99 protein-coding genes, 2 tRNA genes, 1 pseudogene and 2 riboswitches (2 of these 104 running past the window's edge) are annotated in these 114,206 nt (G+C 63.2%); of the genes and pseudogenes, 41 read left to right on the top strand and 61 right to left on the bottom strand.

All coding sequences use genetic code 11. The features are described 5' to 3' along the window. The 6 genes from BM413_RS20885 to BM413_RS20860 all read left to right on the top strand — a co-directional run. A protein-coding gene (locus BM413_RS20885) for a bifunctional Delta(1)-pyrroline-2-carboxylate/Delta(1)-piperideine-2-carboxylate reductase (RefSeq protein WP_091916532.1) crosses the window boundary here: on the top strand, positions 1 to 467 show its final stretch. The gene continues 499 nt to the left of window position 1, outside the view; only the last 467 of its 966 coding nucleotides appear in the window; its start codon lies off the left edge, out of view; its stop codon occupies positions 465 to 467. Between the two features lie 68 nt (positions 468 to 535). Then, positions 536 to 1,609 (top strand): RsmD family RNA methyltransferase, encoded by a 1,074-nt coding sequence (locus tag BM413_RS20880; protein WP_091916531.1) that lies wholly within the window; start codon positions 536 to 538, stop codon positions 1,607 to 1,609. After that, positions 1,606 to 2,460 (top strand): TrmH family RNA methyltransferase, encoded by an 855-nt coding sequence (locus BM413_RS20875; RefSeq protein ID WP_091916530.1) that lies wholly within the window; start codon positions 1,606 to 1,608, stop codon positions 2,458 to 2,460. Before BM413_RS20880 ends, BM413_RS20875 begins: the two co-directional genes overlap by 4 nt. Next, positions 2,457 to 2,951, top strand: coding sequence for a signal peptidase II (lspA, locus tag BM413_RS20870; protein WP_091916529.1), 495 nt, complete (start codon positions 2,457 to 2,459; stop codon positions 2,949 to 2,951). Before BM413_RS20875 ends, lspA begins: the two co-directional genes overlap by 4 nt. A gap of 91 nt (positions 2,952 to 3,042) precedes the next feature. Then, positions 3,043 to 5,331, top strand: a complete 2,289-nt coding sequence (locus tag BM413_RS20865) for a response regulator (protein ID WP_091916528.1) — start codon at positions 3,043 to 3,045, stop codon at positions 5,329 to 5,331. Between the two features lie 217 nt (positions 5,332 to 5,548). After that, positions 5,549 to 6,382, top strand: coding sequence for a l-ornithine N(alpha)-acyltransferase (locus tag BM413_RS20860; protein WP_244537948.1), 834 nt, complete (start codon positions 5,549 to 5,551; stop codon positions 6,380 to 6,382). Between the two features lie 18 nt (positions 6,383 to 6,400). On the opposite strand, the gene BM413_RS20855 is transcribed toward BM413_RS20860, so the two are convergent. Beyond that, positions 6,401 to 7,033, bottom strand: coding sequence for a trimeric intracellular cation channel family protein (locus BM413_RS20855; protein WP_091916526.1), 633 nt, complete (start codon positions 7,031 to 7,033; stop codon positions 6,401 to 6,403). 107 nt (positions 7,034 to 7,140) lie between these two features. Beyond that, positions 7,141 to 7,806: a nucleotide exchange factor GrpE gene (grpE, locus tag BM413_RS20850; RefSeq protein WP_091916620.1), complete on the bottom strand. Its 666-nt coding sequence runs from the start codon at positions 7,804 to 7,806 to the stop codon at positions 7,141 to 7,143. Positions 7,807 to 8,320: 514 nt separating this feature from the next. Between grpE and BM413_RS20840 the strand changes: the two genes are divergently transcribed. Continuing rightward, the gene (locus tag BM413_RS20840; protein WP_091916524.1) at positions 8,321 to 9,343 is read left to right on the top strand and encodes a fatty acid desaturase; all 1,023 of its coding nucleotides are present in this window, start codon (positions 8,321 to 8,323) and stop codon (positions 9,341 to 9,343) included. A 59-nt stretch (positions 9,344 to 9,402) separates the two neighbouring features. Here BM413_RS20840 and BM413_RS20835 read toward each other — a convergent pair whose 3' ends face one another. From BM413_RS20835 to BM413_RS33190, 8 genes are all read right to left on the bottom strand, one after another. Then, positions 9,403 to 10,023 carry a DJ-1/PfpI family protein gene (locus BM413_RS20835; RefSeq protein ID WP_091916522.1) on the bottom strand — a complete coding sequence of 207 codons (621 nt, stop codon included), beginning with the start codon at positions 10,021 to 10,023 and terminating at the stop codon, positions 9,403 to 9,405. Between the two features lie 183 nt (positions 10,024 to 10,206). Then, positions 10,207 to 11,814: a GMC family oxidoreductase gene (locus BM413_RS20830; protein ID WP_091916520.1), complete on the bottom strand. Its 1,608-nt coding sequence runs from the start codon at positions 11,812 to 11,814 to the stop codon at positions 10,207 to 10,209. A 97-nt stretch (positions 11,815 to 11,911) separates the two neighbouring features. Next, complete coding sequence (locus tag BM413_RS20825; protein WP_091916518.1) at positions 11,912 to 12,442, bottom strand: DUF934 domain-containing protein; 531 nt, start codon at positions 12,440 to 12,442, stop codon at positions 11,912 to 11,914. An 11-nt stretch (positions 12,443 to 12,453) separates the two neighbouring features. Next, complete coding sequence (locus BM413_RS20820; protein ID WP_091916516.1) at positions 12,454 to 13,194, bottom strand: phosphoadenylyl-sulfate reductase; 741 nt, start codon at positions 13,192 to 13,194, stop codon at positions 12,454 to 12,456. Then, on the bottom strand, positions 13,169 to 14,839 hold the full coding sequence (locus tag BM413_RS20815) for a nitrite/sulfite reductase (protein WP_091916514.1): 1,671 nt from the start codon (positions 14,837 to 14,839) through the stop codon (positions 13,169 to 13,171). Before BM413_RS20815 ends, BM413_RS20820 begins: the two co-directional genes overlap by 26 nt. 35 nt (positions 14,840 to 14,874) lie before the next feature. Next, positions 14,875 to 15,183, bottom strand: coding sequence for a DUF2849 domain-containing protein (locus BM413_RS20810; RefSeq protein ID WP_091916512.1), 309 nt, complete (start codon positions 15,181 to 15,183; stop codon positions 14,875 to 14,877). Beyond that, positions 15,180 to 16,628: a siroheme synthase CysG gene (cysG, locus tag BM413_RS20805; protein WP_091916510.1), complete on the bottom strand. Its 1,449-nt coding sequence runs from the start codon at positions 16,626 to 16,628 to the stop codon at positions 15,180 to 15,182. The genes BM413_RS20810 and cysG overlap by 4 nt, the downstream gene beginning before the upstream one ends. 41 nt (positions 16,629 to 16,669) lie before the next feature. After that, on the bottom strand, positions 16,670 to 16,825 hold the full coding sequence (locus BM413_RS33190; protein WP_175544381.1) for a hypothetical protein: 156 nt from the start codon (positions 16,823 to 16,825) through the stop codon (positions 16,670 to 16,672). 394 nt (positions 16,826 to 17,219) lie between these two features. Here BM413_RS33190 and BM413_RS20800 point away from each other — a divergent pair, with 394 nt between their 5' ends. After that, a complete protein-coding gene (locus tag BM413_RS20800; RefSeq protein ID WP_091916509.1) occupies positions 17,220 to 19,130 on the top strand; it encodes a cation:proton antiporter domain-containing protein in 1,911 nt (636 codons plus the stop codon). A gap of 19 nt (positions 19,131 to 19,149) precedes the next feature. On the opposite strand, the gene BM413_RS20795 is transcribed toward BM413_RS20800, so the two are convergent. The 5 genes from BM413_RS20795 to BM413_RS20775 form a co-directional block, all read right to left on the bottom strand. Continuing rightward, the gene (locus BM413_RS20795; protein WP_091916508.1) at positions 19,150 to 19,899 is read right to left on the bottom strand and encodes an SDR family NAD(P)-dependent oxidoreductase; all 750 of its coding nucleotides are present in this window, start codon (positions 19,897 to 19,899) and stop codon (positions 19,150 to 19,152) included. Positions 19,900 to 19,989: 90 nt separating this feature from the next. Further along, a complete protein-coding gene (locus tag BM413_RS20790; RefSeq protein ID WP_091916506.1) occupies positions 19,990 to 22,242 on the bottom strand; it encodes a transglycosylase domain-containing protein in 2,253 nt (750 codons plus the stop codon). A gap of 166 nt (positions 22,243 to 22,408) precedes the next feature. After that, complete coding sequence (locus BM413_RS20785) at positions 22,409 to 22,858, bottom strand: universal stress protein (RefSeq protein WP_091916504.1); 450 nt, start codon at positions 22,856 to 22,858, stop codon at positions 22,409 to 22,411. A gap of 131 nt (positions 22,859 to 22,989) precedes the next feature. Continuing rightward, on the bottom strand, positions 22,990 to 23,607 hold the full coding sequence (locus BM413_RS20780; protein WP_091916502.1) for a ribonuclease D: 618 nt from the start codon (positions 23,605 to 23,607) through the stop codon (positions 22,990 to 22,992). Between the two features lie 16 nt (positions 23,608 to 23,623). Next, complete coding sequence (locus BM413_RS20775; protein ID WP_091916500.1) at positions 23,624 to 25,003, bottom strand: M20/M25/M40 family metallo-hydrolase; 1,380 nt, start codon at positions 25,001 to 25,003, stop codon at positions 23,624 to 23,626. Between the two features lie 398 nt (positions 25,004 to 25,401). Between BM413_RS20775 and polA the strand changes: the two genes are divergently transcribed. Further along, on the top strand, positions 25,402 to 28,368 hold the full coding sequence (gene polA, locus BM413_RS20770; protein WP_091916498.1) for a DNA polymerase I: 2,967 nt from the start codon (positions 25,402 to 25,404) through the stop codon (positions 28,366 to 28,368). Between the two features lie 116 nt (positions 28,369 to 28,484). Here the strand turns inward: polA and BM413_RS20765 are convergent, their stop codons facing one another. Continuing rightward, a complete protein-coding gene (locus BM413_RS20765) occupies positions 28,485 to 29,210 on the bottom strand; it encodes an alpha/beta hydrolase (RefSeq protein WP_210188947.1) in 726 nt (241 codons plus the stop codon). 189 nt (positions 29,211 to 29,399) lie between these two features. Here BM413_RS20765 and BM413_RS20760 point away from each other — a divergent pair, with 189 nt between their 5' ends. After that, complete coding sequence (locus tag BM413_RS20760) at positions 29,400 to 29,843, top strand: MarR family winged helix-turn-helix transcriptional regulator (protein ID WP_091916494.1); 444 nt, start codon at positions 29,400 to 29,402, stop codon at positions 29,841 to 29,843. A 22-nt stretch (positions 29,844 to 29,865) separates the two neighbouring features. Here the strand turns inward: BM413_RS20760 and BM413_RS20755 are convergent, their stop codons facing one another. The 3 genes from BM413_RS20755 to BM413_RS20745 form a co-directional block, all read right to left on the bottom strand. Next, positions 29,866 to 30,270 carry a Fur family transcriptional regulator gene (locus tag BM413_RS20755; protein WP_091916618.1) on the bottom strand — a complete coding sequence of 135 codons (405 nt, stop codon included), beginning with the start codon at positions 30,268 to 30,270 and terminating at the stop codon, positions 29,866 to 29,868. A gap of 195 nt (positions 30,271 to 30,465) precedes the next feature. Beyond that, on the bottom strand, positions 30,466 to 31,638 hold the full coding sequence (locus BM413_RS20750) for a Gfo/Idh/MocA family protein (protein WP_091916493.1): 1,173 nt from the start codon (positions 31,636 to 31,638) through the stop codon (positions 30,466 to 30,468). A 46-nt stretch (positions 31,639 to 31,684) separates the two neighbouring features. Then, complete coding sequence (locus BM413_RS20745) at positions 31,685 to 32,740, bottom strand: sugar phosphate isomerase/epimerase family protein (protein ID WP_091916492.1); 1,056 nt, start codon at positions 32,738 to 32,740, stop codon at positions 31,685 to 31,687. A gap of 384 nt (positions 32,741 to 33,124) precedes the next feature. Here BM413_RS20745 and BM413_RS20735 point away from each other — a divergent pair, with 384 nt between their 5' ends. The 4 genes from BM413_RS20735 to BM413_RS20720 all read left to right on the top strand — a co-directional run bounded on the left by BM413_RS20735 (position 33,125) and on the right by BM413_RS20720 (position 36,942). Next, a complete protein-coding gene (locus BM413_RS20735; protein ID WP_091916489.1) occupies positions 33,125 to 34,012 on the top strand; it encodes a sugar phosphate isomerase/epimerase family protein in 888 nt (295 codons plus the stop codon). Positions 34,013 to 34,075: 63 nt separating this feature from the next. Beyond that, positions 34,076 to 35,245 carry a mandelate racemase/muconate lactonizing enzyme family protein gene (locus tag BM413_RS20730; RefSeq protein ID WP_091916488.1) on the top strand — a complete coding sequence of 390 codons (1,170 nt, stop codon included), beginning with the start codon at positions 34,076 to 34,078 and terminating at the stop codon, positions 35,243 to 35,245. 2 nt (positions 35,246 to 35,247) lie between these two features. Further along, positions 35,248 to 35,964, top strand: coding sequence for a FadR/GntR family transcriptional regulator (locus BM413_RS20725; RefSeq protein ID WP_091916487.1), 717 nt, complete (start codon positions 35,248 to 35,250; stop codon positions 35,962 to 35,964). 3 nt (positions 35,965 to 35,967) lie between these two features. Further along, the gene (locus tag BM413_RS20720; RefSeq protein WP_091916486.1) at positions 35,968 to 36,942 is read left to right on the top strand and encodes a hydroxyacid dehydrogenase; all 975 of its coding nucleotides are present in this window, start codon (positions 35,968 to 35,970) and stop codon (positions 36,940 to 36,942) included. Positions 36,943 to 38,444: 1,502 nt separating this feature from the next. Here BM413_RS20720 and BM413_RS20715 read toward each other — a convergent pair. Continuing rightward, positions 38,445 to 39,740 carry an amidase gene (locus BM413_RS20715; protein ID WP_091916485.1) on the bottom strand — a complete coding sequence of 432 codons (1,296 nt, stop codon included), beginning with the start codon at positions 39,738 to 39,740 and terminating at the stop codon, positions 38,445 to 38,447. Positions 39,741 to 39,902: 162 nt separating this feature from the next. Here BM413_RS20715 and BM413_RS20710 point away from each other — a divergent pair, with 162 nt between their 5' ends. After that, positions 39,903 to 40,961 carry a M14 family metallopeptidase gene (locus tag BM413_RS20710; protein WP_091916484.1) on the top strand — a complete coding sequence of 353 codons (1,059 nt, stop codon included), beginning with the start codon at positions 39,903 to 39,905 and terminating at the stop codon, positions 40,959 to 40,961. Between the two features lie 3 nt (positions 40,962 to 40,964). On the opposite strand, the gene BM413_RS20705 is transcribed toward BM413_RS20710, so the two are convergent. The 7 genes from BM413_RS20705 to BM413_RS20675 form a co-directional block, all read right to left on the bottom strand. Beyond that, positions 40,965 to 42,050 (bottom strand): ABC transporter ATP-binding protein, encoded by a 1,086-nt coding sequence (locus tag BM413_RS20705; protein WP_091916483.1) that lies wholly within the window; start codon positions 42,048 to 42,050, stop codon positions 40,965 to 40,967. Beyond that, on the bottom strand, positions 42,050 to 43,159 hold the full coding sequence (locus BM413_RS20700) for an ABC transporter ATP-binding protein (RefSeq protein WP_091916481.1): 1,110 nt from the start codon (positions 43,157 to 43,159) through the stop codon (positions 42,050 to 42,052). The genes BM413_RS20705 and BM413_RS20700 overlap by 1 nt, the downstream gene beginning before the upstream one ends. Next, positions 43,156 to 43,365 carry a hypothetical protein gene (locus tag BM413_RS20695; RefSeq protein ID WP_139238623.1) on the bottom strand — a complete coding sequence of 70 codons (210 nt, stop codon included), beginning with the start codon at positions 43,363 to 43,365 and terminating at the stop codon, positions 43,156 to 43,158. Before BM413_RS20695 ends, BM413_RS20700 begins: the two co-directional genes overlap by 4 nt. Beyond that, positions 43,362 to 44,321: a carbohydrate ABC transporter permease gene (locus BM413_RS20690; protein WP_091916479.1), complete on the bottom strand. Its 960-nt coding sequence runs from the start codon at positions 44,319 to 44,321 to the stop codon at positions 43,362 to 43,364. Before BM413_RS20690 ends, BM413_RS20695 begins: the two co-directional genes overlap by 4 nt. Position 44,322: 1 nt before the next feature. Continuing rightward, positions 44,323 to 45,228 carry a carbohydrate ABC transporter permease gene (locus tag BM413_RS20685; protein ID WP_091916472.1) on the bottom strand — a complete coding sequence of 302 codons (906 nt, stop codon included), beginning with the start codon at positions 45,226 to 45,228 and terminating at the stop codon, positions 44,323 to 44,325. Positions 45,229 to 45,356: 128 nt separating this feature from the next. Then, positions 45,357 to 46,667 (bottom strand): ABC transporter substrate-binding protein, encoded by a 1,311-nt coding sequence (locus BM413_RS20680; RefSeq protein WP_091916471.1) that lies wholly within the window; start codon positions 46,665 to 46,667, stop codon positions 45,357 to 45,359. Between the two features lie 380 nt (positions 46,668 to 47,047). Then, a complete protein-coding gene (locus BM413_RS20675; RefSeq protein WP_175544380.1) occupies positions 47,048 to 47,686 on the bottom strand; it encodes a TetR/AcrR family transcriptional regulator in 639 nt (212 codons plus the stop codon). A 111-nt stretch (positions 47,687 to 47,797) separates the two neighbouring features. On the opposite strand from BM413_RS20675, the gene BM413_RS20670 reads away from it, so the two are divergent. From BM413_RS20670 to phnE (BM413_RS20640), 7 genes are all read left to right on the top strand, one after another. Continuing rightward, positions 47,798 to 48,994 (top strand): Tm-1-like ATP-binding domain-containing protein, encoded by a 1,197-nt coding sequence (locus BM413_RS20670; RefSeq protein ID WP_091916468.1) that lies wholly within the window; start codon positions 47,798 to 47,800, stop codon positions 48,992 to 48,994. Between the two features lie 7 nt (positions 48,995 to 49,001). Next, a complete protein-coding gene (locus tag BM413_RS20665) occupies positions 49,002 to 49,853 on the top strand; it encodes a phosphoenolpyruvate hydrolase family protein (RefSeq protein ID WP_091916466.1) in 852 nt (283 codons plus the stop codon). Positions 49,854 to 49,868: 15 nt separating this feature from the next. Then, the gene (locus BM413_RS20660) at positions 49,869 to 50,285 is read left to right on the top strand and encodes a cupin domain-containing protein (RefSeq protein WP_091916465.1); all 417 of its coding nucleotides are present in this window, start codon (positions 49,869 to 49,871) and stop codon (positions 50,283 to 50,285) included. Between the two features lie 168 nt (positions 50,286 to 50,453). Further along, complete coding sequence (phnC, locus tag BM413_RS20655; RefSeq protein ID WP_175544379.1) at positions 50,454 to 51,296, top strand: phosphonate ABC transporter ATP-binding protein; 843 nt, start codon at positions 50,454 to 50,456, stop codon at positions 51,294 to 51,296. 85 nt (positions 51,297 to 51,381) lie between these two features. Then, the gene (phnD, locus tag BM413_RS20650; RefSeq protein ID WP_091916463.1) at positions 51,382 to 52,299 is read left to right on the top strand and encodes a phosphonate ABC transporter substrate-binding protein; all 918 of its coding nucleotides are present in this window, start codon (positions 51,382 to 51,384) and stop codon (positions 52,297 to 52,299) included. A gap of 75 nt (positions 52,300 to 52,374) precedes the next feature. Continuing rightward, positions 52,375 to 53,337 (top strand): phosphonate ABC transporter, permease protein PhnE, encoded by a 963-nt coding sequence (gene phnE, locus BM413_RS20645; protein WP_091916462.1) that lies wholly within the window; start codon positions 52,375 to 52,377, stop codon positions 53,335 to 53,337. 2 nt (positions 53,338 to 53,339) lie between these two features. Then, the gene (gene phnE, locus BM413_RS20640) at positions 53,340 to 54,680 is read left to right on the top strand and encodes a phosphonate ABC transporter, permease protein PhnE (protein WP_091916461.1); all 1,341 of its coding nucleotides are present in this window, start codon (positions 53,340 to 53,342) and stop codon (positions 54,678 to 54,680) included. Between the two features lie 7 nt (positions 54,681 to 54,687). Here phnE (BM413_RS20640) and BM413_RS20635 read toward each other — a convergent pair whose 3' ends face one another. The 8 genes from BM413_RS20635 to BM413_RS20595 all read right to left on the bottom strand — a co-directional run bounded on the left by BM413_RS20635 (position 54,688) and on the right by BM413_RS20595 (position 62,312). Continuing rightward, positions 54,688 to 55,575, bottom strand: a complete 888-nt coding sequence (locus tag BM413_RS20635; RefSeq protein WP_091916616.1) for an amidohydrolase family protein — start codon at positions 55,573 to 55,575, stop codon at positions 54,688 to 54,690. A gap of 200 nt (positions 55,576 to 55,775) precedes the next feature. Next, positions 55,776 to 56,987 carry a vWA domain-containing protein gene (locus tag BM413_RS20630; RefSeq protein ID WP_175544378.1) on the bottom strand — a complete coding sequence of 404 codons (1,212 nt, stop codon included), beginning with the start codon at positions 56,985 to 56,987 and terminating at the stop codon, positions 55,776 to 55,778. After that, positions 56,984 to 57,838 carry an AAA family ATPase gene (locus BM413_RS20625; RefSeq protein WP_091916459.1) on the bottom strand — a complete coding sequence of 285 codons (855 nt, stop codon included), beginning with the start codon at positions 57,836 to 57,838 and terminating at the stop codon, positions 56,984 to 56,986. The genes BM413_RS20630 and BM413_RS20625 overlap by 4 nt, the downstream gene beginning before the upstream one ends. 205 nt (positions 57,839 to 58,043) lie before the next feature. Then, positions 58,044 to 58,352, bottom strand: coding sequence for an EthD family reductase (locus BM413_RS20615; protein WP_091916458.1), 309 nt, complete (start codon positions 58,350 to 58,352; stop codon positions 58,044 to 58,046). An 18-nt stretch (positions 58,353 to 58,370) separates the two neighbouring features. After that, the gene (locus BM413_RS20610) at positions 58,371 to 59,381 is read right to left on the bottom strand and encodes a xanthine dehydrogenase family protein molybdopterin-binding subunit (RefSeq protein ID WP_091916457.1); all 1,011 of its coding nucleotides are present in this window, start codon (positions 59,379 to 59,381) and stop codon (positions 58,371 to 58,373) included. A gap of 214 nt (positions 59,382 to 59,595) precedes the next feature. After that, complete coding sequence (locus tag BM413_RS20605; protein ID WP_091916456.1) at positions 59,596 to 60,957, bottom strand: xanthine dehydrogenase family protein molybdopterin-binding subunit; 1,362 nt, start codon at positions 60,955 to 60,957, stop codon at positions 59,596 to 59,598. A gap of 11 nt (positions 60,958 to 60,968) precedes the next feature. After that, positions 60,969 to 61,463, bottom strand: a complete 495-nt coding sequence (locus BM413_RS20600; RefSeq protein WP_091916447.1) for a (2Fe-2S)-binding protein — start codon at positions 61,461 to 61,463, stop codon at positions 60,969 to 60,971. Between the two features lie 39 nt (positions 61,464 to 61,502). After that, positions 61,503 to 62,312 (bottom strand): FAD binding domain-containing protein, encoded by an 810-nt coding sequence (locus BM413_RS20595; RefSeq protein ID WP_091916446.1) that lies wholly within the window; start codon positions 62,310 to 62,312, stop codon positions 61,503 to 61,505. Between the two features lie 163 nt (positions 62,313 to 62,475). Here BM413_RS20595 and BM413_RS20590 point away from each other — a divergent pair, with 163 nt between their 5' ends. Both BM413_RS20590 and BM413_RS20585 read left to right on the top strand, forming a co-directional pair. Continuing rightward, complete coding sequence (locus tag BM413_RS20590; protein ID WP_162931706.1) at positions 62,476 to 63,162, top strand: GntR family transcriptional regulator; 687 nt, start codon at positions 62,476 to 62,478, stop codon at positions 63,160 to 63,162. A gap of 73 nt (positions 63,163 to 63,235) precedes the next feature. Further along, entirely contained in the window at positions 63,236 to 64,423 is a 1,188-nt protein-coding gene (locus BM413_RS20585; protein WP_091916444.1) for a M24 family metallopeptidase, read from the top strand. Positions 64,424 to 64,663: 240 nt separating this feature from the next. Here BM413_RS20585 and BM413_RS20580 read toward each other — a convergent pair whose 3' ends face one another. From BM413_RS20580 to phnG, 8 genes and pseudogenes are all read right to left on the bottom strand, one after another. Continuing rightward, positions 64,664 to 65,281, bottom strand: coding sequence for a DapH/DapD/GlmU-related protein (locus tag BM413_RS20580; RefSeq protein ID WP_091916443.1), 618 nt, complete (start codon positions 65,279 to 65,281; stop codon positions 64,664 to 64,666). Further along, positions 65,278 to 65,985, bottom strand: a complete 708-nt coding sequence (gene phnL, locus BM413_RS20575; protein WP_091916442.1) for a phosphonate C-P lyase system protein PhnL — start codon at positions 65,983 to 65,985, stop codon at positions 65,278 to 65,280. Before phnL ends, BM413_RS20580 begins: the two co-directional genes overlap by 4 nt. 68 nt (positions 65,986 to 66,053) lie before the next feature. Beyond that, entirely contained in the window at positions 66,054 to 66,830 is a 777-nt protein-coding gene (gene phnK / locus BM413_RS20570; RefSeq protein ID WP_091916441.1) for a phosphonate C-P lyase system protein PhnK, read from the bottom strand. A gap of 173 nt (positions 66,831 to 67,003) precedes the next feature. Then, positions 67,004 to 67,831: pseudogene (locus BM413_RS20565) on the bottom strand (alpha-D-ribose 1-methylphosphonate 5-phosphate C-P-lyase PhnJ); the annotation flags it as partial. After that, on the bottom strand, positions 67,828 to 68,247 hold the full coding sequence (gene fosX / locus BM413_RS20560; RefSeq protein WP_091916440.1) for a FosX/FosE/FosI family fosfomycin resistance hydrolase: 420 nt from the start codon (positions 68,245 to 68,247) through the stop codon (positions 67,828 to 67,830). The gene fosX and the pseudogene BM413_RS20565, both read right to left, overlap by 4 nt. Next, complete coding sequence (locus tag BM413_RS20555) at positions 68,244 to 69,353, bottom strand: carbon-phosphorus lyase complex subunit (protein WP_091916439.1); 1,110 nt, start codon at positions 69,351 to 69,353, stop codon at positions 68,244 to 68,246. Before BM413_RS20555 ends, fosX begins: the two co-directional genes overlap by 4 nt. Before the next feature lie 3 nt (positions 69,354 to 69,356). Further along, entirely contained in the window at positions 69,357 to 69,962 is a 606-nt protein-coding gene (phnH, locus tag BM413_RS20550) for a phosphonate C-P lyase system protein PhnH (protein ID WP_091916433.1), read from the bottom strand. Next, positions 69,962 to 70,432 (bottom strand): phosphonate C-P lyase system protein PhnG, encoded by a 471-nt coding sequence (phnG, locus tag BM413_RS20545; RefSeq protein WP_091916432.1) that lies wholly within the window; start codon positions 70,430 to 70,432, stop codon positions 69,962 to 69,964. Before phnG ends, phnH begins: the two co-directional genes overlap by 1 nt. A 105-nt stretch (positions 70,433 to 70,537) precedes the next feature. Between phnG and phnF the strand changes: the two genes are divergently transcribed. After that, the gene (phnF, locus tag BM413_RS20540) at positions 70,538 to 71,284 is read left to right on the top strand and encodes a phosphonate metabolism transcriptional regulator PhnF (RefSeq protein ID WP_091916431.1); all 747 of its coding nucleotides are present in this window, start codon (positions 70,538 to 70,540) and stop codon (positions 71,282 to 71,284) included. Positions 71,285 to 71,496: 212 nt separating this feature from the next. On the opposite strand, the gene BM413_RS20535 is transcribed toward phnF, so the two are convergent. The 6 genes from BM413_RS20535 to BM413_RS20510 form a co-directional block, all read right to left on the bottom strand. Next, positions 71,497 to 71,946 (bottom strand): PaaI family thioesterase, encoded by a 450-nt coding sequence (locus BM413_RS20535; protein ID WP_091916430.1) that lies wholly within the window; start codon positions 71,944 to 71,946, stop codon positions 71,497 to 71,499. A gap of 91 nt (positions 71,947 to 72,037) precedes the next feature. After that, positions 72,038 to 76,636: a translocation/assembly module TamB domain-containing protein gene (locus BM413_RS20530; RefSeq protein WP_091916429.1), complete on the bottom strand. Its 4,599-nt coding sequence runs from the start codon at positions 76,634 to 76,636 to the stop codon at positions 72,038 to 72,040. Continuing rightward, complete coding sequence (locus tag BM413_RS20525) at positions 76,633 to 78,492, bottom strand: autotransporter assembly complex protein TamA (protein ID WP_091916614.1); 1,860 nt, start codon at positions 78,490 to 78,492, stop codon at positions 76,633 to 76,635. Before BM413_RS20525 ends, BM413_RS20530 begins: the two co-directional genes overlap by 4 nt. Before the next feature lie 307 nt (positions 78,493 to 78,799). Then, positions 78,800 to 79,120 (bottom strand): quaternary ammonium compound efflux SMR transporter SugE, encoded by a 321-nt coding sequence (sugE, locus tag BM413_RS20520; protein ID WP_091916428.1) that lies wholly within the window; start codon positions 79,118 to 79,120, stop codon positions 78,800 to 78,802. A gap of 373 nt (positions 79,121 to 79,493) precedes the next feature. Then, positions 79,494 to 82,106: an AAA family ATPase gene (locus BM413_RS20515; RefSeq protein WP_091916427.1), complete on the bottom strand. Its 2,613-nt coding sequence runs from the start codon at positions 82,104 to 82,106 to the stop codon at positions 79,494 to 79,496. After that, positions 82,103 to 83,224: a metallophosphoesterase family protein gene (locus BM413_RS20510; RefSeq protein ID WP_091916612.1), complete on the bottom strand. Its 1,122-nt coding sequence runs from the start codon at positions 83,222 to 83,224 to the stop codon at positions 82,103 to 82,105. The genes BM413_RS20515 and BM413_RS20510 overlap by 4 nt, the downstream gene beginning before the upstream one ends. Before the next feature lie 123 nt (positions 83,225 to 83,347). On the opposite strand from BM413_RS20510, the gene BM413_RS20505 reads away from it, so the two are divergent. The 8 genes from BM413_RS20505 (at position 83,348) to ugpC (ending at position 91,388) form a co-directional block, all read left to right on the top strand. Beyond that, entirely contained in the window at positions 83,348 to 84,103 is a 756-nt protein-coding gene (locus tag BM413_RS20505; protein ID WP_091916426.1) for a GntR family transcriptional regulator, read from the top strand. A gap of 81 nt (positions 84,104 to 84,184) precedes the next feature. Then, complete coding sequence (locus tag BM413_RS20500; protein WP_091916425.1) at positions 84,185 to 85,678, top strand: FGGY-family carbohydrate kinase; 1,494 nt, start codon at positions 84,185 to 84,187, stop codon at positions 85,676 to 85,678. 71 nt (positions 85,679 to 85,749) lie between these two features. Beyond that, complete coding sequence (locus BM413_RS20495) at positions 85,750 to 86,493, top strand: GntR family transcriptional regulator (RefSeq protein ID WP_175544377.1); 744 nt, start codon at positions 85,750 to 85,752, stop codon at positions 86,491 to 86,493. Beyond that, positions 86,490 to 87,227: an SIS domain-containing protein gene (locus BM413_RS20490; RefSeq protein WP_091916423.1), complete on the top strand. Its 738-nt coding sequence runs from the start codon at positions 86,490 to 86,492 to the stop codon at positions 87,225 to 87,227. Before BM413_RS20495 ends, BM413_RS20490 begins: the two co-directional genes overlap by 4 nt. 47 nt (positions 87,228 to 87,274) lie before the next feature. Continuing rightward, positions 87,275 to 88,564 carry an ABC transporter substrate-binding protein gene (locus BM413_RS20485; RefSeq protein ID WP_244537944.1) on the top strand — a complete coding sequence of 430 codons (1,290 nt, stop codon included), beginning with the start codon at positions 87,275 to 87,277 and terminating at the stop codon, positions 88,562 to 88,564. Positions 88,565 to 88,590: 26 nt separating this feature from the next. Continuing rightward, positions 88,591 to 89,463 (top strand): carbohydrate ABC transporter permease, encoded by an 873-nt coding sequence (locus BM413_RS20480; protein ID WP_091916422.1) that lies wholly within the window; start codon positions 88,591 to 88,593, stop codon positions 89,461 to 89,463. After that, a complete protein-coding gene (locus BM413_RS20475) occupies positions 89,460 to 90,287 on the top strand; it encodes a carbohydrate ABC transporter permease (protein ID WP_091916421.1) in 828 nt (275 codons plus the stop codon). Before BM413_RS20480 ends, BM413_RS20475 begins: the two co-directional genes overlap by 4 nt. A 15-nt stretch (positions 90,288 to 90,302) precedes the next feature. Next, positions 90,303 to 91,388, top strand: coding sequence for an ABC transporter ATP-binding protein (ugpC, locus tag BM413_RS20470; protein WP_091916420.1), 1,086 nt, complete (start codon positions 90,303 to 90,305; stop codon positions 91,386 to 91,388). A 208-nt stretch (positions 91,389 to 91,596) separates the two neighbouring features. Here ugpC and BM413_RS20465 read toward each other — a convergent pair whose 3' ends face one another. The 9 genes from BM413_RS20465 to metH all read right to left on the bottom strand — a co-directional run bounded on the left by BM413_RS20465 (position 91,597) and on the right by metH (position 104,534). Further along, positions 91,597 to 92,631 carry a DUF6925 family protein gene (locus tag BM413_RS20465; RefSeq protein ID WP_091916419.1) on the bottom strand — a complete coding sequence of 345 codons (1,035 nt, stop codon included), beginning with the start codon at positions 92,629 to 92,631 and terminating at the stop codon, positions 91,597 to 91,599. 20 nt (positions 92,632 to 92,651) lie between these two features. Beyond that, a complete protein-coding gene (locus tag BM413_RS20460) occupies positions 92,652 to 93,425 on the bottom strand; it encodes an ABC transporter ATP-binding protein (RefSeq protein WP_091916418.1) in 774 nt (257 codons plus the stop codon). After that, positions 93,422 to 94,423, bottom strand: coding sequence for a FecCD family ABC transporter permease (locus tag BM413_RS20455; protein ID WP_091916417.1), 1,002 nt, complete (start codon positions 94,421 to 94,423; stop codon positions 93,422 to 93,424). Before BM413_RS20455 ends, BM413_RS20460 begins: the two co-directional genes overlap by 4 nt. Continuing rightward, positions 94,420 to 95,247: an ABC transporter substrate-binding protein gene (locus tag BM413_RS20450; protein ID WP_091916416.1), complete on the bottom strand. Its 828-nt coding sequence runs from the start codon at positions 95,245 to 95,247 to the stop codon at positions 94,420 to 94,422. The genes BM413_RS20455 and BM413_RS20450 overlap by 4 nt, the downstream gene beginning before the upstream one ends. A 53-nt stretch (positions 95,248 to 95,300) precedes the next feature. Beyond that, positions 95,301 to 97,169 carry a TonB-dependent receptor domain-containing protein gene (locus BM413_RS20445; protein ID WP_091916415.1) on the bottom strand — a complete coding sequence of 623 codons (1,869 nt, stop codon included), beginning with the start codon at positions 97,167 to 97,169 and terminating at the stop codon, positions 95,301 to 95,303. Positions 97,170 to 97,363: 194 nt separating this feature from the next. Beyond that, a riboswitch (cobalamin riboswitch) is annotated at positions 97,364 to 97,572 on the bottom strand. 54 nt (positions 97,573 to 97,626) lie between these two features. Further along, the gene (locus BM413_RS20440) at positions 97,627 to 97,875 is read right to left on the bottom strand and encodes a hypothetical protein (RefSeq protein WP_091916414.1); all 249 of its coding nucleotides are present in this window, start codon (positions 97,873 to 97,875) and stop codon (positions 97,627 to 97,629) included. A 3-nt stretch (positions 97,876 to 97,878) separates the two neighbouring features. After that, the gene (locus tag BM413_RS20435; RefSeq protein ID WP_091916608.1) at positions 97,879 to 98,982 is read right to left on the bottom strand and encodes an FAD-binding oxidoreductase; all 1,104 of its coding nucleotides are present in this window, start codon (positions 98,980 to 98,982) and stop codon (positions 97,879 to 97,881) included. A gap of 99 nt (positions 98,983 to 99,081) precedes the next feature. Beyond that, positions 99,082 to 100,329, bottom strand: coding sequence for an aromatic ring-hydroxylating oxygenase subunit alpha (locus tag BM413_RS20430; RefSeq protein WP_091916412.1), 1,248 nt, complete (start codon positions 100,327 to 100,329; stop codon positions 99,082 to 99,084). A 123-nt stretch (positions 100,330 to 100,452) separates the two neighbouring features. Next, a riboswitch (cobalamin riboswitch) is annotated at positions 100,453 to 100,661 on the bottom strand. Between the two features lie 75 nt (positions 100,662 to 100,736). Then, positions 100,737 to 104,534 (bottom strand): methionine synthase, encoded by a 3,798-nt coding sequence (gene metH, locus BM413_RS20425; protein WP_091916405.1) that lies wholly within the window; start codon positions 104,532 to 104,534, stop codon positions 100,737 to 100,739. A 334-nt stretch (positions 104,535 to 104,868) separates the two neighbouring features. Between metH and BM413_RS20420 the strand changes: the two genes are divergently transcribed. Then, positions 104,869 to 105,168, top strand: a complete 300-nt coding sequence (locus BM413_RS20420) for a DUF982 domain-containing protein (RefSeq protein WP_091916397.1) — start codon at positions 104,869 to 104,871, stop codon at positions 105,166 to 105,168. Positions 105,169 to 105,319: 151 nt separating this feature from the next. Next, entirely contained in the window at positions 105,320 to 105,604 is a 285-nt protein-coding gene (locus BM413_RS20415) for a DUF2218 domain-containing protein (protein ID WP_091916396.1), read from the top strand. 98 nt (positions 105,605 to 105,702) lie between these two features. Here BM413_RS20415 and BM413_RS20410 read toward each other — a convergent pair. Together BM413_RS20410 and BM413_RS20405 are read right to left on the bottom strand one after the other, a co-directional pair. Next, positions 105,703 to 105,778: transfer RNA gene (locus BM413_RS20410), tRNA-Ala, on the bottom strand. 167 nt (positions 105,779 to 105,945) lie between these two features. Further along, on the bottom strand, positions 105,946 to 106,326 hold the full coding sequence (locus BM413_RS20405) for a TIGR02300 family protein (RefSeq protein ID WP_091916606.1): 381 nt from the start codon (positions 106,324 to 106,326) through the stop codon (positions 105,946 to 105,948). A 205-nt stretch (positions 106,327 to 106,531) separates the two neighbouring features. On the opposite strand from BM413_RS20405, the gene aroA reads away from it, so the two are divergent. Both aroA and BM413_RS20395 read left to right on the top strand, forming a co-directional pair. Then, positions 106,532 to 107,893 (top strand): 3-phosphoshikimate 1-carboxyvinyltransferase, encoded by a 1,362-nt coding sequence (aroA, locus tag BM413_RS20400; protein WP_091916395.1) that lies wholly within the window; start codon positions 106,532 to 106,534, stop codon positions 107,891 to 107,893. Between the two features lie 3 nt (positions 107,894 to 107,896). Then, a complete protein-coding gene (locus tag BM413_RS20395) occupies positions 107,897 to 108,238 on the top strand; it encodes a hypothetical protein (RefSeq protein ID WP_091916394.1) in 342 nt (113 codons plus the stop codon). A 215-nt stretch (positions 108,239 to 108,453) separates the two neighbouring features. Here BM413_RS20395 and BM413_RS20390 read toward each other — a convergent pair. Next, positions 108,454 to 108,527 (bottom strand) — tRNA-Thr (locus BM413_RS20390). 269 nt (positions 108,528 to 108,796) lie between these two features. Here BM413_RS20390 and BM413_RS20385 point away from each other — a divergent pair. The 4 genes from BM413_RS20385 to BM413_RS20370 all read left to right on the top strand — a co-directional run. Further along, positions 108,797 to 109,753: a hypothetical protein gene (locus BM413_RS20385; RefSeq protein WP_091916604.1), complete on the top strand. Its 957-nt coding sequence runs from the start codon at positions 108,797 to 108,799 to the stop codon at positions 109,751 to 109,753. Between the two features lie 258 nt (positions 109,754 to 110,011). Then, the gene (cmk, locus tag BM413_RS20380; RefSeq protein WP_091916393.1) at positions 110,012 to 110,662 is read left to right on the top strand and encodes a (d)CMP kinase; all 651 of its coding nucleotides are present in this window, start codon (positions 110,012 to 110,014) and stop codon (positions 110,660 to 110,662) included. A gap of 199 nt (positions 110,663 to 110,861) precedes the next feature. Continuing rightward, entirely contained in the window at positions 110,862 to 112,568 is a 1,707-nt protein-coding gene (gene rpsA, locus BM413_RS20375; protein WP_091916387.1) for a 30S ribosomal protein S1, read from the top strand. Positions 112,569 to 112,722: 154 nt separating this feature from the next. Continuing rightward, positions 112,723 to 114,206, top strand: the 5' portion of a protein-coding gene (locus BM413_RS20370; protein WP_091916602.1) for an MFS transporter. Its footprint extends 163 nt past the window's final position; only the first 1,484 of its 1,647 coding nucleotides appear in the window; it begins with the start codon at positions 112,723 to 112,725; its stop codon lies beyond the right edge, outside the window.

Genomic DNA, 114,206 nt, shown 5'->3' with positions numbered 1-114,206 from the left:
CGCCCGCCAATGCCGAAAAGGTTGCAGCAGATTTGCGCGCTGAAGGCATTGATGCTGCGGCGAGTGCCGACCTGGATGCCGATCTGGGTTGGGCCGACATCGTTTCCTCGGCGACGATCTCGACGACTCCCTTGATCAAGGGCGCGTTGCTGAAGCCCGGCACGCATGTCGATCTGGTCGGCGGATTTACGCCAACCATGCGCGAGAGCGACGACGACGCCATTCGCCGTGCCCGCGTCTATGTCGATACCCGTGCCGGCGCGACCAAGGAGGCCGGCGATATCGTCCAACCACTGGCATCGGGCGTCCTGAAGGCAGAAGACATCGTGGCCGACCTGCACGAACTTGCCCGAGACCAGAAGCGCGGTCGCGAAACCGCCGATGAAATCACGCTGTTCAAGTCGGTGGGGGCCGCGCTGGAAGACCTGGCGGCGGGAATCGCGGTTTATGAGCGCAGCAAGGGCTGAGCGGACGCCATTTCTTGCGATGCGCCGGATGCTGTGGCAGAAGCGCGGCTGCCGCATCTGGAGTGTGCATGAAACCTTCGCGTGACAAACGCCGCGACAAACGCCCGCAGGCCGATCGCTCTTCGCCGCAGGCCGGCCGGAGCGAGCGCCCGGTCGCGCCACGGCGCGGCCCTGACGCTCCCGACGCCAAGCCTGCTCCCGAGCCGAAGGCAGCACCCCGCGTGCTGAAGCGCCGCGAAGGCGCACTGCCGGCCGAACGGCTGCCGGTTATTCTGGAAGTGTCTCCCAACGCCGACTACGCGCTGCTCGACAGCGGCGAAGGCGAAAAGCTGGAGCAATACGGCCCTTATCGCATCGTCCGCCCCGAAGGCCAGGCGATCTGGCAGAAGGCGCTTCCAGCGAAGGAATGGGCCAACGTTGACGCCGTCTTCACCGGCGATACAGACGAAGAAGGCATGGGCCGCTGGCGCTTTCCCAAGACGCCGCTCGGTGAAACCTGGCCGATGAGCCATGACGGCATTTCCTATCTCGGCCGCTTCACCTCGTTTCGCCATGTCGGCGTCTTTCCAGAACAGGCCTCACACTGGGACCATATGGCAAGCCTGATCCGCAACGCCGGACGCCCGGTCAAGGTGCTCAATCTGTTCGGCTATACCGGCCTCGCTTCGCTGGTTGCAGCGCGCGCCGGCGCGGAAGTCACCCATGTCGACGCCTCGAAAAAGGCGATCGGCTGGGCACGCGAAAACCAGCTCATGGCCGGTCTGGGCGAAAAGCCGATCCGCTGGATCTGCGAAGACGCGATGAAATTCGCCGAGCGCGAAGAACGCCGAGGCAATGGCTACGACATCATCCTGTTCGACCCGCCGGCTTATGGGCGTGGGCCCAAGGGCGAAGTCTGGCAGTTGTTCGAGGATTTGCCGGCCTTGACCGATATCTGTCGGTCCATCCTGACGCCGAAACCGCTGGCCGTGGTGCTGACGGCCTATTCCATCCGCGCCTCGTTCTTCGCAATCCACGCACTGATGCGCGACACCTTCGCCGGCATGGGCGGCACCATCGAATCCGGCGAATTGATCATTCGCGAAAAGGCAGCAGGCCGGGCATTGTCGACATCACTGTTTTCGCGCTGGGTGGCTTCATGAGCGAGCATCGCACCGGCGCGCCGGGTCAGGTCAAGGAAGTCACCAGCCTGGCCAACCCCTTGGTGAAGGACATCAAGGCGCTGGCGCTGAAGAAATTCCGCGACCAGCAGAATGCCTTCATGGCCGAGGGCCTGAAGCTCGTCATCGACGCGCTCGATCTCGGCTGGTCGATCAAGACGCTGGTGTTCGCCAAGGCCGGGCTCGGCAACCCGACGATCGAGAAGGTCGCGGCGCGCACGGTAGCTGCCGGCGGGACCGTTCTGGAAGTCTCCGAAAAAGTGCTTTCGGCAATCACCCGGCGCGACAATCCGCAGATGGTCGTTGGCGTATTTTCACAGCGCTACCTGCCACTCAAGGACGTTCGCCCCAGGGATGGCGACGTCTGGGTGGCGCTGGATCGCGTGCGCGATCCCGGCAATCTCGGCACGGTGATCCGCACGGTGGACGCCGTCGGCGCCAAGGGCATCATCCTGGTCGGAGAGACGACCGACCCCTTCTCCGTCGAAACAGTCCGCGCCACCATGGGCTCGGTCTTCGCCGTCCCTGTGGCGCGCGCCACGACCGAGGCATTTCTGGCCTGGCGCAAAGGGTTTCCCGGCCTTGTCGCCGGCACGCATCTCAAAGGCGCGGTGGACTATCGTTCGGTCGATTTTTCCGGCCGTCCCGTTCTCTTGCTGATGGGCAACGAACAGCAGGGCCTTCCCGACAATCTGGCGGAAAGCTGCGACCGACTGCTGCGCATACCGCAGGCCGGCCGCGCGGATTCGCTCAATCTGGCTGTGGCCACCGGGGTCATGCTTTTTGAAATCAGGCGCGGCGCGCTGACACTCGGCGCGGAGGGCAATGCGTGACCTGGAAATCCTTGGCACCCTACGGCTTGCTCACCGCCGTCGCCGTGGCGTTTGACCAGTGGATCAAGTTTCTGGTCGAAACCGAGCTTTTCATGCACGACCAGATCAACATTCTTCCTTTCCTGGCGCTCTACCGCACCTACAACACCGGCGTTGCCTTCTCGATGTTTTCGTCGATCGGGGACAAGGGGCTGATCCTGCTTTCGCTGGCGGTGGTCGCCTTCGTACTCTATCTGGCATTTCGGACCGGACCGGGCCAGGTTCTGGCAAGAATCGGCTTTGCGCTGATTATCGGCGGGGCAATCGGAAACCTCATCGACCGCACCGTTTATGGTCATGTCATCGACTACATATTGTTCCACACGCCGGTCTGGTCGTTCGCGATCTTCAACCTTGCCGATGCCTTCATCACCGTGGGTGCAGGGCTGGTTCTGATCGACGAGTTTTTCAGTTGGCGGCGTATGAAATCGGCGCCACCGTCGAGTGACTGATTTCGCGCAATACGCGTATTTTCGCGGCGACCGCTAAAATTAGAACGATCCGCCCAAAGCTTCCCTAAGGCTTCCCGTCTACGGTCGAAGCATGAGCGTGGATTCCGTCGAAACCGAATTGCGAAGCATCGAGCGCGGCGCGGAAACCGAACCGTCGCAGGCGTTGCGGCGGCGGCAGATCGTATCGCCGCCGATCGCCCCGGAACTACCGCGGCGCGCTTCCCGTTTGCTGATCTATACGACGCTCGCCGTCGTGCTCGTATTCGCGGCACTCGCCAAGCTGGAGGGCGCGTCGGATTTCATCAGCGCCGGACTTCTCGTCACCGGTGCCGTTGGCCTCGCCATCCTCACCAGGGCTTTTCGCAACGAACGCAGGGCGGTCTCGCTGATCCGGGAAAGCACGGCGCGCAGCCGCGCCGAAATCGAGACCCTCGCCGACCGGATGTGGGAGCTTCAGGAAAGCGAGGAGCGCTTTCATGGGCTTATCGACGCTCTCGGTGATCTCGTCGTCCACCGCGATCGCGAGGGCCACATCGTCTACGCCAACAAGGTTTTCGCCGAACTGATCGGATCGGATCTGCGTAAAATCTCCGGCTGCACGCTTTCGGAGCTCGGCATCGAGGTCGGCATCGTGCCGGATGCGGCCTTCTCCGACGGTGAATGCCTGAGTTCGACCGATGTCGCCATTCGCGCGCCGGGCGGACCGCGCTGGTTTTCGTGGATCGAGCTTTCGGTCCGCGACAAGGAAACCGGCACCGTATCCCACCGGGCTATCGCACGCGATATCACCGCCCGCAAACGCGCCGAGACGGCACTCATCAACGCACGCGAGCGCGCTGAATATGCCAGCCAGGCCAAGTCCCGGTTTCTGGCGACCGTCAGCCACGAAATCCGAACGCCGATGAACGGCATCATGGGCATGGCCAAGCTGCTTGCCGATACGGGGCTTACGCCGGAACAGCGAACCTATGTCGGCGCTGTCTCCACGTCGGCCAGCGCGCTGCTGGCGCTGATCGAGGACCTGCTCGATTACTCGAAGATCGAGGCCGGGCGGTTTGACCCGGAACCGCAGCCGACATCTCCGCGCGAGATTGCCGACAATGTCGTCGAACTGCTGGCTTCCCGCGCATTCGCAAAGAACATCGGGCTGGGGTGTCATGTCGCACCGGAAGTGCCGCAGATGATCACCGCCGATCCAGGCCGGGTTCGTCAGGTGCTGCTCAATCTCATCGGCAATGCGATCAAATTCACCGATGCGGGCGGCGTCCTCGTCGTCGTCACGCGGGTGACCGACGAGAATTCCGACATGATCCGCTTCTCGATTGCAGACAGCGGCCAGGGCCTTCGCAAAGGCGACCTCGAGCGCATTTTCGACGAGTTCGAGCAGGCCGACGGCACTTCCACGCGAACCCATGGCGGTGCAGGACTGGGGCTGGCGATCTCCAAGCGCATCGTGCAGTCGATGGGCGGGACGATTTCGGTCGAAAGCAGCTACGGCAAGGGATCGGAGTTTTCCTTCGCCATTCCGGCTGCCGACGCAATCGACGGCGGTAATATTCGCGGCATGGTTCTCACCGGACGCCGGGCCGTCATCCTGTCGTCAAATCGGGCGGAGGCCGAGGCCATCGCCCGCTCGATCAGGGCGCATGGCGGCATGGTCGAGATCGCGGAGACACAATCGCAGGCGATCGCGCTGGCCAAGGGCTGCGACACGCTGCTGATCGATGCCGCACTCGAGAGGAACGACGGGCGCTTGCTCAGGCGGTTGCGTCAGGCCGGTTTTGATACCTGCCAGGCCGTCACGCTGATTGCACCGACCGATCGCGGCATGCTCGGCGATTTCAGAAGCAGCGGCTATTCGACATTCCTCGCGCGCCCCGTTCGCGGTGAAACGTTGCTGCGCGTTCTGCTGACTGCCGGCTCGGGCGCACTTCAGACAGTGGAGGCCCCGAAACGCCGGGCGCCGTCCAAACCGGGAAACAAGCGTCAGATAGGACTGTCCATCCTGATCGCCGAGGACAATGATATCAACGCCATGCTGGCGCGCGCCGCCTTGCTGAAGGCCGGCCATCGCGTCGATGTGGTGGGAAATGGCAAGGCCGCCGTCGAAGCAGTGACCGGCAGCACACGAAAACGACGCTACGACGCGGTATTGATGGACCTTCATATGCCCGTCATGGACGGGCTCGACGCGATCGCCGCTATCCGCCGCCATGAAGAGGAAACCGGAACGACGCCGGTGCCGATCATGGTGCTTTCGGCGGATAGCCAGGAAAAAACCCGTCATGCGGTTCTGGCCCATGGCGCCAGCGGCTTCGTCACAAAGCCTCTCGATCCGGCGGCATTGGTACAGGCGGTGAGCGAACACGCCGCAGTCTGACCGCGTCGGGATTTGGCCACACCAACACAATCACTTAGCCGGCTTTGCTGTTTCTGAACGCACGGCAATGATTGCCCTGGAGAATGGTTCAAGCTACAGTCACAATCCTGTTGCACTCCCCCTTTATCCCGCACATGTGGGATGGCTCGAAGGAGAATCACCCGTGCAGACAGCGTTGCCGGAGCGGGATACATTTCTGAACGCCAATGGCGCCGCGATCATCGCGCGGCTGGCCGATGACGTTTTTCGAAGCGAAGCCTTGGGCCGAATAGGCAATCTCGAAGTTCGCCTTGCGCGCGATCCGGCGGAAATAGCCGCTGCGCAGGAAGTGCGTTATCGCGTTTTCTACGACGAACTCGGCGCCAAGCAGAGCCTTGCGCATTCGCTGGACAGGCGTGATGCCGACCGTTTCGACGCGATTTGCGATCACCTCCTGGTGCTCGACATGTCGCTTGCTGGCCCCGCCCATAGCCGTATCGTCGGAACCTACCGGCTGTTGAGACAGGAAAGTGCCGTTGCTGCCGGCGGCTTCTATTCGGAAGACGAATTCGAACTGAAAAAGCTCATTGCCCGCCATCCCGGCCAGCGTTTTCTTGAACTCGGGCGCTCCTGCGTGCTGCCCGAATATCGCTCCAAGCGCACCATAGAGGTGCTCTGGCAAGGCATCTGGGCCTACATCAATCACTATGACGTCGGCGTGATGGCCGGTTGCGCTTCGTTCCACGGCACGGTGCCTGCGGCCCACAGCGAAGCACTATCCTATCTGGCTCACAATTGCAGGACCAGCAGCGCCTGGGATGTGCGAGCCATTCCCAGCCGCTATTGCGACATGGACCTGATGCCTGCCGAGGCGATCAACATCAAATCGGCAATCGCTGCCATGCCGCCGCTGATCAAGGGCTATCTGCGGATCGGAGCCCGGATCGGCGATGGTTGCGTGATCGATGAGGATTTCGGCACCGTCGACGTTTTCATCGTCATGCCGGTGAAGGAAATCAGCGCCCGCTACGTCAATTATTACGGCGGCGAGGGCCAGCGCTTCGCTGCCTGATCACCCGTGACGGCTTGATCAGGGAATGTCTTCCGGGCGGCGTCCGGGACGGCTTTTGTAGGCAGGGAAGGCCCAGCCAAATTTGAGTGCCCCTGCCCGCACGATGAAGGCGGTCGCAAACGCTGCCAGCGCAGAGACGGGCAGTGGCGCACCCACCACATCGGCAAGCGTGAACACAGCCGCTCCCGCCATCGCCGCCGTCACGTAGATTTCCGGGCGCAAAAGTACTGATGGTTCACCGGCAAGAAGATCGCGCAGGATGCCACCGAGCGTTGCCGTGAGCATGCCGGTGACGACTGCGACAGTCGGAGAGCCGGTAATTGCCATCCCCTTGGCGGCTCCCATCGCCGAATAGGCGGACAGGCCGAGCGCATCCAACCAGAGCAGGAGCTTGTAGCGGGATTCGACCAAGTGCGCGGTGAAGAAGATGAGAACCGCTATGACGGCGCAGATCAGCACATAATCGGGATTGCGGACCCAGAAGACGGGCGCGCCGAGTATCAGGTCGCGGAACGTGCCACCGCCTATGCCGGTGACACTCGCCAGGAAGAGAAAACCGATGATATCGAGCTGCTTGCGGGATGCTGCGAGCGCGCCGGTGGCCGCGAAGACAGCCACGCCGGCATAGTCGAGAAGCAGAATCGGGTTCATCGCCACCGCCGCCAATATTTTGCCGGAGCATGGTCGATCCCGAAACGCCATGCAACGTCCGCGCCGACTTAATGTTCTAAGGCGGCGCGCCCCGTCGAAGGCTAGGATCAGGCGTCCTTTTCGGCCTGCTCGTTGATGGGACCGGGCTCAGCCTGCCCGTCCGCCGAACCGGTTGCGGTCGAAGCTTCGGCCGGCGCCGCCTGCTTGGGACCACCCTTGGCAACACCGACCATGGCGGGGCGCAGTACGCGCTCGCCGATCGAATAGCCCGGCTGCACGACCTGAACCACAGTGTTGGCCGGCACGTCGGGGTTCGGCACCTCGAACATCGCCTGATGGAAATGCGGGTCGAACTTGGCGCCCTGCGGCTCCAGTTTCTTCACGCCGTGGCGTTCGAGAGCCGACAGCATGGCGCGCTCGGTCATCTCGACGCCTTCGATCAAGGCCATGAAGCCCGCGTCTCCAGCAGCTTTTGCCTCTGCCGGAATGGCTTCCAGCGCGCGATTGAGGTTGTCCGAAACCGACAGCATGTCGCGCGCGAAGTTGGCCACGGAATAGGCTCGCGCATCCTGCACGTCGCGCGCGGTGCGCCGGCGCAGGTTCTCCATGTCAGCTGCAATCCGCAGAGCCCGCTCCTTGAGCTCTTCATTTTCCTTCATCAGCCGGACAAGCGCTTCATAGTCGCCCTCATTGGCAGCGTCGCGCGCTTCGGCAGCAGCCTCGAGGGCCTCGTTCTCTTCGGGCGCGCGTTCTTGTTTTTCCTGCTCGTTCATCGCCATGTCCCGTCATTCTCATAGGTTCGGAAGTTGGGCCCGATATCGAGGTTTGACGGGCAAAAATCAAGGGGTAAGGCGGTTGGACGACACCCTGGAAGCGGTTTCGCCGGATATTCCAAGTCAGTCGTCAATTGATTCCATTTTAATTAAACCTTTACCCTAAAGACCAACGGCGGTTGCATAAGACCATCGATGGAGGAACCATTCCAACGCACAGGGAGTTCTTCACCCAACAAAAGGTATTGGGACGATGCCCCGCAGTGACAATGAAAAATACAGCGCCTTAGCTTTGGAGATCAGACGCCAGCTTGGAACCGAACCGGTGAAAAGGTTCGTGCGGTCCCTGCCGGCGTTTGCACCTGAACAGGAGGCTCCGCGTAAGCTGCGTGATCTCTTGGGCAAGCTGGAGCGGGCAGAGGTGCTGGCCAGCACCGCGACACGCCGCCGCTAGGGTCATCGCGCGCCACTTAAACTTCTTGCAACCGGCGCGGTGGCCTGTCTATGGTCGCCGATGAACATTGCCCCCGATCTCCACACTCGCTCCGGCGAACGCGCCTGGCTGAAAATTCTCGCACGCTACCGAAAACCCAACCGGGGCCGAAGTGCGCTTGAACTTGCCATAACTGTTGTTCCTTTCGCCGGTTTGTGGGCGCTTTCCTGGGCCGCTGTGCATTATGGCCATTGGTGGGGCCTTATTTTCATCGTTCCGGCCGCCGGTTTCCTGCTTCGGCTCTTCATGATCCAGCATGATTGCGGGCACGGCTCCTTCTTCGCCCATCGCTCCTCGGACGACTGGACAGGCCGGGCGATCGGTGTCCTGACGCTCACGCCCTATGACTACTGGCGCCGCGCGCATGCCGCGCATCATGCCACTGCCGGCAACCTGGACGAGCGCGGCGTCGGCGACATAACGACGCTGACCGTTGCCGAATATCGTGCCCTTTCGCCAAGAGGCCGTCTCGCCTACCGCCTATACCGCCATCCGATCGTGATGTTCGGTATCGGCCCCATCTGGCTTTTCCTGTTCAAGCAGCGGCTGCCCTTCGGCATGATGCGCGCCGGCATGCTGCCCTGGGTTTCGACCATGGCGACCAATTTCGCGATCGCCGCCCTATCGGTGGGCCTGATCTGGCTTATCGGCATCGTGCCGTTCCTGATCGTGCATCTGCCTATCGTCGTATTGGCGGGCGCTGCAGGCATATGGCTGTTCTACGTCCAGCACCAGTTCGAGGACACCCACTGGTCTGAAGGCCAGGACTGGGAATTCCAATACGCCGCGCTGCATGGCTCGTCGCATTACGACCTGCCGCGCGTCTTGCGCTGGCTGACCGGCAATATCGGCATCCACCATGTCCATCATCTGTCCAGCAAAGTGCCGTGCTACCGGCTTCCCGAGGTGCTGCGGGATTTTCCGGAACTGCAAAACGTTGGACGCATCACGATCATGGAAAGCTTTCGCTGCGTGAAACTGGTGCTCTGGGACGAGAACCGGAAGAAGCTGATTTCCTTCCGGGAAGCGCGCGCGATCGCCTGAGACAGCAAGGCAAAAGGCCGCCGCGGATTACACGCAGCGGCCTTGGAATCAGAACCCGTTCAAGCCGCTTGCCGCGTCTCGCGCATCATGGTCTTGCCATGGGTGACTTCGCTCCCGAGAACTTTCAGACATTCGCGCATGAAGGCTGCGAGCCCCGGCCAGCCCTTGGCTGACACGAGATTGCCATCGACATGCGCGCCATTCGGCGCGACGTCGATATAGATGCCGCCGGCCAGGGTCACTTCCGGCTCACAATACTGCAGCGCCGCCACCTCCCTGCCGCGCACGACGCCGTCCACGGCAATCAGTATCTGCACACCGTGGCAGATCGTGAAAATCGGCTTTCCGGTTTCGTGGAAATGCCGGACCATCGCCTGCACGCGCTTGTCGATGCGGATATATTCCGGGCCGCGGCCACCGGCGGCATAGACCGCGTCGTATTCGTCGAGCTTCACTTCCGAAAACGTCTTGTTGAGAATGTAATCGTGGCCGAGTTTTTCGGTGTAGGTCTGGTTGCCTTCGAAATCGTGAAGCGAAGTCTTTATCGCCTCACCGGCTTTCTTGTCGGGGCACACGACATGCACCGTGTGGCCGACCGCATGCATCGCCTGCTCGAAAACAAAGATTTCGTATTCCTCGGAGAACTCTCCGACCAGCATCAATATCTTCTTGCCCGGCATTGGTTTCCTCCCTGTGCCATCGATTTATTTCGTTGCTCGAAATAATGCAGACATCTTAAGACGCGAGTGGCGAAAGGAAAAGCCCAAATCGCCGAACTGGTCGGACCAATACGCGAGAAAGTGGGCGATCCTTTTGCTCATTCGACCTAGGTGGCTGGAAGTAAACTCAGGTGGTAAGGCCAATCAGACGCCGGCCTTGATCATGTCTGCCGCTTTCTCCGCAATCATGATGGTCGGCGCATTGGTGTTACCGCCGATGAGCGTCGGCATCACTGAGGCATCGACGACACGCAGGCCCTGGAGGCCGCGCACCCGCAATTGCGAATCGACCACCGCCATGTCGCCCTTCCCCATGCGGCACGTTCCGACCGGATGATAGATAGTGTCGGCTCGGCTTCTGATCTGCCGCATCAGATCGGCATCGTCATCGTTATCGCCCGCATGGAGCGGCCTGTGCCGGTATCGCGCGAGCGCAGGCGATCCGAGGATTTTCTGCATCATCCTGGTGCCCTTGAGGAGAAGCGCTGCATCGCGCTCATCCGATAGGAAACGCGGATCGATGCGCGGCGCGGCCGTTGGATCGACGCTGGCCAGCCCGACCTCACCGCGCGAATGCGGCCTGAGGACACAGACATGGCAGGAGAAACCAAAGCCGTAATGCAGCGTGCGGGCATGGTTTTCGACCAGCGCGACGACGAACTGCAATTGCAGGTCAGGCCGATCCAGTGAGGGATCCGACTTAAGGAATGCGCCGCCTTCTGCGCCGGGAGAGGCGATCATGCCGGTTCCGTCACGACGCCATTGCAGCATGTGCCGGATAAAACTCACTGCGCCGCGAGGGCTCAAGCCGAGCATGTCGGTTTCCCGCGACCGCCAGCCGATGACGAAATCGAGATGGTCCTGCAGGTTCCTGCCGACGCCGGGCAATTCGTGGACCGTCTTTATGCCGTGAAGGGCGAGTTCGTTGGCCGGTCCGACACCGGACAGAAGCAGAAGCTGCGGCGAACCGAAGGCCCCGGCTGAAAGAATGACTTCCCGCCTTGCCGAGGCGACTTCCTCGCGGCCTTTGACGCGATAGCGAAGACCGGTGGCGCGCTTGCCGTCGAACACGATGCCGGTCGCATGGGCGTGCGTGATGACCGTGAGATTGGGCCGGTCCATGGCCGGATGCAAATAGGCCGCCGCCGCCGAGCAGCGTTCGCCATTGCGGGCGCCACCGGCGAACTGCGTTACCTGAAAAACGCCGGCGCCCTCCTGCTCGGCACCGTTGAAATCCTCATTGGTGCGAATCTGGTTCTCGGCGCAGGCTTCGATGAAGGCGCTGGTGATCGGGCGTGGCGAGCGCTGCTCCGACACTTTGAGCGGGCCGTCGCCGCCGTGCAAGGCATCGGTGCCCCGCTCATTGCCTTCGGAGCGCCGAAAATAGGGAAGCACTTCGTCCCAGGACCAGCCGTCGCAGCCAAGCTCGGCCCATTCGTCGTAGTCGCGGCGATGCCCGCGAATGTAGAGCATGGCATTGATGGCACTTGAGCCGCCAAGCGCCTTGCCGCGCGGCTGATAGCCCTTGCGTCCGCCAAGCCCTTCCTGCGGCACGGTCTCGAATGCCCAGTTGTTGATCTTCGGCCTTCCGGGCAGCAGGGCAACGATGCCGGCAGGGGCGCGAACGAGAATGTCGTTGCCGGCACCACCTGCCTCGATGAGGCATACCTTGATCGACGGGTTTTCGCTCAATCGCGCCGCAAGCGTCGCGCCAGCGGAGCCGCCGCCGGCGATAACATAGTCAAAGCCCATGGTGTTCTCCCTCGCATCCGGCGGATGTTTCCGTCCGGCGACGAAAGAGAATGCCTAATCATCAAGGTTGTAAAGACCGCGAAGGACTACCGCAGCGTCAGTTAGCAGGCACGCGCCGCCAGGAATATTTGGGGCCCTTTTCGGCCGGCTTTGCAGTCGGCTGATAGTAAAGCGGGATGCCGCCTGTCTGCCCGGCTTCGAGCCGCGCGATCAGAGTCGGGTGCGACACCTCGAATTCATTGAAGCCAAGCCGCAGCATATGCGGCAGCTGGTCGATCAGCACCTGACCGGTGGCGCGGACAGCGCCTTCGAACTGATGGCGGCTTCTGAGCAGCTCGGCCTTGGAAAAGCTGCGGCCATCGGTGAAGGCCGGAAAAGCCAGCGCCACCAATGAAAGCTGGTCGAGCAGATCGACGATCGCCTCGACGGCATCGCCGGGCTGTAGAAGCACGCCAAGGCGCTCCCTGGCTGATTTGCGCACTTCCGGATCGAGATCGAGAAAGGCCTGAAGCGGCAGGATGAAGCGGCCGTTGCCCGACAGCGCTTCCGCACCTTCGGCATGGGTCCATTCTTCCTCGCGAAAGCCTTCAGGCGTCCACAGGCGCGGTTGCGCGTTGGTTTCGGTCATTCAGGCGGTTCCTAAAGCGAAGAATTGTTCAGCGTCTGGTCGAGGCCAGGCAAATGAATGCCACATTCGGTTTTTGCCTGTCCAGCCCAGCGGCCACTGCGCGCATCCTCCCCAGGCTTGACGGGCTGCGTGCAGGGAAAGCAGCCGATCGACAGATAGCCATAGGCGACGAGCGGATTCTCGCGCAGTTTGTGGCTGCGCATGTAGTCGGCCAGATCGCTGGTGGTCCAGCGTGCCAGCGGGTTGATGCGGATGCGCGGGCCGACGGCCTCGAAGGCGGGCAGCGCCTGCCGGGTCGCCGCCTGGAACCGCTTGCGCCCGGTGAACCAGGCCCGGAAAGGCTCGACACCCCGCGCCATCGGCTCAACCTTGCGGATGGCGCAACAGGCCTCGGTGTCCGTCTGGTGAAGCAGCCCGGTAGGGTCATGACTGTCGAGCGCTGCCTGCTCCGGCGTGATGATGCGCACGTCGGTCAAGCCGAAGTCGGCAACCAGGGCGTCGCGATAGTCCAGCGTCTCGCCGAAATGCTTGCCTGTATCCAAGAAGATGATCGGAACGGTGCGGTCGACAGCGGCAATCATGTGCAGAAGCACTGCCGAATCCGCGCCGAACGACGACACCGCCGCAACGCCGCGCGCAAAATGGTCGATCACCGAATGCTCGATGATCTCCAGCGGGGTCAGTTCGCCATAGAGCCTTTCAAGCGAGGCAGCCGTGGCTTCCGCGTCAAGCGGCCTTGGCTTCGCTGCCATAGAGCGCCTCCTTGAACGGCGCGGCACCGACACGGCGATAGGCGTCGATGAACTTCTCAGTCCGGTCGTTCCGTATGCGCAGATAGGTGTCCACCACCGTTTCGATAGCGTCGGTGATCTCCTCCGGGCCGAAGCCACGGCCGACGATCTCGCCGATCGAGGTGTGCTCGTCACCCGAGCCGCCAAGCGTCACCTGATAGAGCTCCGCGCCCTTCTTCTCGACGCCGAGGATGCCGATATGGCCGACATGGTGATGGCCGCAGGCGTTGATGCAACCGGAAATCTTGAGCTTCAGCTCACCGATGTCGCGCTGGCGTTCCAGCGAGGCGAAGCGCCGCGAAATCTCCTGCGCGACCGGGATCGAACGGGCGTTGGCAAGCGCGCAATAGTCGAGGCCCGGGCAGGCGATGATATCGGTGATAAGATTCGAGTTGGCGGTCGCCAGATCGATCTCGACCAGCGCATCGTAGACGGCCTTCAAGTCGGCGCGGGCGACATGCGGCAGGATCAGGTTCTGCTCATGGCTAACACGCAACTCGTCGAAGGCATATTTTTCGGCGATGTCGGCAACGGCTTCCATCTGGCTGTCGGTCGCATCGCCCGGAGCCTCGCCGATGCCTTTAAGCGAGATCGTAACGGCAGCATAATCCGGGTTCTTATGGGTCAGAACGTTCTGGTCAAGCCATTCGCCGAAGCTGCGGCTGTCGAGGCGCGCGGTCTTCACCGCCTCGTCGCCTTCCGGGCGCGCAACGAGCGCCGGCGGAGCGAAATAGGCCTCGATGGCGCGGACATCAGCTTCCGGCAGCTTGAGTTCGCCGTCCTTCAGCGCTTCCCACTCGGCCTCGACCTGGCGCGTCAGTTCCTCGACGCCGGTCTCGCGGACGAGGATCTTGATGCGCGCCTTGTATTTGTTGTCGCGGCGGCCGTTGAGGTTGTAAACGCGCAGGATCGCCGTCGTGTAGGACAGCAGATGCTCTTCCGGCAGGAAGTCACGGATCTTCTTGGCGATCATCGGCGTGCGGCCCTGCCCGCCGCCGACATAGACGGCAAAGCCGAGTTCGCCCTTCTCGTTCTTCTTCAGATGCAGGCCGATATCATGCACCTGGATGGCAGCGCGATCACGCTCGGCACCCGTCACCGCGATCTTGAACTTGCGCGGCAGATAAGAGAATTCCGGATGCACCGAGGACCATTGGCGCAGGATTTCCGCATAGGGGCGCGGATCGGCGACCTCGTCGGCGGCAGCAGCGGCGAAGTGGTCGGCCGTCACGTTGCGAATGCAGTTGCCCGAGGTCTGGATCGCATGCATCTCGACGCTTGCCAGATCGGCAAGGATCGCCGGCATGTCGGACAGCGCCGGCCAGTTGTATTGGATGTTCTGGCGCGTGGTGAAGTGGCCGTAGCCCTTGTCGTATTTGCGCGCGATGTGGGCGAGCATGCGCAATTGGCGCGAATTCAGCGTGCCATAGGGGATCGCGACGCGCAGCATATAGGCGTGGAGCTGAAGATAGACGCCGTTCATCAGCCGCAACGGCCGGAACTGGTCCTCGGTGATCTCCCCGGCCAAACGCCGTTCCACCTGGTCGGTGAACTCGGCGACCCGGGCTTTTACGAAATCGTGGTCGAACTCGTCGTAGCGATACATCGTCTTCGTCTTTCAGGGCCCGTCGGCCCGTTCCATCATGCCGCGCGGGAAACCGCCGGGCGTGCCTGCTTGCCAAGATCGTTGCGGTTTGTCGGGCCGGCGGCCCTGATCTGCTCGCGCAGGCGTGTCGGGCGGATTTCGCCGTCGATCAACTGCACGTCGATGAGATTGACATCGACCACCTCATTGTTGGCGAGGCCGGCATGACCGATGGCTTCAAGCCTCTCCTCGCCCGCCTTGTCGCTGGCGATCTCGGAATGATCGATCGTCTCGGCCCAGCGATGGTCGGTCGAGAACCACACGGCCTCGCCGTCGGTCAGGCGATTTGCGGTGAGTATCTTCATGCTACGGTCTCCCCGGTTCTTGCGGCCGCGCCGATGTGGCGCTGGGCGGCGAGCGGTTCAGATTTGTCGAAATTGGCGCCAGCAACGGCATCGCCGATGATGGTCATGACCGGCCCGGTCAGATCGGTGCGATCTTCCAGTGACGGCAGATCGGCCAGCGTGCCGTGAAATTTGCGGCGGCTGGTGAGGCTGGCATTTTCCACCACGGCAACGGCGGTGTCGGGCGAAAGCCCGGCTGCAATCAGCCGCGAAGCAACATCGGCTGCGACCGAGCGGCCCATATAGACGGCAACGGTAGCGCCGGAGATAGCAAGCTTCGCCCAATCCGGCAGGGACTTGCCCTTGAGATCGTGACCGGTGGTGAAGACCATCGACGAGGTGACACCGCGCAGCGTCAGCGGCAGTTCGAAATCGGCGGCGGCGGCAAAGGCGGCGGTGACGCCCGGAACGACCTCATAGGAGATTCCGGCGTCGCGCAGGGCCTGCATCTCCTCGCCGGCGCGGCCGAACACAAGCGGATCGCCGGACTTCAGCCGCACGACGCGTTTGCCCTCACGGCCGAGACTGACCAGCAGATCGTTGATCTCGGCCTGCGACTTGGAATGGCAGCCCTTGCGCTTGCCGACCGGCAGGCGCTCGGCGTCGCGGCGACCCATAGCGATCACTGCTTCCGGAACCAGCGCGTCGTAGACGATAACGTCGGCTTCCATCAGGTGGCGATGCGCGCGCAGCGTCAGCAAATCTTCGGCACCGGGGCCGGCACCAACCAGCGCGATGTGGCCTTCGGTTGGCTCCTGACGGCGGAGCAATGCCGAGGCAACTTCTCGCGCTTCCTCAGGCTGTCCGTTTTCGAGAGCGCGCGCCGGTGCCCCTGAAAAGAATTCATTCCAGAAGCGGCGACGCGGGCTGCCTTTCGGCAGAAGCTTTTCAGCACCCTCGCGAAAAGAAGCAGCCAGCACCGCCAGCGAACCAAGCGACGGCGACAGCATGCGGTCGATCTTCGAGCGCACCATCTGGGCAAGCACAGGCCCGGCGCCTTCCGTGCCGATCGCCACCGCAAGCGGTGCGCGGTTGACAAGAGCGGGTGTAAAGAAATCGCAAAGCTCCGGGCGGTCGACGGCGTTGACCGGAATGCCAAGACGACGCGCATCGTCCGAAATCAGCCGGTCCTGCCCTGCATCGCCCGTGGCGGCAAAGACAAGAACCGCGCCGTCGAGATAAGCGGGATCGTAGAGCGCGTTTATGTGCTCGGCATTGTTGGCGACCATCCAGTCGGCCAGTTCCGGCTCGACATGATCCGAAACGATCACCAGCCTCGCGCTCGACTGGCCTAGCAAGCGCGCCTTGGCCAGTGCTTCGTCACCGCCGCCGACGATGACCACAGCTTCGCCCTCGACCCGCATGAAAACGGGGAACGCGTTGAGCTTGGCAGACGGCTGCGACATGGTGAGCGGGGTTCCTGAATTGTGCCTAAGATATTTAGCGCTCAGGCCCGAAATTCAGAAGGAATGCACTCGCGCGGCCATTCGACAGAAGCAATCTCTTTTCTGCCAACCTGCAGATCGAAAGAAAAATAATCCTCGGCTTTCGGGCGGCATCGCCGGCGGCGAAGATTTTGCTGCTCGGCAAGCTTCGTGCTCACACCGCGGTCATCTCCGGCGGATATTGGAAAATCAATCTTGAGTGCTCGATTTTCCGGAAGATTTTTTCCAACGGGACCACGCCAGAAGGCACAGGATCTGGCGTACCTCCGCCAACAAATGAAATGGCAACATTCTAAATTCTACCTTTTTTATAGAATTTAGAGAGCCGTCGCGACGGTGTGGTTGGTTCTTCGAACCGCTCCAAGATTCCAACATGCTTTTCACCCCAGCGCAGCCTGTCCTTCATTTTCATCGAAAAGTTCGATTTCAGAGAAGATTCATGGACTTGTGGGGTTGCGAGAAAGGCATCCGCTCACCCATATTGGTATCGGAGTGGCTTTCGCCGCCCCACCCCCATTTTGTTCAATTTTTTTGGAAGGCGCCCCCCGAACAATGCCGCATGACACGCCCCTCATCGCAACTATCGTCGCCGGTCTGGGGCTGGCATTTGTTTTCGGCGCATTGGCAAATCGATTTCGCATCCCGCCTTTGGTCGGCTACCTGATCGCGGGCGTCTTGGTCGGGCCAAATACACCCGGCTTCGTCGCCGATCAGAGCCTGGCGCTGGAACTCGCCGAAATTGGCGTCATCCTGCTGATGTTCGGTGTCGGCCTGCATTTTTCACTGAAAGACCTTCTCTCCGTCCGCGCCATAGCGGTGCCCGGCGCAATCGTGCAGATTGCTTTCGCAACGGCGCTCGGCGCGGCACTTTCGTGGCTGATGGGATGGACGCTCGGTGCCGGTTTGGTTTTCGGTCTGGCGCTGTCTGTCGCCAGTACCGTCGTTCTGCTGCGTGCGCTGCAGGAACGGCGCATGATCGAGACGGAGCGCGGGCGCATCGCCGTCGGCTGGCTCATCGTCGAGGATCTGGCGATGGTTCTGGCGCTGGTGTTGCTGCCAGCGCTTGCAGGCGTGCTGGGCGGGCAGGAACAGGCGCCTGAACACGCCAGCAGCCTTCTTTCACTGCGGTTCGATCTGGGCCTGTGGGGCGTGGTCGGCGTGACGCTGGCCAAGGTCGCGGCCTTCGTGCTGGTCATGGTCATCGTCGGACGCCGGGTCATTCCCTGGATCCTGCACTACGTCGCCCATACCGGCTCGCGCGAACTGTTCCGGCTTGCGGTTCTGGCCATCGCGCTGGGCGTTGCCTTCGGTGCGGCAAAGCTGTTCGGCGTCTCGCTGGCGCTCGGCGCGTTCTTCGCCGGCATGATCATGAGCGAATCCGAACTCAGCCATCAGGCAGCCGAAGAGTCGCTGCCGCTGCGCGACGCTTTCTCGGTCCTGTTCTTCGTTTCGGTCGGCATGCTGTTCGACCCGGCCAGCCTGATCGAAAACACCTGGCCCATTCTGGCGACGCTGTTCATCATCGTCATCGGCAAGTCGGTGGCCGCCTACCTCATCGTCATCGCTTTCGGCTATCCGATCGCAACGGCGCTCATAATCTCGGCAAGCCTGGCGCAGATAGGCGAGTTCTCCTTCATCCTTGCCGAACTTGGCGTCGGGCTGGACCTCCTGCCTGAGCAAGGACGAGACCTGATCCTGGCCGGCGCGATCCTGTCCATCGTGCTGAACCCGCTGGTCTTTGCCGGCGTGGAAAGACTGAAACCCTGGCTCGAAAAACGTTCCGGCAAGACTCCAGCTGCACCTGAAACCAAGCCGATTGGTCCGGCGACGGAACCCGGTGTCGTTGCCACTGCTGCGCCAGTTTCAGCCAAGGCGGATGCGGATCTGCCGCCCGCAACCAAGCTTACCGACCATACGATCCTGATCGGCTACGGCCGTGTCGGCAGCCTTGTCGGCAAATCCCTGAAGGAGGCGGGCCTGCCGTTCCTTGTCATCGAGGATGCGGACAAGACACTGGCCAAGCTCCACGCCGAGGGCATCGAAACCGTTGCAGGCAATGCTGCAAACAGCAACGTCTTCGCTTCGGCCAATGCCGCTGGTGCAACACGGCTTATTCTGGCCATTCCCAACGCTTTCGAAGCCGGCCAGATCATCCTGCGCGCTCGCGCCGCAAATCCGGAAATCCGGATCATCTCACGCGCGCACTCCGACGCCGAGGTCGATCATCTGACCGGATTGGGTGCCGATGTCGTCATCATGGGCGAGCGCGAGGTCGCGCGCGGCATCGTCGAGCAGGTCGTGAAGGACTCGACCAAGGACGATCCGCGCCCGCCGCTCGCCGGACCCCTGACGTCGGATAGTCCTTTGACCGAGTTGAAGGGTTTTAAGCCGAGCGACGACGCCAAAACGGATGAAATCCAGACCGGCGAAGAGCCGGTTGCCGAGGACAAGCCGAAGGATTAATTGCGGTTAGCGATGGCGGTCAGACGTGCTGGCCGCCATTGATGTGGATTTCCGAGCCGGTCACGTAAGACGCCTGCGTCGAGCACAGAAAGAAGATGATGTCGGCGATTTCCGATGTCGAGCCGAGCCGGCGCAACGGGATCGTCTCGACGATCTTCTCGGTGCCGGGCGACAGGATCGCCGTGTCGATTTCGCCCGGTGCGATGGCATTGACACGAATGCCGTGCGGGCCGAAATCATGCGCCATCTCACGCGTCAGCGAGCCAAGCGCGGCCTTCGACGTGGCGTAGGACGTTCCCGCGAAGGGGTGCACGCGTGTACCGGCAATCGAGGTGACATTGACGATCGAACCCTTGGCCGCCGCCAGTTCCCTAAACAGGCCGCGCGCCAACATGATCGGCGCGAAGAAATTGACCTGAAAGACATCGCGCCAGACATGCATCGGCGTATCGATGGAGTTCATGCGGCTGCCGTCTTTCAGCTTGGGCGAGATGCCGGCATTGTTGACCAGCGCATGAAGCTGCCCGCCATGGGCCTCGAGCCGGTGGCGGATTTCGGATACGGCAATGCCAACGTCTTCCTGGTCGGCGAGGTCAACCTTGATGTGGTCTTCAGGCCCAGCCGGCCACGGGCAATCCTCGGCAAAGGCCTGGCGCGAACAGGTGATGACCCGCCAGCCCTCGCGCGAAAAGCGCTTGACGGTGGCATGCCCGATCCCGCGGCTGGCGCCGGTGAGAACGATCGTCTTTCGTGTATCGGCTACAGCCATTGCGTGATCTCCAAGCCCGCTATGTAATGGATGAAGATCGCGCTGGCCAGCGGCGACGTGGCCGCAGGGCAGACGAATAATCGGCGAAGATCAGTTACCCATGATCACGTCGAGGATCGACGTCTGCCGCCTGACCACCGGCCCACCCACGTCAGCCTGCGGAACAGGTCGGCGGCCGATCGAAGCGGTCGGCGGTTCCTGCGGCATGGGTACGAAGCCTGTGTCGCCATCGGCAGCACCGACATCATCCATGGGAAGGTTCCGGCTGACGGGCGAAGGCGCCGGCGCAGCCGCCGGATGGTCTGGCTCCTCGACGCTCGCCATCGGCACGGAGCCAGGTTCTGCCTGTGGCACGGATTTCCATGTTCCCGGCAGCGGCGCGACAGGCACACCCTCATGCGCGGCCACCATGAATTCGTGCCATGCCTGAGCGGGCAGCGCACCGCCGGTCACCTTCTTCATCGGCTTGCCGTCGTCATTGCCGAACCACACGCCGGTGGTGAGATTGGCGGTGTAGCCGACGAACCACGCATCGCGCGAATTCTGGCTGGTTCCGGTCTTGCCGGCAGACGGCCAGTTGAAGGCAGCCTTTTTGGCGGTGCCGACCTCGACCGTTCCGGTCATCATCGAATTCATCATGCCAACGATTTCGGGGCGAACGACGCGCGGTGCGTTGCCGCCGGCGCCTTCGTAAAGCACTTCGCCGGCAGTCGTGGTGATGCGCTGGATGAAATGGACCTCGGGTTTGTAGCCGCCATTGGCAAAGGGCACATAGGCGGCCGTCAGTTCCAGCGGCGTGACCTCGGAAGTGCCAAGCGCGATCGAGGTGTTCGCCTGAAGCTGGGATTCGATGCCCATGCGATGGGCGACTTCGATCACCGCATCAGGTCCGACTTCCATGGTCAGCTGGGCGGCAACCGAGTTCAGCGATTTCGCCAGCGCGGTTGCCAGCGTAACGCGGCCAAAATATTTGCCGTTGTAGTTGTCGGGCTTCCATTTTCCGATGCTGATCGGCGCATCGTTGCGGATGCTGTCGGGCGTGCGGCCTGCCTCAAGGGCGGCCAGATAGACGAACGGCTTGAAGGCCGAGCCCGGCTGACGGCGCGCTTCTGCGGCACGGTCGAACTGGCTGTTGGCATAGTCGTAACCACCGACCATCGCACGCACCGCACCTGAATTGTCGATCGACACAAGTGCACCCTGGCTGACGCTCAGTTTCTCGCCGTTCTCGTCGATCAAGCGGCGGATGGATTTCTCCGCGAGATCCTGCAAGGTCAGGTCGATCGTGGAATCAACGATGATATCCGAGCGCACCTCGCCGATGAGGTTCGGCAGTTCTTCCATGATGCGGTCGGCGACGTAATGTTCGGAGCCGGTCCAGTAGGACGCGGCGCGGGTTGCCGGCGCGCTCATCGCGGTCGCCAGTTCCTTCTCGCCGATCATGTTTTCGTCACGCATGGCGGCCAGCACCAGCTGTGCCCGCGCCTCGGCGGCCTTGGGATCACGCGCCGGCGAAAGCCGGGACGGCGCCTTCAGCAGGCCGGCAAGCAGTGCCGCTTCCGACAAGGTCACGTCGCGGGCCGACTTGCCGAAGTAGCGCCGCGAGGCAGCCTCCACGCCATAGGCGCCCGAGCCGAAATAGACCCGGTTGAGATACATTTCGAGGATCTGGTCCTTGGTATGCTTCTGCTCCAGCCACAGCGCCAGGAGCACCTCCTGCACCTTGCGCTCGATGGTGCGGTCAGGCTTCAGGAACAGGTTCTTGGCAAGCTGCTGCGTCAGCGTCGAGCCGCCTTGCGAAAAGCGGCCGCTGGTGAGGTTGCCCAGCAGCGCACGGCCAAGGCCCATCGGGTCTATGCCGAAATGCGAGTAAAAGCGGCGATCCTCGATCGCCATCACCGCCTGCGGAATATAGGGCGACATTTCATGCAGGCCGACCGCTTCGCCGCCGGTCATGCCTCGGTTGGCGAGCAGTTTGCCGTCGACGGAGACGATCTTCACATTGGGTGGGCGATCCGGAATGGCCCATGTCGTGGCGCTCGGCATCTGCGCGCCGTAGTAGACGACGATGCCGGCAGCGGCGATACCACCCCACAGCGCCAGGACGAAACACCAGTAGACAGCACGCGTCAGCCCGCCAAAAAATCCGCGCCTCGGCTTTTTCCGGTTGCGACGCGACGGCTGGCCCCTCTCCGCCTTCTCAGCCTTGCGCTTTGCGGCTGGCTGCTTCTTGGCTGAGGGCATGACACGGTCATCTTCGCTGACGGAGAAACCGCCCGAAGCCTTGTGCTCGGCGGGTCCGTCAAAAGTCGGTTCGATGCGTGTCGTCGTTCTTTTCGCCATGCCGTCCGCTGCTGCCCATTCCCCAATTGCGCGTGGGCTTCGAGTGAACAGTAAATGCGGCGATTTAAGGAGGGATTAAGCGGCTTTCCCGGAAGTCCTTGAATAAGCAGCTTGTTGCGGCATTGCGTCTGCCGCAACCTGCTCGTCTGCCTGTGCTGCCAGTGGTTTATCGCACGACCAGAACCGGAACGGTGCTGTGGGTCAGAACCTCGGACGTCTGGCTGCCGAGCAGCAGCCGACCGATGCCGCGGCGGCCGTGCGAAGCCATGACGATGAGGTCATTGCCGCGCTCCTTGGCGATCGCGACGATGGCGTCGGCCGGGGTGCTGTCGTCGATATGCAGGACTTCAGCCTTCACGCCTGCCTTGTCGGCGGCAGCCTTGGCAGCTGAAAGAACTTTCTGGGCGAATTCCTTGCTGCCGTTCTTGTAGCTTTCCACATCGGCCGGGCTGCCGACCCAACCGAACTCACCGGCCATGCCGTAAACCGGAAAGGGTTCGGTCACGGTGATGATCGTGACCTTGCTGCCGAGACTTTTCGCCAGCGCGAGGCCATGCCCTAGACCCTTCTGCGCCAGTTCGGAACCATCGGTGGCGATTAGGATGTGCTTGTACATTTCGGCGTCCCTTTCTGCTTCGGCATTGCTGTGATGACCCAACAAAAACGAGCCATCTTTGATCCCTGTCAGTACCTACATGGGAACGAATTGAAGGCCGTTCATTATGCCAAGCCAAGCTGGAAGCCGGTTCAGCTGTGGGCGAAAATGTCGTCTTCGGGCCAACCGAGAAGATCAAGCTTGGCCCGCGTCGGCAGGAACTTGAAGCAGGCATCCGCCTCGCTGGTCCTGTTCTCGCGAGCAAGCCGGCCGACGAGAACATCACGCAGCCGGTGCAGGTAAAGAACGTCCGAAGCCGCATATTCCAGCTGTTCGGGCGACAGTGTCTCCGCGGCCCAATCCGACGACTGCTGCGCTTTCGACAGGCTGACGCCGAGCAGCTCGTTGCAAATGTCTTTAAGGCCATGCCGGTCGGTATAGGTGCGGGTCAGGCGCGACGCGATCTTGGTGCAGAATACCGGCTCGGGCATGACGCCGAACGCATGATAGAGGACGGCCAGGTCGAAGCGGCCGAAGTGGAACAGCTTCGTGATCTTGTCGTCATCCAGCAGCTTGACCAGATTGGGGGCCGTTTTCTGGCCCTGCGCGATCTGGATAACGTCGGCCGTACCGTCGCCCGGCGATATCTGCACGACGCAGAGCCGGTCGCGATGCGGGTTCAGGCCAAGCGTCTCGGTGTCGATGGCGACGGCGTCGACATTGTAGTTCGAAAGGTCCGGCAGATCGTTCTTGTGAAAGCGGATGGTCATTGCGTTTGCCCCGGAATTAGCGTGTCAGCGCGTCGAGAATGCGCGCCCAGGAGCGCTGCCCCTTGTGGAATGACGACAGGTCGTATTTTTCGTTCGGCGAGTGGATGCGGTCGTCAACCAGCGCGAAGCCGGCCAGCAGCGATTCCATGCCGAGGAATGTCTGGAAATCACCGACGATCGGGATCGAGCCACCCATCGCAAGCATGACCGCAGGCTTCGGCCATTCGTCGGACAGCGCCTGCTTGGCCTTGATGAGAAACGGCGAGTCATAGGAAAGCTGGATCGCAGGCGAGCCGCCATGCTCGTGGAACTCGACAGAACAATCGGCCGGAATACGAGCGCGCACGAAATCGCGGAAAGCGGCGCGTATCTTGGCCGGGTCCTGCTTGTGGACGAGGCGGAACGACACCTTCGCGGAGGCCTCGGCGGCGATGACCGTCTTGAAACCCTTGCCAGTATAGCCGCCATTGATGCCGTTGAATTCGGCGGTCGGACGCGCCCAGGTGAGTTCCAGCACCGAGCGTCCCTTTTCACCCGACGGAATGGACAGGCCGACCACGCCGAGGAAATTTTCATCCGTTTCGCCAAGCGCTTCCCATGACTTCAGTATCTGCGTCGGTGTCTCCTCCACGCCATCGTAGAAACCGGGGATGGTGACGCGGCCGGTGTCGTCATGCATGTCGGCCAGCACCCTGGCCAGGATGCGGACGGGATTTGCGGCAGCACCGCCGAATTCGCCGGAATGCAAATCGCGGTCGGCGGCATGGATGGTAATCTCTTCACCCACCAGGCCGCGCAGGCCGACGCAGATGGCGGGCGTATCCCGGTCCCACATGCCGGTGTCGCAGACCATAGCGAAATCCGCCTTCAGCTCGGCAGCGTTGGCTTCAAGGAAGGGCTTCAGCGACGGCGAGCCGGATTCTTCCTCGCCTTCGAACAGGATCGTCACCTTGCAAGGCAGCTTGCCATGCACCTGCTTGTAGGCGCGGCAGGCTTCGATAAAGAGCATCAGCTGGCCCTTGTCGTCCGAAGACCCACGCCCGGTGATGACCTTGCGGCCGGGTTCTATTTCTTTCAGCGCCGGATCGAACGGGTCATTTTCCCACAGGTTCAGCGGATCGACGGGCTGAACGTCGTAGTGACCGTAAAACAATACGTGAGGACCTTCCCCATCGTGATGCGCGACGACCATCGGGTGGCCGGGTGTGTCGCGAACGCTCGCCTCGAAGCCGATCGACTTCAAGTCTTCGACCAGCCATTCCGCAGCCTTGCGGCAATCGGCCTTGAAGGCCGGATCAGTCGAGATCGACTTGATGCGCAGAAGCTCGAACAGGCGTTCGATACTCTGGTCGAGATTGGCGTCGAGTTTGTCGAGGACGGGTGTGAGAGCGGACATTGGGGAAGCCTTTCGAATCTGCGGCGCCACCCTAAAGCCCCGGCGAAAAAAGGAAACCCCGGCAATGTTGGACCAGACGCCGGGCGCGGCACAAAAAAATGCCGCCGTGGCTGGAGGGGGACCACGGCGGCGGTACTTTCAAAAGGGGGCGGCAGCCCGGAGAGGGGGATTAGGCTGCCGCTTGGTCCGGTCTAGGCGGGGGACGGGCCTTAATCCGGACTCGGCTGTGATGCCGATGAGTGTCATTTGGAGATGCGAACGTGGCGATTCAAGGGCACGAAAATTACAGTTTTGTAACAAACGCGTGAGCGGCATTTCTGTCAGGTATCGGCAAGACAAGCCCGGCCCTTGCCTGTTTGCAATGGACAGTTTCAGACCTCCGCGTTAGGGCTTACGCCATGAAAAAAGGCGATCACCTCTTCCTTGTCGACGGCTCCGGCTACATCTTCCGCGCGTACCATGCGCTGCCCCCGCTGAACCGCAAGTCGGACGGGCTGCCGACGGGCGCGGTTCTCGGCTTCTGCAACATGGTCTGGAAGCTGATGCAGGATTCGCGAAATACCGATGTCGGCATCACGCCGACGCATTTCGCCGTCATCTTCGACTATTCCTCCAAGACCTTCCGCAACGACCTCTATCCCGAATACAAGGCCAATCGCTCCGCCCCGCCGGAAGATCTGATCCCGCAATTCGGGCTCATTCGCGAGGCGACGCGCGCTTTCGACCTGCCCTGCATCGAGATGGAAGGTTTTGAGGCCGACGACCTGATAGCGACCTATGCGCGGCTGGCCCGCGAGGCCGGCGGCGACGCCACCATCATCTCGTCGGACAAGGACCTGATGCAGCTCGTCGGCCCGAGCGTCGGCATGTACGACCCGATGAAGGACCGCCAGATCGGCGTTCCCGAGGTCATCGAGAAATGGGGCGTGCCGCCGGAAAAGATGATCGACCTGCAGGCGCTGACCGGCGATTCCGTCGACAATGTGCCGGGCGTGCCGGGCATCGGCCCGAAGACCGCCGCGCAGCTTCTGGAACAGTTCGGCGACCTCGACACCCTTCTGGCGCGTGCTTCCGAAATCAAGCAGGACAAGCGGCGCCAGTCGATTATCGACAACGCCGACAAGGCCCGCATCTCGCGCGATCTGGTGACGCTGAAGATCGACGTACCGGTCAAGGAAGGGCTAGATGATTTTGTTCTCCAGCCGCCAAACGGACCAAGGCTGATCGGCTTCCTCAAGGCGATGGAATTCTCGACGCTGACCCGCCGTGTCGCCGAGGCGACCAGCACCGAGGCTGCGGAAGTGGATGCTACAGCACTCGTGATCGAGCGCGCCGACACAGCCCATGGACCGGATGTCGGATTCCCGTCCGCGCCTGCCACCAGACCGTCGGCGGCAGGGGCTTCCGGGGACGGCGCCGCAGAGCCTGCCGGAGGGCCGGACGAGGCCAAGAAGGATGGCACCACGCCGTCGTTGCTCTCGGCTCTTCGCGCCGAGGCTGCCGTTGCCGAGAAGATCAATACCGATGCCTATACCTGCATCCTCGATCTGCCGACATTGCAGGCCTGGGTTGCTGAGGCCAAAGAGGCCGGCCTCGTTGCCTTCGATACGGAGACAACTTCCCTAGACCCGATGCAGGCGGAGCTGATCGGCTTCTCGCTGGCGACGGCCCCGGGCCGGGCTGCCTATGTGCCGCTCGGCCACAAGAGCGGGCGCGGCGATCTGCTTGGCGGCGGGCTGCTGGAAGGGCAAATCCCCGTCCGCGATGCGCTTGGGGCACTCAAGCCGCTGCTGGAGGACAAGTCGGTCCTGAAGATCGCGCAGAATCTGAAATACGATCTCGTGGTGATGAACCGGCACGGGATCGACGTCGTTTCCTATGACGACACCATGCTGATCTCCTACGTGCTCGACGCCGGCACGACTGGCGGCCACGGCATGGATGACCTGTCCGAAAAGTGGCTCGGCCACAAGACGCTGAAGTTCAAGGATATCGCAGGCTCCGGCAAGCGTTTCGTAGGCTTCGATCAAGCCGATCTCAAGCAGGCCACTGCCTATGCGGCCGAGGATGCCGATGTCACGCTGCGGCTCTGGCGGGTGCTGAAGCCACGCCTTGCCGCCAAGGGCCTTGCGTCCGTCTATGAGCGGCTGGAACGGCCGCTCGTGCCGGTGCTGGCCCAGATGGAGCAGCGTGGCATTTCCGTCGACCGCCAGATTCTGTCCCGGCTGTCGGGCGAACTGGCCCAGGGCGCCGGACGGCTGGAAGACGAGATTTTCCAGCTCGCCGGCAGCCGCTTCACCATCGGCTCGCCCAAGCAGCTCGGCGACATCTTGTTCGGCCGCATGGGACTACCGGGTGGCTCCAAGACCAAGACCGGCCAGTGGTCTACCTCGGCGCAGGTGCTGGAAGAACTGGCAGCCGAAGGCCACGAACTGCCGCGCAAGATCGTTGACTGGCGTCAGCTCACCAAGCTGAAGTCGACTTATACCGACGCCCTGCCCGGCTACATCCACCCCGAGACAAAGCGCGTTCATACGTCATACGCGCTGGCCGCCACGTCCACCGGGCGGCTGTCGTCGTCGGAACCGAACCTGCAGAACATTCCTATCCGCACCACAGAAGGCCGCAAGATCCGCACCGCCTTCATCGCCGACAAGGGTAACAAGTTGGTCTCGGCCGACTACAGCCAGATCGAGCTGCGCGTGCTTGCCCACATGGCCGATATTCCGCAATTGCGGCAGGCCTTTGCCGACGGCATCGACATTCATGCGATGACGGCTTCGGAAATGTTCAGCGTGCCGGTCGAAGGTATGCCCTCGGACGTGCGCCGCCGCGCCAAGGCGATCAATTTCGGCATCATCTACGGCATTTCGGCCTTTGGCCTCGCCAACCAGCTTTCGATCCCGCGCGAAGAAGCCAGCGATTACATCAAGCGCTATTTCGAGCGCTTCCCCGGCATTCGCGATTACATGGACAGCACCAAGGCTTTTGCCCGCGAGAACGGCTATGTCGAGACGATCTTCGGCCGGCGCGCCCATTATCCGGAAATCCGCTCATCCAACCCGCAGCACCGCGCCTTCAACGAGCGCGCGGCAATCAACGCGCCGATCCAGGGATCGGCCGCCGACATCATCCGCCGCGCCATGGTGCGAATGGATGGGGCGCTGGCGGAAGCCAAGCTTTCGGCACGCATGCTGTTGCAGGTGCATGACGAACTGATCTTCGAGACGCCCGAAGGCGAAGTCGAGGCGACGCTGCCGGTAGTGCGCTCGGTGATGGAGAATGCGGCCATGCCGGCGGTGTCGCTGAAGGTGCCGTTGCAGGTCGACGCGCGCGCTGCGCATAATTGGGACGAGGCGCACTAGGCCGCAGCCGACGCACGGCTCTTTCCCTACTGGTCTTGGTCACCGGGCCTTCGCTGATCCAGACAAGAAAATACCGGAGCGTCCGGGACGCTCCGGTATAATAACGCCCCCGTCCTTCACTTGGCGTTCGCTGCCTGCTCGATGAGGGCGGCGACGGCCTGCGGATTGGAAACGTAGACAGCGTGGCTGCCGGCTGTTTCTACGACAGTCGATCCGGCGCGTTCAGCCATCATGCGCTGGGCGGGCGGCGGGATCATGTGGTCGTCCGATGCAACGAGGTAGAAGCTCGGCTTGGTCTTCCAGGCAGGCTCGGTGACAGCGCCAGCCAGAGCTTCGACGCCCCAGGGAACCTGCGAATCGGCCATGAAAGCTGCGGTGGCTGCATCGACGTCGGCCGCGAAGGATTCTGCGAACTTGGCCTTGTCGAGGAACAGGAAGCCATCAACCGGCGGCAGGATCGGGGGCACGGGTGCGCCGGCAGGCGGATTGGCGATCAGGGACGACACGGACTCACCTTTGTCAGGTGCGAATGCTGCGATGTAGACGACGGCCTTCACCTTCTCGTCGGTGCCGGCTTCGCTGACGACGACACCGCCGTAGGAATGGCCGACCAGGACCACGGGGCCATCCTGCTGGGCAATTGTCCGCTTGGTGACGGCGACATCATCGGCAAGCGAGGTGGTCGGGTTCTGGACGATGCTGACATTGTAGCCGTCCTTCTTCAGGATGTTGTAGACGCCTTGCCAGCCGGAGCCATCGACGAAACCGCCGTGGACAAGGACGATGTTCTTGGCACCGACAGGTGCGGCGTGAGCGGGGGTGAGTGCGGTTGCGGCGGCCATTGCGAGGGTGGCGGCGGCGATCAGGGTGTTGGTCATTTGGGCATCTCCTCTTCGGTTATTCACGATAATCATTATCGCGATAATCATGTTGTACACCCCACCCCGGGCCTTGTAAAGCACTTTCTTTATCGCGATATCATTTTTTGTGGTAAGGGTTATCCACCCTACCGAATCAAGGAGACCTCGACCATGACCGACGCCCCGACATTGCCGCTCGACAGCCAGCTCTGTTTTTCGATCTATTCAGCGTCGATCGCCATCCACCGCGTCTACAAGCCGATGCTCGATGATCTCGGCGTTACCTATACGCAGTATATCGTGCTGAGCACGCTTTGGGAGAGGGACGGCCTGACCATCTCGGCAATTGCCGACAGGCTGGCGCTCGAGCCAAGCACCATCACGCCTGCTGTGAAGCGGCTGGAGAGCGCCGGGTTTGTGACACGCCAGCGCAGCACCACTGATGAACGTCAGGTCCAGGTCTATCTGAGCCCGAAAGGCGCCGAGCTTCATGCAAAGACGGGCTGCCTGACGGAAACGCTGTTGCGCCGTTCCGGGTTCACCGTGCCGGAGATGATCGATCTCAACCGCAAGGTTCAGTTGCTGCGCGACGGGATGACCACGGCGGAGGTTTGATTGCGCTACAGCAGCCGGAACCCTAAGCCGCGATCGCCGCGCATTTGGCGCAGGTGCCGCGAAACTCGATGACCGCCTTCTTGGCGGCAAAGCCCGTCGAGCCTACCCACTGGTCGAGTTGCTTGCCGACGACCTCGTCGGAAAATTCCGACACCTGTCCGCATTTGTCGCAGATGGCGAAGGCGATCATGCGGTGGCTGTGGTCGTGCGGCTCGGCGCAAGCGACGAAGGCGTTCATGCTTTCGAGCCGGTGGACGAAGCCGGCATTCATCAATCCATCGAGCGCGCGGTAGACCTGCAAGGGCGCGCGAAAACCCTGCTCGCGCAGGAGATCCAGCAAAGTGTAGGCGCTGAGCGGCCCGGTCGACGCCTCGAGTTTTTCGAGCACGCGCAACTGGTTCTTCGTCAGCGTATCCCTTGCCGCCATGATGGTGCCTTCAATCCGTTTGCCTTGCCTGGCATCTTCGCCTGAAATGCCGGCAATGTCATTCATCAGACATCAAATAGCGATCGGCCACGGATTTTGCCACTGCCTCGGTGAGCAAGGCGATGACGCTGAACCCCGCATCACGAAAAACGGTAGCGGGATCGCTCCCGCCACCGCCTGTTGGTCCGTGCTAAGCTACAGCTTTGTCCAGGCTGCGTTTTTCTTCGACGATTTCACGCAAGCCTCGACGAAGGCAACGCCTTCCACGCCGTCCTGCACCGTCGGGTAGACGACATCCTTCGCCGGCTTGCCGTTCTTCTTGCGCGCGGCGCGAATGGCGCGGGCAGCTTCGGCATAGATGGTGGCAAAGCCTTCGAGGTAGCCTTCGGGATGGCCGGGCGGCACGCGGCTGACGCGGGCCGCAGCAGGGCCGGCCCCGGCGCCACCACGCGTAATCAGCCGCTTCGGCTCGCCGAAGGGCGTGAACCAGAGATAGTTGGGATCGGCCTGCACCCATTCGATGCCGCCCTTGGTGCCGTAGACGCGCAGCTTCAGCCCGTTCTCGTTGCCGGGCGCGACCTGGCTCGCCCAGATCATGCCTTTCGCACCGCTCTTGAAGCGCAGCATGACATGGGCGTTGTCGTCGAGCACGCGGCCCTTCACGAAGGCGTCGAGATCGGCTGACAGGCTGTCGAGTTCCAGCCCGGTGACGAAGCGGGCAAGGTTGTAGGCATGGGTGCCGATATCGCCGGTAGAGCCGCCGACGCCGGACTGTTTCGGGTCGACCCGCCAGGCAGCCTGCTTGGAGCCCGTGTCCTCCGCCTTTTCGGTCAGCCAGTCCTGGGGGTATTCGGCCTGCACCACGCGTATATCACCAAGCTGGCCCTTCTGGATCATCTCGCGGGCCTGCCGGATCATCGGGTAGCCGGTGTAGTTGTGGGTGAGCACGAAAACCTTGCCAGACTTTTCCACCAATGCTGCAAGCTTTTTCGCGTCGGCCAGTGTCGAGGTCAGCGGCTTGTCGCAGATGACATGGATGCCGGCTTCGAGGAACGCCTTCGCGGCTGGGTAGTGCATGTGGTTCGGCGTGACGATCGCGACTGCCTCGATGCCGTCCGGGCGCTTGGCTTCGGCCTTGGCCATTTCCAGGAACGAGCCATAATTCCGCTCGGGATCGAGGCCGAGTTCGGCGCCAGATGCCTTTGCTCTCTCGGGGTTGGACGAGAGCGCGCCGGCAACCAGCACGAACTCGCCATCGATGCGCGCCGCGATACGGTGCACGCCGCCGATGAAGGCGCCTTGCCCGCCACCGACCATGCCGTAGCGGATCGGTCCTGAGCTTGATTCAATCTTTGTGCCGCTGACCATATTGTTCTCCCTGACTGGTACGACGCCTCCTTGAAGGGACCGGCGCTCAAATGCCCATCATTGCCCGCAGCAGTTTCTTGTCGGTCGCTCCGCCGGCGAAATCGTCGAACGCCTTTTCCGTAACGCGGATGATGTGGTGGTCGATGAATGGCGCACCTTCGGCAGCTCCCACTTCCGGGTGCTTCAGGCAGCATTCCCACTCCAGAACCGCCCAGCTGTCATAATTATAAGCGGCGAGCTTGGAGAAGATGCCGCCGAAATCGACCTGGCCATCGCCCAGCGAGCGGAAGCGCCCGGCACGGCCGACCCAGCCCTGATAGCCGGAATAGACGCCCTGGCGGCCGTCCGGGTTGAACTCGGCGTCCTTCACATGAAACGCCTTGATGCGCTCATGATAGATGTCGATGAAGGCGAGGTAATCGAGCTGCTGCAGCAGGAAATGCGAGGGATCGTAGTTGATGTTGCAGCGCTTGTGGCCGCCGACCGCATCGAGGAACATCTCAAAGGTCGCACCGTCGAAGACATCCTCGCCGGGGTGGATCTCGTAGCAGAGATCGACACCCGCATCCTCATAGGCGTCGAGGATCGGTTTCCAGCGCTTGCCCAACTCGCCGAAGGCTTCCTCGATCAGGCCGGCGGGACGCTGCGGCCACGGATAAAGATAGGGGAAAGCCAGCGCGCCGGTGAAGGAAACGCTCGCCTTGAGGCCTAGGTTCTTCGAAGCCTTGGCCCCGAACTTCATTTGCTCGACCGCCCATTTCTGGCGCGCCTTGGGATTGTTGTGGACCGTTGCCGGAGCAAAGCCGTCGAACTGGCTGTCGTAAGCCGGGTGCACCGCCACGAGTTGGCCTTGCAGATGCGTCGACAATTCGGTGATCTCGACGCCCGCCTCGGCGCAGGTGCCTTTCACCTCGTCGCAATATGTCTTGGATGATGCCGCCTTCTTGAGGTCGAACAGCCGTCCGTCCCAAGTCGGTATCTGCACGCCCTTGTAGCCGAGACCGGCAGCCCACTCGGCAATGCTCTTCAGCGAATTGAACGGTGCCGCATCTCCCGCAAACTGCGCCAGAAATATCCCCGGGCCTTTCAATGTGGTGGCCATCTTGTTCTCCCTCTCCTCAACCGCGCAACGTTTCCACAGCCGCAGGTTACATCAAACCATTGGTCAGTTCGCGCAAATGTCTTCGTCTATCAACAGCCTCTCTGGTAATACCAAATTGAATTTTTCGGTCAAGCCGGACGTTCAATGCCGTCAAGCCTTCCATTTTTCCGCGATCCGAAATTATATCTTTTTGTATCAGCATGTTAGTTTAAATCCAACTTGATTTTCTTCGCCGTCTTGCGAGCTTTTTGGAAATCGTCTAGTAATCCCTTCATACCCAATTGGTCGAACCAGTTTGCAAAACTGCGCAGCCTTGTGGGGAGGAGAAGTTGTTTCGCCTTTCGGCGGGGCTGATTGCAGGCGAATGTTTGAAAAGGAACGATCATGCATCTTTCGACGCATAACTGGATGCGCGCCGAGCCGCTGGCCAAGACGCTCGCGCGGATCAAGAAATACGGTTACGAGAGCATCGAAATCTCCGGCGAGCCGACGCAGTACGACGTCAAGGAAACACGCGCCCTGCTCAAGGAGCATGGCATACGCTGCTGGGGTGCGGTGACGCTGACGCTTGGCGAGCGCAATCTCGCTGCGAAAGACGAAGGCCAGCGCGCGCGTTCGGTCGATTACGTCAAGAGCGTCATCACCATGGTCAGCGAACTCGACGGCGAGATCATCACGCTGGTGCCGGCGACGGTCGGCAAGGTGGTGCCGGATGGCACCGAGGAAGAAGAGTGGAAATGGGTGGTGGACGCCACCCGCGAGTGCTTTGCCCATGCGCAGAAGAAGGGCGTGCGGATCGCGGTGGAGCCGCTGAACCGCTTCGAGACCTATTTTTTCAACCGTGCGGCGCAGGCATTGGCGCTGGCCGACGCAGTCAGCCCGGAATGCGGCGTATGCCTCGATGCTTTCCACCTCAATATCGAGGAAGAGAATATGTATGACGCCATCCGGCTCGCCGGAAAGCGTCTGTTCGACTTCCACGTCGCCGACAACAACCGCTTCGCTGCCGGTCTCGGCCAGCTTGACTGGCCGAAGATCATCGGCACGCTGAAAGAGATCGGCTATGACGGCGCCGTCACCAACGAGTTCGTCGCGCCCGTCGACCGCACGCCGGCCAACAAATACCCGACGATGGTGGAGCGCAATCCGGTCGATATCCCGCCGGAGCAGCTCAAATTCATCCAGGATCACGGCTCGAGCCTTCTGACCGAAGACTTCTATGCCGACCAGATGCGCATTACGGCGGAAACCATTCTGCCGCTGATCAAGTAGGACGCCGGCAGTCCGGCATTTGAGCCCTTTCGCCCGGACATGGCGGAAGGGCTGGGGAGAATTATGCGCATAAAGCACGTACAGGCATGGTGGGTCCGCATACCCATCGCAGCAGATCGCCAGCACCGCAGCGATTTCGGGCAGGTTCAGACCTTCGACGCCGCGATCCTGCGCATCGAGACCGACGACGGTCTCGTCGGCTGGGGCGAAGGCAAGAACGCGGCCGGCAGCGCCGGCACCTATGGCGCGCTCGTCCATCTGCTCAACCATGAAATCGGCCCGCAACTGATCGGCCGCGAGGCCGGCGACATCGGCGTGATCTGGGAGATGCTCTACAACGGCGTACGGCACGAATCCGCCGCTGCATCGGGCCATGCCATGCCGCAACTGGCACGGCGCGGCCTGTCCATCGCCGCCATCAGCGCCGTCGACATCGCGCTGTGGGACATTCTGGGCAAGTCGCTCGGCAAGCCGGTGTGGCAATTGCTCGGCGGGCGCAAGCTGGAGCGCATGCCCGCCTATGCCTCCGGCGGCTGGGCAAATGCCGAGGCGATCGGCGACCAGCTCAAATCCTATATCGACCGGGGCGGGTTCAAGGCGGTGAAAATGCGCGTCGGCGCCATGGACGGTGCGCCGCATATTTCGGCAGCGCGGGTGCGTGCGGCGCGCAAGGCGTTGGGGCCCGATGTCGAGATCATGGTCGATGCGCATGGCACCTACACGGTGGCCGAAGCGAAGCGCTTCATCAACCTGGTTTCGGACTGCGACCTCGCCTGGTTTGAGGAGCCGGTGATCGCCGACGACAAGCAGGGCATGGCCGAGGTTCGCGCGGCAGGTTGCGTACCGATCGCGACCGGCGAAAGCGAGGCGACGCGCTATGCCTTCCGCGATCTCGCCGTGCTCAAATCGGCCGATATCTTCCAGCCCGATCCTGCCTTTTGCGGCGGCATCAGCGAGGCGATGAAGATCGGCACGATCGCCAGCGCCTTCAACCTGCGCTTCGCGCCGCATTTGTGGGCGGGAGCGCCCTGCTTCTTTGCCGGGCTTCATGTCTGCGCCGCCTCGCCCGCCAGCTTCACCATCGAATATTCGCTTGGTGCAAATCCGATGATCCATGACCTGATCGAGGAGACGGTCGAGGCCAGGGACGGTATGATCACCATCCCCGATTCTCCCGGTCTGGGGTTCACGGTCTCCGAACGGTTCCTGGAGGCCCACGCACAGAGCAGCTGAAGATGAAAGAAAAGAACCTGCTGGCGGACCTCGCCTCCTACCTGTTCTCCTGCTCCAACGCAGAGAGCGGTCGCACGCCCTCGGAGCGCGAGCTGGCCGAGCATTTTGCCGTCAGCCGCGGCCAGATCAGGGAATCGCTGGCGATTCTGGAAGCGATGCGCATCGTCGAACGGCGCGCCAAGTCTGGCATCTACCTGACGACGCGGCAGGCAAGTGTGGAGGCAATGGCGCTGTTTGCCAAGGCCGGCGTGCCGCTCGATCCGATCCAGATCTACGAGACGGTGGAACTGCGCAAGATCCACGAGATCAAGGCGGCCGAACTCGCCTGTTCGCGCGCCTCCGAGGAAAACTACGAGCGGCTGCGTGAAATCCTCAGGGATTCCGAAGAGCGGCTTGGCGCCGGCGAACCGCTGGGCAAGCTCGACCGCGATTTCCATCTCGAAATCGTGCGGGCGACCCAGAACAGCGTCTTCCACAAGATCTGCAGCGTTTATTATCTTATGGGCGAAGAGCGCCTGCCAATCTATTTCAGCGACCCCGAACGCGGCCGCCGCTCGCATGCCGAGCACATCCAGATCTATGAGGCGCTGCTGCGCCGCGACGGCAACCTTGCCCAGGCATTGATGAGCGCGCATCTGCAAGGCGCCGAGAGCTATTGGAAGGACCTGATCGGCGGCGTCGATGGCGCGGAAGGCGAGCGAAAGCCGGAGCAGGCCTGATCCATGGCGGTCATCTTTTCCACCCACGCCCTGCATCCGAAGGCAACCGCAATGCTTGCCGGGCATGGCGATCTGGTCATCGCCTCGGCGCTGGATAATGCGACCTTGGTGCGTGAAGCGGAAAATGCCGACATCGTCATCGTGCGTGCGCCACTGCCCGCTGCCCTTTTTGCGAACGCACCGAAGCTGCGTGCAGCCATCCGCCATGGCGCCGGGCTCGACATGATCCCGGTCGACGCCGCCACGCAGGCCGGCGTGCTGGTCGCCAACGTGCCGGGCGTCAATGCCCGTTCAGTCGCCGAGCACGTCATCTTCGCGACGCTGGCGCTGCTGCGCCGCTTCCGTATCGTAGATGCCGACCTGCGCGCGCAAGGCTGGCTTGCCGGGCGCGAACACGCCAATTTCGCCGGCGAGCTTGCGGGCCGCACGATGGGCATCATCGGCATGGGCAATGTCGGGCGAGCGGTTTTTTCCATCGCCCGCGACGGCTTCGGGATCGACGTGATCGCCAACAGCCGCAATCCGAAAAGCCTGCCGGAGGGCGCGCGTTTCGCCACTGTCGACCAGCTTGTCGAAGAGAGCGACATTGTCGTGCTCTGCTGCCCGCTGACGCCCGAGACGACGGGACTGTTGAGCCGCGAGCGCATCGGCCGCATGAAGCCGGGCGCGCTTCTGGTCAACGTCTCGCGCGGACCGGTGGTCGATGACGACGCACTGATCGAGGCGCTGCGCAACAGTGCCATCGGCGGTGCTGCGCTCGATGTTTTCTCGACCCAGCCGCTGCCACCGGACCATCCCTATTTTTCGTTCCCGAATGTGATCGTCACGCCGCATATGGCCGGCATCACCGAAGAGAGCATGCAGCGCATGGGCACCGGCGCGGCGTCCGAGGCAATCCGTGTGCTTGGCGGCGAGCTGCCGGTCAATCTGCGCAACCCGGAGGTGGTGGAGCACTATCGGCAGCGGTTTGCGGGGTGAGGTTTTCCCTCCCCCTCGAGGGGAGGGAGGCCCGTAGGGCCGGGTGGGGTCGCTGCGGAAGTGCTCGACGTTCGTTTTGCGTTGAGTTCGGCATGAACGACCCCCTCTGGCGCTGCGCGCCCCGGCCCTACGCTAAGGCTCCGGGCGTTCGTCACTCGAAAAGCCAAATCGTTGGCTTTTCGTCCGCTGCGCGGACCGTTCCTCACCCCCCTCGAGGGGGGAGAATACGCCGGCGCGCTTCATCGCCGTCCTCCCTCATCCTGAGGTGCAAGCGTTAGCGAGCCTCGAAGGACGCAGTTCATCATCGCCACGCCTGCTTTCGCATCTGGCCATTGTCAAAGAGCCGGGAAGCGGGGCGCTTGGCCGTGCCTTCCTAATGTTAGTACGTGGCGCGACTTCCGCGCCCCGCTCGGTGTCTGTCCCGAAGTTGGCCGGTCACAACGCCCGCTCCATGTACATTCCATGGACAAGACGCCGCGGGTTCTCCGCATCCTGCGCGATCTACCCTTGATCCTTCCGCCACAAGCTTATCGCTTGCAGCTTCCAGCCAGGGCACGCGGCCGCAGGACGCCGGCCTGTGTCGGGCCCTCGGGTTCCTGGCTACCACACCAGGGCGGGAGGTCACCGCCGCTCTCCCCGATCCCGGTTCCAGAACCCGGTCCCGCAAGAGCGATGAGGGGATTATGCGGGCGGTGTCTTGGGGTGGGGAAAGATTGGGCATGAAAAAAATGTGTGGGGTGAGTGGAAACAATGGGTTGGTTGGAAATTTGCGGTGAATCTTTCCCCCACAGTTCCCGCTGGTTTCAGCTTCGGCAGTTCTGCACCGCAGCGGCTTCATCGATGATCCGGCATGGATTCCCGACACTCTCCACTCGCTAACGCTCGCTCACGAGGTCGAGAATGACGAGCTTGTTGTTTGCCCGGGCGGCAAGCCGCCAACGTTGGAGATGAGCTGAGCTTGTTGGTTGCCACGCCCGCAAATCGTCCGAAATCGGCAGCGATTCTTAGCTGCCGTGCTGGCAAATCACCAACGCTTTAGATTAGCGGCAAGCCTAAATGCAATTCGTCATTCTCGACCTCGTGAGCGAGGAACGAGCGGAGAGTGTCGGGAATCCATGCCGGAACGGAGAAGCGTTTCGAGGGTACAGAATGCGCGTCAACATCAGGACGGGACCGTGCCTGACGATGCTCGGAATGGGTCCCGGATAACCTCCGCTTCGCTTCGGTTTCCGGGATGACGACTTCATGGTTGGCGCCGCCAATCGCCAGGGTTGACGTTTGAAGTGCCGTCCCTCCCTTCGTCATCCCGGGCGCAGCACGAGCGGAGCGAATGCGGGGGTCGCTCTTGCGACGGATCCATGCCGGAACCTCAAAGAAGAACGCAACGGTGCAGAGGTACCACCGTCAGGACCGGGGCGCGCCTGACGATGCTGCAGCCAATGGGTCCCGGATAGCCTCCGCTTCGCTCCGGTTTCCGGGATGACGACTTCACCAACCGCCCATCACCCCAGCGCCGCCTCCACAGCCGCCGCGATGGCGAGGAGGCGGTGGTCGTGGCCGTGGCGGGCGAAGAGCATCAGGCCGGCGGGTAGGCTCATTCCGGGCATGGGCAGCGAAATCGATGTCAGGTCGAACTGGTTGGCGACCTGCGGGTTGCGCAGCAGAAGGCCGTCCGCACGATCCTGAAACGCGCGGTCGTTTTCCAGCGGCGCGATTTCGGGTGCGATGATCGGCACCGTCGGCAGTGCCAGAACATCGAGGGGAGCAAGCCGCGCATCCATGGCGCGGGCGAGTTCGTTGCGGTGCTTGATGAGCCTGATGTAGGCCGAGGCGGATACCGACAGGCGGCGCGCCAGCGGTCCCGCGACACGCGGGTCGACCTGCGCGGCGAGTTCAGGATCGGACAGCCAATCGGCATGAACCGATGCTGCCTCGATGCCTGCTATGGTGCCATCTTTGGTGGCGTCGATCATGGCGCTGACGAGGTCGTCGATTGCGTGATCGGTCAGGCGCGCGCCGGCTTTCTCGAGCAAGTTCAGGGATCGTTGGAAGCCGCTTGCCACGGCAGGCTCCAGCCCTTCCAGAAGGCGGCCATTCGGCACCCCTATGCGCAGGCCCGCAAGCGGCAAAGGAGCAAGCGTGGCGGGTTCGCTGCTCGCCATGATCGCGTCTGCCAATGCGCAGTCCGCGACGGTCCTGGCCAGCGGGCCGACAGAATCCAGAGAGAAGGACAGCGGGAAGACACCGTCCAGGGGCACGCGGCCAGCCGTCGGCTTGAAGCCGACGACGCCGTTCAGCGCAGCCGGGATGCGCACGGAGCCGCCGGTGTCCGAGCCGATGGCGATTTCGCTGGTGCCTTCGGCTGCCGAAACGCCGGCGCCCGAAGACGAGCCGCCGGGGATGCGGGCCGGATCGGCGGCGTTGCCCGGCGTGCCGAAATGCGGATTGATACCGACGGCGGTGAAGGCGAATTCGGTCATGGCCGTCTTGCCGATGATGATCGCGCCGGCCTGACGGAGACGGCGAACGACCACGGCGTCCCGCTCTGCCGGCGGCGCATCGCGGCGGATGGCGGAGCCGGCAAGGGTGGGCTCGCCGGCGACGTCGAACAGGTCCTTGATCGAAACGATTTTTCCATCCAGCGGCCCGAGCGAGACGCCCGCCTGGCGGCGCGCATCCGAGGCATCGGCGGCAGCGCGCGCGGCCTCAGGATAGAGCCTGGTGAAGACGCGCTCTTCGGCGGCGCGCATGGACAGGCGGGCAAGGATGGCCTCGAGTCGGTCGCGTGGTGAAGGCATGGCTCTCCCGGCTTGCTTCGGCCCCCAGCTGCTCGATACAAGGGCGCAGGCGCGTCATAAGGCGCACAGGCTGTCCTGCGATTCAACTGCGATCCGCGAAGAATCGATTGTGGCAAGCGGAGCGCCAAGCAAGACAGACGCCGCAACAAAACGGGAAGCGTGATGCAGAAAACGATCGAGACGATAAAGGGCAATGACGACGGGGCGAACTATGAATTTCCCGTCTTTCGCATCGCCGGTTCATCTCCGGACGCGCCGTCGGCCTATATCCAGGCAGCCTTGCACAGCGACGAACTGCCGGGCGTGGTGGCTATCGACGCGCTGATGCCGAAGCTGCGCAAGGCCGAAGTCGAAGGCCGGATCCGCGGCACGCTGACCATCGTGCCGCGTGCCAATCCGGTCGGCCGGGCGCAGCAGTTTTTCGGCTCGCCCCAGGGTCGTTTCCATCTCGGCACGCGGACCAATTTCAACCGCGACTTCCCCCTGATCGGCCGGCCGGACGCCGGCCTGCTGCCCGGCGACGAAAAGCCTATGAACGCAGACCAGCGGCTCAAGGCCCGGCTGCTGAAGCTGTCGCTCGGCCACGACATCGTGCTTGACCTTCACTGCGATGACGAAGGCCTGCCCTATCTCTACATCCAGAAGGAACTGTGGCCGGCGATGGCGGATTGCGCCGCCTGCATGGGCGTTGAGGCGGTCATATTGTGGAGCGACGCTTCGGGCGCCTCCTTCGACGAGGCAGCACTCTATCCCTATCTGCAGCTGCCGGCCGGGGAAGCAAAACTGGAGCGGCGCGCCGTGACCACGGTGGAGTATCGCGGCATCCTCGATGTGGACGCCGGTCATGCCCAAGCCGATGCCGAGGGGCTTTATCGGCTGCTGGTGGCGCGCGGCGTGGTCGAGGACAAGTCGGTCGCCACACTCACGGAATTCAAGGGCGAGGTCGCGCCGATCGATCATATCGACATGGTGCCCTCACCCTGCGCCGGCGCCATACTCTACGACGTCAAGCCAGGCGACCGGGTGATGGCTGGACAGCGCATAGCGACGATCGTAACGGCTCCGGGCGAGGAAGGCGGGCGCGTGGAGGTGCTTGCACCGCAGGCGGGCTTTATCCTGACGCGGCGGGCCTCACGCGCGACGCTGGCGGGCGCCGACCTGGTCAAGCTGGTGGGCGACCGTCGCAGCGCTGATGCGCGGTCGGGCGCGCTGGAGGCTTAGAAATCAGCCGGCGTGGCGCAGGCTGACACCGCTGGCGCGATCGAACAGCACGACCTTGTTCGGGTTCCAGGCAAACCGCACCGCATCTTCCAGCGCGACGTCGGTGCGGGCCGGAACGGTGGCGCGCAGCATGGTGTCGCCGACGCGCAGCGTCAGGATTTTTTCGACGCCGTGGTTTTCGACATCGTGCACCCTGGCTTCCACCGGCGCGCCGGCTTCCAGATGCAGGTCCTCCGGGCGGATACCGAAGACGAGCGGGCGGTCCCCTTCCGCCGCGCTCGTCCCGGTCGCCCCCGCGAAAGGCAGTTCGAAATTCTTCTGCGTCATGACGGCCTTGCCCGAACGCAGTTCACCCTCGATCAGGTTCATCGGCGGTGAGCCGACGGAGCGGGCAACGAAGGTGTTGAGCGGGTTGTTGTAGATTTCGTTCGGGGTGCCGACCTGGACGAGATGGCCTTCGTTGAGCACGCCGATCTTGTCGCCCATCGACATGGCCTCGATCTGATCGTGGGTGACGAACAGGAAGGTCGCGCCGAGATTGATCTGCAGGTTCTTGAGCTCCGTGCGCAGCGCCTCGCGCAGCTTGGCATCGAGCGCCGACAGCGGCTCGTCCATCAGGAAGACGCGCGGCTTGCGCACGATAGCGCGGCCGATGGAAACGCGCTGCATCTCGCCGCCGGAGAGACGGTCGGTCTTGCGGTCGAGCAGGTGTTCGATGCGCAGTGTCTTGGCGACGCGGTTGACGCGCTCGTCGATCTCGGCGCGGTCGAGGCGGCGGATCTTAGGCTTGAGCGGGAATTCGAGGTTCTCGCGCACGGTGTAGCGCGGATAGAGCGAGTATTGCTGCAGCACCAGCGCCACGTCGCGCTCAGCCGCGCCCCATGGACCGACATCGATGCCGTCGATGAAGATGGTGCCCTCAGTCGGTGTTTCGAGCCCCGAGATCAGGCGCAGCGTCGTCGTCTTGCCGGCACCCGTCTGGCCGAGAAGGACGAAGAATTCGCCATCCTGGATTTCGAGGTCGAGGCCCTTCAACGCGGTATGAGCGCCGAATTTCTTGGTGATGTTTTTCAGCTGGATATGGGCCATCAGAGTCTCACCCCCAGCGAATTGCCGCTCTTGGTGTCGAAGAAATGCGCCTGGGTCGGGTCGATGCGGGCAAAGACCTTGTCGCCGGCGCTGGCGACGAAGCCGCTGCGCGTGCGGGCGCGCAGCATCTGCGAGCCGAGCTTCAGGTCGACGATGTCGTAGGAACCCAGCGGTTCGATGATCTGCGCCTCGACCGGCAGGAAACCTTCGCGTGCCTGATGCTCGACCATGACGCCTTCCGGGCGGATGCCGAGCGCCAGGCTGCCATTGGCGCCCTTGAGGCGGTCGATCTTGCCGAGAAGCTCAGTGGGGAAGGCAAAGCCCTTTTCAGCGCCATCGACGGTGACGCGGGCCGAGCCCCCCTCCTCCGAGACCTGGGCCTTGGCGATGTTCATGACCGGGCTGCCGACGAACTGGGCGACGAACAGATTGGCCGGGTAGGAGTAAACTTCCGACGGCGTGCCGACCTGCTGGAGGATGCCTTCATGCATGATGACGATGCGGTCGGCGAGGCTCATCGCCTCGACCTGGTCGTGGGTGACATAGATGGTGGTCGAGCCCTGCTCCAGATGCAGCCGCTTGATCTCGGCCCGCATCTCCTCGCGCAGCTTGGCGTCGAGCGCGCCGATCGGTTCGTCCATCAGCATGGCTTTCGGCCGTCGAACCAGCGCACGGCCGATCGCCACGCGTTGCATGTCGCCACCGGAAAGGGCGGAGGGCCTGCGGCTCAGGAGGTTGGTGATGCGCAGCACGCCGGCGATGCCGCGCACCGCCTTGTCGACCTCGCTGCGGCTCATATGTGTCGCCCGCAGCGGAAAAGCCATGTTTTCGTAGACCGTCATGTGCGGATAGAGCGAGAAGGACTGGAACACCATGGCGATGTCGCGGTCTGAGCATTTCAGGTGCTGCACCGCCTGGCCGTCTATGAGGATATCGCCCTCGTCGATCGTCTCCAGCCCGGCGATGGCGCGCAGGGTCGTCGTCTTGCCGCAGCCGGACTGGCCGAGCAGCACGATGAATTCGTTGTCCTCGATCTTGAGGTTGAGGTCCTTGATGACCTGAACGGCGCCGAAGAATTTCTGGACGCCGCGAAGTTCGATCTGGGTCACGAGTGGCCCTCCTTGCCGCGCGGGGCATCCACCTCGGTCACCACCTTGGAGCCGAACCAGTTTGTCAGCATGAAGGTAACCAGCCCGATGATGATGACAGTCAGCCCGTAGCGGTGCAGGAACAGGTTCCACGGCTGACACAGGGCGATAATGCCCAGCACCATGACGATTTCGGCGATGCGCTGGAGGGTATCGCTGCGGATCATTTGCGGATCGCTCCGAAGGACATGCCGCGCAGCAGGTGGTTGCGCAGGAGGAAGGTGAAGATTGCGACCGGCAGCAGGAACAGGAAGGTTCCGGCGGCAATCACCGTCCAGTCGGGCAGGCCGGAGCCGACCTGCGACGGAATGAAGGGCGGCGCGGTCTGGGCGCGGCGGTTGGTCATGATCAGCGCGAAGGCGTATTCGTTCCACGCGGTGATGAAGCAGAACACGGCGGTGGCGGCGATGCCGGTCGCGGCTTCCGGCAGGACGATCTTGAAGAAGGCCTCCATGCGCGTGTAGCCGTCGACAAGGGCCGCCTCCTCATACTCCTTGGGTATCTCGTCGATGAAGCCCTTCATCAGCCAGACCGAGAAGGAGAGGTTGAAAGCGGTGTAGAGGATGATGAGGCCCCAATGCGTGTCGTTGAGGCCGACGGCGCGATACATCAGGAACATCGGGATCGCCACCACGACGGGCGGCAGCATGCGCGTCGACAGGATGAAGAAGAGCAGGTCCGCCTCGCCCTTCACCTTGAAGCGGGAAAAGCCATAGGCGGTGAAGGTGCCCATGCCGACCGCAAGCACGGTGGAGGTGATGGCCACGATCAGCGAGTTCATGAAGCGGCTGGGATAACCGGAAAGCTGTACCTCTCCCCTGCCCGAGCGCACGACCTTTTCGCCGCCGTCATATATCATGCGTTCCCACCACGGAGCGGCTTCATAGACTTCCGGCGTCGGCGCCTGCCTGATCTGCGAGCGCTTGGTGAAGAGCTTCACGAAGGGCGAAATCTCGGGCTCGAAGACCACTGTCGGCGGGATGGTGGTGGCAAGATTGCGCGGCTTGAAAGCCGTCGAGGCGATCCAGTAGATCGGCGCCAGAAAGATCAGCGTGACGATCAGGACGCCGACGATGGCGAGGCGGTTGAGCGCGATTTCGCCGCTGGTACGGACTGCGGCCATCTCAGCGCTCCTTCACCTTGTTCAGGTATTTCACGTAGATGTTGGTGATGGCGATGACCATGATCAGCACGATGTAGGCGAGCGCGCAGGAGCGGCCGGTCTGCCATTCCTGGAAAGCCATCTTGTAGAGCCGGATCGAGATAACCTCGGTGGTCGGCTGGCTGGTCAGGATGTAGGCCAGGTCGAAGGTCTTGAAGGCCTCCATGGTGCGGAAGATGATGGCGATCATCAGGATCGGCGCGACCAGCGGCAGCGTGATGCGGAAGAAGGTGTAGAACGAGCCGGCACGGTCGATTGCCGCGGCCTCGTAGAGATGCTTGGGCACCGCCGACAGGCCAGCGAGCGACAGCAGCATGACGAAGGGCGACCACATCCAGATATCGGTGATGGCCACCGCATAGAGCGCCATGTCGGGATTGGCCAGCCATTCGAAGGTGCCCAGGCCCAGCGCATAATTGATGATGCCGAAGGAAGGATCGTAGAGCAGCTTCCAGAACAGGCCGACGACGGCCATGGACAGCATCATCGGCAGAAGCAGGAGGGTGGTCAGCAATCCCTTGAAGGGGATGTGGCGGTTGAGCAGGAGGGCGACGCCAAAGCCGACGAGCACCTGCCCCGTGACCGAGACGATGACGTATTTGGCGGTGATGGCGAAGTTCGACCAGATGAAGGGGTCGTTGAGAAGCTCGCGGTAGTTCTGCAGCCCGACGAAATTTCCTGCCGCGTTGGTGGAGGCGCGAAAATCCGTGAAGGAATAATAGAGCGAGTAGAGCAGCGGAAAGATGTTGAAGACGATCAGAAACAGGATCGTCGGGATGATGAAAAGATTGCGGATCGAGAGGTCGCTCATACCGCGCGCGGCGGCACGAGACGCAGGGTTCAGACTGGTCATGACTGCGGTCGCCAAGAAACTCTCCTCCTCTGAGAAGCTTCCGATGTTTTGTCCGCCGGACCCGCGCTGTTGCCGCGCTTTGATGGACCTGACGAAAGAAAAGGAGGGGGCGCTATGGCACCCCCTCCAAGGGGATCGAGGCTTTACTGACCGCGGCCGTATTTGGCGAAGGTCGCCTTCCAGTCGCCGGCCAGCGCGTCGAGCACTTCCTTCGACGTGCCCTCTCCGCCGACGATGTGCGGGTAGAGGCGCTGGTTCAGCTGCTGGAGCAGTTCGGCATATTCCGGCACGGCCCAGAAATCCTTCACCTTGAACATGGTCTCGTAGAAGGCCTTGTTGTAGGGCGTCGCATTCTGGAATTCGGCGGATTCAAGCACTGCCTTCGAGCAGGTGTAGCCGCCGAGTTCGGCCCACTTCTTCTGAGTGTCGTCCTTGATGAACCATTCGAGGAATTTCATCGCCTCTTCCTGGTTCTGCGAATAGGACACGATCGAGATGCCCTGCCCGCCAAGAGCTGCAAACTGATCGCCATCCGGGCCTGCCGGGTTGGCGAAGAAGCCGGTGTTCTTGGCATGCGGGTTGGTCGATTCGTTGAGTAGCGACGGGAAGAAGGCGAAGTAGTTCATGCTCATCGCCGCCAGGCCTTCGGTGATGGCCTGGTTGTTCTCGACGAAGAAGGTCTTGGCCCAGCCCGGAGGTGTGAACTTGTAGAGCTCCTTGTAGGCGTCGAGGGCCGCTACCGCCTTGTCCGAGTTGATGATGCCGTCGACCTTGTAGGTCGAGTAATCGCCAAGCTCGCCGCCAAAGCTGAACAGCGCGTTTTCGAAGCCCATCGCCATCGCATCATAGGAATTGTCGGTGTAGATGGCGATGCCGTAGCGCTTCTCGTCCGGGCGGTGGAAGAACTCGGCGATGTCGTGCAGCGCCTTCCAGTCCTTCGGCACGTCGAGTTCGTAGCCATATTTGGCCTTGAAGGCTTCCTTCTCCTTCGGGTCCTCGAACCAGTCCTTGCGATAGGACCAGCCGACGGCGTCGCCTTCGAGCGGGATCGCCCAGTACTTGCCGCTGTTGCCGGGATATTCGGCATAGGACTTGACCGTGGCAGGCGCCATGACCTCGCCGAGATTGTGCTTCTTGAAGAAGTCGGTCAGGTCGACATAGTGACCGCCGGTCGAGCCGGCGCCGAGCCATTGCGAGTCGCCGACGACCATGTCGTAGGCATCGCCCTTGGCGTTGAATTCGGTGAAGGCCTTGGTCTGGAAGTCGGCCCAGGGCGTCGTCTCGACGGTGACCTTGACGCCGGTTTCCTTTTCATACTCGTTGACGAGTTCCTGCAGGTAGTTGGCCGGATCCCATTCCGCCCAGAAGATGGTCAGTTCCTGTGAGAAAGCCGAAGTGCTGCAGGCTAGCGATAGGCCGATACCGGCAAGCAGGCCGGTCAATGTCTTGCGCATTATGCGTTCCTCCCGTGGTGCGCAACTCTACCTCTTGGTCGGGCAGCGCGCGGCGCTGCTCCGGGTAGTCTTTCAGTGCTGCTGCTTTGGGGCGCGGTCCTCCTCGACCTGCCCTGAACCGATTTAGGCGACAATGCCCAATCCGCTCCTCCTATGCATCTGGTATTACCAATTGGCGCTTTGCCGTCAAGTGGTTTCTTTGTGAGGACCAGGACCCAACTCGGCACGACTTCACAAGAATTTCATATTCCTTCTGGCTCATCCATGCCGAAAAGCGATGAAAACTCGTTATAGACATAGACCACTAGCGACGCGGCAAAACATCAAATCTGGTAGAACCAGATTTGCAAGCCCGCTTCATGCAGACCAATGCCGCCTTTCTACGCCGCACTACCCTCGCTGATTGCAGCGCTCACAAGTGCTGCAGCCGCCCATTGCGCCACCGAGCGGGTTTCCTCGCTGCCCAAACCCCACATATCCTTCAGCACGATCAGCACTTCGACGCCGAAAACCAGCGAAAGCGACTGCGCCAGCCGCTCGCTTGCCGCGGGCGAAATCAAGCCGCCGAGCGGGGCGATCGCCTCACGCAGAAGCTCGACGCGATGGCCGCGCTTGAACTGAGGTTCCGTGCCCAATGTGCCGGCCTGGCGCTGCGCCCACTGGTCGAGCGACAGTTTCAGCGCCGCCTTGAAGGTGGCCTCGAATTCCTCGATGCGCGGCAGCGATGTGCCGATGAGATCGGCGACGCGTTCGCCGGTGTCTTTCGAGTTTGAGCGCCAGTCGAGGATCGGCCCAAGCCCCTCGTCGACCACGGCCTGCACGAGGGCGGCCTGGCTCGGGAAATAACGATAGGCCGTCGCACGCGATACGCCGGCGGCTTCCGCCGCCTCGCTGACCGAAGGCGTCGCGCCGGCCTGCATCAGCCGGATTGCCGTGTCGAGCATGAGCCGGCGCGTGCGCGCCCGGGGCCCGCGCTCGGCTTCTTCGACGATTTCAGCTTGTTGACGTGAGACTACCATATCAATACGATACGCGCGTCTCAAAAATTTGCAATGGCTGAAATCGGCTCATCGGACACATGACGGAGACGCGCCGCGACGGGGGAAAATGGTCGCGGCAGGGAGGGACCCGTGAAGCGCATCTATGTGGTCGGCACAGCCGACACAAAGGGCGAGGAGCTCGACTATCTCGCAGCACAGATCGCAGCACTTGGTGCCGCGCCGGTGCGGGTCGATGTCGGCACGACGCCTGCCGGAATCGCGGTGGAGATTTCCGCCGCCGAGGTCGCCCGGCATGGTGCTGACACGACCCAGGCGGAACTCGCCAGCGGCGACCGTGGCCGCGCGGTGGCGGCGATGGCGGATGCGTTTTCGCGGTTCATCACGACGCGGAACGACATTGCCGGCATCATCGGCATAGGCGGCGGTGGCGGCACCTCGATCGTGACCGCCGGCATGCGCGAACTGCCGCTCGGCCTGCCCAAGACCATGGTCTCGACGCTCGCCTCGGGCGACGTCTCGCCTTATGTCGGCGTATCCGACATCATCATGGTGCCGTCGATCACCGACCTTGCGGGGCTGAACCGCATCAGTCGCGTGGTGCTCTCCAATGCCGCGCAGGCGATCGCCGGCATGGCGGCCAAACCGGCCAGGATCGAGGATGGCCGGCCGGCGATCGGGTTGACGATGTTCGGGGTGACTACGCCGTGCGTGACGGCGATTTCGGAGCAGTTGCGCGACCGCTATGACTGCCTCGTCTTCCATGCCACCGGCACCGGCGGGCGGACGATGGAAAAGCTCGCAGACAGCGGGATGCTGGACGGCGTCATCGACATCACCACGACGGAAATCTGCGACCTGCTGTTCGGTGGTGTATTGGCTGCCGGTGAGGACCGGCTGGATGCGATCGCCCGGACCAGACTGCCCTATGTCGGCTCGGCCGGGGCGCTCGACATGGTGAATTTCTGGGCGCCGGAAACGGTGCCGGTGCGCTATCGCGAGCGGCTGTTCTACCAGCACAATTCCAACGTGACGCTGATGCGCACGACCGCAAACGAATGCTGCCAGATCGGCCAATGGATCGGGCGCAAGCTCAGCGCCTGCGAGGGGCCGGTGCATTTCCTCATCCCCGAAAAAGGTGTTTCCGCGCTCGATATCGAGGGCGGCGCTTTCTTCGATCCGGAAGCCGACGCCGCACTCTTCGATGCCATCGAGACGAGCCTGAAGCCGGCACCCAACCGGCGCATCGAGCGCCTGCCGCTGCACATCAACGATCCCGAATTCGCGCAGGCTGCAGTTGCGGCCTTCCTCGCCATCGCAAAACAGTGAGACCAAAATGCCGGCTATCCCCCGCAAGAACATCCTCGAAAAATTCCGCGACATGATCGAGCGCGGCGTGCCGATCGTCGGCGGCGGGGCGGGCACCGGCCTGTCGGCCAAGGCCGAGGAAGCCGGCGGCATCGACCTCATCATCATCTACAATTCGGGCCGCTATCGCATGGCCGGGCGCGGTTCGGCAGCGGGCCTGCTCGCCTATGGCAACGCCAACGAAATCGTTAGGGAAATGGCTGTCGAGGTGCTGCCGGTGGTCAGGCACACGCCGGTTCTGGCGGGTGTCAACGGCACCGACCCGTTCATCCTGATGCCGCGCTTCCTTGCCGAGCTCCGGGATATGGGATTTTCGGGCGTGCAGAACTTTCCGACCATCGGCCTGTTCGACGGCACGATGCGCCAAAGCTTCGAGGAGACCGGCATGGGCTACGGCCTCGAGGTCGACATGATCGCTGAGGCGCATGGGCTCGATCTCCTGACTACGCCCTATGTCTTCAACCCGGACGAAGCGCGCGCCATGACCAAGGCGGGTGCCGACATCGTCGTTGCCCACATGGGCGTGACGACCGGCGGCTCGATCGGCGCGACTTCGGCCAAGACGCTGGACGATTGCGTCAAGGAAATCGACGCGATTGCCGAGGCGGCGCGCTCGACGCGCAAGGACGTCATCGTGCTTTGCCATGGCGGGCCGATCTCGATGCCGGAGGACGCACGCCACATCCTGGAAAACGCCAGCGGCTGCCACGGCTTCTACGGCGCGAGCTCGATGGAGCGGCTGCCGGCTGAAGCCGCGATCCGTGACCAGACGGCGAGCTTCAAGGACCTGACGCTGATGCCGGCCGCGAACCAGAACTGAGGAGGAGTTTTGCCCATGAGCAAGGAACGCAATTTCGTCTATCCGAAGGATGTGAACACCTTCGCCTTCGACTGGGGCCGGCTGGCGCTGACGGTGGCGCCCGAGGTGAATGGTGCGGCGCGATTTTCCGGCGGCGTCGTCGACCTGCAGAAGGGCCAGGGCCATACGCGCCACAACCATCCGGGCGCGGAGGAGATCATCTTCGTGATTTCCGGCAGCGGCGAGCAGATGGTCGAGGACGAGGCCGGCAATCCGGTCGTGCAGAAGGTCGGGCCGGGCTGCACCGTCTATGTGCCGGAAAGCCGGTTCCACTCCACCACCAACACAGGCGACGGGCCGATGCAGCTTTTCGTCGTCTATTCGCCCGCAGGTCCCGAACTGGCGCTGCGCGAACTGCCCGATTTCAGACTGGTCCCACCGGGCGCTGCCTGACGCTTTCAACCCCGCTTTCCCAGCGATTTCATCGATTGAAAGCGGTTATAACTGCCGTCACGACTGTGGAGCGTAACAAAACTGACATCGAACTGACACGGCGCTTTCATGTTGGTCCGGTAGCCAATTCTTCCCATGAGGCTGAAACAGCCGAACGGGAAAGTCGCCATGCTCGAAATCCGAAACGTCTCGCGCCGATTTGGCAAGAAGACCGCCGTTGACGGCGTCGCGCTGGAAATCCAGCAGGGCCAGATGGTTGGCATCATCGGCCGTTCCGGCGCCGGCAAATCGACGCTTCTGCGCATGATCAACCGTCTCATCGATCCCACCCAGGGGTCGATTTTTTTTGAGGGCGAGGAAGTTTCCGCCCATCGCGGTGCGACGCTGCGGCGATGGCAGCGCGACTGCGCCATGATCTTCCAGCAGTTCAACCTCGTGCCGCGCCTCGACGTGCTGACCAATGTCCTGCTCGGCCGGCTGAACCACCGTTCCACCGCACTGAACCTGCTCAGCATATTCTCGAACGAGGAGCGCGCCCAGGCGATCGCAGCGCTTGAGCGCCTTGATATCGCGCCGACCGCGCTTCAGCGCGCCGGCACGCTTTCGGGCGGCCAGCAGCAGCGCGTGGCTATTGCGCGCGCCTTGATGCAGCAGCCGAAACTGATCCTGGCCGACGAGCCGATCGCCTCGCTCGACCCGATGAACGCCAAGGTGGTGATGGATTCGCTGCGCGACATCAACCTCAAGGAAGGCATCACCGTCATCACCAATCTGCACACGCTGGACACGGCGCGGGCCTATTGCAACCGCATCATCGGCATGGCCGGCGGCAAGGTGGTGTTCGACGGCGCGCCTGAAAACCTCACCCGCGAGGCCGTGCGCCTCGTCTATGGCGCCGATGCCAATGGCGAAGAAATCTCCGAGGCCATCACCTCGACCAGCATCCGCCCCGAGCGGTTGCGCAAACTCGAATCCGCCGGATCGCTCCAGCCCGCCTATGCCGGCCACTGAGCGTCCGTGATCGTTTCGCCCGCGTGAAGGGCCGGTTCTGCAAAAGACACATCGATATCAATTGGAATTAACAGGAGACACGTCCATGTTCCCAAGGAAAGCCCTTTTGGGCGCGGTTGCGCTCGCCACTCTGGCCGGCGCCACGGCAGCTCATGCCGATAGCCCGGAAGTCTTCCGCGTCGGCATTCTCGGCGGCGAAAACGAAGCCGACAGCCTGCGCAACTACCAGTGCCTCGCCGACACGCTTCCGGCCGCCATCGGCGTCAAGGAAGTGAAGCTTTTCCCGGCCACCGATTATGACGGCGTCATCCAGGGCCTGCTCGGCGGCACGCTCGACTACGCCGAGCTCGGCGCCTCCGGCTATGCCAAGATCTACCTCGCCAACGCCGACGCGGTCGAGCCGATCCTGACCACCGTCCAGACCGACGGTTCGAAGGGCTATTATTCGATCATGGTCGCCCGCAAGGATTCGGGCATCAAGACGCTGGCCGACATGAAGGGCAAGAAGCTCGGCTTCGCCGACCCGGATTCGACCTCGGGCTACCTGATCCCCGTCACCTCGCTGCCCAAGGATATCGGCAACGTCGCGGTGAAGGACTATTTCGGCGAGACCGGCTTCGGCGGCGGCCATGAAAACCTGGTTCTGGCCGTCAAGGACGGCAAATTCGATGCCGGCACCACCTTCGGCTCGGGCGTCGGTTCGTTCGACGAGGGCTACACCTCGGGCAACCTGCACAAGATGGTTTCCAAGGGCATGATCGACATGAAGGACTTCAACGAAGTCTGGAAGTCGCCGCTGATCCCGAACGGCCCGATCGTCGTGCGCACCGCGATCGACGCCGACATGAAGGCCAAGTTCAAGCAGTTCATGGTCGACCTGCCGAAGACCGACCCGGCCTGCTTCTCCGCCATCCAGGGCGGCGACTTCACCAGCTATACCGAAGTGACGCCGGCCTTCTACCAGCCGATCATCGACGCCCGCAAGGCGCAGATCGGCGGCTAAGAACCCTTCCTATAAGGCGGCCGGGCAATAAAAATGCCCGGCCGTTTTTGCAATCTGATGTGAGTGGAAAGCGGCATGAGCCAGACTGTCCATACCGGCCTTTCCGCCGAGGGCCTTGCCATCGAGCGGCATTGGCGCGAGCTGGCCTCGCGGCGGCGCCTCTATTCGATCCTGATCGTCGGCGCTCTTGCCATCGCACTCAGCAGTTCGCTGTGGTTCGCCAATGAATCCAATGCCGGAAAGTTCTTCGACCGGCTGCCGCATTTCTTCGATTTCGCCGGTGACATGCTGCCCCGCGACGGCTGGGAGGTGTGGCGCGCGATGTTCGACCTGCCCTCGCCCTATTTCGACGGCAGCCTGAAATACGATTATCCCGAAGGCCGCGTCTATCTGTTCGGCTCCGGCCTCTACGTGCCCGAATATTTCTACAAGATGCTGGAAACGCTGAACATCGCAGCCCTTTCCACGCTGATCGGCTTCGTCTTCGGCTTCATGCTCTGCTTCCTCGCCGCCAAGAACCTCGTTGCCAGCCGGATGCTGCGCTTCGTCGTGCGGCGCTACATGGAAGTGCTGCGCGCTTTCCCGGAAATCGTCATCGCCGGCTTCTTCGCCGCCGTGCTGTCGCTTGGCGCGATCCCGGCGATCTTCGCCGTCGGCATCCACACCATCGGCGCGCTGGGCAAGCTGTTCTACGAGGTGGTCGAGAATGCCGACATGAAGGCCGAGGAAGGCCTTCGCGCCGTCGGTGCCAACTGGTTCGAGCGCGTCGGCTTCGCCATCGTGCCGCAGGTGATGCCGAATTTCATGTCCTATGCGCTGCTGCGGCTCGAGATCAATGTGCGCGCCTCGACCATCATCGGCGCGGTCGGCGGCGGCGGCATCGGCGAGGAGCTGCGGCTTTCGATCGGCCGCGGCCATGAGGCCAAGACGCTCGCCATCATCCTCCTGCTGTTCACCACCGTCGTCGCCGTAGACCAGTTCTCGGCCTGGCTGCGCCGCAAGCTGGTCGGTGCGCAATCCTTCGATTTCGGACGCTGACCATGGCAACCATGACCGCCGCACAACTCGCCGAGATCGAAACCCGTCACCCGGACGTGTTCCATCGCTCCGTGCTGAAGCGCTACACGCCGCTGTTCGTGGCGCTGGGGTGCCTGCTCTATGTCGTCTATTGCTGGTGGTTCTTTTCCATCGGCACGGTGATTGCCGGCGGCCAGTGGGAGCGCGCCAATCTCTATGCGCGGCAATGGTATTCCTACGATCTGCGCCCGACGATCCGGTTCACCGGCACCGAGGCCAAGATCACCTATCCGCGCTATTCGCCGCTGGGTAACAATCCGAACCCGGACTGGGTGAACCAGGCCGGCGACAGGGTGACCGTGGATTTCGGCTCAAGCGGCAGCGTCAGCGCAGACAGCAAGCTGGTTACCGTCGACCATCGCGGCGAGACGCTGACCATGGTTCTGGAACCGGACGGCGCCAAGCCGCAAGGCGCGCTGCCCGGCTGGGCGACGTTGCGCGAGGATGAGGTGAAGGTCGATTTCGGCTTTGCCGGCGAGGCGCGCATCTCGCCGGAGCGGGTGTCGATCAGCCGCAGGTTCTTCGGCTGGCCGAACTTCGTGTTCGACCCGAACTCGCCTTTCTGGGGCAAATCGTTCTCCGAGGTGGCGGGGCTCATCACCTCGGGCGAGCGGATCAAGCCGGAAATGTCGAACGCGGCGCTTGCCTTCGACAATATCTGGAACAATTCGCAATGGCAGCATGGCGACGTCTGGACCAAGCTGTTGCAGACCATCGTCATGGCCTTCGTCGGCACGCTGTTCGCCTCCTTCATCGCCTTCCCGCTGGCCTTCATGGCGGCGCGCAACATCACGCCCAACTTCTTCGCCAACCAGCTGACCAAGCGCTTCTTCGACTTCCTGCGCTCGGTCGACATGCTGATCTGGGCGCTGTTTTTCACCCGCGCCTTCGGGCCGGGGCCGCTGGCCGGCATTTCGGCGATCTTCTTCACCGATACGGGTACGCTCGGAAAGGTCTATTCCGAGACGCTGGAGAATGTCGACGACAAGCAGCGCGAGGGCGTGCGTTCGGTGGGGGCTTCGCCGGTCGTCGTGCAGCGCTTCGGCGTGGTGCCGCAGGTGCTGCCGGTGTTCCTCAGCCAGGCGCTGTATTTCTGGGAATCCAACACGCGCTCGGCGACCATCATCGGCGCCGTCGGCGCAGGCGGCATCGGGTTGAAGCTATGGGAGGCGATGCGCACCAATTCGAACTGGGCCAATGTCGCCTATATGGTGCTGCTGATCCTGATCGTGGTTTTCATCTTCGACAATATTTCCAATGCGCTGCGAAGAAGGCTGATGGATGGCGGCGGCGCGGGGCACTGAGGGAGGCTTACTCCAGCCGATAAACCCGCCTTGCCGTGTCGTGCAGCACCGCTTTCTGCACCTTCTCCGGGAAGGACGACAGCGCCGTGCGATGGGCCGTGACGAGATCGGCGTAACTCGTCCATAATTTCTCGATCGGGAAATTGGAGCCGAACAGGCAACGTTCAGGCCCGAACCGGGCGATGGTCTCCGTGGCGACGTCGCGGATGTGGGCGGCGTCGTTGCGGTGGATGAAGGTGCCGAGGCCGGAAAGCTTGCTGACCACGTTTTCCTGATCGGCCAGCCGCTTCATGCCCTCACGCCATGACTTTCGCCCGGCGGGCGACAGGTTCTCGAGCATGCCGGCATGCTGGAGCACGAAGGTGATGTCGGGATTGTCCTTGGCGAGCTTTGCCGCACCCTTCATCTGGGAGGCGAAGACCTGGAGGTCGAAGGACCAGCCGTGTTCGGCCAGCAGCCGGATGTTTTTCCTGAGCCGCGCATCGCTGGCCAGATCGGGATCAGCGGCGAAGCGGTACATCTCGTTTTTGTGCCAGTGCAGCTGCATGCGGATGCCGCGCATCAGCGGGAATTTCGCCTGGCGCTTCAAGGTCGCGCCGGCGTTGTCGTCGAGCAGGTCAGCATAGCCGACGATACCGTGCGGCCAGCCATGCGCGTCGGCCACGCTCTGCACCCAGGCGACCTCATCGACCGCACCGGTCTTTGCCCAGTTGGTCTGGATATAGACGGATTTTTCGACATTCGAGCTTTTGATATCGGCCAAAAATTCCTCGATCGGATAGTCGCGGCGGATGGATTCGTAGGGCCCGAAAATGCGCGGCACCATCGGCCCCTGCAGCCACGGCAGATCGGCCTGCCGCCAGATGTGATGATGACCGTCGATGATCTTGATCATGATGGGCTCCTGATTTGGTGGCTCCGAAACATCAGCTTTGCCGTTCGTGCGTCCTTCGAGGCTCGCCCGCCAATGGCAATGCATCCACCTCCGGCGGCAACGAGGGCTCGCACCTCAGGATGAGGGAAGTGGGCGCTATCCTTCCTCATCTTGAGATACTCCTGCTTTCATAATGAGGGCTTCGGCCGGCACGCCCTCCCTCATCCTGAGGTGCGACCCTGAGCTTGTCGAAGGGGAGCCTCGAAGGACGCACCGCTGTATTGCCGCCCGGCCTGTCTTCGCGGTCGCCGTTCCAGCCCGGCGAGATCGCCGACCAACCGCTCCAGCGCAGCAAGACTGCCGCCATCGGCGACGAGATCGAGGCTGGGCAGGATGCCGGCCATGGCGCGCGTTACGGGGCGGTAGCGCGGATCGGCGGCCAGCGGCGTGACCCAGACGAGCCGGTGGCCGAGGCGGGACAGACGCTCGACGGCGTGGACCATAGCTCCGGGATCGCCGCGCTCCAGCCCATCGGAAAACACGATGACCACCGCGCCGCGCACGAGGGCGGTGTGGCGCGAGACACTCAGAAAATCCTCGAGCGAGCGGCCGATCAGCGTGCCGCCGTCGAAGTCGAAAACGATGTCGGCGAGGCCGGCCAGCGCCTGCTCCTCATTTCGGTGTTTCAGCACCTTCGTCACCCGCGACAGCCGCGTGCCGAAGCAGAAGGTCTCGACCTTGGGCCGCTGCCGCGTCAGCAGATGGGCGAAGCGCAGATAGGGCTCCGACTGCGCCTTCATCGAGCCGGAAACATCGATGAGGAGAAGCAGCCGGCGCGGGCGTTCCGGCCGCGCCTGCCTGAGAATCCGCAGCGTCTCGCCGAAGGTTTTCCGCGCCGCGCGGATGGTGCCGGCAAGGTCGATGCGATGGCCCGCCGGAGCCGGCCGCCAGCTTCGACTGCGCGTTGCCGGCAGGCGGTCGAGGCGGCGGCGCATGCGGGCAAGCGTGTCGCGGTCGTCTTCACCGGCGCGGGCGAAATTCTTGCGGTTGCGCACATGATCGTCGGCAGCCGCCTGCCCCGCGGCATCGCCATCGAGCAGATCGAGACGCTGGTCGCTGCCCTGCGGGCGGTCGCTGCGCGGGCTTTCCTGCTCGTCCGGCGATTTGACCACGCCGGCAATGGGGGCGGCGCCAAACCAAACCTCGAACACGGAATCGTAGAGCGGAAATTCTTCCGGTGAGGCCGTGAGCGTGACGCGGCCGGCGCGCGCCAGATCGCCGATGCCAGAAAGCCGCGACACGCGCACGGCGTGAAGGTAATTCATCGCGCGGCCGGGGTCGATCGGCAGGCCGGCCTCGCGCAGCGCTGCGGGAAAACCGGCGAGCAGCTCAGTGCCCAGCGCTGCCGGCAGGCTGTTTGCGGTGGCGCTCATATCACGCCCGCGCGCTCGATGACGCCAAAGTCTTCCTGATCCTTTACCAGCAGGCCGAGCGAGCGCTTCAGCGCGTCGGGCCATGGCGTGCCGTCGCGGTGCAGAACTTCCGCCGCGCGCGCCCAGTCGATGCTCTCGGCAATGCCGGGGCGCTTGATCAGCGGCAGGCGGCGGATGGCGGCAACCGCCTCGACCAGCCGATCAGCCGCTTCCGCCGCGATGCCGGGCGCATGGCGCTCGATGATGGCGCGTTCGCGGGCACGGTCGGGATAGTCGATCCAGTGGTAGAGGCAGCGACGGCGCAGCGCATCGTGCAATTCGCGGGTGCGGTTGGAGGTCAGGATGGTGACGACCGGCTGGCCGGCCTTCACCGTCCCGATTTCGGGAATGGAAATCTGGAAATCGGACAGGAACTCAAGCAGGAACGCCTCGAAAGCATCGTCGGCGCGGTCGATTTCGTCGATCAGGAGCACCGTCGTGCCGGCGTTGCGCAGTGCTTTCAGCAGCGGCATTTCGATCAGGAATTCCGGCGCGTAGAGGTCGGCGGTCTCGACCTTGCCGCCGCGCTCGGCCACGCGCACTGCCAGGAGCTGGCGGGCATGGTCCCAGTCGTAGAGCGCCCGCGAGGCATCGATGCCTTCATAGCATTGCAGGCGCACGCATTGCCGCCCGAGGATTTTCGCCAGCGTGTTGGCGACCTCGGTCTTGCCAACGCCCGGCACGCCTTCCAGCAGCAGCGGCTTGCCGAGCTCTAGCGCGAGGTAGAGGGCGGTGACCAGCGTCTCGTCGGCTAGGTAGCCGGCGGCTGCGAGGGAGGCGTCGAGCTGGTCCTGGGTTAGGGGCGAGGGCATGAGGCCCTCGACGTAGGTTTGACGGCAGCACCCCCCTCTGGCCTGCCGGCCATCTCCCCCTCAAGGGGGGAGATTAGCTGCTTCCCGGCTTTCGCCAGTCGCAAACGTTTCAGGATGAACGGGACGGGCGAGCTGCTAATCTCCCCCCTTGAGGGGGAGATGGCCGGCAGGCCAGAGGGGGGCGCCTGCGGTTGCATCACAATCCCTAAAACTGCAATTTCTCGTCACAAATCATCCGAAACCGGTTGGAACAATGCGCGGCAGCATCGCCGCCAGCCGCCTTGCCGGCCTCGGTGGCGAAGGCGTCGGCCATGGCCTGCTCGCTGTCGAAATACATTTCCGAAACGCCGTCGAAGGGTGCCTCGGCATTCTCGGCGCGGAGCACGTTGGAGGTGTATTTGCGCATGCCCGGCAGGTTGCGGGCGAAGGCAACGTGGTCCTCCAGAATCCATTTGCGGAAGTCCTGGAAGCTCATACCGTCCTTGCGCTTCATCAGGGCCATGACTTTGATCATTCCATTGTCCTCTCGATTTCAGTTCGGGTTGCCGCGCAGCGCATCAAGGCCGCGCAGGATTTTTTCGGGCGTGATCGGCATGGAGGTGACGCGCACGCCGCAGGCGTCGAAGATGGCATTGGCGATGGCTGGAATGGGCGAATTGGCCGTCATTTCGCCGATGCCTTTCGCGCCGTAAGGACCGTTCGACGAAGGCCGTTCGATGATGACGGAATCCATCTCGGCGATGTCGCCCGGCCCCGGCATCAGATATTCGGAGAAATCGAGCGGGCCGTGCGCGCGGCTGGGATAATAGGGCTCCGTCGTCTCGTAGAGCGCGTGGCTGATGCCCATCCAGGCGCCGCCGACGATCTGCTGGTGGGCGAGCGCCGGGTTCATGGCGCGGCCGATCTCATAGGCGTTGGTCATCTTGAGCACGGTGACGTCGCCGGTCTCGTCATCGACCTCGACCTCGGCGATGGTGCAGGCATGGGCCTGGCAGGAATCCGGGTCCATCTCGCCGGTTTCGGGCACGACCTCGCTTTTCTGCTTGAGATACATGCCGCGTCCCGAGATGGTCCTGCCATGCTTGAAATGGGCGGCGAGCGCGACATCGAGCACGGCGATGCCCTTGTCGGGCGCGCCATTGACATGGATGCGGCCCTTGCCGTCGGTGACGAGATCGCCGGCGTCGACTTCCAGCTCCGTCGCCGCCACGCTCATCATCACTTCGCGCGCTTCCTTCGCCGCCATCATGATGGCGTTGCCGATGCGGTGCGTGCCGCGCGAGGCGAACGTGCCCATGCAGTGCGGGCCGGTGTCGGTGTCGGCGGTGTCGATCATCACGCTTTCATAGGGCACGCCCAGCGTTTCGGCGGCGATCTGCGCGCCGACGGTCTTGATGCCCTGCCCGAGATCGACCGAGGAAAGCGTGATGACGAAGCTGCCGGTGGTCGTCGCGTGGATCAGCGCCTGAGACGGGTCGCCGCCAAGATTCATGCCGGTGGGATAGTTCACTGCCGCAACGCCGCGGCCCTTCAGCCTCGCCATTTTGCATCTCCATATGAAATTCGACCCCCACTCCGTCGCGCTTCGCGCGCCACCTCTCCCCCGATCGACGGGGGAGAGGAAACGTCTGCAAGGCTGGCGCCCTTCCTCTCCCCTTTTGAGGGGGAGAGGTGGTTTGCGAAGCAAACCGGAGTGGGGGTAGGCTGTGCCATATGCGATTGCCCAGAGGGAACAAGGGTGGGGGTAAGCTCCATGCTCAGCCCTCCCTCCTCATCGACGACATTTTCGCAAAGCGCGGCGCGAGCTGCTTGCCGGTCTGACGGGCGGCGGCCTGGATGACTTCGACCAAGGCGGCGCCATCGACCTTCTTGCGATGGGCCTTCATGTCGCCGTCACGATAGGCATTGAGCAGGCGCAGTTCCATCGGGTCCATGTCGAGGAAGCGCGCGATCTGGTCCATCTGCGATTCCAGCGCGAAATCGCCGATGGTCACGCCGAAGCCACGCATGGCGGAGGACGGCGTGCGGTTGGTGTAGACGCAATAGGCGTCGACATGGACATTGGGGATCGTATAGGGCCCCGGCATGTGGGCGGCAGCCTTGGTGGTGCCGTAGGTGGAATGGCGGCAATAGGCGCCGGCATCGACATAGAGCGTGATTTTTCGGGCGACGATGCGCCCGTCCTTCATGACGCCGTCCTTGATGTAGATGCGCTCGGCGGCGCGCGGCGACGACACCTGCATCTCTTCGGCGCGGCTGTAGGCATATTTCACCGGCCGGTTGGTGAGCATGGCGCCCAGGGCCGCGATCGGCTCGACGATGACATCGACCTTGCCGCCAAAACCGCCGCCAACCGTGCCGCCGACCAGCCGCAGCTTGTTGAAGGGGACACCGAGGATGAGCGCCATATTGTCGAGGGTGAAATAGAGCGCCTGCGTGTTGGAATAGATGGTGATGCGGCCATTGCCCTCCGGCTTTGCCGTGCAGCCGGTGGTCTCGGTCGGCGCGTGCTCGATGGGCGAGGAATCGTAGCGGTGCTCGATGACGTGGTCGGCCTCGGCAAAGCCTTTTTCGACATCGCCGAACCGGATGCGCCGGCAATTGTGGCCCTCATAGACGAAGTAGTTGGTGCCATCCTTCTTGAAGGGCGTGGAGGTCATCGCCTCCTCGACATCGAAGACCGGGGGCAGGTCTTCATAGTCGACCACCACGCGGCGCGCGGCTTCGAGGGCTGCCTGCGGCGTCTCGGCCAGCACGGCGCAGATCTGCTCGCCCATGAACAGCACGCGGTCTTCCGGCAGCACCGGTTCGTCGTCGGGGCCGACACCGATCAGTTTCAGGATCGTGTACCAGTTGTTGGGCACGTCCTTGTAGGTGAGGATGCGCACGACGCCCGGCACCTTCATGGCAGCCTCGGTGTCGATGTTCTTGATCATCGCGTGATGGCGGGTGGAGCGCACCATTTTCAGGTGCAGCGTGTTGGGGAAGCTCACATCCTCGTAGAACTGTGTGCGACCGGTGACATGGCCGCGCGCATCGGCACGCTGGACGCTTTCGCCGACGACCGAAAGCTCGGCCTCACGTTCTTTGGCAAAGAAGCTGGCGTCAATCTTTTCCATCGTGCGTCCTCTCACGCCGCTTCGGCGCGGCTGGCCGACTTGACCCTGACGGCGGCATCGAGAATGGCGTCGATGATCGCCTCGTAGCCGGTGCAGCGGCAGATGTTGCCGGAGATGGCGCGCACGACATCCTCGCGCGCCGGGTTCGGATTCTTTGCCAGCAGGGCAGCCGCGACCATGATCATGCCCGAGGTGCAGAAGCCGCATTGGGTGGCAAAACCTTCGAGGAAGGCCTCCTGGATCGGATGCAGCCCTTGAGGCGGTGTCAGGCCCTCGATGGTTTCGACATGCGCGCCTTCGATCGTCTCGACCGGCAGCATGCAGGACATCGCCGTCTTGCCGTCGACCAGCACGGTGCAGGTGCCGCAGGCGCCCTGCTCGCAGCCGCGCCGCGTGCCGGTCAGCCCCTGGCTCTCGCGCAGCACGTCGATCAGCGTCGTGCCGGGGGCCGCCAGCATCTGACGCTCGGCGCCGTTGATGGTGAGCGATACGACGGAATGCTTCATGGCTTACCCTCCCGGTGGCTTATCTTTCGCTGGTACCGATTATTCGCCGAGCAACGCCCGCCTGATGTGCACCGGCGTCACGCGCGCCCGGTACCAGGCGCTGGCATAGGCATCGTCGGCCGGGTCGATGTCCTTCAAGGCTTCGCTGGCTGCTGTTTCGACATGCGCGCGGTCGAAGGGTTTTCCCGTCAGCGCCTTCTCCACGGACGTTGCACGAACCGGCGTCTTCGCCACGCCGCCGAGCGCGATGCGGGCGGAAGAGACGACACGTCCTTCCAGCACCACGACCGCAGCGACCGTGACGATTGCGGCAGAGTTGAACGCCTTGCGTGTCGCCTTGGTGAATTTGAACGCGTCCTTGGGCGGGAGCGCGAAGCTGACCTGCGTGACGATTTCGCCTGCCTTCACGCCGCTTGAGACGGTCTGCTCGACGGACTCGATGCGCTCGCCCTCCGCGCCCGCAATCGTGACCGTCGCACCCAGCGCGATCAGGCAGACGGCAAGATCGCCATAGGGCTGCTTGACGAAAAGATTGCCGCCGACGGTCGCCATGTTGCGGATGGTGGGCGAGGCGATGGTGTCCAGAGCGGGGCGCAGGAAGGCCAGCGCCTTCTCGTCCTCCAACTCGGCAAGCGTGGTTGCCGCTCCAATTGTGGTCTTGCCAGTTTCGACGCTGACGCCCGATAGCCCGGCCTTGCGCAGGCTGACGAGGCTGGTGAAGGCATCGGTGCCGTAGTTCAGCACCGGCATGACCACCGTGCCGCCGGCGAGGATGATCGCGCCTTCCAGGCTCGACAGGAATCGCTGTGCTTCGGGCACGGAGCCCGGCATTGCCACGGTCTGAAGCATGGTCTCCTCCCAGAGATCAGGCGATCTGTTTGCGCTGGTTGTTGCGCTGGCCGTCTTCGGCCTTGATTATCTATTATCGATAAATCAAAATCGCTTTGTCAACTCTGGTCCGACCAAATAAGATGCTGCAACGCAGTAGCAGATGGATTCGGCAGAACATTCGATGAGCGAAATGCGCAGGGTAAAAGCGGAGATGGGGAAGTTGCCGGATACGGGCTTCGTCAACACGCCGCTGAGGCAGCGGCTGAAGGAGGTGCTGCTGCGCCGCATCCTCGGCGGGCATTACGACCCCGGCGAGCGGCTGATCGAACTGCGCATCGCCGAGGAATTCGGCACCAGCCAGGGGCCGGTGCGCGAGGCGTTGCGGGAACTGGAAGCGACCGGCCTCGTCACCAACCTGCCCCGGCGTGGTACCTACGTCTCCGAAGTGATGGGCGATGGCCTGCGCGAAATCTACACCGTGCGCGGCGCGCTGGAGGAGCAGGCGACGCGCATCGCCACCACGCAACGCGCCTGCGACCTCGATTACCTGCAGCGCGAAGTCGACCTGATGCGCGACGCCGCAGTGGCCGGCGACACGCATGGCGTGGTCGAGCATTCGGTAAAATTCCACCGCTCAATCATGGAGGCGGCGAAAAACCGGCTGCTGCTCAACATCTGGCAGTCGCTGCAGATCGAGACGCGCACTACCATCACCATGCTGACGGAGGGGCTGGATCTGGTCGAGATCGCCGACAGCCACCAGCCGATCATCGACGCCATCGCCAGCGGCAATGCCGAGGAAGCGGCGCGGGTGGCGCGCGAGCATCAGGACTATTTCGAGCGCCTGCCGGTGCCGACGCGGGCGTGAGCGCTAGATCACGAGTTAGCCGAGAGGCCGGCGGCAGACCGGCCAGCGGCGGAGGAATTCAGGGAGAAATGTCATGAATATCACCACGACTGCTGCCCGACAAAGCACGGTTCCGTTCGATCACGCCAAGCTCGACGGCTTGATGGACGAGGCTGGCATCGACGTGCTGGTCGCGACGTCGAAGCACAACGTCCAGTATCTGCTCGGCGGCTACAGGTTCATCTTCTTCTCGGCGATGGAAGCGATCGGCCACAGCCGCTACCTGCCGGTGCTGATCTACGAGAAGGGTAAGCCCGACCATGCAGCCTATGTCGGCAACCGCATGGAGGGCGGCGAGCACCAGAACAATCCGTTCTGGACGCCGTCGGTGCAGACCGCGACATGGGGGTCGGCCGATGCGGCAAAGCTTGCGACCGAGCATCTGAAGAAGATCGGCAAGGACACGGCGCGCATCGGCATCGAGCCGCCCTTCATGCCATCGGACGCGCATGGCGTGCTGCAAAGCGCCCTGCCTGGCGCGACACTCGTTGACGCCACTTCGACGCTGGAGCGCCTGCGCGCCATCAAGACGCCGCAGGAACTGGAAAAGCTGCGCATGGCGTCCGAACTGATCACCGATTCGATGACGGCCGTCTTCACGGGCACCCGCGCCGGGGCGAGCAAGCAGGAGATCGTCGATGCCCTGCGCCGCGAGGAGACCAATCGCGGCCTGCAGTTCGAATACTGCCTGCTGACCCTCGGCGCCAGCCACAACCGCGCCGTCTCGCCCCAGACATGGAACAAGGGCGAGGTGCTGTCGCTGGATTCAGGCGGCAATTATCGCGGCTACATCGGCGACCTCTGCCGCATGGGCGTGATGGGCGAGGCGGACCAGGAATTGCAGGACCTGCTGGCCGAGATCGAAGTGGTACAGCAGGCGGCATTCTCGCTGTGCCGCGCCGGCACGCTGGGCGGCGACATGATCGCCCATGCCGAAAAGGCGCTGAAGGCTTCGCCAAGTGCAGCCTTCACCGACTTCTTCGCCCATGGCATGGGGCTGATCAGCCACGAAGCACCGTTCCTGATGACCAACCACCCTGTCGCCTATGAAGGCGTCGATGCCGGCAAGCCGCTGGAAGCCGGCATGGTGCTGTCGGTGGAGACGACCATGCTTCATCCGACGCGGGGATTTATCAAGCTGGAGGATACTGTGGCGATTACCGAAGCCGGCTATGAGATGTTCGGTGAGCGTGGGCGGGGATGGAATGTGGGTGGGGGATGAGGGCTGATGGCTGAGGGCGAATGTTTGGGGCAATCGCTTTGACGCTGCAAGACCCCTCTCCGTCTCGGCTTCGCCGAGCCACCTCTCCCCGCAAGCGGGGCGAGGAAAGCCAAAGTTCTGCTAGGCCTCGACTTCCGCAACGTCAGCAAGTAGCAGTTCCTCGCCCCCGCAAGGCGGGGGAGAGGTGGCGCGCGAAGCGCGACGGAGAGGGGGAGCGGCTTAGTTCCAGATGCCGAAACCCTACCCGCCATGCTTCTCCAGAAACGCTTCCGCATCCAACGCCCGGAAATCATCCAGCGCCGTGCGCAACCGCGCGTGGTCCCAGTCCCACCAGGCGAGCGCCTGGTAGCGCTCGGCGGTCTTGCGGTCGAAGCGATCGCGGATCGGCTTGGCCGGCACGCCGCCGACGATGGTGTAGGGCGCGACATCTTTCGACACGACTGCCCCTGCCCCGACAGCCGCGCCGTCGCCGACGGTGACGCCGGGCAGGATGGTCGAGCCGTGGCCGAGCCAGGTGTCGTGGCCGATGGTCACTGCGTTGGAGCGGCGCCAGTTGAAGAACTCTTCTTCGTGGGTGGCGTCGTCCCAGTAGTCGGAGGCGCGGTAGGTGAAGTGATGCAGCGTCGGCCGCCATGTCGGGTGGTTGGTGGCGTTGATGCGCACGGCGGCGGCAACGTTGGCAAACTTGCCGATGGCCGCGCACCAGACGCCGCAATCCTGCATGACGTAGGAATAGTCGCCGAGCGTCGTTTCGTGGATGCGCGAGCGGTCGGCGATCTCGGTGTAGCGGCCGAGCGTCGAGTTGCTGACTTCGGCAGTCGAGTGGACGCGCGGCTCTTCCGAAAGCTTGCCGCTCATGCTGCGATCTTTCCGGCTGCAAATTCGGTGACATCGATGATGCGGTCGGCGACCGCCTCGCGCACGTCCTGATCGTGGAAGATGCCGAGCAGGGCGACGCCCGCGGCTTTCTTCTGCGCGATCAGATCAACCACGACCTGGCGGTTGACGGCATCGAGCGAGGCCGTCGGCTCGTCAAGCAGCAGCACCGGATGCGCGGTGATGAAGCCGCGCGCGATGTTGACGCGCTGTTGTTCGCCGCCCGAGAAGGTGGCAGGCGGAAGCAGCCAGAGCTTTTCCGGCAGGTTGAGGCGGGCAAGCAGTTCGCGCGCCTTGTCGCGGGCGGCATCCCTGTCCTCGCCGAGCATCACCAGAGGTTCGGCGACGACATCGAGTGCGGAGACGCGCGGCACCGTGCGCAGGAACTGGCTGACATAGCCGATCGTATCGCGGCGGATCCGCAGCATCGTGCGCGGGCTGGCGGTGGCGAGATCGACGAGTTCGCCGCCATGGCTGACGATGATCTGGCCTTCATCGACGGCATAGTTGCCGTAGAGCATTTTCAGGATCGAGCTCTTGCCCGCGCCCGACGGCCCGCCGAGCACGGCACATTCGCCGGATTTCAGCGAGAAGGAGACGTTGGCTACGACCGGCAACTTGATGCCGTCGCGCAGATGCATGGTGAAGCTCTTGGCGACTTCGGAGACGACGACGGGGGTGGGCATGTTAGTCTCTTTCGTATTTACGCGTGATCTTGTCCGAAAACTGGGTTCCACTTTTCAGGATCACGCGCCTAGACCTGCAAGATCGAAGACACGAGAAGCTGCGTGTAGGGCGCGCGGGGATCGTCGAGCACGCGGTCGGTGAGGCCGGTTTCGACGACGCGGCCGTCCTTCATCACCATCATGCGCTGCGACAGGAGCCGCGCCACGGCGAGGTCGTGGGTGACGACGATGGCCGCCAGCCCGAGATCGGTGACGAGGCCGCGCAGGAGATCGAGCAGGCGCGCCTGCACCGAAACATCGAGGCCGCCGGTCGGCTCGTCCATGAAGACGAGACGCGGGCCGGTGACGAGATTGCGCGCGATCTGGAGCCGCTGGCGCATGCCGCCGGAGAAGGCGCGCGGCTGGTCGTCGATACGGTCCTCGTCGATCTCGACGCGGCCGAGCCAGTCGATGGCGGTCGAGCGGATGTTGCCGTAGTGGCGGTCGCCCACCGCCATCAGCCGCTCGCCGACATTGGCGCCGGCCGAAACCGTCATGCGCAAGCCGTCGGCCGGGTTCTGGTGGACGAAACCCCAGTCGGTGCGCATGAGAAAGCGGCGCTCCGCCTCGCTCATGCGGTAGAGGTCGCGCCAGGTACCGTCGCGCATGCGGTAGGCGGCGGTGCCCGAAGTCGGCATCAGCCGGGTCGACATGCAATTGAGCAGCGTCGTCTTGCCCGAGCCGGATTCGCCGACGACGGCCAGAACCTCGCCCGGCCAGAGATCGAAGGTGATGTCCTCGCAGCCGACGCGCGAGCCGTAGTATTTTGAGAGTGATGTAACGCGGAAAAGCGGTTCGTCGGTCATAGCGTGTCCTTTCCCTCCCCCTTGAGGGGAGGGTGGCCAATCGCCGAAGGCGGCTGGTCGGGTGGGGTCTTATCCATAGTCTCGGCGCGGGTTTTCGTAGAGGTCGAGCTCGGCCGCTCGGACCCCACCCCGGCGGCTTCGCCGCCGACCCTCCCCTCAAGGGGGAGGGATTCCCGCCGCTTCTCGCAATGGTCGGTGTCGGAGCAGACGAACATGTGCCCGCCGTGATCGTCGAGGATGACCTCGTCGAGATAGACCTGCTCGGCACCGCAGAGCGCGCAGGGCTGGTCGAAAGTCTGGACCTCGAAGGGATGGTCCTCGAAGTCGAGGCTGACCACTTTGGTGAAGGGCGGAACGGCGTAGATGCGCTTTTCGCGGCCCGCGCCGAAGAGCTGCAAGGCCGGCGACATGTTCATTTTCGGGTTGTCGAATTTCGGCGTCGGCGACGGGTCCATGACATAGCGGCCCTCTACCTTCACCGGATAGGCATAGGTCGTGGCGATGTGGCCGTGGCGTGCGATGTCCTCGTAGAGCTTCACATGCATCAGCCCGTATTCCTCCAGCGCATGCATCTTGCGCGTTTCGGTCTCGCGCGGCTCGAGGAAGCGCAGCGGCTCGGGAATCGGCACCTGATAGACCAGGACCTGCCCGGCATGAAGCGGCGCTTCGGGAATGCGGTGGCGGGTCTGGATGATGGTGGCTTTCTCCGTCTCCGTGGTGACGGCGACGTCGGCGACCTTTTTGAAGAAGGCGCGGATCGAGACGGCATTGGTGGTGTCGTCGGCGCCCTGGTCGATGACCTTCAGGATATCGTCAGGCCCGATGATCGAGGCCGTGACCTGCACGCCGCCGGTGCCCCAGCCATAAGGCATCGGCATTTCGCGGCTGGCGAAAGGCACCTGATAGCCGGGAATGGCGATGCCCTTCAGGATCGCCCGGCGGATCATCCGCTTGGTCTGCTCGTCGAGATAGGCGAAGTTGTAGGTGGCGATGGCGTTCATTGTGCAGGCTCCAGACCTTTCGCATACCGCGCCAAACGCTCGGCCAGCGTGCCGGTGTGCAGCTCGAACAAATGGTTGTCATCATCGTAGAAATAGATCGACCGTCCTTCGCCATCGACGCGAGGACGTGGCGGGCGCATGTCGAGCCCAAGCGCCTTGGCGCGGTCGACATAGCGGTCGAAATCGACCTCATCGATCTTGAAGGCGGTGTGGTTGTAGCTGCGCGAAGGCAACGGCTCGCCCTCCATGATCGCGATCCAGAGATCGCCAATCAGGAAGAATTTTTCGCGAGACAGCGAGAAACGGTCGTCGCCGCTGGCATAGACCTCGCGAGCGTCGAAGACTCCGGCGAGAATCGCCGTCATACGCTCGAGATCACGCACGATGAAGGTGATGTGCGAGAGACCTTCGATCATTCCGCGGCCTCCCGTGTTTCCTGATCGTCGCCGCGCTGGCGCGCTTCGTGCTCGGCGCGCATGCCGCGCACGAGGCCGAGTTCGGCCTGGAAGTCGACATAGTGCGGCAGCTTCAGGTGCTCGACGAAGCCGGTGGCCTGGACGTTGTCGGAATGCGAGATGACGAATTCCTCGTCCTGCGCGGGGGCAACGACATCCTCGCCGAACTCGCGGGCGCGCAGGGCGCGGTCGCATAGCGACATCGCCATGGCCTTGCGTTCGGACTGGCCGAAGACGAGACCGTAGCCGCGCGTGAACTGCGGCGGTACCTTGGCCGAACCCTTGAACTGGTTGACCATCTGGCATTCGGTGACGCGGATGCGTCCGAGCGGCACGGCGAAGGGCAGTTCCGGCACGTCGATTTCGACCTCGACCTCGCCGATGCGGACCTCGCCGACGAAGGGATGGCTGCGGCCATAGCCACGCTGGGTGGAATAGGCGAGCGCCAGCAAAAAGCCCTCGTCGCCGCGCGACAGCGCCTGGAGGCGCAGGTCGCGCTCCAGCGGAAACTCCACCGGCTCGCGGGTGAGATCGCCGGTGACGTGGTCTTCCGGCAGTTCGCCGTCGCTTTCGATCAGCCCTTCATGGGCGAGGATTTCCGAGACACGCGGCATTCGGCCAGCTTCGGCCTCGCGCTGTTCGGGTTCGGCCACCGGCGCACCGGCGGCGATTTCGGGATCGAGCAGGCGATGCGTGTAATCAAAGGTCGGGCCGAGAAGCTGGCCGCCGGGCAGGTCCTTGTAGGTCGCGGAAATGCGGCGCTCGACCTGCATGGCGGCGGTGTCGATCGGGAGCGTGTAGCCAAAGCGCGGCAGAGTGGTGCGATAGGCGCGAACGAGGAAGATCGCCTCGATCATGTCGCCGCGCGCCTGTGCGAGGGCGAGTGCGGCCAGTTCGCGGTCATAGAGCGAGCCTTCGGCCATGACGCGATCGACACCCAGCGCCAGCTGCTCGACGATCTGGTCGAGGCGCAAGGCGGGCACGGAGCGGTCGCCGCGCCGACGGTCGGAGAGCAGTTGGTGTGCGTTGGAAATGGCGGCATCACCGCCCTTTACGGCCACATACATCGGTCAGGCCTCCATGGTCTTGATACGCGTGGTGCGCGGCAGGCAGGCGATGCCTTCGGGTGCTGCCAGAATGACATCGACGCCGCGCGGAAAGCGGGCGCGGTTCTGCTTCCACTGTTCGACGAAATGGCGTGGCAGCGGGGTGGGCGCGAGCATCGCAGCCTTCTCAATGCCGGGGCCTTCGAGCAGCAGGTTTTCGCCCGCAGACAGGCTCTCCACCTGCAGGATCAGCGTGGTCGAGCGGTCAGGATATTCCTGCGTGCCTTGCGCGAAATTCTCGAGCGCTATCAGCTCGGCCGGGCTGGAGACGAGCGCGAAATGCGCGTCCGCCGGCGTGTGCGCGAGCGGCGCGCCGCTGTGAAAGCTAAGCCAGTGCTTTGCGGCGGCAGAGGCCTGCAAGGCAGGATCGAGCCAGAGCGGCGTGTCGTTGTCGCAGAAGGTCAGTGCGACAGCACCCGCGACCGGCGACAGCGGTGCCGGCGGCACGGTCAGGCCGTCGCAGGGCTGGATGGTGCCCGGACGCGCCATGGCGTCCATGACGGCGCGAAACACCGCCTGCGCATCGAATACTGGATCGGCGAAACCGCCGTCGATTGCCTGCGTTTCCATCAATCCTCTCCGCGTACCATGGTGAAGAAATCGACCTTCGTCGCCGCCGTCTCGGCGCGACGCGTCTCGTCGGCAGCAAGCTGTTCCGCGCGCAGCGGCTCGATGATGCTGGCCTCGATCTCGGCGCGGCGCGATGCGTCCTGCCAGAGCGCATCGGCGATGGCCGAGAGAAGCGCCTTTTCCTTGTCGCGGCCGAGCGCATAGGCATGGCCGACCGCCCCACCCTCGACCCGCACCGTGGCGCGGGTGACGGTCGCCTCGCCGAAATTGAACGGCGCACCACCTCCGCCGATGCGGCCGCGCACGGTGACGAGGCCAGTTTCGGGGCCTCGAAGTTTCTGCGCATCACGCGGCAAGCCGGCCTCAGCCCACAACGCCTTGAGCCTGTCTCCGGGTGCATGGGAGAGTGCGGCCATTGCCGCCTTGCGGCCCGCCGCCTCTTCCCTTTCCTGCCGTCTGTCTGTTTTCATTATCCGGTCCGCCGTTGCAAAATTTGTCTATTGCTCTATACAATCATACAAATTATACTCCCTTTCTAATGCCTGTCTATGACGGTGCGATGACGGGGTGAAAAAATGGGCTCGGAAGACAGTCAACTCAGTATGGAGCGGCGCAGCGGGGTCGCGCTGTGGCGGCAGGTCGCCGACCGCATCCGGCATGGCATCGGCGGCGGCACGCTCGGTGACGGGCAAAAATTGCCGCCGGAAATCTGGCTGTCCGAGCACTTTGGCGTGAACCGGCACACGGTGCGCGCGGCCATCGCAGCGCTCGTGCAGGAAGGCGTGCTGCGGGCCGAACAGGGCCGCGGCACCTTCATCGAAAGCCGCAAGCGGCTCGCCTATCCGATCTCGGCACGCACGCGCTTTTCTACAGGCATGCAGCATCAGACGCGCGACCGGCGCGGCATACTTCTGGGCCATCAACAGGAAGAAGCCAGTGCGCGTGTGGCGGAAGCGCTGGCGCTTGAACCAGGCGCGCCGGTGCTGCGGCTGGAAACGGTGAGTGAAGCGGACGGACGGCGCGTGGGGCGTGCGACGGGCTGGTTCGATGCCGTGCGCTTTCCCGGTTTCGAGAAAGCCTATGCCGAGACGGGCTCGATCACCTCATCCTTCGCGCGCTATGGCGTGAATGACTATCTGCGCCGCTCGACACTGGTATCGGCGCGCCATGCCGATACCGACGATCTGGAAAACCTGAAGCTCTCGCCCGGCGCGATCGTACTGGTGGCGATTGCGATCAATGATGATCTTGAGGGGCGGCCGATCCAGTTTGCCGAGACGCGCTTTGCGGCGGATCTGGTGGAGTTGACGGTGGAGAGTTGAGGAGAGAATAAGTTTTTACTCCTCTCGTCGTGGGACGAATAAAAGCTTCCCCTCTCCGTCTCGGCTTCGCCGATCCACCTCTCCCCGCAAGCGGGGCGAGGAACCTTGATTCTGCGAGGTCGCGCCGTTTCAGGACTTGGGTTCCTCGCCCCCGTAAAGCGGGGGAGAGGTGGCGCGCGAAGCGTGACGGAGAGGGGGAACTCTCGCCGCCGCTACCGCTCCATCACGATCAGCGTAGACGTCGCACTCGCATAGAGCTTGCCGTCGCGGTCCACCAGCTTGGCCTCGGAAAACCCGGCGCGGCGGCCGAAGGAAAGCACGCGGCCTTCGGCGCGCAGCAGGCCGGTGTCCTTAGTGATCGCCTTGTGATAGGCGACCTTCAGTTCCAGCGTCGAATAGGCCTGGGTGGCACTGAGTTTCGAGTGGACGGCGCAGCCGCAGGCCGAATCGAGCAGCGTGGCGGCGTAGCCGCCATGGACCATGCCGATGGGGTTGTAGACCGACAGGCTGGGCGTGCCTTCGAAGACGGCAAAGCCGTCGTCGACCTGGACCAGCCGGAAATCCAGCGTTTCGGCTATGGGCGGACGCCCGCCCGAAGCGATCAGCGCCCGAAGCTGTTCGAGCCCGGTCAGGCCGGGGCCCATTTCGGCGGCAAGATTCATGATGGATGACTCCGGCTGATGGAAAAGAATTACCTGTCACTCGGTTTGTTGAGATTCAGCTCAGGACCTGAATAACGACAAACCGTGCGGGTCAGTAATCCTTTTCATAGAATACGCCAAGGCTGGAATCGCCGCCGGTGCCAACCGCGCCGCGCGCCTTGAGGTCCTTGGTGATGTCGAGGTTGATCGTGCCCTTGGTCGAGCCTTCGGCACCAGCCTCGACGCCGAGATAGATGTTGTCCTGGATGTAGCGGCCGGCACGCACGGCGGCATTGCCTTCGCTGTCGGTGACGACGTCGAGATCGTCGAGGCCGGTCGCGCCGCGCAGGCTGCCGATCAGCGAATTGTTCGAGCCGCCGGCGAGTTCGGCAGCGGCAGCGGCAAGCTGGGCGATCTGGAAGGCCGACAATTCGCTGATGCCGCGATTGAAGATGAGGCGCGCCAGCACTTCGTCCTGCGGCAGCTCCGGCTGCGAAGAGAATTTGACGTCGATGTCGGAAGCGCGGCCGCTGACGGTGATGAAGACGGTGATGTCGGAGCCTTGCGAGCGGGCGACGAAATTCAGGAACGGGTCAAGGTCGCCGACAAGCGTCACCGAACCTTCGTCGAAGGTGATGCGCTGACCGAGGATGCCGAGGCGGCCACGGATGAGATCGAAGCCGCCGACCGGCTGGATGTTGGAGACCGGGCCGGTGAGGCGCAAGGAGCCGCCAAGCTCGGCATCCAGCCCACGCCCGCGCACAAAGATGCGGTTGGGTGCGTTGACGCTGATGTCCAACCGCACGACGCTTGGCCGGCTGGTTGGCGTCGGTGTGCCGTCATTGGCACGCGCGCGCTTCAGCGTCTCGGCAACGGCCTTCGATGGGTGGATGTGCTTGACGTCAAGGGCTGCCGCGCCGCCGGCGAAGCTCTCCGGCACGGTGATTTCGGCGCGCTCGACATTGATCGTGCCGGACAGAAGCGGATCGCGCGTCAGCGGGCCGGTGAAGGCCAGAGCACCGCTGACGGTGGCAACGACGAGGTTGCCGTCAGCATAGCGGGCCTGGTTGAGCGTCACGCGGATATCGGCCGGGAAGTTTGCCGCCGCATTGAGCGAGACCGTGCCAGTCGCGCCGATGGAGCCACCGGCGGCGAGGTTGGCGGAGACGTTGCGCAGCGTGACGCGGTCGCCGTCGATCGTGCCCATGACGGCGATCGAGCGCAGGCGCGTGTTGCTTTCAGGATCGACGAACTCCGCGCCCTGGGTGGAGAACATGCCGCGGATCGCCGGCTGCTTGAGGTTGCCGGAAACGGTGGCGTTGACCTGCAGCGTGCCGCCGGCCTGCGCGCCGCGATCGGCGAGGAAGCGGTTGGCAAGCGCGAGCGGCGCTTCGCCCCGGACCGAGAGATCAAGGCCGTTGCCGGACACGGGCAAGCGGCCGCTGGCCGAAACCGTCAGGCCCTGCGGTCCGTTGACGGTCGCGGATGACAGCGTGAGAACCTTGTCGCCAAAGCTGCCGGATGCGTTGATTTCCAGCGGCGCGGCACCGGCCGAATCGAGGGCTGCGGCGCGTACGCCCGCCCCGCGCAGGTTGAAGGATGCGGCGGGGTTGGCGAGCTGGCCGGTGACCTTGGCCGTGCCGGAGATATTGCCGCCAAGATTCTGGCCGGGGGCGGCTGCGTTCAGGACAGCCAGCGGGAAGGATTCCAGCCCGATGTCGAGCGCCATCGCGCCCTTGTCGAGCGGCACCACGCCGTTGGCCGTGGCGCGCAGGCCCTCCGGGCTGGTGACCGCGGCCTTGAGGTTCAGGCGATTGGCGCTCGAGGTGCCGTCGGCATCGAGATTGATCGAGTTGAGGCCAGCCTGACGCAGTGCTGCGGCAGCGATGGAGCGGCCCTGGACGTTGAACTTCACGTCCGGGCTGGCGCGCGTGCCGCCGATATTGGCGGTGCCGTTGACCGTGCCGGCCAGCGCCAAATCCGGCTTGATGGCATTGGCGATGGCGAGCGGCAGATTGGCGATGTTGACGGCGACGTCGAGCTTGTCAGCGATCTCGCCGCGCGCAGTGACGCGGCCACCGCCGACATCGAGCGCGACATTATCGATGGTGATGGTCTGCCCGCGCATCTGGATCGCCGCCGGCTGGGTCAGGCGGGCAGCGAGGTTGCCTTGCGTCACGTCAGCATTCTGGAGCGCCAGGCGGTAGCCGCCCTCGATGGGCGTGAGCGCACCGCCGGTGGAGACCTTGGCACCGTTGTCCAGCGCTGCGTCGGCCTTGAAATTGGTGGTCTGGCCCTGCTGCTGGGCGGTGGCCTGCAAGGTGGTGACATTGATGCCCCCGGCGGAAAGCTTGGCTGCGGTGAGCGAACCATCGGCAATCGGCACGTTGAACAGGTCAGCCACCTTGGCATTGAGATCGGCCTTGCCGAGCTTGACCGTGTCGACGGCAAGGTCGGCCACGTCGGCGCGAACGGTGGCGTTCTGCTTGCCTTCCGAATGGCTGAGCGCGATGTCGGCGTTGACCGCGCCGGTGGCTTCCTTGAGCAGGAGCGCGGCAGCGGTGGAAACATCGGGGGCGGCCAGCGTCAGTTTGCCGTCGAGCAGACCGGCCTTGTCCTGCGTCACGTCGCCGGTGATGCGCGCACCGCCGGCGGTGAATTTGAGATCGCCGAGGCGCTTCTCGTTTTCCGTGACGGCGACTGCCGAGGCCAGTTCTATGCGCACGCCATCGAGGAAGGCGTCGCCCATGACCTGGCCATTGAGGTCGCTGTTCTGCAGCGTGCCTTCGAAGCCGAGCACGGCGTTCTTGAGGTTCTTGCCGGCCAGCGCGCCGGTGGGAACCTCGGCGCCGAAGGTGAGGCCAATGAGGCCGTCGGAACCGTTCGCCCTGCCCTTTGCGGTCAGGCGTCCGGAGGCTTTTTCCGAAACCAGCGCTAGGTCGCTCAGCGCGAGGTCGAAGTTGAAATCGGCGGTTCCCGTGGCGAAACGGCCATCGGCCGTCATGCTGACCTGATCGTTGAAGATGCGGAACTGGCGCGCCACCAGCCCGGTCTCGCCGCGCGCGACGCCACCGGTCAGGCGCGTCTGGCCTTGCAACAGATTGTCGGCCGGCGGGCTGTCGATGCCGAGGCCGTCGGCGTTGCCGTCGAGCGTGAGGTCGAAGCCGCCGCTAATCGGCGTGACCGTGCCCTTGGCGGTAAGATCAATCGCGCCCGAAAGCTGCCGCCCCGCAAGGCCGGAGAACGGCGCCAGCGCATTGGCCTTGAGGCCGATATCGCCCTTGAAGACATAGTCGGCGATGTCGCCGGCGAGCGACAACGCAAACCCGTTGGCCGCGACCTCAGCCTTGGCGAGCTTGACCGGCGCGCCGGCGGTCCATTCGCCGCCAACATCGAGCTTGATCTCCTTGCCCAGCGCCTCGGTCACGTCCGCGCGCTTGGCCTCGATGCCGGAAACGCCGCCATTGGCCGCGAAAGTGAGATGGCGCTGCGCCGGATTGGACAGGTTCTGCGCCAGGCCGGACAGCAGGATATCGACCGATTTCGACGAGAAGGTTTCGGTGGCGAGATCGTCGACCTTGATGGCGCCTGACCATTGATCGCTGCCGCTGTCGCCAAAGGCGAGCTTCACATTGGCGCGCTGCACCGTGTTCTGGCCGGGGATCGGCAGCAGCACCTTTTCGGTGGTGCCGTTGTCGATATTGGCGTCCAGCGTCAGCCGCTGCAGGAAGTTGTCGGCAGTCGTCTCGGCGGCAGCCTTCACCTTCAGGGCAGCGCTCTCCAGATCGAGGTTTTCGAGCAGGACGCCGCCGGCGTCGCGGACGAGGCCCGAGGTCTGGAGCGTCGTGTTGGCACCGAAGAAATCGCGGAAGCGCGGCGAGATCAGCCGGGCGATCGGCCCTTCGAGATCGGCGGTGAAGGCCAGGCCTTCGCTCTGCCGGCGCAGCTCTGTCTTGCCGGTCAGCACGCGCTGCTGGTCGGCGTCGAGCGTCAGGTCGAGATCGAGGTCGGAAAGCGGCCCCTTGCCCAGCAGGGCCAGCGCCATCGGCGGACGGCCCTCGACGCCGAGCAGATTGGCGACGATGCCGTTGGCCGGCTCGTTGAGCTTCAGGTCGAGATTGAGAATCTGGTCGGCATTGGCGTAGGTCGCCGTCAGCGCCAGCTGGCCACCGGGACCGTCGAGGCGGGTGACGTTCAGCGCAGTGTCAAGCGAGCCGCCAGCCAGTTGCAGGCGCCCGGTGATGCCCATTTCGGAGGCGAGGCCGAACAGGTCCTGGCCGAAAACGACATGCGGCACTTCGAGCTCGCCGAGCGAAACGGAGACCGGCAGTTCCGGAATCTGGAAGCTGCCCGCTTCGGGCGCCGGCGCACTCTCGTCCGGCAAGGGTTTGCGCGTGACATCGATGCGGTCGGCGGCAAGCCGGTCGATCGACAGGCGGCCAAGCAGGAGTGCCGAGCGCGTCCAGACGATGCGGGCATTGGTGATCTTCAGCCAGACGCCCTGGCGGTCGGCGATGGTGATCTCGCCGATCGTCGCATCAGAGGAAAGCACGCCCTGGATGTTGTTGATGCGGATCTGGCGGTTCGGCGTGGAGAGCTTGTCTTCGAGCAGTCCGACCAGATAGGAGCGGTCGGCCTGTTCCGAATCCTGCGCGACGGCAACCGTAAGCGCGGTGAAGAAAAGGGCGATGGCCAGAAATATCCGGGTCAAAACGCTTGTCCTATTCCAACATAGAAGGCGACGCTCGGATCGCCATCGTGGCGATTGAGCGGCACCGCCGCATCAAGCCTGATCGGACCGAGGCCAGTCAGGTAGCGCAGGCCGACGCCGGTGCCGACGCGCAGATCCTCCTGGAATTTCGGGAAGGAATCGGCGCCGACATAGCCGGCATCGACAAAGCCGACGATGCCGATCGAGCTGGTGACGCGGGCGCGCAGCTCGGCCGAACCCTCGATCAGCGAGCGTCCGCCGATGACATTGCCGTCTGGCAGGTTGACGCCGATGTTGCGATAGGCGTAGCCGCGAACCGAGCCGCCGCCACCGGCAAAGAACAGCTTGTCCGGCGCGGTTTCCGAAATCGGCGAACCGACGAGGCTGCCGATCTTGATGCGGCCGGCGGCCACGATGCGGTTGTCCTCGCCGAAGCCGTAATAGGCGCGGCCTTCGGCTGTGAAGCGAAGAGCGCCGTTGCCGTATTTGATCTCGTAGAAGGGCTCGAGATTGGTCTCGAAGTAATAGCCTTCGGTGGCATCGGTCTTGTTGTTGCGGCTGTCATAGATCAGGCCGCCAATAAGGCCGACACTGGCGAAATCGCGCCGACCGAAGACATCGTCGTCGAAGCGCGAGACGCCACCGGTCGCTGCGATCCGGCCGGAAAGCTCGTCGGTGAAGATATGGGTGAAGCCAACCTCTGCATTGATCGAAGTGCGGGTGTAGGGCTCCAGCACTTCACGGTCGCCGATGAGCGAGGCGACGAAATCGGTATCGGGCGTATAGACGCCCGGCTTGGTGAAGGTGGCGCCGAGGCGATAGGTGAAGTCGCCCGGATCGAGCGTTGCGCCCATGCCGGCAACCTTGGCCTCCAGACGCAGGCGCTCGGCCTTGCCGAACAGGTTGCGGTGCAGCCAGTAGGCCTCGATGCCGGCGCCGTCGACGGTGGAATAGCTGCCGCCGACGCCGAAACGGCGCGGCAGGCGCTCCTGCACGATGAGGCTGATGGGCAGCAGCCCATCATTGCCGATTTCATCGCCTTCCTGGAAGCGCATGGCACGAAACACGTCGAGCCGGCCAAGCCGCTTGCTGGCGCGGTCGAGATCGTCGGGATCATATTCCTGCCCCTGCTCCAGGCCGGTCATCCAGGCGAGGAATTTCGGGTCGATGCGCTCGGTGCCCTGCACCTCGACGGGAGCGTAATAGGCCTTGCGGCCGGGATCGACGGTCAGCGTCGCATCGACGATATCGCGGTCGTGTGCTGCCTCGACGCGACGGTCGGCGATCTTCGCCTTGGCATGGCCCTGCTGGCGCCAGGCTTCGACGGCAAGCCGTTCCGACTGGAGGATGACGCCGGACTTTGCGATCTGCCCGGGCACGAAACCTTCATCCTCGGGCTGCTTGACTTCATCCTTGCGCATGACCGGCGGCGGCGCGCGATTGATGATGGCGGTTTCGCCGAACATGAAGGTCGGGCCAGGGTCAACGCTGACACTGATGGCGACCGGATCGGGCAAGGTCGCATCCGGCGGCAAATCCGCCGCCTCGCGCCCGTCGACCTTGATGCTGATGGTGCCGCCATAGCGGCCTTCGCTGTAGAGTGCTGCCAGCAGGCGGCGATAATCGCCGCGCGCCTTGGCGAGCAGGCCGGAGACGCCGGAGGCCGGCTTCTCACGGTCTTTCCAGAGGCCGGATGTGCCCTTCAGCTTGGTCTGGATGTCTTCGTTGTCGCCGGAGACGGCGAAATCCACGGAATAATGCTGCGGCTCGCCGATGACGTCCTCGGACTCATCGACCTTCTTGCTGCCCCACAATTTGATGCCGAACAGCTCGAAAGCCTGCGCCGGCGTGGCCATGCCGGTGGCGAGGCTGATGCCGATAAGCAGGCAAAGGCCCCGCGAAGTCCTGGAAAACACAACTCTCACTCAAGCTCCTAGACGCGGTCGAATAGGCCACACGCACCAACATCAGCGCGCCTCGAAAAGCTCTCCGCCCCCTAGAGAATGTTACCATTGTAAGGGAATGTATTGGGGGAAGAAACCCTTGGCCGAACCGAGAACCTCTCCTCAAAGGCAATTTTGGGCCGGCATGTGGCCCAAAATAGACACCAAAGGTTGCAGCTTTACGAACTGCTTCCTTAACGTTTCGCACCCAACCCCGGCATCAATGGCCAGAGGTGAGCTTGAGCCCTGCCAGACCGGCAACGATCAGACAGACGCTGAGGATGCGGTAGAAGGTCGCCGGCTCGCCGAAATAGATCAGGCCGACGATGAAGGCGCCAACCGCACCGACGCCGGTCCAGATGGCGTAGGCTGTGCCGAGCGGCAGCGTTTTCATGGCCAGCGCGAGCAGCCACAGGCTGGCCAGCATGGCGACGCCGGTGATGATCGACGGGGTGAGTTTGGTAAAGCCTTCCGACTGTTTCATGGTCGAAGCCCAGACAACCTCGAGCAGCCCCGCGAAGAAAAGATAGACCCAAGCCATGATGATTTTCCTTGAATTTCGACGCCTGCAAGACTGGCATCGTTCAGTTACAGAATGAAACGTGGAGTACAAAAAGAATCGCTGAGCCGCTGCTTGACCACCAAAGAGTTTTGACGGGATCGGCTGCGATATGTCGAGCCAGACGGCGCGGAAGAGCAGGCCAGCGACAGGCACGCTCCAGGCGTGGCGGCGATTGGCCGGATGCTTGAAAAGGATAGTGGGTGTCACACGCCATCACTTCGGTTCTCCGAAACAATGGGGCCGTCCCCGGATGATTTTTTGAAAAGCGCAGGTCGTCCTGCAAGGCCTTTATATGGGACCACGGCTCCGAAGGCCAAGAGACAAAACGTCGCCACCCCTAAGGACGGGAAGTCTACATCCGCCGGATCGGCGCGCCGAGCTGCAGGAAGTCGCGTTCGCGGCAGGTGAGGATCAGTATCTGCTGGTTGGCTGCCGCCTTGTGCAGGATGAGGTGCATGCGTTCCAGCCGCGCCTCGTCGGTGTTGACCAGCGCGTCGTCCAGCACGATGCAGGATTCCTGGCCGGCCTCGCGCAGGATATCGGCGAGCGCGATGCGGGTGATGACGGCGATCTGCTCGCGTGCGCCGACGCTCAGGCCGACGAACGGCTCGGCAACGCCGTTGCGCACGACCTGATCGATCTCGAACGTCTCGTCATGCAGCACGATGTTGCTGTCGGCCTCGATCAACCGGAGATAAGGCGCGGAACGTTCGCGCACCGGGGCCAGCCAGAGGTCCCGCATCTCGCGCTGCGCCTGCGACAGCGTGTTGAACAGAAGCTTGGCCGCCTCGGCTTCCAGCGTCATGGTCTTCAGGCGGGTTTCGCCAAGTGAGACCTGACCTTCCAACTGAGCAAGCTGCTCGCCAAGCCCGTCCTTGCCGAGCGCGCGCAAGGCCGCCTCGATTTCGCGCTTCTCGATGTCGAGCGCGGTGATGTCCCTGCGGATCATCGTCTCGGCCTGTTCGGCCTGCCGCAAGGCGAGCTGCTTTGCTTCGGGATCGGCATTGGCGAGTGCTGCACTTGCGGCCTGACGTTCCTGATCGGCGGTCTGAAAAGCCTGCTGCTCGGCTGCGAGTTCATCTTCCAGCACCTGGTCGCCGGTGACCTGCCGTGCCGCAGACAATTCCTCGAGGCGTTTCCCGTAGCGCAGGCCGGCGGCCGAGGAGCGCTCGTCGAGCACTGCCAGCTCGCGCCGAGCGGTCTCGGCGACTGCGCGCCGCGCCCTCGCCTCGCTTTCCAGAACTGCAAGCCGGCCGCGTATTTCGTGGCTCTCGCGCTGCGCGGCCTCAAGATCGCCGGGCTCGGAGCTGTCGGCAGCCTCGCCCGCACTCACCAGGACGGCATTGCGCGCCAGTTGCTGTTTCAACGCCTCGATGCCGCCGGGAGCGACGGCAGCAACCGTCCTGCCAAGATTAGCGGCTTCCGCGCGGGCGTTTTCCTGAAGGCGAAGCGCATTGCGCGCAGCAGCCAGTTCGGCAAAGCCCAGCCTCTGCAACGCCTGCTGGAATGCCTTTTCGGCGGTCTCCGCGGCACGCAGCAAGTCTTCCGTGCCGCCGCGGGGATGAATGCCGATCTCGCCATAGCCTTCAAGGACAAGCTTCGCGTCGCGCGACACAACGAGTTCGCCGGATGCAACCAGCCTGCCGTCGAGACGCGCCGACTGCGAAGCATCGGGGTGAAGCGTGATGCGGACGCCGGCGGCCTCGAGCCTGACGCGTGCCTGATACAGATCCCGCTCGAGACTTTCCAGCGTGGCAATGTCGCTCGCGGTCAAGCGGGTCGCGTCCGCAATTGCCGTCGCTTTTCGCCGGGCCGCGTCGGCATCCTCGGCAAGCTTCAACTGGCTGGTTAGACGTTCGACCGCTTCGGTGGCCTGACGCCGCGCGATCGCCTGTTCCATGCGGCGCACGCGACCGGCCGCCTCCTGTTCGGCCCTGGCGGCTTCGTTCAAACACGCGGCTGTCTTGCCGGCGATCGCATCGAGCCGGGCAAGTTCGGCGCTGGTGTCGTTGCGCGCAGCACTGGCTGCGTCCATCTCCGACTTGTCGGCAGCCAGATCGGCGGCCAGCCTGCGCCGTGCCATGTTGCGGGACATGGCAGCGTCCAGCCTCAGCCGTGCCCGTTCCACACCGCCCACGGCAGCCTGATGCTTTTCCTCCAGCCGGGCGACGCCGGCTGCGGCCGTGCGGGCAGCGACAGCTTTCTGGATCGCCTGGTTGAGCGTGTCGTCGCGCGTGTGACGGGCAAGGATATTTTGCACCCCGGCGAGCCGCGAAACCTGGGCATCGTGCTCGGCCATCTGCTTTTGCAGCGTGGCCAACTGTTCGCGATCGGCTTCAAGCTGTGTGGCAAGCGCGCGGAACTCGCCGCGCGGGTTGTCGCGCTTGTCCCAGAAGCCAGACTTTCGTTCCTCGGCGGCGGCCAGCAGCGCGCGTCCGCGCTCGCCGCCGGTCACCTGCCCGACTTCGCTTTCCAGCGCCAAAGCGAGATGGTTACGCCCGCTGCCGACGCCAAGCGCGCGGTGCGAGGTGCCCTGCTCGACCCAGAGCAGGCCGAACACGCCGTGATGCTCCTGCGGCTTCGATCCACCTGAACCGGGCGGCGTGAAGCCGAACATTTCGGCCAGCTTTTCCTCGACGGCGTCGCCCGTATAGCGCTCGCCGTTGCCGGAAAGTTCAGCCTCCGGGCGCTGGCAGAAGGCCTTGCGCAACTGCCACGGTGCATCGTCCCTTTCGAAGTCGAGACGGATTTCCGGCCGGACCGACTGGTTGTAGGGCTGCATCGCCGCGGCTGCGGCACCGCCGACGCGGTGGCGCTCGAACAGCACGGCGCGCAGGGCGGCGAGCAAGGTGGATTTGCCGGCCTCGTTGTCGCCGACGACGACGTTGAGGCCGTCGCCGAGATCATCGATGACGACATGGCCGAGCTTGCGGAAATCCGTAACCTCGATGCGGCGCAGCTTCATGTACCGCTCATATGGTCGACATACATCATGCGCAGTGCGACGCGCGCGGCGGCATTCGACGGGTCGGCCGGATCGCCGGCCTTGGCCTTCAGCCGGTCGACGGCCAGCCGCACGAAACCGGACGAATCCAGCGCGTCGAGATCGTCTTCGGTCGGCTCCTCGAACAGGCCGGAATCATCGATATCGAGATGGTGGAACCGGTGCTGCCAGGACGACAGCTCGGTGCCGAGGCGGTAGCGTTCCGCCAGGCTGACGCCGCCGCGCAAGGTGAGCGAGACGACGCGGCGCGCGGCTTCGCTTTCGATCGAAGACAACGCCTCGAGCGCAGCCTGACAGGTGCCGTCGAGCAATTGGGCCTCGAGCTGGTGCCATTGATAGTGGCCGACCGGCACCACCTCGACGCGCTCCGGCGCAGCGGCACCGTCGAGATCGACGATGTGAACCAGACCAGAGCTGTTGGCGCGGTGGCGATCGGTTTCGGGCGTGCCGGAATACCAGGTTTTGGGCGCGATCTTCAGCGAGCCGTGCCAGTCGCCGAGCGCCAGATAGGCGAGCCCGGCGGCCTGCGCGCGGGTTTCCGGAATCTCGTTGCTGGCTTCAGCAGCCCCCGGCAGCCGGTTGGCGACGCTGCCATGCGCAAGGCCAACGCGGATGGCGCCTTCGGGTGTCGCGGCGGTGTCAAACCATTCGGTCTGGTCGAGCGATTCGCGCCGGCGCGACAGTGGTCCGGGCAGGATGACGGCGCGGCCGTCCCAGCCCTCAATCGCCTCCGCCTTGTCGGCGATGGTGATGTTGGACTCCAGCCCCATCTGGCGCATGCGGCTCCAGACGCTGTGGGCAAGTGCCGCGTCATGGTTGCCAGGCAGGAAGATCCAGCGGCCGGAAAAGGGTTTCAGCGCATCCAGCGTGCGTAGGATGGTGCGGTCCTGCACCTCGTTGCTGTCGAAGGCATCGCCGGCGACCAGCACGGCATCGACGCCGCGTGTAGCGGCAAGCCGGGCGATAGTGCCGATGGTGGCGATGCGCTGGGTGCGCAGCTCCGCGCCGGCATCGCCCGGAACGTTGCCGAAGGGCTTGCCGATCTGCCAGTCCGCTGTGTGAAGGAATCTGAACGCCATGTGCGTCCCTCGATAGCGGTCCTTGCGCAGGCTGTGCAAGAGGCGTCTCAGGCCATCACCAGCCCATTGCGGCGGCGATCAGATTGGTATTATGTTGGTATTACTCTGGTATTATGGTGCAACGTGGCGCTTCCCGACATTTTTTCTGCCGACAAACTGAACCGGGACGATCCGGCGCCTGCCTATCGACGCCTGCAGACGCTGGTTGCCGAGGCAATCGCGGCGGGCGAGCTGAAGCCGGGTGCAGCACTGCCATCCGAGCGCGAGCTAGCCGTCCAGCTCGGCATTTCCCGGGTCACCGTGCGCAAGGCGATCGTCGGGCTGGTCGAGGACGGGCTGATCGTCCAGCGCCATGGCAGCGGCAACTATGTCGCCGGTGGACCGGAGCGGCTGGTGCAGAGCCTGAGCCAGCTCTACTCCTTCACCGAGGACATGAAGTCGCGCGGCAGGGAGGCGGGAACGCGCTGGCTGTCGCGCGAACGCGCATCGGCCAGTGCGGAAGAAGCCGACCTGCTCGGCATCCCTGCCGGTGAGCCGGTCATTCGCCTGCGCCGCCTGCGGCTGGCCGATGGTGAACCGATCGCGGTGGAATGGTCGCTGACGCCGGCCAGCGTGCTTGCCAACCCGGAAGATGTCGGCGCTTCGCTCTACGAGACGTTCCGGGCGCGCGGCTACAAGCCGGCGCGGGCCGTGCAGCATTTCACCGCTATCAATGTCGATGCCGAGACGGCGAAGCTGCTTCAGGTTCCCATTGGATCGGCGGCACTCGACATCCACAGAATCACGCGGCTGGAAGACGGCCGCATCGTTGAATCCAGCCGTTCGATCTTTCGTGGCGACGCCTACGATTTCGTCGCGGAACTGGGCATCGGAGCATAGAATGCGTTTTTCGGACCTCACCGCGCCCGGCGTCTTCGTCGGACCTCTCCCGGCTTTGCGTTGCGCCTATGGAGCCTGCGCATGAGCCGCTATTTCCTCGGCATCGACGCCGGCTCGTCCGTCACCAAGGCCGCCATATTCGACGATGCCGGCACGCAGCTTGGCTCGGGCGCGCACCGCATTCGTCTGCAACGACCGCATCCAAGCTGGTCGGAGATCGATCCGGCTTCGGGATGGGAGGCGGCGACCGTGGCGGTCAAGGCGGCGCTGAAGGACGCGGGCGTCACCGGCGCGGATATCGCAGCCGTTGGCCTGTCGGCGGCGATGGTCGGGGCATGGCTGGTGGATGAGGCCGGCAATGCGCTGCGCCCGGGCATCATCTGGGAAGACAGCCGCGCGCAGGATTGGATGGAACGGCGCACGGTGGAAGTCCCGGACTTTTATCAGCGCATCTTCCAGTCGGACGGCTGCGTGGTGCAGCAGGGCTGCACGCTGCCGCTGATGGCATGGCTGAAGGAGAATGAGCCGAAGGTGCTGGACCGCGCGGCGCATGTCTTCAGCTACAAGGACTTTCTGCGGCTGAAGCTGACCGGAAAGGTTGCCGCCGACCGCACCGAGGCGGCGGTCGCCCCCGGCAGCGCGCGCGACCGGGACCGCAGCGCCGAGATGCTCGAGCTATTCCAGGTTTCAGACCTCGCGAACAAACTGCCCCCGGTGGCCGATTCCGAAACTGTCGGCGGCTTCGTCACCGCTGAAGCGGCCGCGGCAACGGGTTTGGCAGAGGGTACACCGGTGGCCATCGGCGCGGGCGATGTGCCGGCGACCGTTACCGGCGCCAGTGCGCTGGAGGCCGGCATGGCCATGGCCGTGCTCGGCACGACCTGCATGGTCGGCGTGGTTTCGGACCATCCCGTCTTCACCCCGCCCGATCTCGGCCTGCTATTCACGCTGCCGGGCGAGACCTGGTACCGCGCCATGGTCAATGTCGCCGGCACGCTTAATCTCGACTGGGCAGTCGAAACGCTGCTGCCCGATTTGGCGAAGGAGCCAGACCTTTATGCCCGGATGGAGGCGATGATCGCGCCCATTCCCATCGGCAGCGAAGGCGTAGTCTATCTCCCCTATCTCAGCGAAAGCGGCATCATCGCGCCGGTGGTGAACCGCGAGGCGCGCGCCGGCTTCCACGGCCTTTCGCCCCGGCATGGCCGCCCGCATATGATCCGCGCGGTCTATGAGGGCGTGGCGCTGGCGTTGCGCGACCTGTTCCAGGATCTGGAGGGTACCGGCCACGAAATCCTGCTGACCGGCGGCGGCGCGCGCAGCCCGATGTGGACGCAGATGATCGCCGATTGCCTCGGCACGACCGTGCTTGTGCCGGCCGGCACCGAGTTCGGCGCGCGGGGTGCGGCCCTGCTTGCCGCCACCGCCATCGGGCGCTTTTCATCGATCCGCGAGGCCTCGGTCTCGACGCGTGAAATCCAGCGCCGGCATGAACCCGACGCTTCCGTCAAACCTGCATGGGACAGCGCTTTCATCGCCTATCGCGCCCGTCGCGACGCAGCATTGGGGAAATAGGCGGCAAAGGGCTTTACAGGGCGCGTTTGAGTGGTGCATACCACTCAAACCAATGGAATATACCGGTGCCCATGACGTCTATAGCCGCCGACCAGCAACCGCTCTACCAGCGCATCGCGAATGACTTCGCGGCGCAGATCGCATCCGGCACGCTGAAGGTCGGCGAAAGGCTGCCTTCGGAACGGCAGATGGCCGAGGAGCTTGGCTACAGCCGCATGACGGCGCGGCAGGCACTGAAGGTTCTGGAGCGGCGCGGGTTGGTCGAGACCCGCATGGGGCGCGGCGCATTCGTTGCCCATCCGCAGATCGAACAGCAGCTTTCGACGCTGAGCGGCTTCACCGAAGACATGCAGCGCGGCGGCCGTGTCGCCTCTTCCATCGTGCTGGACGCCGGCGTGGGTGCGGCCGACCTTGAAGCGGCAAACGCCCTTGGCATTGCCGAGCATGCGCCAGTGCACCGGCTGGTGCGCGTGCGCCTTGCCGACGCCGAGCCGGTCGGGCTCGAGCGCACCGAAATCCCGGCAGCCCTTGCGCCCAAACTGCTCGACCGTGCCGACTTCACCACCGACTCGCTCTACCGCGTGCTGCGCGAGGACTACGGCATCTATCCGAGCGAGGCCGAGCAGAGGCTGTGGTCTGCGCATCCCGATGCCTCGAGTGCGGCCGCTCTCGGCATACCGATGCAGAGCTCGGTCCTTATCCTCACCCGCCGCACGCTCGACGCCACGCGACGCCCGATCGAATATGTCCGCTCGGTCTATCGCGGCGACTGTTTCGTGATGCGGGTCAACCTGACACTCGGAAAAGACGCATGACCAATACCCCGCACGCCGCCGCCTATCTCGCCGACCTGACCGCGCGCACCGGACGGCTGATCGAGGAGAATGCCGGTTCGATCGCGGCTGCGGCAGATGCGGTCGAGCGCACCGCCAAGGCCGACGGGCTGGTCTATATCTTCGGCACCGGCCACAGCCACACCATGGCTGAGGAGGCGCATTACCGCGCCGGCGGGCTGGCGCTGACCGTGCCGATCCTGTCGTCCACGACGATGGTGCATGAGGGTGCTGTTGCCGGCACCGTCTTCGAGCGCATGTCCGGCATCATCGCGCCGATCTTCGAGCGCTATCCCATGGGTCCGAACGACGTGCTGATCGTCGTCTCCAACAGCGGCGTCAACACAGCGACCGTGGAAGCCGCCCAACTCGGCAAGGCGAAGGGCGCGACCGTGATCGCCATCACCTCCGAAATCTATTCGAGGCAGGCCGCCAATGGCCGCACGCGGCTGGCCGACGTCGCCGACATCGTGCTCGACAATGGAGCACCTCCCGGCGACGCAACCATGAGCGTGCCAGGCAGCGAATTGCGTGTCGGGCCGATCTCGACCTCGATCGGGGCGGCGCTGATGAACGCGGTGTTCGTGGAAGCTGCCGTGCGGCTGCAATCCAGCGGCATCAACGCGCCGATATATCTCAGCGCCAACATGCCGGGCGCCAAGGAGGCCAACGAGGCGCTGATCGCCCGCTACAGGCCGCGCAATCCACATCTTTGAGGAAATTCCGCGGACTCAAGGGGAGCCGCGAATTAATGGGAGACTACATGATGAAACTGACGAGACTTCTGACACTTGCCGGCTTTGCCGCGACGCTTCTGACCGGCACCGCCTATGCCGCGCCGGTCGACCTGACGCTGTGGCACATGGAGCAGCCGCCGCACCGCGTGCAGCGCATGAAGGAACTACTAGACGAATTCAACGCCGCCCATCCCGACATCCAGGTCAAGCAGGAGCCGCAGAGCTGGGGCGAAGTCTACGCCAAGGCACCCGCCGCTTTCGCTGCCGGAAATGGCCCGGACCTGCTCTTCACCATTCCCGATTTCACCACGGTTCTGAAGGGCATCGACGCGGTCGTGCCGGTCGACGACCTGGTCAAGGATCTCGACGCCAAGCACGGCTTCATCGAAGCGACGCTGGCACCCTACAAGTATGACGATCACGTCTGGGCCGTGCCAGCCTACAACATGGCGATCTCGCTGTGGTACCGCAACAGCGTGCTGAAGGCTGCCGGCGTCGAAGTGCCGAAGACCTGGAGCGAGTGGCAGGCCGCCGCCGAGAAGCTCAGCACCGACGGCAAATACGGCATCGGCCTTCCCGCCAACAAGCAGCTCTATACCGACCAGACCGTCTACAGCGTCATGGTCAACAGTGGCGCTGCCGACATCTACAAGGACGACGGCTCGATCGACTTCGACAAGCCGGCAACCGTCAACGCCTACGACTTCTACAGCAAGCTCGCCAAGCTTTCGCCGGCCGACAACGGCTCGTGGACCTGGGGTGAGGCCGAGGCCTGCTTTGCCAGCAACACCTGCGGCATGATCCTGCAGTTCGGCGTCATCAACACCTATGACACGCAGGCCGAAGGCGATGCCACCGATCTTGGCGTCGCACCTGTCCCGCATGCCGACGACCAGAGCGAATCGGCGACGATCTCCTACTCCAACGCCATCATGCTGACGACCAAGGACGAGGCCAAGCAGGCCGCCGCCAAGGTCTTCCTGGCCTGGCTGCTGGAGCCGGCTAACTATGGCCGCTTCCTGACCATGGAGCCGGGCCTGTTCCTGCCGGTGACCGATGACGGCGCCAAGGCGGACTCGTTCTGGAACGACAAGACCGTGACCAAGTACAAGTCACAGGTCGAGACGATGATTTCGAACTCGCATGCCGGTAAGCTGTTCGGCTTCACCACCGGCAAGGTGTTCCCGTCGATCGGCGCCATCTCGGCGCAGAACGTGATCGCCGAGACGCTGCAGCATATCGTGGTGGACGGGCAGACCGCAGCTGACGCCGTCAAGGGCGGCCAGGCACGTATGTCCGAAATCGCCAAGAAGTAAGAGACCTTAGGGCGGGAACAGACACGATGAAGAACACGACGCTGGCCTTCCTGTTCGTGTCGCCTGCCCTGCTGTTCCTGCTGGCCGTTCTCGGCTGGCCGCTGGTTCAGGCCGTCATCCTGAGTTTTCAGGATGTCGGCGTGATCGGCTCGCAAGGCCATTATGTCGGCCTTGCCAATTATACCGCGATCCTCGGCGGCGCCGGGTTCTGGCGCGCGCTGGGGCGCAGTGTCGTCTGGGTTCTGGGCAACGCCGTGGTGCAGACGGCACTTGCGCTGGCGACCGCGCTGATCCTCAACCAGAAATTCCCCGGCGTGCGTATCGCCCGCACCTGGGTCATCCTGAGCTGGATCGTGCCGACTGTGGTCGTCGTCATCATCTGGCGCTGGCTGCTCTCGTCGTCCGGCGGCATGATCAACCCGCTGCTTATTCAAGCGGGCGTCATCGAGCGCCCGGTCGGCTTCTTCGCCACGCGCGAAAGCGCCATGACGACGCTGATCCTGATCAATTCCTGGCGCTGGTTTCCCTTCACCGCACTGATGATGCTGGCCGGGCTGACGCGCATCCCGAGCGATCTCTACGAGGCCGCGCGCATCGACGGTGCAGGCACCTTCCAGCGCTTCAAGCGCATCACCTGGCCGCTGCTGCAGCCGACGCTGCTGGTACTCGGCGTGGTCGGCACGCTCTTGTCCTTCAACGTCTTCGACGTGATCTGGCTGCTGACGGCGGGCGGACCGGCGGGCGCCACGCAGACGCTGCCGGTGCTGATTTACGAGACCGCCTTCAAGGGCTATCGGCTGAGCGAGGCAGCAACCGTCTCGGTGCTGACCAGCATCCTGCTGATGGGCTTTGCCTTCCTCGCCACGCGCGCCATGACCGCGCAGGAGGCCGCCCGATGAAACGCACATTCGGACAGGCGCTGTCGCTCTATGGCGGGCTTTTGCTGATCGGGATTTTGATCTGCATGCCGTTCTGGTGGGTCATTACCGGCTCGATCAAATTGCCACGCGAGATCATCCAGCGCGTGCCGACGATGATCCCGGAGAGCTTTACGCTGCAGCATTTCGAGAAGCTGCTGCAGGCGTCGGACTTCCCGGTCTATCTCATCAACAGCCTCATCGTCGCCTCGTTCTCGACGGCGTTCACGGTGCTGCTGGCTCTGCCAGCGGCCTATGCCTTTTTCCGCATGGAATTTCCCGGCCGCAATGCGCTCTACCGCACGATCCTGCTCGCCTATGCCTTCCCCGGCGTCGTCGTGCTGATCCCACTTTACGGCCTGTTCGCCAAGGTCGGGCTGATCGACAGCCCGGTGGCGCTGGTCATCGTCAATGTCGCCTTCGCCCTGCCCTTCTCGATCTGGATGATGCGCTCCTTCCTTGCCACCATCCCGCGCGAGATCGAGGAAGCAGCAGTGGTCGACGGTGCGCCGACGACCACCATTCTCGTGCGCATCCTGATGCCGCTGATCGCGCCCGGCATCGCCAGCGTGGCGATCTTTGCCTTCATCTCGTCGTGGACCGAATATCTGTTCGCCTCGGTGCTGATCGTGTCGGACGCGCGGCGTACCATTCCCGTCGGCTTTGCCGGCATCATCGGCCAGTATCAGATCGACTGGGGCCTGCTGCTTGCCGGCGCCACAGCCGCGATCATTCCGGTCGTCGCCCTCTTCGCCCTTGTCGGCCGCTGGTTCGTTTCCGGCCTGACCGACGGCGCGGTCAAATAGTTTGAAGGTATAGTCATGGCGGGCCTGTCGCTCCAGAAAGTGAAGAAGCGCTTCGGCGAAACCGAGGTGATCGGCGGCGTCGATCTCGACGTCAAGGATGGCGAATTCGTCGTCTTCGTCGGGCCGTCCGGCTGCGGCAAGTCCACGCTGCTGCGCATGATCGCCGGGCTCGAAACCACCTCGGACGGGCGCATCGAGATCGGCGGACGCGACGTGACCGGCGAAGACCCGGCCAAGCGCGGCATCGCCATGGTGTTCCAGACCTATGCGCTCTACCCGCATATGACAGTGGCGACCAATATGGGCTTTCCGCTGGAGATGGCGAAGCGGCCGAAGGAAGAGATCGACCGCAAGGTGGCGGAAGCCGCCAAGATCCTGCATCTCGAACCCTATCTGCAACGCAAGCCGCGCGAGCTTTCCGGCGGCCAGCGCCAGCGCGTGGCGATCGGGCGGGCCATCGTGCGCCAGCCTGGCGTGTTCCTGTTCGACGAGCCGCTGTCCAACCTCGATGCCGAATTGCGCGTGCAGATGCGTATCGAAATCGCGCGGCTGCATCAGGAACTCGGCACGACGATGATCTACGTCACCCACGACCAGGTCGAGGCGATGACGCTGGCAAGCCGCATCGTCGTGCTGCGCGCAGGCCGCATCGAGCAGGTCGGCGCGCCGCTGGAGCTTTACGAAAACCCCGACAACAGTTTCGTCGCCGGCTTCATCGGCTCGCCGCGCATGAACTTCGTGCCGGTGACGGTCGTCGGCGTGGAAGGCGGCAAGGCGATGGTAGCGGCGCCGAAGCTTGGGCTGACGGGCATGGCGGTCGCGACGCGCGGCGCGCCGCCTAAGCTTGGAACGGCGGTCAGCCTCGGCATAAGGCCCGAGCATTTCGTGGTGGCAGACGGGGCAGCCAGCGCGCTTTCCGGCAAGGTCACGCTGGTCGAGCGTCTCGGCGGCGTCACCTACGCGCATGCGCAACTGCCCGAGGGTGGCACGATCACCGTGGAAAGCCGCGATGCCCGCAGCTTCAACGCCGGCGACGGCGCGCGCTTCGGCCTCGACGGGACGCGGGCGTTTCTGTTCGATCAGGACGGGAAGCGGATTTGAGGGTTGCGCTGCCCCTCACCCTTACCCTCTCCCCGTAAGGACGGGGAGAGGGGGGCGTCAGCGTGGAGCTTCGTTCTTCTTTCCCTATTGATGGGCAGAACAAGGTTGGCCGCTACGTCGATGACCCCCCTCTCCCCGTTTTTCACGGGGAGAGGGTAAGGGTGAGGGGCAGCGCTGCACTTGCCGGAATTTATCCTTGCTTCTTCTTTCAATGCCCCGGTGAATCATCGTCCTCCAGTTCGGCGTCGCTGCGCTGGTCATGCACCCTGCGCCATATCGTAAGCCGGTGTGCCAGTTCGGAATCCTGCTGATGCTCGGCCAGCCGCGCCTGCTGGCGCAGCGCCAGGCGCACGACGCCGCGCTCGAAGCGGCCATCGGGAATGACAAAACCTTCCGGGTCGCCGCCACGTTGCAGCGCGCCGAGAACGGTCCGCTTCAGCATCACCAGATTGGGGTCGCCATAGGCGGAATAAAGATCCTGGAAATGCCGATGCAGCCCAGCATCGAATTCGATGTCTTCGCCCATGGCACCGATGACCGGATTGCCGGGGTGAAGCGAACCGAGCGGCATCAGCCCTTCCGGGATCGGCGTGTTGGCGGAATGGGTGCGACCGGTTCGCAACAGCTTCGGCAGCAGATGCGTGTGCGGACCGGGGGGCGAGACGCCGCCGGTGTCGGGGCCGCCAATCTTCTGGAACACCTCGACGCGGCCGATATGGGTCAGCGCGACGCGGTGCGGGTGGGCGGAAAGAATGGCCGGCATGGCGGCATTGTCGTGCTCGAACAGCGAATGGCCGAGATTGGCGCGCAGCACTGTCAGCAGCTTCGGATCGCTGGTGCGGATGCAGAAATCGCATTGCGGGAGCGACAGACCCATGTCGAACAGGATGCCGGTGTGGTCTATGCCGCGAATGGCGTCGTCGTCGGGACCAAGCTCTGTCAGGACGGAACGGGCCTCACGACGCGCCAGCGCTTCCGGCAGGCACAATGCGACCGCCTGGCTCCAGCGATGGGCGCGCGGGCTGACGGTTTCATAAGCGACCGGCACCACTTCATCCAGCCGCTTGCGGTCGATATGGATCGCGCCGCGCCGGGTCGCGCGCGACAGCGTGAAACCATCATCGATGACCGGCGTCTCGTCGCGGTCCTGATGGAACTCGGCGATTGCGCCGAAGGTGCCCATGCTCCAGCCCGTCTGCCAGTCGCGGAGATGATCGCGAATGAGATTTTGCAGCGTTTCCATGTTTCGCCCTCCCAAGTCCGTCAGCCGGCGATGTCCAGCGGCATGACCAGCATTCCGCCCTGCGCCTCGCCGAGATAAGCCTCCACGCCATAGACCGAGCGCAGGCGCGCGGCCGTCAGCACCGCGCGCGGCGCTCCGTCGGCAACGATGCGGCCCTTGTCGATGAGGACGAGCCGCGTGCACCAGCGCGCCGCAAGGCCAAGATCGTGCAACGATGCGACGACGCCCCGCCCCTCCAAGGCAAGCTCCGCAAACAGGCGCATCAGCGTGATCTGGTGCGAAGGGTCGAGGCCGGCGGTCGGCTCGTCGGCCAGCAGCAGCGGCGCATCCTGCGCGAGCGCGCGGGCAATCAGCACCCGCGCTTTCTCGCCACCGGAAAGGTCGGTCGCCGGACGGTGGCGGAAGGCGTCGACCTCCATGCGGCGCATGGCTTCCTCGATCTTTGCCGTGTCCTCCGCATCCAACCCGGCGAAGGCAGGGCGATGCGGCGCGCGGCCGAGCGAAACCAGCATTTCGACCGAAACCGGCCAGCCGATCTCGCGCTCCTGCGGCAGATAGGCGAGGTGATGCGCGCGCTCCTTCGCCGGCATGAAGGCTGCATCCTTGCCGGCAATCGCAATCTTTCCGGTCGAGGGGATGAGGCCGAGGGCCGCCCGCAGCAGCGTCGATTTGCCGGCACCATTCGGGCCGATCAGCCCGACGAACTCGCCTTCCTGAACGGCAAGCGAAAGCCCGTGCAGTACCGGCTTGCCGCCGAGCGAAGCATGAAGTTGATCGATGGCAAGGAGGGTCACAGCAGGTTCCTCCGCGTGCGGTAGACGAGCCAGAGGAAGAACGGCGCACCGACGATGGCCGTCAGGACGCCGAGCTTGAGGTCCTTTCCCGGCGCGATGATGCGGACCAGAATGTCGGCGGCGAGCAGAACGCAGGCACCGCCGAGCGCGCTGGCCGGCAGCAGCCGCGACGGGCGCGAGCCGACCAGCGGACGCAATATATGCGGCACGACGAGGCCGACGAAGCCGATGGCGCCGGCAACAGCGGTTGCGGCCCCCACAGACGCGGCGGTGCCGAACACTGCCAGGAACTGCACGCGGCGCATATCGACGCCCATGCTGGCGGCGGCGTCATTGCCGAGCGTCAGCGTGTCGAGCGCCCGCCCGAGCGAGGCGAGCATGACCCAGCCGACGATCATGAAAGGTGCGGCGAGCCAGACATGGGTCATGGAGCGGTCCGTGAGCGAGCCGAGCATCCAGAACATGATTTCGAGTGCGGCAAACGGGTTCGGCGACAGATTGAGCGCCAGCGAGGTCATGGCGCCGGCGAAGCTCGAAACGGCGACGCCGGCGAGGATGATGGTGAGCGCGCCGCCCTTCATGCCGGCCATGGCCTGCACGATCAGCACCGCGAGCACGGCTCCGGCAAGCGCTGCCAGCGGCAGGCCAAGCGGGAAGACGGCGGAGAAGCCGGTATAGATGGCGATGACCGCGCCGAGCGAGGCGGTGGCGCTGACGCCGATCAATCCCGGCTCTGCCAGCGGATTGCGCAGATAGCCTTGCAGTGCTGCACCAGACAAGCCGAGCGTCGCGCCGATCATCAGGCCGAGAATGGCGCGCGGCAGGCGGATTTCCTGCATGATGAGGGCGATGGCGCCGGCCTTCGATGAGAACAGTGCGGCGATGCTTTCGCTAAAACCAAGTGCGGCCGGGCCGACGGTGAGCGACAGCAGGAACAGGACGAACATGGCTGCGCCAAGCACGATGAGCAGCAGGCGGTAGCGGGCGGTCTCGCTCATTTGGCCGCCCCCGCCGCGTCCTGCAAAATCTGGGCGACCTCAAGTGTGAAGGGCGCGCCGCAGATGGAATATTTCGAGGGAATGTTGACCGCCTTTTTGCCCGCTGTCAGCGCCTTGAAGGCTGGGTGGACATAGCCCTCCTCGGCCAGTGCTGGGCCTGGATAATCGCCCTCGCTGGAGATGACGAGATCGGGACTGGCGAGCACCAGCAGCTCCAGTGGCAGTTTCGACGTGCCGGTGAGGCCGAGCTGTGCGGCGATGTTTTCGAGGCCGGAGATGCCGATCAGCGCATCGACCAGCGTGCCGGAGCCGGAGGTGTAGCTGTTGGCGTAGTAGGTAGCGACAGTCTTGCCGGAGGGCGGCTGCGCGCGGAGCTTCGCTAACGCGTCATCGATCTCGGCCAGAAGCGCAGACGCCTTTTCCTGCCGTCCCAGAAGCGTGCCCATGCGCGAAATGTGTTCGCGGATGTCGTCAAGGGAATTTGCCGGCGCAAATTCCTCGACGCGAAAGCCGAGCCGCCGCAGAAGCTCGACGGTCGTGCGCGTCGTGAAGGTGCCTGCGATGATCAGGTCCGGCTGCATGAGAAAGACTTCCTCGGCCAGCCCATGGTTGACCACATAGCCGCCGGCCTGATCGGCAAGCACCGACGCATTCCTGTCGCCGGCGAGATAGGAGACCGAATAAAGCTGGCCCTCGCCGGCGATCAGCATGGCGAGCTGGTCGGTGCAGACATTCATCGAGACGACGCGATGCGGAGCCTCGGCGGCGAGAGCCGCAGAGGCGTTGAGAACCGAGACCATCAAGATCGCCATGATTCGTTTCATGCTTTTCTCCGGGCACCGGGCCCCAATAGAGGCCCGATGCAGAACCTCACCGTTCAGAACGTTCGCGTAAAGCTCAGATTGAAAGTGCGCCCCGGCGCGCGGTAGTCGGTGACGGTGGCGTATTCCTCGTCGAACATATTCTCGACCGAGAATTTGAACTGCGACTGCGCATCGAGGGCGTAGAGCGCCGAAAAGTCCACGGTCACGTAGTCCGGCAGTTCGACGGTGTTGGCGGCATTGGCATAGCGAGCCGCGCCGTAGAGAACTTTCGCCGTCAGGTCGAGCTCTTCGGTCGGGCTGTAAGTGAGTTCGGCCGTTGCCTTGAAGCGGTCGCGATAGGGAATGTACTTGCCATTGTCCTGGTTGAGCGGCTCGCGGATGTCGACCGTGGCCTTGCCGCTCCATTCGTCGCTGAAGCGGTGCGCCAGCGTCGCCTCGAAACCGGTTATGCGGGCGCTGGCGACGTTGAACGGGAGGTAGGTCGGCGGGTTGGAAGCGATCGCGTCGGTCAGGAAGGTCTGGTAAAAGGCGAGGTCGAGGCTGGTGCCAGCCGTCGCCTGCCAGTTCAGCCCGACCTCGTAGGAGCGCGACTTTTCAGGCTTCAAATCCGGGTTGGAATAGCCGGGATAATAGAGATCGTTGAAGGTCGGCGCGCGGAAGCCGGTGGCGTAGGACGAGCGCAGCACGAGATCGGGCAGCACTTCGTAGCTCGCGCCGACATTGTAGGTGGTGGCGCTGCCGAACTGGCTGCTGTGATCATAGCGGATGCCCGTGTCGACGCGGAGCGCCTCGTACTCCAGCGAATACTGGCTGAAAAGTGCGGCCAGGTCGCGCGAATCGACGGCGAAGTCGACGGTCGAATCGACCTGCTCGCGATAGGCTTCGACGCCGCCCGTCAGGATGTGGCTGGCCTTGCCGGTCTCGAAGCGTTTTTCGGTCGAGGCGAAGATGCCGTAGCGCTGCGTGTCGAACTGGCTGTCGCCACCCGGCACGTCGTCGCGGAAATTGGTCGAGTAATCGAGGCCGGAGCTGAGTTCTACCGTCGACGACCAGCTGTCGGAATGCAAAACATGCGCGCCCACTTTTCCGGCAAAGGTCGTGGTGTCGACTTCGTTTGCGGATGGGAACGTCGCGTCGTACTGGCTGCGGCCGCGCGCGAAAAGACCATCGGCATAGAGCCGTCCCCAATCAAATTCCTTCGACAGCGAAAGATTGGCCGAGCCTTGCAGGAAGCCGTCATCGTCCGGCTCGTGACCCCAGGCGAGCGGCGTGGTGAAGTCATAGCCGCGCGTGCCGAGCAGGCTGCCGCTGAACGCGTAGTTCACGCCGCTTTCGCTGCGGCCCTGGACGGTGCCGGAGACATAGCCGCCCCAAGGATGGGTAACGCCGGTGGTGAGCGTGGTACAGGCATTGCCGCCGTCGGCGCAGGCTCCGCCCTGTTTGGTGATGATGTTGACGACACCGCCCATGGCGTCGGCACCGTACTGGGGCGAATGCGCGCCCTTGGCGACCTCGATGCTTTCGATCGAAGCCAGCGGGATGTTGAAGATGGAGGTCGTGCCGCTGGTGGCCGAGCTTGCCCGCACGCCGTTGATCAACACCAGCGTTTGGGTGGCCGACATGCCGCGCAGATAGACATTGGCCGACGCCCCCTGCCCGCCATAGGAAATGATCGAAACGCCGGTATAGGACTTCAGCAGCGACGGCAGGTCGGGTGCTGCCGACTGCTCGATCTCCCTGCGGTCGATGACCGTCACCGACGAGGTCGAGCGCGCCAGCGTGGTCTCGCGCCGCAGCGGCGTTGTGACGACGACCGTGTCGAGTTTGATTACGTCCGCGGCGCCGTCATCCAGCTCCTGCGCGCCGGCATTGTTCGTGAAAGCCAGCGCCAATGCGCCAGCCAAAATGGTCGATTTCTGCATGTCTGCCCCCGATAGGCTTTTGGCGGGCGGCAAAGCGCGCCCGAAGGTTTGATGACAAACCGCAGACAGGAAAATGATCGACAGGCAGACTATGAAACGACGACATCGAACCCTCGGCCAACCCCGGCATGCGGCAACACTTTTTCAAATGTCACCGCCACGGGCGACCGCGCCTGAACACACCCCGTGTTCAAGCATGGGTGACCGGAAAAGGCAGGTCTCCTGACTTCCGGGTCTATGCTTGTCTTTCGCCTTCCCAATCGCGCTGAAGCGCTTTTAGTGGCCTGGTTGAAAGAAAGCTCGCCGGCTACAGTTGCGGGGGCAGTCTCGGCTTCGATCTGTCGATCTCACCGTGTTCCCTTTTCATCCGCCGTGAAGCGGAACCAATTCCGATTCCACTGGTAGCTGTGCGTCCGGCGAGCGTCAACCGGGTTTGGCCGGTTGTGCAGATCAGATGCTATGAGGCCGCGCCCTCGGCGGCAGTGATCAGAAGTGCGCGCAGACGCCGCAGGTCATCGGGCAGCGGCGCGCGGCGATCGAGCCGCGCCACTTCGCGGGCGGCGGCAGTGCGTATGTCGCTGCCTTGCGGCAGCCATAGCAGCCAGGACAGGAAGATCTCTTCCGGGCACGACAGGGCTAGGTCTTCGACAGACGCAGCCGAGCCGGCGGAACGCTCGATCGCGCCCGATTGCCAATGCGAACCCATGGGTCAGGCCTCGACCGTCAGCGCACCGAGCGGCTTCGAACAACAGGCGAGGATAAAGCCGTCCTCGATCTCGTGGTCGAGAATGCCGCCATTGTGGCTCATCTCGACCTCGCCCGAGACCTTCTTGATCTTGCAGGTGCCGCACAGGCCGAACTCGCATGCGGCTGATATGCGCACGCCGGAAGCGCGGGCCGTCTGCAGCACGGTCTGGCCGGAGACGCAGTCGGCATCGATATCCGACAGCGCAAAGCGGATCGGGGTGATCTGCTCGACAGGCGCGCTATCGGGCGCGGGCGTGGAGGCGTCGGAGAACGGCGCCGGAACGACTTCGACCGGAGGCGCGCCAAAGCTTTCCTGATGATAATGCGCCATGTCGAAGCCGGCAGCCTCGAGCATCTGGCGCACCGCGCGCATGAACGGGTCTGGACCGCAGCAGAAGACTTCGCGGTCGCGGAAATCGGGGGCGAGCAGCGGCAGGCGCACGGCGTCGATGCGGCCCATGTGACCGCTCCAGACCTCGCGGTTCGAGCGCTCCTCGATGAGGAAGCCGAGCGACAGGCCGGGCATGCGGCTGCCGAGCAATTCGAGCTCCTTGCGGAAGATGATCTCTTCCGGGCGGCGCGCGCAGTTGACGAAGGCGATGTCGGTCCATGGCGCGCAATCGTTCAGCCAGCGCAGCATCGACATCATCGGCGTGACGCCGGAACCGGCGGAGACGAACAGGTATTTGGCCGACGGATGGTTGTGATGGGAGAAATCGCCGGCCGGGCCGTAGGCCTTGATGTGGACGCCGGGCACCAGATTGTCGAACATCCAGCGTGTGCCGACGCTGCCGGCCTGCGCCTTGACCGTGACCGCGATGGAGAACGGCCGCGACGGGCTGGACGACAGCGTGTAGGTGCGCATCAGCGGGCCGTCTTCCAGCGGCAGTTCCAGCGTGACGAACTGCCCCGGCTGGTAGCGGAACCAGGTCTGGTTGTCCGAGCGGAAGATGAAGGTCTTCACCTCCGACGCCTCGTCGATCACGCCGATGCATTCCAGCACCTGCAGCCGGTCGTTCCACGGCACCATCTCGTCCAGATGCCGATAAAGGGAAAGTTCCGTCATCGCGTTCATCCGCTTAGTTCCGTTTGATTGACCATGAGCTTGTCCGAAAACCGGCAGCCACTTTTCGCTAACGCGGTCCTACGGTTCGGGCTCATGGTTTTAGGCCACGCTGCGCAGCGCCGGCTTTTCGCCCTCGGTCAGGCGCGGTTCGATGAAGTTGCAGTACCATTCGACGAACTGCATCACGCCGCCCTCATGCTCTTCCGAGTAAGGTCCGGGCTCGTAGGCCGGCGACTTGATGCCGAAGGCATTTTCCTCGACGATCCGGCGGTCCTGGTCGTTGGTCTCGGTCCAGACATGGGTGAGTTCGGCAAGATCGTAGTCGACGCCTTCGACCGCATCCTTGTGGACCAGCCATTTGGTGGTGACTGCCGTTTCGGTGGCCGAGATCGGCAGCACGCGGAAGGTTACGGCATGGTCGCCGAGCACGTGGTTCCACGTCGTCGGATAGTGATAGAGCAGCAGCGCGCCGATCTTGTCGGCTGTTACTGTATCCGACAGGTTCTTCTTCACCGCGCGCTTGCCGGACATGGTGTAGCTGACGGCGTCGCGCAGCAGCGGCGCACGCGTGGCGCGGTATTGGCCACCGGCATCAATGCGGAACTTGCTCGGCAGGCCGACAGCCTCGCACTTCGCCCAATGAGCAAGCATTTCCGGGTCGCTTTCGGCACCGTTGACGCCGGTGACTGTCGGAGCTTCCGGGAAGGTCTTACAAAGTTCGGGATGGTTCGCCGCGCAGTGATAGCACTCGCGGTTGTTTTCCCAGACCAGCTTCCAGTTGCCCTTCTCGATGATGGTACTTTCGAAAGCGACTTTTGCTTCGCGCAGGCGATGCGGCAGGAGATAGGGCTCGACCATCGCGCGCATCGGCGCGAAATCCGCCGGCTCCTTGGCGAGGCAGATGAAGATGTAGCCGCCGACGCTTTCGCAGGCGACAGGCTTGAGGCCGAACTGGTTCTTGTCGAAGCCTTCGGCCATCTGGCGCGCAAACAGCAGGCGGCCGTCGAGCTCATAGGTCCACTGGTGATAGGGGCAGACGAGCTTGGCCGTGGTGCCCTTTTCGGCGGTGCAGACGCGCGAGCCGCGATGGCGGCAGGAATTGTGGAAGGCGCGGATGTCGCCCTTCTGGTCGCGCACGACCAGCACGGGATAGTCGCCGATCTGCGCGGTGATATAGCTGCCGGGCTTCGGCAGTTCGCAATCATGGCCGAGGAATAGCCAGTCGCGATACCAGATCAGGTCGAGATCCAGCTTGAAATAGTCCGGATCGATGTAGAAAGCCTGCTCGAGGCTGAAGCCCTCGCGGCGGTTGCGTAACTGCCGCAGCATCTCATTGCGCGCATCCATGTCCTGTCCTCGCTATCCAAGGACTGAACTGGTGGTGATGTCAGGGGAGAAAGATTGCACGGCAACGCCCGCTGGAGCCTGTCCGCGCAAAAATCCGCCGCTTGATCGCCCACCGCGATCAGTCGAATTTACAACACTCAAGGCTGGTTTCCGGGCTCTGGAGCGGTCCTGCAGGACCCGTCACGGACACCTTCCCAAGCCATTTGCGGCTCAGTGGTCTCCCGCCGTGACATTCTCCACCACCGTTGCGGGGGCAGCGCCGGCATCAAACCGGCTTCCCAATTCTCCGGTCCGCGATCAAGCGCACCAGCACCTCAAGTGTCCCGATATAATCACCGAATCGGCGCGCACGGCGATACGAAAGCGACATGGCCCAAGCGCAAAGGCGACAGCGGAAAAATCCCCCGCTATTCCGCCGCCTCGGCACGGGGCGCCGGCACGTAATTGAGGATCGGACCGAGCCAGCGTTCGACCTCGATCACCGCCATGTCCTTGCGGGCGGCGTAGTCCTCGACCTGATCGCGCTCGACCTTGGCGACGCCGAAATAATAGCTTTCAGGGTGCGAGAGGTACATGCCCGAGACGGACGAGCCGGGCCACATCGCCATGCTTTCGGTCAGGCTGACACCAGCCTTTTTCTCGGCATCGAGCAGCCTGAACAGCGTCACCTTCTCGGTATGGTCTGGCTGCGCCGGATAGCCGGGCGCGGGACGGATGCCCTGATAGGGCTCGCCGATCAACTCGTCCGGCGCGAGGGCCTCATTCGGCGCGTAACCCCAGAATTCCTTGCGAACCTTTTCATGCATGCGTTCGGCGAAGGCTTCGGCGAAGCGGTCGGCCAGTGCCTTGACGAGGATGGAGGAATAGTCGTCGTTGGCGCGCTCGAAGCGCTCGGCGATCGCCACTTCCTCGATGCCTGCCGTGACCACGAAGCCGCCGACATAATCGGGCTTGCCGCTGTCTGCAGGGGCTACGAAATCGGACAGTGCGACGTTCGGGCGGCCGTCGCGCTTGGCAAGCTGCTGGCGCAGCGTGAAGAAGGTTGCGAGTTCCTGCGCCCTACCCTCGTCGGTGTAGAGCCGAACGTCGTCGCCGACGGCATTGGCCGGCCAGAAGCCGATGACGCCCTTTGGCGCGAACCATTTTTCGGCGATGATCTGCTTCAACATCGCCTGCGCATCCTCGAACAGCTGGCGCGCGGCCGGGCCCTGTGCCTCATCTTCCAGAATCTTCGGATAGCGGCCCTTCAGCTCCCATGTCTGGAAGAAGGGCGTCCAGTCGATATAGCGGGCGAGTTCGGCGAGGTCCCAGTTCTCGAAGGTGCGCGTGCCGAGGAAGGACGGCTTTGGTGGCTGGTAGTTCGTCCAGTCGATCCGGTGCGCATTGGCGCGCGCCTTGGCCAGCGGCAGGCGCTGCTTGTCAGCCTCGGAGCGGGCATGGGCGTCCGCCACCTTCTTGTACTCGGCACGGACATTATCGACATAGCCGGGCTTGGCGTCGGCCGACAGCAGGCTGGAAACCACGCCAACGGCACGGCTGGCGTCGGTGACATAGACGGTCTGGCCGCGCTCATAGCGCGGGTGGATTTTCACCGCAGTGTGCACGCGGCTGGTCGTCGCCCCGCCGATGAGCAGCGGGACGCTGAAGCCCTCGCGCTCCATCTCGGCAGCGACATGCACCATCTCGTCGAGCGAGGGCGTGATCAGGCCGGACAGGCCGATGATGTCGACATTCTGCTCTTTCGCTGTCTGCAGGATCTTGGTTGCCGGCACCATGACGCCGAGATCGATGATCTCGTAATTGTTGCAGGCAAGCACGACGCCGACGATGTTCTTGCCAATGTCGTGGACATCGCCCTTCACCGTCGCCATCAGGATTTTTCCGGCGCTCTCGCGGCCACTGGAGGCAATGCCGTTCTTGGCATTGGCGATCTTCTCGGCTTCCATATGCGGCAGGAGGCCGGCAACCGCCTGCTTCATGACGCGGGCCGATTTCACCACCTGCGGCAGGAACATCTTTCCTGCGCCGAACAGATCGCCAACGACATTCATGCCGGCCATCAGCGGGCCTTCGATGACGTGCAACGGCCGCTCGGCCTTCAGCCGCGCTTCGTCGGTGTCGGCGTCGATGAATTCGGTGATGCCGTTGACCAGTGCGTGGCTGATACGCTGCTCGACCGGCCATTCGCGCCAGGCGAGATCGCGCTCCTTGGCCTCCTTGCCGGCCGTGCCCTTGTAGCGCTCGGCAAGCTCCAGCAGGCGTTCGGTGCCATCCTCGCGGCGGTTGAGGACGACGTCCTCGCAGGCTTCGCGCAGTTCCGGGTCGATCGATTCGTAGACGCCGAGCTGGCCGGCATTGACGATGCCCATATCCATGCCCGCCTGGATGGCGTGATAGAGGAACACGGCGTGCATGGCCTCGCGCACCGGCTCGTTGCCGCGGAAGGAGAAGGACAGGTTCGAGACGCCGCCGGAGATATGGACATGCGGCAGCGTGTCGATGATTTCACGAGTCGCTTCGATGAAATCGACGCCGTAATTGTTGTGCTCCTCGATGCCGGTGGCGACCGCGAAGATGTTGGGGTCGAAGATGATGTCTTCCGGCGGGAAGCCGGCCTGCTCGGTGAGCAGCTTGTAGGCGCGGGTGCAGATCTCGACTTTTCTGGCTTGCGTGTCGGCCTGGCCCTGCTCGTCGAACGCCATGACGACGACCGCCGCGCCATAGGCCCGGCAAAGCTTCGCGTGATGCAGGAAAGCCTCCTCGCCTTCCTTCATCGAGATGGAATTGACCAGCGGCTTGCCCTGCACGCATTTCAGCCCGGCCTCGATCACATCCCATTTGGAACTATCGATCATCACCGGCACGCGGGCGATATCGGGTTCGGCGGCGATGAGGTTGAGATACTCGACCATCGCCTTTTGCGAATCGATCAGGCCTTCATCCATGTTGATGTCGATGATCTGCGCGCCATTGACGACCTGATCGCGCGCGACATCGAGGGCTGCGGCGTAATCTCCTGCCGTAACGAGCTTGCGGAACTTGGCCGAGCCGGTGACGTTGGTGCGCTCGCCGACATTGACGAAGGGGATTTCGTCGGTGAGCACGAAAGGCTCGAGGCCCGACAGCCGCATCTTCGGCTCGATCTCGGGCAGTGCGCGCGGTGGATATTTCTTCACGACTTCGGCGATGGCGCGGATATGCTCGGGCGTCGAGCCGCAGCAACCGCCGACGATGTTGACCAGGCCTTCGCGCGCAAAATCCTCGATCTGCGCGGCCATGAATTCCGGGCTCTCGTCATACTGGCCGAATTCGTTGGGCAGGCCGGCATTGGGATAGGCGCAGACGAAAGTGTCGGCGACATCCGAAATTTCGGACAGATGCGCGCGCATGGCGTTGGCGCCGAGCGCGCAGTTGAGCCCGATGGTGAACGGGCTGGCGTGGCGAACCGAATGCCAGAAGGCCGTCGGCGTCTGGCCCGACAAAGTGCGGCCGGAAAGGTCGGTGATGGTGCCCGAAATCATGATCGGCAGATCGATGCCCTTCTCGGCAAAGACCTCGCTGCAGGCGAAGATCGCAGCCTTGGCGTTCAGCGTGTCGAAGATGGTCTCGATCAGGATCAAATCGGCGCCGCCGTCGATCAGGCCGCGCAGCTGCTCGGCATAGGCGATGCGCAGATCGTCGAAGGTTACGGCGCGGTAGCCAGGATTGTTGACGTCCGGCGAAATCGAGGCGGTGCGGTTGGTCGGCCCGAGCGCGCCGGCGACGAAGCGGCGCTTGCCGTCTTCCTGTTCGGCGCGGATCGCCGCGCGGCGCACGAGACGCGCTCCATCACGGTTGAGATCGTAGACCATGTCCTCCATGCCGTAGTCGGCCTGGGCAATGGAGGTCGAGGAGAAGGTGTTGGTCTCGATGATGTCGGCGCCGGCGATGGCATATTTGTAGTGGATTTCCTCGATCGCTGCCGGCTGCGACAGGATCAGAAGGTCGTTGTTGCCCTGCTGGTGGCAGGCGCAGCCGCCGAAGCGCTCGCCGCGAAAATGGTCCTCGTCGAAGCCGAGCCCCTGGATCTGCGTGCCCATCGCGCCATCGAGGATGAGGATGCGCTCGCGCGCCGCCTTTTCCAGTGCAGCACGTATCTCCGCGCCGTCGCGCGGTGCTGAAACGGCACCGAACAGTGCATCGAGGGTGTTATTTGACTGCGACATATTTTGCACCTTAAGCGACATGTCTGCGCATGTCACATAACGACATCTTTATGTCAACATATCATACCATGCTGATTTTACCACTGGCTGCATTCTTCCGACGGATCGCAAAGCCCGCACTCGCGTCGCGCAATCGCACAGGCGCGAATTCGCAGGCCAGAGACCTATTATGGCTGCAGTTTCGAAGGTCAAAGCGGCATTGTTTGTCCTGATGCAACCTCTGTCGGCCCCCGGCGTTTAACCACATGTCTCGATCGTGATTGGCGCGAGGCACATGCATGCCCATATTCTAGCGGGGCGGGATTTCTTCTCTGATCAAGAGATGAGGTTTGAAATGGACAGGTTGCAGTTCGTCATTCCGGTACGCATAAACCCGGAAGCTGGCCAGCCGGTTACGGAAATCTACAGCGTCGACGACGCCATGACCTTCCTTCACGAGTGGCCGGTCGGCAGGCAGGGGCCTGTCTATCAGACCGCGATGAATGCCTGCCTGGCTGCCATGATCGAGCAGGTTCCGACCGAAGATGCCCGCAAGGCGTTCACAAGCTTTGCCCGCGTCTCCAAGATCCTCACCAAGGACGACGCCCATGCGCTCGTGCTGGACGGGGACGGCGAGATAAGGCCGGCGCATTAAGCGTCGACAGGGACCGTGAGCCGCAACTTCAGATAACAATCATGTGTGCGTTGAGCCTGACGGTCGCCATCGGCCTGTGAGAACGGCTGCTGATGACCTAGATAGACCGCGTCAAGGCAAGCTTCGCCGCCAATGCAAAGGGAATAACATCGTGCCGAAATCGAAAGCCGTGGTCGAAACCGAGAATGCAAGCCGCTACCTGCAGCAGCTTTGCAAACATTGGGGCCACAAATTCACGGTCGATTTCACCCCGATCAAGGGGCATATCGATCTCGGTGAAGGGCGTCTGGTCGATATGGACGCAAGCCCGACCGCGCTTACGGTCGAGGTCGAAGCCGCTGACCTGCCGCGAATGGAACAGGTCGTCGCCGACCATATCGTGCGCTTTGCGTTTCGGGAGGAACTGGCTTTCGAGTGGAAGCCGATCGGCGGGTAGAGATTTTGCGGGGGGGGCACTTCGAATTTGTGCCCTTCCGCAGTTCAAACACGCGAGCCGGGAAAAGCTTTCGAAAGAATCAATCGCTTGGGAATATTTGGTGGAGCCAAGCGGGATCGAACCGCTGACCTCCTGCATGCCATGCAGGCGCTCTCCCAGCTGAGCTATGGCCCCATTTTCCGAATTTAGAACCCGGACACCGTTTCCGGCGAGTAGTCCGACCGGGGCTGGCCCCGAACCGGTGTGAGGCGGCTTCTAGCGCCGCCTCGTCGGAAGATCAAGCCTGCTTGAGGCCTTTTTCTTACACCGCAGTGCCGGCACCCCGGCACCGCGGCATTGGTTCAAGTCTCGTCGTCGTCGCCAACGCCGATGATGTCGGAGACGTCGTCGTCGTCTTCCTCTTCATCTTCAAGGAACGTGTCGTCGTCATCGTCGCCGAGGTCGACGTCTTCCTCGTCCTCGATCTCGATAACGTCGTCCTTGGTCTCGTCGTCTGCTTCTTCGAGAGAAACGACTTCGGCGCCTTCTTCCTCGGCGTCGATTTCCTTCTCCTCGACCTCTTCCTCTTCGTCATCGACAGCCTTGATGCTGGTCGTGTCGAAATAGGACCGGGGGTAGGTCTTGCCCGTGTAGGGCGAAACGATCGGATCCTTGTTCAGGTCGTAGAATTTACGCCCGGTTTCCGGATCGATGCGCTTTATGCCAAGTTCTGGTTTAGCCACCGTCAATGCCTCGTATGCAAAGTTTGGTCCCCATAACCACAGTTTGATGCGCTGTCAAAGCCAAAAGACGGAAATTTCCGCATCGGCCAAACAGCTGTCAAAACAGCCGCACTGGAGGGGATGACCGGCACGGCGGGCCATGGTAGGAGACCGCCGCACTATCTGGAAAACGCATGTTTTGCGGTCTTCCGCAAGAGGTATCTTCATGTCGCATCAATCACTTCCGCAGCCCGCGGCCGCTCGCAAATCGTCAGCACTCTCCGGAACGGTCCGGATGCCGGGCGACAAGTCCATCTCGCACCGCTCGTTCATGTTTGGCGGACTGGCCTCCGGAGAGACGCGCATCACGGGCCTGCTCGAAGGTGAGGACGTGCTGCGCACCGGCGATGCGATGAAGGCGATGGGCGCGCATATCGAGAAGCGCGGCGCCGAATGGATCATCCAGGGCACCGGCAATGGCTGCCTGCTGGAGCCGACCGCACCGCTCGACTTCGGCAACGCCGGCACCGGCTCGCGCCTGACCATGGGGCTCGTCGGCACCTATGACATGGAAACCACCTTCATCGGCGACGCATCGCTGTCCGGCCGGCCAATGGGCCGCGTGCTCGACCCGCTGCGCGAAATGGGCGTTCAGGTGCTGAAGGCCTCGCCCGGCGACCGCATGCCGATCACGCTGCGCGGGCCGAAGCAGGCCGCACCTATCAGCTACCGCGTGCCGATGGCCTCGGCGCAGGTGAAATCAGCAGTGCTGCTGGCCGGCCTCAACACGCCTGGCATCACTACGGTCATCGAGCCGGTGATGACGCGCGACCACACCGAAAAGATGCTGAAGGGGTTTGGCGCCAATCTCGAGGTCGAAACCGACAGCGACGGCGTGCGCCACATCCGCATCGAAGGCCAGGGCAAGCTTTCCGGCCAGACGATTGCCGTGCCCGGCGACCCCTCTTCCGCCGGCTTCCCGCTGGTGGCCGCACTCATCGTGCCTGGCTCCGACATCACGATCGAAAACGTGCTGATGAACCCGACGCGCACCGGCCTGATCACCACGCTCCTGGAGATGGGCGCGTCGATCGAACTTCTCAACCGGCGCAATGCCGGCGGCGAGGATGTGGCGGACCTGCGCGTGCGCTCGTCCGAGCTGAAGGGCGTGACCGTGCCGGCCGAGCGTGCACCCTCGATGATCGACGAATATCCGGTTCTGGCGGTCGCGGCCTCGTTCGCCGAGGGCGAGACGCTGATGCAGGGCCTCGACGAATTACGGGTCAAGGAGAGCGACCGCCTCGCCGCCGTCGCGCGCGGGCTCGAAGCCAACGGCGTCGACTGCACCGAGGGCGAAGCCTCGCTTTCCGTGCGCGGCAAGCCGGGCGGCAAGGGCCTGGGCGGAGGCACGGTGAAGACGCATCTCGACCACCGCATCGCCATGAGCTTTCTGGTCATGGGTCTCGCCGCCGAGAAACCGGTGAGCGTGGACGACCAGACCATGATCGCCACCAGCTTCCCGGAATTCATGGGCCTGATGACAGGCATGGGCGCACTGATTTCCATTTCAGAGGCCGTGGCGGGCTAAAAAATGCTGGAGCAACTGGGCTCATTCGCCACAGCTTTCCTGCTCTATCTCATGCTGGGCTTTCCGTTTCTGATCTGGTCCGGCAGGACGGTCTATGCCAGCGTGCGGACCGAGATCGACGGCAAAGTGAGGGGCAAGCCCAGTACGGGCGCGACCATTTTCCTGGCCGTCATCCCCGTCCTGTTCGTCGCCTATTACTTCCTGAGCGGCATCGGCGGCGTGCAGCACCAGCACCGGGTCAGCGACTGGGGGCCGTATATGTTCCTCAGCCTGCCGCCGGCATTCGGATTGCTGGCGGGGTATGTGATCGGGGCGGTCTTGGGGCGGAAGGCTGCGGCTGAATAGCGTCATGTTCTGATCGCTCGGACGCAAACGGCGGGGCTGTAGCGACGTTCTGCGCTGGCGTTCTTGCCTTCCGGTTCGCCGTACTGCTTCGCAAGCATCGCATAGTCGATATCCGCTTCAACGGCTTTCTCGACGACGCATCGAATTTCGCATAAATCATTGATTCACAAACGGCTGCCACTATGTTAGCAGTGGCAACTGTAGTGATGTGTGGGAGCGCTCGGACGGATTCGAACCGCCGACCTGGGACCTACGAAGACCTCGCTCTATCCAACTGAGCTACGAGCGCGATGCGACTGGCTTTTCAGCCATCCGCCCCATCGCCGACCAAAAGCCGCTACCTTTCCTTTCCGGGCCGGGTAGCGGCTTTTCTATTTGGGCAGGCCCCGACCCTCGGTCGGCGTGTTGCCGAGGCCTGCATCTCTTCTCGTCATCGCGATCTCCTTCGATTCGGGCAAGAATACGACTATTCGGGATCACCTGACAAGTGCCTATCGGGCAACCATTGACATTCACCCCAAGTTGCCCGATACGGAGTTATCACAGCCGGAGGCAGACATGTCAGACGATGCAGCAGACAAGCCGCCCGTTCCAAAAGAACGGAGCCCCGCTTTTCCATACATTTCGCTTGATCTTGCGCTTGAGCGTGCCAGGGTAATCTTCGCGCAAATTCGGGATCACGCCCAGCCTAGGGAAGTAGTTGCCAAGGCCTACGGCAAGCCTGTCACAAGCAGCGCAACTATACAGACATTCGCCACCTTATTGCAGTACGGACTCCTTGAGAACGTTGCCGCTCCAACGGGAAGGCGCATGCGCATCTCTTCTCTTGCGCAAGGGATTTTGAACCCTCATGCCCCAGATGAAAAGGTCAAGCAAGCACTGCGAAAGGCCGCATTGAACCCGCCTATCTTCGCGGAGTTGTGGGAGCATTTTGGCGATACGTCGGGGCTCAATGACAGTCTGCCACTATACCATTTGACATCAGAGCGCGGCCACGATCGCGACGGCGCGGTGTTTACCGATAGGGCGGCTTCGGAAGTCCTCCGTGTTTATCGGGCTACTTTATCCTATGCAGGAATCACGGGATCTGCTAACAATCAACCTCTAACCGAGGATGACGCGGAAGACGTTCCCCCTCCGCCAAAGGCTAAGGTTGGAGACCTCGTACAGGTTGAGATCGGCGGTGCGTTTTTGCTTCAAAAGCCTAAGCGTATTGAGTCGACTCAAGAGCACGAGGGCAAGCTCTGGGTGTTCTTGGAGGGCGAGAAAGCAGCTGTCGAAATGGAAAACGTGATCGTGCAGGAAGAGAAAGCAAATCCGGGGCTACCGCCCGTCCGTGAGCTTCCACCCGCCAATGATGACGTTGAAGAAGGATGGAGTGAGGAGCGCCTTATTGACGATGGCGGCGATGAAATCAAAATCCGATATCGCGGTAAAGCCTCCCGCGAGCGCTACGAATTCATCCGAGATTATTTGGATTTTAAAATTCAACGCCTTACCAAGAAACCGAGCTAGGGCTTAGCCCACCGCTTACATCGACGGGGCATCTTCGGTCGCTTTCAGCACCTTTAGAGCATTCTCAAGACGCAGATCAAGCTCAGCGTTTGCACGACCGGGAGGCGATTATTCCGATCTCGCCAATATCTGGGAACCATCCCCTTCCCGTTCGAACCCGAATACGAATACAAGGACTGGGCGCGAAAATCCGGCATAAAGGTGGAGTAGGCCGGCGAGGCTCTTGCCTTTTGGCGGCCTCTCCGCTTGAAGCAAGGCATGTCTCGTTCTCTCATCATCGCCATCGACGGTCCCGCGGCTTCCGGCAAGGGAACGCTCGCGCGGCGTCTGGCGGATTATTATCACCTGCCGCATCTCGACACCGGCCTGACCTATCGCGCGGTGGCGCACATGCTTTTGACGAAGGGTTGGCCGCTCGATGATGAGGCGCATGCGATCGAGGCGGCGCGGCTTGTCGATCTCGGCCGTCTCGACCGCGAGGGGCTGTCGGCTCATGCGGTGGCGGACGCGGCTTCGCGCGTTGCCGTGATTGCGGAGGTTCGCCGTATCCTGGTCGAGAAGCAGCGTGCTTTTGCCAATCAGGACAGCGGCGCGGTGCTGGACGGGCGCGATATCGGCACGGTCGTCTGCCCCGAGGCGGAAGTGAAACTCTATGTCACCGCAAGCGCTGAAGTGCGCGCCATGCGCCGGCTGCGTGACATCGAGGGACGTGGCGGCAAGGCGGATTTCGACGAAATCCTGTCCGACATCAAGCTGCGCGACGAGCGCGACATGGGCCGTGCCGATTCACCCCTGAAGCCCGCTGCAGACGCGCACTTGCTCGATACGTCGGAAATGTCTATAGAGACCGCGTTTCTTGCGGCAAAAGCGATCATTGATGACGCGATAGCCAAGAGAAGCGAAATCTGATCGCGATGTTTCGCATTGTGGCTTGCTGAAGCGGTCACGAAGCACCATCTGGACCGGATAACCCGCCTGCCAGCATTCTCATGCGCCGATACCGCCGCGAAAGCGGCACCAGGGCATTTGCCCGGAATGCTGAACAGGCCAAACGCAACACGAACCAAGGCGCCGGCTCCGCAGATGCGAGAGCCTTCCAGGAGAAACAATGTCAGCTTCCAATCCAACCCGCGACGATTTCGCCAGCCTTCTCGAAGAGTCGTTTTCCGACGGCCACTCGGGTGAAGGCCAGGTTGTTCGCGGCATCATCACGGCCATCGAAAAAGACATGGCCATCATCGACGTCGGCCTCAAGGTCGAAGGCCGCGTGCCGCTGAAGGAATTCGGCGCCAAGGCCAAGGACGGCCAGCTCAAGGTGGGCGACACCGTCGAGGTCTATGTCGAGCGCATCGAAAACGCGCTGGGCGAAGCCATGCTGTCACGCGACAAGGCTCGCCGCGAAGAGAGCTGGGTCAAGCTCGAAGAGAAATTCAACAAGGGTGAGCGCGTCGAAGGCGTCATCTTCAACCAGGTCAAGGGCGGCTTCACGGTCGATCTCGACGGCGCCGTGGCGTTCCTGCCGCGCAGCCAGGTCGATATCCGCCCGATCCGCGACGTTTCCCCGCTGATGCACAACCCGCAGCCCTTCGAGATCCTGAAGATGGATCGCCGTCGCGGCAACATCGTGGTTTCGCGCCGCACCGTGCTTGAAGAGAGCCGTGCAGAACAGCGTTCGGAAATCGTGCAGAACCTCGAAGAAGGCCAGGTTGTCGAAGGCGTCGTCAAGAACATCACCGATTACGGTGCGTTCGTCGACCTCGGCGGCATCGACGGCCTGCTGCATGTCACCGACATGGCATGGCGCCGCGTCAACCATCCGACCGAAATCCTCAACATCGGTCAGACGGTCAAGGTGCAGATCATCCGCATCAACCAGGAAACCCACCGTATCTCGCTCGGCATGAAGCAGCTCGAGAGCGATCCGTGGAGCGAGATCGGCACCAAGTTCCCGATCGGCAAGAAGATCACCGGCACGGTCACCAACATCACCGACTACGGCGCCTTCGTGGAGCTGGAGCCGGGCATCGAGGGCCTTATCCACGTTTCGGAAATGTCGTGGACGAAGAAGAACGTGCACCCCGGCAAGATCCTCTCGACCACGCAGGAAGTCGACGTTGTCGTGCTCGAGGTCGATCCGGCCAAGCGCCGCATTTCGCTCGGCCTCAAGCAGACGCTCGAGAATCCGTGGGAAGCGTTCGCACGCAACCATCCGGTCGGCGCTGTCGTCGAGGGCGAGGTCAAGAACAAGACCGAGTTCGGCCTGTTCATCGGCCTGGAAGGCGACGTGGACGGCATGGTCCACCTGTCCGACCTCGACTGGAACCGTCCGGGCGAGCAGGTCATCGAAGAGTACAACCGTGGCGACATCGTCAAGGCGCAGGTGCTCGACGTCGATCAGGACAAGGAGCGCATCTCGCTCGGCATCAAGCAGCTTTCGCGTGATGCTGTCGGCGAAGCCGCGACTTCGGGTGAACTGCGCAAGAACGCGGTCGTGACCTGCGAAGTCATCGGCGTCAAGGACGGCGGCCTGGAAGTCCGGCTCGTCGACCACGATGTCGAGACCTTCATCAAGCGCAACGACCTGTCGCGCGACCGTGACGAGCAGCGCCCCGAGCGCTTCACCGTCGGCCAGAAGGTCGATGCGCGCGTCATCGCCTTCGACAAGAAGACCCGCAAGATCCAGGTCTCCATCAAGGCGCTGGAAATCGCCGAAGAGAAGGAAGCGGTTGCCCAGTACGGCTCGACCGACTCCGGCGCTTCGCTCGGCGACATCCTGGGCGCTGCCCTGAAGAACCGCGGCGGCAAGGACGAGTAATACTCGCCCCTGACTGTTTGTGAACAAAACCCCGCCGGAGCAATCCGGCGGGGTTTTTCTTTGGCCCAAGCGGAATGGATTTCTTCGCTGTGCTTGTTGCTTTAGGGTTTGCGCGGCATAAACGACTCACATGACAGACGCGCCGCAGCCAGACATGAACGACCAGCCAGCGCCCGACCGGACCTCCGCCCTGGCGCCCTTCAAGCACGGCATCTTCCGGTCTGTATGGTTTGCCAGCCTGGCATCGAACTTCGGTGGGCTGATCCAAAGCGTCGGCGCAGCCTGGATGATGACCGCCATTTCGAACTCGGCCGATATGGTGGCGCTGGTTCAGGCCTCGACCGCACTGCCGATCATGCTGTTTTCGCTGGCCTCGGGCGCAATTGCCGACAACTACAACCGGCGCAAGGTGATGCTTACCGCCCAGGCCTTCATGTTCGCGGTTTCCATCGCGTTGACGCTGGCCGCATATTTCGGCTTCCTGACACCCTGGCTGCTCCTTTCCTTCACCTTCCTGCTCGGCTGCGGCACGGCACTCAACAATCCGTCATGGCAGGCTTCCGTCGGCGACATGGTACCGCGCAGCGACCTGCCCGCGGCCGTGTCCGTCAACAGCATGGGCTTCAACCTGACCCGTAGCGTCGGCCCGGCCATCGGCGGCATCATCGTCGCTGCCGCAGGTGCGGCGGCAGCGTTTGCCGTGAACGCGGTCAGCTACCTGCCGCTGCTCTTCGTGCTGTCGCGCTGGAAGCAGAAGGAGACCCCCAGCACGCTGCCGCGCGAGACCCTTGGCATCGCGATGACGGCCGGCCTGCGCTATGTCGCCATGTCGCCCAATATTGAAAAGGTGCTGCTGCGCGGCTTCGTCTTTGGCTTCACCGCGATCTCGGTGCTGGCCCTGCTGCCGCTGGTCGCGCGCGACATCGTGCAGGGCGGCCCCCTGCTCTACGGCGTCCTGCTGGGTGCCTTCGGCATCGGCGCAGTCGGCGGCGCGCTGATCAACGCATGGCTGCGGCAGAAACTGACCAGCGAATGGATCGTGCGCCTCGGCTTCATGGGTTTTGCCATCTGCGCGACGGTTGCAGCGCTGAGCCAGATGGCCTGGCTTACCTGCGCGGCACTGCTGATCGGCGGGGCAAGCTGGGTGATCTCGCTTTCACTGTTCAACGTCACCGTGCAGATGTCGACGCCGCGCTGGGTGGTCGGGCGCGCGCTCTCGCTCTACCAGACGGCGACCTTCGGCGGCATGGCGCTGGGAAGCTGGATCTGGGGCGTGATCGCCGAGAATCACGGCGCGGGTGAGGCGCTGCTCGCATCGGCGGCCTTGATGATCGCGGGTGCTGCACTCGGGCTGAAATGGTTCACGCTGCCGGAGCAGACGTCGCTCAATCTCGATCCGCTCAACCGCTGGAAGGAGCCGCATCTGGCGCTGGACGTGAAGCCGCGCAGCGGCCCGATCGTCATCATGATCGAATATGTCATCAGGCTGGATGACACCGCCGAATTCCTCGACGCGATGGCCGAGCGCCGGCGGGTGCGTCGCCGCGACGGGGCCAGGCAATGGACGCTGGCGCGCGACCTGGAAAACCCGGAACTGTGGATGGAAACCTATCACACGCCGACCTGGGTCGAATACGT

The sequence above is a fragment of the Mesorhizobium sp. YR577 genome (genome assembly GCF_900116595.1).
Lineage (GTDB): Bacteria > Pseudomonadota > Alphaproteobacteria > Rhizobiales > Rhizobiaceae > Mesorhizobium_M.
This window is presented reverse-complemented; position numbering and strand designations above follow the sequence as displayed.

What these genes read in the sequence shown, in the direction of transcription:
- BM413_RS20880 (WP_091916531.1), top strand. Translation starts at nt 536, where the DNA reads ATGAAACCTTCGCGTGACAAACGCCGCGACAAACGCCCGCAGGCCGAT.
- BM413_RS20875 (WP_091916530.1), top strand. Translation starts at nt 1,606, where the DNA reads ATGAGCGAGCATCGCACCGGCGCGCCGGGTCAGGTCAAGGAAGTCACC.
- BM413_RS20865 (WP_091916528.1), top strand. Translation starts at nt 3,043, where the DNA reads ATGAGCGTGGATTCCGTCGAAACCGAATTGCGAAGCATCGAGCGCGGC.
- BM413_RS20855 (WP_091916526.1), bottom strand. Translation starts at nt 7,033, where the DNA reads ATGAACCCGATTCTGCTTCTCGACTATGCCGGCGTGGCTGTCTTCGCG.
- grpE (WP_091916620.1), bottom strand. Translation starts at nt 7,806, where the DNA reads ATGAACGAGCAGGAAAAACAAGAACGCGCGCCCGAAGAGAACGAGGCC.
- BM413_RS20840 (WP_091916524.1), top strand. Translation starts at nt 8,321, where the DNA reads ATGAACATTGCCCCCGATCTCCACACTCGCTCCGGCGAACGCGCCTGG.
- BM413_RS20835 (WP_091916522.1), bottom strand. Translation starts at nt 10,023, where the DNA reads ATGCCGGGCAAGAAGATATTGATGCTGGTCGGAGAGTTCTCCGAGGAA.
- BM413_RS20830 (WP_091916520.1), bottom strand. Translation starts at nt 11,814, where the DNA reads ATGGGCTTTGACTATGTTATCGCCGGCGGCGGCTCCGCTGGCGCGACG.
- BM413_RS20825 (WP_091916518.1), bottom strand. Translation starts at nt 12,442, where the DNA reads ATGACCGAAACCAACGCGCAACCGCGCCTGTGGACGCCTGAAGGCTTT.
- BM413_RS20820 (WP_091916516.1), bottom strand. Translation starts at nt 13,194, where the DNA reads ATGGCAGCGAAGCCAAGGCCGCTTGACGCGGAAGCCACGGCTGCCTCG.
- BM413_RS20815 (WP_091916514.1), bottom strand. Translation starts at nt 14,839, where the DNA reads ATGTATCGCTACGACGAGTTCGACCACGATTTCGTAAAAGCCCGGGTC.
- BM413_RS20810 (WP_091916512.1), bottom strand. Translation starts at nt 15,183, where the DNA reads ATGAAGATACTCACCGCAAATCGCCTGACCGACGGCGAGGCCGTGTGG.
- cysG (WP_091916510.1), bottom strand. Translation starts at nt 16,628, where the DNA reads ATGTCGCAGCCGTCTGCCAAGCTCAACGCGTTCCCCGTTTTCATGCGG.
- BM413_RS20800 (WP_091916509.1), top strand. Translation starts at nt 17,220, where the DNA reads ATGCCGCATGACACGCCCCTCATCGCAACTATCGTCGCCGGTCTGGGG.
- BM413_RS20795 (WP_091916508.1), bottom strand. Translation starts at nt 19,899, where the DNA reads ATGGCTGTAGCCGATACACGAAAGACGATCGTTCTCACCGGCGCCAGC.
- BM413_RS20790 (WP_091916506.1), bottom strand. Translation starts at nt 22,242, where the DNA reads ATGGCGAAAAGAACGACGACACGCATCGAACCGACTTTTGACGGACCC.
- BM413_RS20785 (WP_091916504.1), bottom strand. Translation starts at nt 22,858, where the DNA reads ATGTACAAGCACATCCTAATCGCCACCGATGGTTCCGAACTGGCGCAG.
- BM413_RS20780 (WP_091916502.1), bottom strand. Translation starts at nt 23,607, where the DNA reads ATGACCATCCGCTTTCACAAGAACGATCTGCCGGACCTTTCGAACTAC.
- BM413_RS20775 (WP_091916500.1), bottom strand. Translation starts at nt 25,003, where the DNA reads ATGTCCGCTCTCACACCCGTCCTCGACAAACTCGACGCCAATCTCGAC.
- polA (WP_091916498.1), top strand. Translation starts at nt 25,402, where the DNA reads ATGAAAAAAGGCGATCACCTCTTCCTTGTCGACGGCTCCGGCTACATC.
- BM413_RS20765 (WP_210188947.1), bottom strand. Translation starts at nt 29,210, where the DNA reads ATGGCCGCCGCAACCGCACTCACCCCCGCTCACGCCGCACCTGTCGGT.
- BM413_RS20760 (WP_091916494.1), top strand. Translation starts at nt 29,400, where the DNA reads ATGACCGACGCCCCGACATTGCCGCTCGACAGCCAGCTCTGTTTTTCG.
- BM413_RS20755 (WP_091916618.1), bottom strand. Translation starts at nt 30,270, where the DNA reads ATGGCGGCAAGGGATACGCTGACGAAGAACCAGTTGCGCGTGCTCGAA.
- BM413_RS20750 (WP_091916493.1), bottom strand. Translation starts at nt 31,638, where the DNA reads ATGGTCAGCGGCACAAAGATTGAATCAAGCTCAGGACCGATCCGCTAC.
- BM413_RS20745 (WP_091916492.1), bottom strand. Translation starts at nt 32,740, where the DNA reads ATGGCCACCACATTGAAAGGCCCGGGGATATTTCTGGCGCAGTTTGCG.
- BM413_RS20735 (WP_091916489.1), top strand. Translation starts at nt 33,125, where the DNA reads ATGCATCTTTCGACGCATAACTGGATGCGCGCCGAGCCGCTGGCCAAG.
- BM413_RS20730 (WP_091916488.1), top strand. Translation starts at nt 34,076, where the DNA reads ATGCGCATAAAGCACGTACAGGCATGGTGGGTCCGCATACCCATCGCA.
- BM413_RS20725 (WP_091916487.1), top strand. Translation starts at nt 35,248, where the DNA reads ATGAAAGAAAAGAACCTGCTGGCGGACCTCGCCTCCTACCTGTTCTCC.
- BM413_RS20720 (WP_091916486.1), top strand. Translation starts at nt 35,968, where the DNA reads ATGGCGGTCATCTTTTCCACCCACGCCCTGCATCCGAAGGCAACCGCA.
- BM413_RS20715 (WP_091916485.1), bottom strand. Translation starts at nt 39,740, where the DNA reads ATGCCTTCACCACGCGACCGACTCGAGGCCATCCTTGCCCGCCTGTCC.
- BM413_RS20710 (WP_091916484.1), top strand. Translation starts at nt 39,903, where the DNA reads ATGCAGAAAACGATCGAGACGATAAAGGGCAATGACGACGGGGCGAAC.
- BM413_RS20705 (WP_091916483.1), bottom strand. Translation starts at nt 42,050, where the DNA reads ATGGCCCATATCCAGCTGAAAAACATCACCAAGAAATTCGGCGCTCAT.
- BM413_RS20695 (WP_139238623.1), bottom strand. Translation starts at nt 43,365, where the DNA reads ATGATCCGCAGCGATACCCTCCAGCGCATCGCCGAAATCGTCATGGTG.
- BM413_RS20690 (WP_091916479.1), bottom strand. Translation starts at nt 44,321, where the DNA reads ATGGCCGCAGTCCGTACCAGCGGCGAAATCGCGCTCAACCGCCTCGCC.
- BM413_RS20680 (WP_091916471.1), bottom strand. Translation starts at nt 46,667, where the DNA reads ATGCGCAAGACATTGACCGGCCTGCTTGCCGGTATCGGCCTATCGCTA.
- BM413_RS20675 (WP_175544380.1), bottom strand. Translation starts at nt 47,686, where the DNA reads ATGGTAGTCTCACGTCAACAAGCTGAAATCGTCGAAGAAGCCGAGCGC.
- BM413_RS20665 (WP_091916466.1), top strand. Translation starts at nt 49,002, where the DNA reads ATGCCGGCTATCCCCCGCAAGAACATCCTCGAAAAATTCCGCGACATG.
- BM413_RS20660 (WP_091916465.1), top strand. Translation starts at nt 49,869, where the DNA reads ATGAGCAAGGAACGCAATTTCGTCTATCCGAAGGATGTGAACACCTTC.
- phnC (WP_175544379.1), top strand. Translation starts at nt 50,454, where the DNA reads ATGCTCGAAATCCGAAACGTCTCGCGCCGATTTGGCAAGAAGACCGCC.
- phnD (WP_091916463.1), top strand. Translation starts at nt 51,382, where the DNA reads ATGTTCCCAAGGAAAGCCCTTTTGGGCGCGGTTGCGCTCGCCACTCTG.
- phnE (WP_091916462.1), top strand. Translation starts at nt 52,375, where the DNA reads ATGAGCCAGACTGTCCATACCGGCCTTTCCGCCGAGGGCCTTGCCATC.
- phnE (WP_091916461.1), top strand. Translation starts at nt 53,340, where the DNA reads ATGGCAACCATGACCGCCGCACAACTCGCCGAGATCGAAACCCGTCAC.
- BM413_RS20635 (WP_091916616.1), bottom strand. Translation starts at nt 55,575, where the DNA reads ATGATCAAGATCATCGACGGTCATCATCACATCTGGCGGCAGGCCGAT.
- BM413_RS20630 (WP_175544378.1), bottom strand. Translation starts at nt 56,987, where the DNA reads ATGAGCGCCACCGCAAACAGCCTGCCGGCAGCGCTGGGCACTGAGCTG.
- BM413_RS20625 (WP_091916459.1), bottom strand. Translation starts at nt 57,838, where the DNA reads ATGCCCTCGCCCCTAACCCAGGACCAGCTCGACGCCTCCCTCGCAGCC.
- BM413_RS20615 (WP_091916458.1), bottom strand. Translation starts at nt 58,352, where the DNA reads ATGATCAAAGTCATGGCCCTGATGAAGCGCAAGGACGGTATGAGCTTC.
- BM413_RS20610 (WP_091916457.1), bottom strand. Translation starts at nt 59,381, where the DNA reads ATGGCGAGGCTGAAGGGCCGCGGCGTTGCGGCAGTGAACTATCCCACC.
- BM413_RS20605 (WP_091916456.1), bottom strand. Translation starts at nt 60,957, where the DNA reads ATGGAAAAGATTGACGCCAGCTTCTTTGCCAAAGAACGTGAGGCCGAG.
- BM413_RS20600 (WP_091916447.1), bottom strand. Translation starts at nt 61,463, where the DNA reads ATGAAGCATTCCGTCGTATCGCTCACCATCAACGGCGCCGAGCGTCAG.
- BM413_RS20595 (WP_091916446.1), bottom strand. Translation starts at nt 62,312, where the DNA reads ATGCTTCAGACCGTGGCAATGCCGGGCTCCGTGCCCGAAGCACAGCGA.
- BM413_RS20590 (WP_162931706.1), top strand. Translation starts at nt 62,476, where the DNA reads ATGAGCGAAATGCGCAGGGTAAAAGCGGAGATGGGGAAGTTGCCGGAT.
- BM413_RS20585 (WP_091916444.1), top strand. Translation starts at nt 63,236, where the DNA reads ATGAATATCACCACGACTGCTGCCCGACAAAGCACGGTTCCGTTCGAT.
- BM413_RS20580 (WP_091916443.1), bottom strand. Translation starts at nt 65,281, where the DNA reads ATGAGCGGCAAGCTTTCGGAAGAGCCGCGCGTCCACTCGACTGCCGAA.
- phnL (WP_091916442.1), bottom strand. Translation starts at nt 65,985, where the DNA reads ATGCCCACCCCCGTCGTCGTCTCCGAAGTCGCCAAGAGCTTCACCATG.
- phnK (WP_091916441.1), bottom strand. Translation starts at nt 66,830, where the DNA reads ATGACCGACGAACCGCTTTTCCGCGTTACATCACTCTCAAAATACTAC.
- fosX (WP_091916440.1), bottom strand. Translation starts at nt 68,247, where the DNA reads ATGATCGAAGGTCTCTCGCACATCACCTTCATCGTGCGTGATCTCGAG.
- BM413_RS20555 (WP_091916439.1), bottom strand. Translation starts at nt 69,353, where the DNA reads ATGTATGTGGCCGTAAAGGGCGGTGATGCCGCCATTTCCAACGCACAC.
- phnH (WP_091916433.1), bottom strand. Translation starts at nt 69,962, where the DNA reads ATGGAAACGCAGGCAATCGACGGCGGTTTCGCCGATCCAGTATTCGAT.
- phnG (WP_091916432.1), bottom strand. Translation starts at nt 70,432, where the DNA reads ATGAAAACAGACAGACGGCAGGAAAGGGAAGAGGCGGCGGGCCGCAAG.
- phnF (WP_091916431.1), top strand. Translation starts at nt 70,538, where the DNA reads ATGGGCTCGGAAGACAGTCAACTCAGTATGGAGCGGCGCAGCGGGGTC.
- BM413_RS20535 (WP_091916430.1), bottom strand. Translation starts at nt 71,946, where the DNA reads ATGAATCTTGCCGCCGAAATGGGCCCCGGCCTGACCGGGCTCGAACAG.
- BM413_RS20525 (WP_091916614.1), bottom strand. Translation starts at nt 78,492, where the DNA reads ATGGCCACGCCGGCGCAGGCTTTCGAGCTGTTCGGCATCAAATTGTGG.
- sugE (WP_091916428.1), bottom strand. Translation starts at nt 79,120, where the DNA reads ATGGCTTGGGTCTATCTTTTCTTCGCGGGGCTGCTCGAGGTTGTCTGG.
- BM413_RS20515 (WP_091916427.1), bottom strand. Translation starts at nt 82,106, where the DNA reads ATGAAGCTGCGCCGCATCGAGGTTACGGATTTCCGCAAGCTCGGCCAT.
- BM413_RS20510 (WP_091916612.1), bottom strand. Translation starts at nt 83,224, where the DNA reads ATGGCGTTCAGATTCCTTCACACAGCGGACTGGCAGATCGGCAAGCCC.
- BM413_RS20500 (WP_091916425.1), top strand. Translation starts at nt 84,185, where the DNA reads ATGAGCCGCTATTTCCTCGGCATCGACGCCGGCTCGTCCGTCACCAAG.
- BM413_RS20495 (WP_175544377.1), top strand. Translation starts at nt 85,750, where the DNA reads ATGACGTCTATAGCCGCCGACCAGCAACCGCTCTACCAGCGCATCGCG.
- BM413_RS20490 (WP_091916423.1), top strand. Translation starts at nt 86,490, where the DNA reads ATGACCAATACCCCGCACGCCGCCGCCTATCTCGCCGACCTGACCGCG.
- BM413_RS20485 (WP_244537944.1), top strand. Translation starts at nt 87,275, where the DNA reads ATGATGAAACTGACGAGACTTCTGACACTTGCCGGCTTTGCCGCGACG.
- BM413_RS20480 (WP_091916422.1), top strand. Translation starts at nt 88,591, where the DNA reads ATGAAGAACACGACGCTGGCCTTCCTGTTCGTGTCGCCTGCCCTGCTG.
- BM413_RS20475 (WP_091916421.1), top strand. Translation starts at nt 89,460, where the DNA reads ATGAAACGCACATTCGGACAGGCGCTGTCGCTCTATGGCGGGCTTTTG.
- ugpC (WP_091916420.1), top strand. Translation starts at nt 90,303, where the DNA reads ATGGCGGGCCTGTCGCTCCAGAAAGTGAAGAAGCGCTTCGGCGAAACC.
- BM413_RS20465 (WP_091916419.1), bottom strand. Translation starts at nt 92,631, where the DNA reads ATGGAAACGCTGCAAAATCTCATTCGCGATCATCTCCGCGACTGGCAG.
- BM413_RS20455 (WP_091916417.1), bottom strand. Translation starts at nt 94,423, where the DNA reads ATGAGCGAGACCGCCCGCTACCGCCTGCTGCTCATCGTGCTTGGCGCA.
- BM413_RS20450 (WP_091916416.1), bottom strand. Translation starts at nt 95,247, where the DNA reads ATGAAACGAATCATGGCGATCTTGATGGTCTCGGTTCTCAACGCCTCT.
- BM413_RS20445 (WP_091916415.1), bottom strand. Translation starts at nt 97,169, where the DNA reads ATGCAGAAATCGACCATTTTGGCTGGCGCATTGGCGCTGGCTTTCACG.
- BM413_RS20440 (WP_091916414.1), bottom strand. Translation starts at nt 97,875, where the DNA reads ATGGGTTCGCATTGGCAATCGGGCGCGATCGAGCGTTCCGCCGGCTCG.
- BM413_RS20435 (WP_091916608.1), bottom strand. Translation starts at nt 98,982, where the DNA reads ATGACGGAACTTTCCCTTTATCGGCATCTGGACGAGATGGTGCCGTGG.
- BM413_RS20430 (WP_091916412.1), bottom strand. Translation starts at nt 100,329, where the DNA reads ATGGATGCGCGCAATGAGATGCTGCGGCAGTTACGCAACCGCCGCGAG.
- metH (WP_091916405.1), bottom strand. Translation starts at nt 104,534, where the DNA reads ATGTCGCAGTCAAATAACACCCTCGATGCACTGTTCGGTGCCGTTTCA.
- BM413_RS20420 (WP_091916397.1), top strand. Translation starts at nt 104,869, where the DNA reads ATGGACAGGTTGCAGTTCGTCATTCCGGTACGCATAAACCCGGAAGCT.
- aroA (WP_091916395.1), top strand. Translation starts at nt 106,532, where the DNA reads ATGTCGCATCAATCACTTCCGCAGCCCGCGGCCGCTCGCAAATCGTCA.
- BM413_RS20395 (WP_091916394.1), top strand. Translation starts at nt 107,897, where the DNA reads ATGCTGGAGCAACTGGGCTCATTCGCCACAGCTTTCCTGCTCTATCTC.
- BM413_RS20385 (WP_091916604.1), top strand. Translation starts at nt 108,797, where the DNA reads ATGTCAGACGATGCAGCAGACAAGCCGCCCGTTCCAAAAGAACGGAGC.
- cmk (WP_091916393.1), top strand. Translation starts at nt 110,012, where the DNA reads ATGTCTCGTTCTCTCATCATCGCCATCGACGGTCCCGCGGCTTCCGGC.
- rpsA (WP_091916387.1), top strand. Translation starts at nt 110,862, where the DNA reads ATGTCAGCTTCCAATCCAACCCGCGACGATTTCGCCAGCCTTCTCGAA.